Origin of the sequence: Pseudomonas sp. NFACC45 (assembly GCF_900113505.1) — a bacterium.
GTDB classification, from domain to species: Bacteria; Pseudomonadota; Gammaproteobacteria; order Pseudomonadales; family Pseudomonadaceae; genus Aquipseudomonas; species Aquipseudomonas tehranensis.
Map to the genome: position 1 here is coordinate 519,043 of NZ_FOPO01000002.1, position 97,593 is coordinate 616,635.

A 97,593-nucleotide genomic window follows, 5' to 3' on the forward strand; every position below is an offset into this window, starting at 1 on the left:
GGAGCCCGGAACCGACCCACAGCCAGGTGGGTGACTCCCTGACCCGCAGCCTGACCCTGGAAGCCGAGGGCCTGGCCAGCGCCCAGATCCCCCCCCTGCCGGCCACTGAAATCAGTGGCCTGCGGCGCTACCCCGACCAACCGGTACTCAGCAGTCGCAGCAGTGAGCGCGGTTTGGTCGGCAGCCGTGAAGACCGCGAGGCCCTGGTGCCCAACCGCAGTGGCACCATTGAACTGCCGCCGGTGGAAGTGGTTTGGTGGAACACCCTGGAAGACCATCTGGACCGCACCAGTCTTCCAGCGCGGACCCTGCAAGTGGCGAACAACCCGAGCTTGATGGTGGACACGCCAACAAGCACACCTCAGATCGTGACAATCGTCGACAGCGACACCTTGTGGTATTGGCAATTGAGCACGTTCATCCTGGCCTGCACCACGCTACTGGGCCTGGGCCTATGGTGGCGCGCCCGTTCGCAGCCGGCGATCCTGCGCGCGACCCAGGCCGGGCCGAGCCCGCGGACCTTGCTGGACGACCTCAAGCGTGCCTGCCTGGCCAACGACTCCCACGCTACACGCCAGGCGCTGGACGCCTGGGCTCGCCAGCAACCGGAAACCCTGGCCGACATGGCCGCGCGCTTCGTGCCACTGTCCGACGCCCTGGACGGCCTCAACGGCGCGCTCTACAGCGAAACGGGTCAGTATTGGCAGGGCGAAGATTTATGGCGGGCCATTCGTACCATTCCCGCTGCGGAAGGCTTCCAGGACCCGGCCAGCGACAGTGGCTTGCCGCCGCTGTACCCCAAATAGCCCCCTTTGCGGGACATAGAGCATCTGTGGCGAGGGGATTTATCCCCGTGGGGCTGCAACGCAGCCCTGAAACCCGACATTTCGATCAGCTTGGTTGATTGAGTTCGCTTCATGGGGCTGCTTCACGCAGCCCAGCGGGGATAAATCCCCTCGCCACAGGATTGGTGCCAACTCATTTGTATAGGTTGTCCGGGTTCTCCGCCCTGTTTCCCAGTAAACTCTGCTTCTTTTAGCCGCCCATCTTCCTGCGGCCATCACCTGTTTTCTGGAGTTCCCCTTGCGTCTGTTCCACACCTCCGACTGGCACCTTGGGCAAAACCTGCACGGTCAGGAACGCGATTTCGAACACGCCTGTTTCCTTGACTGGCTGCTGCGTCAGTTGACCAGCGAAAAGCCCGACGTGCTGCTGATTGCCGGTGATATCTTCGACACGGTGAACCCGCCGGTCAAAGCCCAGGAGCGGCTGTACGATTTCATCGTCAGTGCCCATGAACAAAACGCCAATCTGACCATTGTGATGATCGCCGGCAACCACGACTCCGGCTCGCGCATCGAACTGCCGGCGCCGCTGATGCGCCGGTTGCGCACGCATGCCCTGGGCCGGGTGTTGTGGCTGGACGACGGGCAACTGGACGTCGAGCGCCTGCTGCTGCCGCTGCCCGACGCCAAGGGCAAGGTCAAGGCCTGGTGCCTGGCCCTGCCGTTCCTGCGGCCTGCCGAGGTGACCGGCGCACAACTGGGTGACGACTACCTGCGGGGCATCGGTCAGGTCCATGAATGGCTGATCGCCGCCGCCAACGACAAACGCAAGAAGGGTCAGGCGCTGATCGCCATCAGCCATGCGCACATGGCCGGCGGCTCGGTGTCCGAGGATTCCGAGCGCAGCCTGATCATCGGCAACGCCGAAGCCCTGCCCGCCAGCCTGTTCGGTCCGAGCATCAGCTACGTCGCCCTCGGCCATTTGCACAAGCCGCAAAAGGTCAACGGCGAAGAGCGCATCCGCTACAGCGGCTCGCCGATTCCATTGTCGTTTTCGGAGATCGGTTATCAGCATCAGATTCTCGATATCACCCTGGACGGCGAAACCCTGGTCAAGGTCGAGCCACGGCTGATTCCCCGGGCCGTCAATCTGCAGCGCCTGGGCCCGGCCCCTCTGACCGATATTCTTGTGCAACTCAAGGACCTGCCGGACATCGACCTGTTGGCCGATGTCCAGCGCCAACCCTGGCTGGAGGTGCGGGTGCGCCTCGATGAGCCGCAGCCGGACCTGCGCCATCAAGTGGAAACCGCCCTGCAAGGCAAAGCCGTGCGCCTGGTGCGGATCGCCGCCGAATACGCCGGCAACGGCGGCAGCGCAAACGCCGATGACGGCGCCGCACTGGTCGAACTGGATCAGTTGAGCCCGCAGGAACTGTTCAGCCGCGCCTGGCAAGACAGCTACGGCAACGAAGTGGACGAACAGACCCTCAAGGATTTTGCCGTGCTGTTGCAAGACGTGCAGATGGAGGGCGAGCAACCATGAAAATTCTCGCGATCCGTCTCAAGAACCTCGCCTCCCTGGCCGGGCCATTCGAAATAGACTTCACCGCCGAACCGCTCGCCAGTGCCGGCCTGTTCGCCATTACCGGTCCCACGGGCGCCGGTAAAAGCACGCTGCTCGATGCCTTGTGCCTGGCGCTGTTCGGCGCCGTGCCGCGCCTCAACAACACCGGGCGCGACGCCAAGGTGCCGGACGCCGACGGTGAAATCGCCACGGGCGACCCGCGTACGCTGTTGCGCCGTGGTACCGGCGATGGTTACGCCGAAGTGGATTTTCGCGGCATCGACGGTCGTCGCTACCGGGCGCGCTGGGAAGCCAATCGCGCCCGGGAAAAGGCCGGTGGCAAGCTGCAAGCCAGTCGCCAGAGCCTGCGGGATCTGGACAACGATCAGTTGCTGGCGAGTCAGAAAGGCGAATACAAAACCCAGCTCGAAGCCGCCCTGGGCCTGAACTTTGAACAGTTCACCCGTGCCGTGTTGCTGGCCCAGAGCGAGTTCAGTGCATTCCTCAAGGCCGATGACAACGACCGCAGCGAACTGCTGGAAAAGCTCACCGATACAGCCCTGTATACCCGACTGGGCCGGCGAGCCTTCGACAAGGCCAAGCAAGCCAAAGAGTCCCACAAGCAATTGCAGGACCAGGCCACCGGCGTCACACCGCTGGCCCCCGAGGCCCGCGCCGAACTGGACCAGCGCTTCAACGAAGCCCAGCACCAGCTCAAGGCCCACCAGGCGCAACTCAAGCAACTGGAGCAACAACACACCTGGCTCAAGGAACTGCGCCAGTTGCAAGAGCAACAGGCCTGCGCCGCCGAGCAACTGCAACAAGCCCAGGCCGACTGGAACGCCCTGGCCGACGAACGCCTGAAGCTGACCCGCCTGGAACAACTCGCGCCGCAACGGCATCAGTTCATCCGCCAGACGGAGCTGACCCGGCAGCTCGAACCCCTGGCGGTACAGGTCCAGCAGCTCACCCAGCAACAGATCGATCTGCATGAACGCCAGGCCGAGCTGGAGAAAGGCCTGGGCGTTGCGCAAATGGCGCTGACCGCCGCCCGACAACAAAGCACCGACAGCGCCCCCTTGCTGCGCCAGGCCTTTGAAGAACAAGGCACCCTCGCCCGCCTCGACAGGGAGGCTCGCCAAAGCACCGAACGCCAGGAGCAGGCACAACACGCCTGTAGCGAAGGCCAGCGCACCCTCGACACCCTGCTTGAGCAGCAAAAGCAGGTGGCCGGGCGCTTGCAGCGAATCGCCGGAGAGCTTGAACAAAGCACTCACCTGGCGCCGTTGAGCGACGCCTGGCAGGCCTATCGTGATCGCCTCCAACAGCTGATGCTGATCGGCAACCGGCTGAACCAGGGGCAGGTCGAACTCGCCACCCTGGAGCAAAATGCCACCCACGCCGCCGAGCACCTGGCAACCCACCGGCAAAACCTCGAAGTGCTCTACAAGGAAGCCGACGCCGAGCCGCAAGCGGTGGCCGAGCAGATCCAGTTGCTCGCTAATCTGCTGCAAGACAATCGCAAGCAACTGCGTGCATTCGAGGACCTGACGCGGCTCTGGGCCAGCCAGCAAGACCTGGACAAACGAGGTGCCGAGCTTGAACAGCGCCAGCAACAGGCGTTGCAGGAACGTGATCGACTGGTGCGCGAAGGCAGCGAAGCCAAGGCCGAACTGGCGATTGCCGAACAGACCCTGAGCGTCACCCGGCAACTGCTGGAGCGTCAGCGTCTGGCCCGCAGCGAAAGCGTGGAACAACTGCGTGAACAGCTCAAGGATGACCAGCCATGCCCGGTGTGTGGCAGCGTCGAGCATCCTTACCATCAGCCCGAAGCCTTGCTGCAAAGCCTGGGGCGTTTTGATGAAACCGAAGAGGCCAATGCGCGCAAAGCCGTCGAATCGCTCCATGAAAAAGTCATCGATCTGCGCGCGCAATACAGCGGCGTCATCGCCCAGCTCAAAGAACTCAAGCAGCAACAGGAACAGCTCGCCAGCCAGTATCAAAGCCTGGCGCCCAGCCTTGAAGGCCATCCGCTCTCGGCGCAACTGCTGGCCCAGGATGTAGCCAAACGCGACGCCTGGCTGGACCAGCAAAACAGTCAGCTCAACCTGCGTATCAGCCAGGACGAACAACGCCAGGCCGCCCTGCTGACCCTGCAACAGGACGCCGCGCGCCTGGCGCAGCAATTGCGCGAGGCTGAAACTGCGCATCAGCAGGCATCATTGCACCTGAACAATCAACAGCAGGAGCTGGCCCGGGATCGCCAGCGCCTGGACGAGGAACTGAGCCACTTCAGTACGTTGTTGCCGGCAGACACACTACAGGCCCTGCGCACCGAGCCCGCCGCGACCTTCATGCAGCTTGACCAGCAGATCGCCCAACGCCTGGCGCACCTGGAACAGCAACGCGACGAACTCCGTGAGCAGCTTCAGCGTCAGCAGACCCTGGAGAAAGAGCAGGATCGCCAGCAAACCCGCCTCCAGCAGTTGGAGTTGGCGCAACGGCAACTGAGCGCCCTGACTGAACAACAGCAGGCCTGCCAGCAGCGGCTCAAGCAATTGCTGGGCGAACACACCAGTGCCGAACAGTGGCAGCAACAACTCGACCAGGCTCTGGAACAGACCCACAGCGCCGAAACAACGGCCAATCAACAACTGCAAGCGCTACGCCACAACCTCGTGGAACTGGCCGCCGAACTCAAAGCCCGCCAGGAACAGGCCCAAGCGTTGGACACCGAACACACGGCACTGGCCGCCGGCATCGCACAATGGCGCGCCTGCCACCCGGAACTGGATGATGCGTCTCTGGCCGCCTTGCTTGACTTGGACGAGCAAAGCGTCGGCCAACTGCGCCAGCAACTGCTCAACAGCGAAAAAGCCATTGAGCAGGCCCGGGTGTTGCTGACTGAACGCGAGCAGCGCCTGCAACACCATCAGGCCCAGCACAACGGCAACCTGGAATCCGAACAACTGGCCCAGGCCCTCACCGAACTGCAAACCCAATTTACCGCCAGCGAGCAACGCTGCGCCGAACTACGCGCCGAACAGGCCGAAGACCAGCGCAGGCAGAACGCCAACCAAGCCCTGGCCCAGCAGATCGAACAGGCTTATACCGAGTACCAGCGCTGGGCACGGCTCGATGCGCTGATCGGTTCGGCCACCGGCGACCGCTTCCGCAAGTTGGCGCAGGCGTACAACCTCGATTTGCTGGTGCATCACGCCAACGTGCAGCTACGACAATTGGTGCGCCGCTACCGGCTCAAGCGCGGTGGCAGCATGTTGGGGCTGCTGGTGATGGACACGGAGATGGGCGATGAGCTGCGTTCGGTGCATTCGTTGTCCGGCGGTGAAACCTTCCTGGTTTCCCTGGCCTTGGCGCTGGGCCTGGCCTCGATGGCTTCCAGCACGCTGAAAATCGAATCGCTGTTCATTGACGAAGGCTTTGGCAGCCTGGATCCCGAGTCCCTGCAACTGGCCATGGATGCCCTCGACGGTTTGCAAGCCCAGGGACGCAAGGTTGCGGTGATTTCCCACGTGCAGGAAATGCACGAGCGAATCCCGGTGCAGATCCAGGTTCGTCGTCAAGGTAATGGCCTGAGTACCGTGGAGGTGAAATGAACCGCGCCACGCTCTACTCCTTCCGGCGTTGTCCCTACGCGATGCGAGCGCGCATGGCGTTGCGCTACAGCGCGGTCGAATTGAACATTGTCGAAGTCAGCCTCAAGGCAAAGCCGCCCGAGATGCTGGCGCTTTCCAGCAAGGGCACGGTGCCGGTGTTGCAGGTCGATGGCGAGGTGATCGATGAAAGCCTGGAGATCATGCGCTGGGCCCTCGCACAGCATGATCCGGATAATTGGCGGTTGCTCGGCAACCTCGAAGGCCAGGCGTTGACGGCCGCGTTGATCGAGGAAAACGACCAGGTCTTCAAGCTTCATCTGAACCGCTACAAATACCCTGAGCGCTATCCTGAGTACCCCTTGGAGCATTATCGGGCCGAGGGAGAGGTCTTCCTGCGCAGACTGGAAGCATTGCTTGAAACCCGAGCATTTCTGGCAGCGGCTCACCAGAGCCTGGCCGACGTGGCGCTGATGCCGTTCGTGCGGCAGTTTGCTCATGTCGACCGCGAATGGTTTGCCGCAGCACCCTACCCTCGCCTACAGCGTTGGTTGCAAGGCTTGCTGAATTGCGAGTTGTTCGTGGCGATCATGGCCAAGTAATCACCCCACCCGTGAACAGCTTTTGTGGCTTGCTTCAGGCAGCCACGCTGCACATGCGCACCACTGCGCAATCGATCTGAAAAGGCCCGAAGACGGCAACCCTGGGCTTGACCGGCGGATTCCCCACCAACGCCCCCAAGGCCTTGGCAGTCAGGATGTTGTGAGCGATGTTGTGGTTGCACTCGATGGTCCGCGCCAGAGATCCCGCCGAGGCTTGCCCCAGACCCAGCAATGAAAAACCATTGGTGATGAACGCCAGGAATGCGATCACCCAAAACTTGCTTCTGTTCATGCGCCGACCGCCCCTTTTGCTGCGCCATGCTCGAGCGCCGCGCGGGCAACCGGGGGACCATAATGAACAGAAGGCCGGGCGGCCTGGAGGGAGGTTTCGGCAGAGCCTTGGAATTGGGCACCAAGGCTGACCACCAACACCATCGCCACGTAAAGGCCGATGGCAATGTACGCGCCGTGTCTGGCAGAAGAAAGGATAGTGCTGGCCATGGGGTTCTCCGTGGGCATGTTCAGTGCCCACAGAATCAATCAACTAAACCGATTTTAATAGCGATCAATACGCATAGTGTCTATCAGTTTTATTGATTACTCACCCAAGCAAATCAGTCTTCAAGCAAGCTCAATAATCGCTCACGCGCCACTTCCGGCTCGCCGGGGGTCGGCTGGGCGGCCGAAACAATGGGGGTGGAATAGAGGAACAGCAGCATCATTGCCAGACGCATCGCCATGGTGTCGATCTCTTGTTGGAGAAGGAGTCAATTTACTAGCGTCAAATTTAAACACATGGCCAAGTGATATTACAGCGGGTTTTTCGTAGGGGCAGGCAAAGCCTGCGATTTTTTCTCTTTTCAAAGATGAAAAGATCGCAGGCTTCAGTTTTTCAGCGCGGTTCAGTGTTGGGTCTTGTGGTCCAGGGCGGCGTAGAAATTGGCGCTCTGTTGCAGGTATTTTTCGGTGTAGCTCTGGGTGCGGTTTTTCTTGTTGCTGATTTCAATGCTGGCACTGGCGGGCAGCGCCACGGTAGCGGAGATAGCGGAAGCAGCGATCACAGAAAAGAGATTCAGATTCATGTCGGTAGTCCTCGGATTCAGTTGGCTTATCTGCCCGGTTGGGCCGTGAAGCAAACTTACGCGCCGAGGCGTCCCGCTTTGAAATGCTTTGCAACACTAGCAAATATCAGTCTTGTTGATACAGCGATGCAGGCCCCGAAAATCGGGGCCTGCGCTTTACTGAGGGGCCATGAACTTCAAGTCGCTCGGTGCATCCATCGCCAACTTCTGCACGGTTTTGCCCAGCAGGCCGGTCTTGGGGTCACGCTCGACAACCACGATCTGGTTGCTCTTCTGATTGGCGATCAGCAGGAATTTTCCGCTCGGATCGAGGCTGAATTCCCGCGGGTGATCCCCCTCCGCGGAGCGGCGCTGAAGCTCTTTCAGCGTGCCGGCCGCCGGGTCGATGGCGAACACCAGCACTTCGTTGGTGGTGCCACGATTGCTGACGTACAGGAACTTGCCATCCTTGGAGGCATGCAGCGCTGCCGCCGCTCTGCCGGGCTGTGGTTTACCCGCTGCCAGGTCGACCAGTTGCCGCTGGCTCAAACGCCCATTCTGATAGTCGAACACCGCCACCTGGGCAGTCATTTCCATCGTCAACCACGCATGCTTGCCGTCGCCACTGAACAGCAAATGACGTGGCCCACTTCCCGGCGGCAGTTGCACGAATGCCGGCTCGGCGGCGGTCAATGGCAGCTCGGGATTAGCCTGCGGGTCATATCGGTAGACAAATACCTTGTCCGCCCCCAGGTCGCTGGCGAACACGTATTTGCCATCGGGCGAAGATACTACCGAGTGCACATGAGCGGACATCTGCCGCTCGGGATTGACCCGGCTCGGTTGATGGCTGCTCAGTTGCACCACCGGCGACAGCTTACCGTCGGCGCCCACCGGCAACACCGCCAGGGTGCCGCCCGGGTCTTCCACCACCGAATAGTTGCTGACCAGCAGATGCCGGCCATCACCGCTGAAGCTGGAATGGGTCGGCTCGTTGCCCAGGGACTGCACCTGGTTGATCAGGCTCAGTTCATGGGTTTTCGGGTCAATGGCGTAGCTGCTGACCTTGCCCACCGGGTCTTTTTGCCCCGGCCCGTTTTCATTCACCACGAACAGCCGGCTCATGTCCTTGGAAAGGGTCAGCCACGATGGGTTGTCGGTCTTGATCACTTGCAACGGCTGGGCATCGAGCTGGCCGCTGCGGCTGTCGAATTGCAGGCGGTAGATGCCCTGGCTCTGGCCGGCGGTATAGGACCCCACCAACAGTTGATGGCGTTCATCGGTCTCTGCCTGGACGCCCATGGCGCCCACGCTGCCGGCCATCAACAAGGGCCAGAAACTACGCATCCTCATGTTCGTCGTCCTCATCGGCGTGGCCGCTCGTCGCTTCCACGCACTCCAGATGGTGGTCACCCGAATCGCTGGTGATGATCCAGTGATTCGAGGCTTTGTCGAACGTCGCGGCCTCCATCTGCGCAGGCGTGAAGCGCCAATGCTCGAGGGTGCGACCGTTCATGCACTCGACGCGCAGTTGGCCTTGTTCGTCGAGGGCAAAATTGAATGCGTGCAGGCCATCGATAATCAGCATGTCGCAGGAGTCGAGGGCGTGCAGCAGGGTGTCGGTCAAGGCAGTCATGGTGATCAGTCGGTCGTTGGGAAAGTTGTCATGATAACCCAATGGGCGAGTGGGCCTTGGGCCAAAGGTTCGAAAGCACTGTCACTGCCCGATCGCATCGCGAGCAGGCTCGCTCCCACAATTGGATTTGCAGCGAACACACATCTTGTATTCACCACCCATCCACTGTGGGAGCGAGCCTGCTCGCGATGGCGGCAGCCCGTTGAACCTCAATGCAACTGCCTGACTGCGATCAGAGCGCCTCGCGCCCCGGCACCCCATCGACCAACCGCTGGATCCCCAGCGGGTTAGCGTTCTTCAACGGCTCCGGCAACAAACTGTCGGGGTAGTTCTGGAAGCACACCGGGCGCAGGAAACGATCGATCGCCAGCGTACCTACCGAAGTCCCACGGGCATCGGAAGTCGCCGGGTAAGGCCCGCCATGGACCATCGAATCACACACCTCGACGCCGGTTGGATAACCGTTGAGCAGGATGCGGCCAACCTTCTGTTCCAGCAGCGGCGTCAATTCGCTGAACCGTTCGAAATCCGCCGGTTCGCCAATCATCGTCGCGGTCAGTTGACCATGCAGGCCGTTCAGCGCAGCGCTGAGTTGCGTCTGGTCCGCCACTTCGACAAACACTGTGGTCGGGCCGAACACTTCTTCCTGCAAGGCCTCGTCACCGTTGATCAACAAGCTGGCATCAGCCTTGAACAACTGCGGCTGGGCCTGGTTGCCCTGCTGCTCGCGCCCGGCCAGGTGCTCAATACCTGGGTGAGCCAGCAGCTTCTGCAGGCCCTTGCCGTAGCTTTGCAGCGTGCCGGCGTTGAGCATGGTCTGGGGCGCCTGGTCGCCGATCAACGCGGCCACTTGCTGGGTGAAGGCGGTAAATTGCGGCGAACGAATGCCGATCACCAGGCCAGGATTGGTGCAGAACTGACCACAGCCCTGCACCACCGAGGCGGTCAAGTCACGCGCAATGTTCTCGGCGCGAGTCTCCAGCGCTTGCGGCAAGACGATCACCGGGTTGATGCTCGACATCTCGGCAAACACCGGGATCGGCTGCGCACGTGCGGCCGCCATGTCGCACAGGGCCCGGCCGCCCTTGAGGGAACCGGTGAAGCCCACGGCCTGGATCGCCGGGTGCTTGACCAGCCACTCACCGACACCACCACCGTAGATCATGTTGAACACACCGGCCGGCATCGCGGTTTTTTCCGCCGCACGGATGATCGCATCGGCCACGTGCTCGGCGGTCGCCATGTGACCGCTGTGGGCCTTGAACACCACCGGGCAACCGGCGGCCAGGGCCGACGCGGTGTCACCACCGGCCGTGGAAAACGCCAGGGGAAAGTTACTGGCGCCGAACACCGCCACCGGCCCCAGGCCGATGCGATACTGACGCAGGTCCGGACGTGGCAACGGCGTGCGTTCCGGCAAGGCGCGGTCGATGCGCGCACCGTAGAAATCGCCACGACGCAGAACCTTGGCGAACAGGCGCATCTGGCCGCTGGTACGACCGCGCTCGCCCTGGATCCGTGCCGCCGGCAGCGCGGTTTCACGGCAGACCACGGCCACGAACTCATCCCCCAGGGCATCCAGTTCATCGGCAATGGCCTCGAGGAACTCGGCGCGGCGCACCGCGCTCAGGCTCCGGTAGGCCGGATAAGCCGCAGCCGCGGCCTTGGCGGCGGCGTCGACTTCTTCTGCCGTGGCCTGGATGAAATCATGGGGCAAGGCCTCGCCCGTGCTGGCGTCGACGCTTTGCAGGCGGGTCTGGCCGGCCGCGCTGCGCGCCCCGCCGATGTAGTTGTGGCCAAGGATCTGGTTCATCGCAAGTCTCCTTTTAAAGTGTGCCGATAGTACCCGGGTTGAACACCGCGTCTACCGGGGCAATGCCATTGACCAGCGGCGCGCCGAATTCAGCCTGGCTGATTTCGAACACATCCCCCGGCTGGGTGCGGATGCCGTCGGCGAACGACAGGGTCGCGGTGCCGAAGAAATGAACGTGCACGTCCCCCGGGCGCAGGAACTGACTGTACTTGAAGTGATGGAACTCCAGGTTTTCGAGGCTGTGGCACATGTTGGCCTCGCCGCTGAGGAACTCGTTCTGCCACAGCACTTCGCCGTTGCGCAGGATACGACTGGTCCCGGAAAGATGTTGAGGCAGTTCACCCACGCGAAGTTCCGGACCATAGCTGCAACTGCGCAATTTCGAATGGGCCAGGTACAGGTAATTCTTGCGCTCCATGACGTGGTCGGAGAACTCGTTACCCACCGCGAAGCCCAGGCGATAAGGCTTGCCGTCGTGGCCGATGACATACAGCCCGCTGATTTCCGGCTCTTCGCCGGCATCTTCGGCAAACGGCGGCAGTGGGAACGGATGGCCAGGACGGACCACAATGCTGCCGTCGCCCTTGTAGAACCACTCTGGCTGCACGCCAGCCTGTCCGGCCTGGGGCTTACCGCCCTCCACGCCCCATTTGAAAATGCGCATGGTGTCGGTCATGGCGCTTTCGTCGCCAGCCTGCTGGTGCATCTTGTCCCGGGCCGAGGCACTGCCCAGGTGGGTCAGGCCGGTGCCGCTGACCAACACGTGCGCCGGATCCGGGTGATCCAGCGGAGGCAGAATGCGCAGTTCACTGAGCAACCGGGTGTAGTCATGACCGGCGCCCAGGCCCAGGCTGTTGACTTGTTGCTCAAGCTTCACACCCGCCTCGATGGCCGCCAGCGCCAGGTCGCGCACGCTACCGGCGCCCTGCACTTCCCGCACCTGGTCGCCGTCGACCACACCGACCCGGCGTTCGCCGTTAGGCAATTCGAACTGAACTAAACGCATACTTTTCTCCCTGCAAACAAAACTTGAATAACACGCTGGTCCCTGTGGGAGCGAGCCTGCTCGCGATGGCGCTGGACCAGCAACATTGATGCGACTGACAGACCGCAATCGCGAGCAGGCTCGCTCCCACAGTTGATTTCAATCACCTCAGGTACGCGTCGCCCCCCGGGCACTGGCCGCGAACTGATCCGCCGGCAGCACATGCTTACGCTCCAGCAGGCGATACACCACGCCGGTCAACACCAGGCCGAACACCATCACGCAGGACAGGAAGTACAGCCCCGACGCCAGGTTGCCGGTGTATTCCTTCAGCGCACCGATCACGAACGGCCCGATGTAGCCGCCCAGGTTGCCCACCGAGTTGATCAGCGCGATACCCGCCGCCGCACTGGCGCCGGCAAAGAAACGCCCCGGCAAGGTCCAGAACACCGCGGTGCAGGAAAACAGCGCAAATGCCACCAGGCACAACGCCGCCAGTTGCAACACCGGCACCGTCAGCCAGGCACTGAGGAACAGGCCGATGGCGCCCAGCACATAGAGCACGGCCAGATGACCGTAGCGATCGTTCAAGCGGTCGGAACTGCGAGGAATGATCAGCAAACCGATGATGCCGAAGATGTAGGGCACCGAGGACACGAAACCGGTCACCAGGTCAGTGCCGCCAAATTGCTTGATCAACGTGGGCAGCCACAGGCCCAGCCCGTAGATGCTCAGGGTCACCGGCAGATAGAACAGCGCCAGCAGCAGGACACGCTTGTCCTTCAAGGCGTGCAGCGGATTGCCGTGCCGGGTCTGGCCGTATTCCTCAAGGTCTTTTTTCAGTTCACCGGTCAGCCAGTTCTTTTCGGCCTGGTCCATCCACTTCACCTGTTGCGGACCATCCGGCAGATAACGCAGCACCGGCCAGGTCAGCAAGACCGCCGGCAGGCCGATGACGATAAATAACCACTGCCAGCCGTGCAGGCCCAGGATGCCGTCCATGCCCAGCAAGCCGCCGGAGACGGGGCCGGTGATCATCATGGCGATGGGCTGAGACAGAATGAACAGGCCCAGGATCTTGCCGCGATGGCGAACCGGGAACCATTGGGTGATGTAGTACAGCACGCCGGGGAAGAATCCGGCTTCCGCCGCGCCGAGCAGAAAGCGCATCACATAGAAGCTGTAAGGCCCTTGTACAAACGCCATGCCGATGGTGATGGCGCCCCAGGTGATCATGATCCGCGCGAACCAGCGCCGGGCACCGAAGCGTTCCAGCATCAGGTTGCTGGGGATCTCCAGCAGGAAGTAGCCAATGAAAAACAACCCCGCGCCCAGGCCGTAGGCGGCGTCGCCGATGCCGATGTCGGCGCCCATGTGCAGCTTGGCGAAACCCACGGCGGAACGGTCCACGTAGGCGATCAGGTATAGCAGGATCAGAAAAGGAATCAGTTTCAGCGTGATGCGGCGAATAAGCCGCAATTCCTGGCTCATGGGACCGGTCTCCGATTGTTGTTGTTATAGAACCTTGGGGGATTTCTCTGACCAATGAGCGCCAGGACAATCCCTCCGTTGAATCGGACTATATAGTAATACTATTTACCCAACAACACTTCCAAACCGAGCAAATTGCGCTTATGTTAGGCGCAAGCTAAAACCATATAGTCATACAATAAGAGAATCGATCATGTCTGATAAGAAACCCTCCCTGCGCTCGGCCCAATGGTTTGGCACCGCCGACAAAAACGGCTTCATGTACCGCAGCTGGATGAAAAATCAGGGCATCGCCGACCATCAGTTTCATGGCAAGCCAATCATCGGCATCTGCAACACCTGGTCGGAGCTGACACCATGCAACGCGCATTTCCGGCAGATCGCCGAACACGTCAAGCGCGGCGTGATCGAGGCCGGGGGCTTCCCGGTGGAGTTTCCGGTGTTCTCCAACGGCGAATCGAACCTGCGCCCTACCGCCATGCTGACGCGCAACCTGGCGAGCATGGACGTTGAAGAAGCGATTCGCGGCAATCCGATTGACGGCGTGGTGCTGCTCACTGGTTGCGACAAGACCACGCCCGCCTTGCTGATGGGTGCCGCCAGTTGCGACGTGCCGGCCATCGTCGTGACTGGCGGGCCGATGCTCAACGGCAAACACAAAGGCCAGGACATCGGTTCGGGCACGGTGGTCTGGCAGTTGAGCGAACAGGTCAAGGCCGGCACCATCACGATCGATGATTTTCTTGCGGCCGAGGGCGGCATGTCCCGTTCGGCCGGTACCTGCAACACCATGGGCACCGCCTCGACCATGGCCTGTATGGCCGAAGCCCTCGGCACGTCCCTGCCCCACAACGCTGCGATTCCGGCGGTGGATGCGCGCCGTTATGTGCTGGCCCACATGTCCGGCATGCGTGCGGTGGAAATGGTCCGCGAAGACCTGAAGCTGTCGAAAATCCTGACCAAAGAAGCCTTCGAAAACGCCATCCGCGTCAACGCGGCCATCGGCGGCTCCACCAACGCGGTGATCCATCTCAAGGCCATCGCCGGACGCATCGGTGTGCAACTGGACCTGGACGACTGGACTCGCATCGGTCGCGGCATGCCGACCATCGTCGACCTGCAGCCGTCCGGACGCTTCCTGATGGAGGAGTTCTATTACGCCGGTGGTTTGCCCGCCGTGCTGCGCCGTCTCGGCGAAGCCAACCTGATCCCTAACCCGGACGCGCTGACCGTCAACGGCAAGAGCATCGGCGAGAACACCAAGGACGCACCGATCTACGGCCAGGATGAAGTCATCCGCACCCTGGACAACCCGATCCGCGCCGACGGCGGCATCTGCGTGCTGCGTGGCAACCTGGCGCCACTGGGGGCGGTGCTCAAGCCATCCGCCGCCACCGCCGAACTGATGCAGCATCGCGGTCGCGCGGTGGTGTTCGAGAACTTCGACGAGTACAAGGCGCGGATCAACGATCCGGAACTGGATGTCGATGCCAGCTCGATCCTGGTGATGAAGAACTGCGGGCCCAAAGGTTATCCGGGCATGGCCGAAGTCGGCAACATGGGGTTGCCGGCCAAGCTGCTGGCCCAGGGCGTGACGGATATGGTGCGGATTTCCGATGCGCGCATGAGCGGCACCGCCTACGGCACCGTGGTCTTGCATGTGGCGCCGGAAGCAGCAGCCGGCGGGCCTCTAGCGGCGGTGAAGGAAGGTGACTGGATCGAGCTCGATTGCGCCAGCGGTCGTCTGCATCTGGACATCCCCGACGCCGAACTCGCCGCTCGCCTGGCCGACATCGCCCCCCCGCAGCAACTGCTGGTGGGCGGCTACCGCCAGCTGTACATCGACCATGTGTTGCAAGCGGACCAAGGCTGTGACTTCGACTTCCTGGTGGGCTGCCGCGGCGCCGAAGTACCGCGTCATTCCCACTGACCCTACGAAAGCTGTCTAGCCACTGCGTAGGAGCTGTGTAGGAGCTGTGTAGGAGCTGTCGAGTGCAACGAGGCTGCGATCTTTCCCCAAACACTTGAATCTCAAGCGAAAGATCAAAAGATCAAAAGATCAAAAGATCAAAAGATCGCAGCCTCGTTGCACTCGGCAGCTCCTACACCACATTCCAGCGGAGCTAGCGCCCTCGCCACAAGGTCACCAGGCCCAAGGGTTTGGCCTGATGAATATCCGTCGCGCCTGCTATCATGCGCAACACTCCCCTCGCACAGGATCGCGCCGCATCCCATGGACTACCGTAAACCCTCCGACCGCAAAAGCATGCACGCGCGCATCGTCCAGGAACTGGGCATGCAGATCGTTTCCGGGCGTTTCAAACCCGACGATAAACTGCCCGCCGAAGCGTTGTTGTGCGAGGAGTATGCCGTCAGCCGTCCGGTGTTGCGCGAGGCCACACGCGTGCTGGTCGCCAAGGGGCTGGTGTATTCGCGGCCACGGGTCGGCACGGTGGTCAAGGCGCGCCGGGAATGGCACATGCTCGACCCCGATGTGCTGCACTGGTTGATGCAAAGCAGCCCGCAAAATGAGTTCTTCAATCTGCTGACCAGCGTACGCAGCATCATCGAGCCGGCCGCCGCGGCCCTCGCCGCACAGTTCGCCAACGATGCCGACATCGCCGCCATCCGCGAGGCCTACCAGCGCATGGAGGCGGCACCGACCCCCGAGGCCGTGCTGCAACCGGACCTGGACTTCCACAGCCGCATCGCCGACGCCACCCACAACGACCTGCTCGCCAACCTGTGCAACATGTTGTCGGTCGCCATCGCCGAAGCCCTCAAGCACTCCAACCAGCGGCCCAACCTGCATGAACTGGCGATGCCGCGCCACAAGGCGATCCTCACCGCCATCGAGAACCGCGACGCCCTCGGTGCGCGCCATGCCACTCTGGTGCAACTGGACGATGCCCGCAGTGCGCTGAACGTGGTGTTGGGCGCCGATCCTTCCTGATATCCCCAAGCACTCCCGACGAGGCCTGGCATAACCGGTATTCATCGAGGTGGTATTTATTTACCGCCCTGTCGGGACCGGGATGTCGATACTGTGCGCGTCGTCATTTCCGGCGGCCCTGAGTTTATGAAAAGGACTTCATATGACCGCGCCCTCTACGGCCAATACTCTCCCCGCGTTGGCTCAAAGCGTCAGCCTGCAATTTGCCAGTCGCCCGACCTTCGAGCAGTTCGCCAAACGCATGCTCGAACAGGCCATCAAGGAAAAATACCCCACACTGGCCTTCGACCTCTCCAAAACCCGGCTGGCAACGCCCGATACAGCTTCGCGCGGCTATCTGCTCGAATCCTTCATGGCCCGCGTCCTCGACTACCTGGCGCTGGGTACCCCTGTGCAATTCAAGGATCGCAACGGGCGTCGCAGCTTCCTGTCCGACGCGCCGCCGCGGCTGCTTTCGCCAGACGACGGCAAGCTGGATATGAACGTCATCAAAAAGCTGCTGCTCGAACTGCCCTGGAGCGTGCCCATCGGGCTGGAGGATGCGCTGACGCGTTACTGGAACGCCAACATCGACACCGCCCCGCAAACCGACAGGCAGGACGGCACCAGCCGCTGGCAGTGGCTCAGCGATGTGCTCAGAAATCTGCTGCATATCCGCGGTCTGCAGCAGCCTGGCCTTTCTGAAGAGGCCCGGGACGCCCTCGACCAGATTGTCCAATGGCCAGATCGTGAACAACGCTTTCGGCGTCACGGCCAATCGTCCGTCTATGCCTACAGCCTTGAGACCCGGCTCACTCGGGACGGCTCCAGCAGTGTGTTGACCAGCAGCGAAATGCTGTTGGTCCGCTGCAAGAACAACTCGACACGCCTATTGCTTTGCAGTCCTGCCGGTGCTGTCCAGGTCTTTGACTCCCTGGAAGCGTTCACTCAGCACTGGGGCACGCTGATCGCCAGCCAGTACGTCGTCGACAGCGTGACTTGCCAACGTAACGAGATCAGTGGCAATGCCTTCGAGACCCAGGCGGCCCTGATCCTGGAGCAGCAACTGGCCGACCTGGAGGCGGTGCAACTGCCCTCGCGGATTGGCCTGCCAGAGCTCAAGGCACTCTATGCCGAGCTGAGCGACCCCGCCCGCTACCTGCTCGACGCCCCGCAGCCGATGCCCGAAACGGCGGCACGGATCGCCCCCCTGATTCCCGACTGGCTCAAACAGGCGTCCGTCATCGACCGGACGAAGATCCAGCAATACAGCCTGGCATTGGCCAGTGCCAAGAAACGCAACCAGGGCCGCACCTTTCTCAGCGACATCCAGGACATCAAGGCTTTCGCTGCCGAGGCCCTGCTCAACGTCCTGCAGCAGGCCAACGACCGCAGTCCGACCAAGGCCCAGGCCAGCCAATACCAACCCGATGATGTGCAACTGACCTTCAGCGCAGCGGCGGGCTATCCCGGCACCACCGGGATTGTCGAAAAAAGAACGATGAGCCTGACCGAACTGGCGATCGACAACCTCGTCTCCCGCCCCGGCGTGGATCCGGTGCTCAGCCATCGCCTGGGCCTGGCGCTACCGATGTGGTTGACGGCGGACTTCATCACTCGCAAGGACGGGCTGATCGAACAGGTGGACATCGGCACGACCTACCCGCGCTACCTGCAACAAAAGCTGTGGGACGATGTGTCGCAAGCCCACCAGCGCCAACGGATGTTCGCCGAGGAGATCCCCGCCCAACTGCCGCTGGATGCCCTCAAGCAGATCCTCAACCACGAAAACGGCATGACCCGCCAAGGATTGGCCCTGATCGAAGCCCTGCTCAAACCCGACGTCGATGAGCAACGGGTCGCGGGCGCTCCGGTCGTCATTCGCCACCTGGCCTTCCTGCGCAAGCCTGAAGCCCACCCTGATACCGTGACGAACATGTTCATCATCGAGCCGGAGGATATCGCTACTGGCCCGCATGTGCTGTATCGCCCGCTCTATACGCCTTCGCTGCTGCAATACCCGACGCGCCAGGCATTGCTGCAAGCCATCGTCGCGCCCGGAGAGCTGCAACAGAGTGTATTGACCTGGATGTCCGACGCCGCTCGCCAGATCTACGCCAACGGCGGCTTCCAGGAACCCCATATCGTGCGCTTCTATCAGGGCGATGAGTTCAGCCTTCCCCAGAAGCCGGCGCCGGCGACCCTGGCGGTCGACAGCGTCAACGACGAACTGCGGCAGTTCCTGCGCAACGGCGAATTGATGCAATACCTCTACGGCAGCAATGCCCGGGCTCTGGTCACTCAGGCAGACCGGGACTCGGTGTCCAACAGTGAAAGCCGCTGGGGCATTCTGCTTCACGGTGGCAGCCTGTTGTTCAACACCCTGCTGTTGCCCCTGCTGCGCGGCCCGGCCATGGCCACCGCCTGGCTATGGAACCTGATGGCCAGCGCCAATCAGGACATCCCGGCCCTGAGCAGCGAAGACTCGGTGACCCGGGAACTCGCCGCTGTCGATCTGCTGCTCAACCTCGGCATGCTGCTGGTCCAGTTTCCCTCCATCAGTGCGCCCCCTCGGGCCCCATTGCCCGAAGCGCTCAAGGAACAGGTGATGCGCCCTCCCGCGCCGCGCATCATCTCGGAGCAGTGGCCCGCACCCGCGCCACCGAGCATTCATGAAGGGCCCGTGGCCTTGCCAGGGGAACGCTCCGGCGGCAGCGGCAGAAACCTTGACCTCAGTTTCGCCAGCGCGGGCCGACGGTTGACACCGGAGCAACTCGCCCGCCTGCAACGCTTCCAGGTAAACCAACCGGCGTCCATGCCGGAGCCGACAAAATATGGCCCTTACACAGGCCTGTACGTTATCCGCAATACATGGCACGCCCTGGTGGATGGGAAGATGTATCAGGTGACCCCGGAACCAGACGGCACCGCGATCATTGTCAACCCCCTCGCCCCACGGGACTCGGCTCAGTATGGTCCGGTGCTGCAAGCGGATGCCTGGGGCAACTGGTCCATTGACCTGCGCTTGCGCCTACGTGGAGGCATGCCCCCCAAGCGCCTGGCCAAACTGCGGGACATCAAAACCCAACGCGCGGCCGAACTGAGCGAGCTGCTGAAGAATTACTACAAGGGCGAGGCCGATGAGCAACGCGCCCTCGACACTGCCCAGGAAGTCATGACCAGGACCCAGGCAGGCAATTACAGCGAGGCGCAACGGGCGGACAAGCGGGCACGCTTCTACAAGCTGCTGGAGAAGCAGACTGACACCTATCTGAAGCTGCTGGACAACGTCACCGAATATGCCAGCCACGATATGCAGCTGCCCCCAGGCATCATCCGCGCCTTGATGGAGAATGTGGTCAACAATGCCCGCAAGGCCTTCCTGATCAACGAGTTCGACCTGACGGCACTGGATGCCGCTCATGGCCAATTCACACAAGATTATTCGACCCTGCAAGCGAATGTCGCCGGCAACCTTCTCGACTATTTCGATTACCTCGACGCGTTGAGCAACATCAACGATCGCTCGATCCATTGGCTGGAACTCAGGGACCGCTACCTGGAAGCGCTGTTGAACCTGGATGCCGCGGGCGCACAAGCATTCGAGCGGCTGACCCGGGACCGCCCGTTGGGTGAACGAACGGCATTGGCCACCAAGGCCCTGCAACTGCCTACGCTGGCGGCGCTGATCTTCAAGGACCCCGATTCCGACCTTCCCGAGAACCTGCACAACGTCACCCAGTTATTGATGGAACAGGCGCGCTCCCAGTCCGACCTGAGCACCTACGAACTGAGCCCATCGGAACAGATCGAGGTTCTGGAAAGCCTGATCGAACACTATGGCGCGGCCCTCGATACCATGCAGGGTATGAAAGCCCTCAATGCCGCAGACATGAACACGTCCTATTTCGGCAGGCTGTTCAGGCTGGTGGAAGGCCTTTATCAAGACGTGTCCGCCAAACTGGCCGCCGAGATCAAGCCCGAGCCGGCACCGCGCAAGCGTCCGCCCAAACGTAGCAGGACACCTGCCGGGCGCCCGCAGAAAAAGGTCATCAAGACACGCAAGAGCGGCGTGTTGATCGGCGACCTGAAACCGGCCGGCACGTCGTTGCCGATCGAGGTCGTCGAGCTGCGCTCCGAAGTCGACGACAGGCTACTCGCCACCTACTCGCAACACGACGACGTCTGGGACCTCGTCGAGGTCCAACGACCAGTCCCAGCTCCCCGCACACGCTCGGTCAAGGCGATCAAGGCCGATGCACGAAAACTGCTCGGGCAATTGGAAACCAGCCTGTTGAACGCCGAGCGCTATAAAACCCAGTGTCGCTTCCCACAGGAAATCGAGGAAATTCTCAGCAACGAAGCGAGTCGCTACCGCAAACTGTCCGAAGAACTCGAACGAGCCTTCACCGCCTCAAAAAACCCGCGCACCGCAGCCGATCAGACACTGACCGAGCAACTGTCAAACGCTGTTTCGCGCCTGATCACCCGAGGCAGTGAACTGCGCACCGAATTGAGCCTGAAACTGCCCCCCACCGACAGCAACCTTCGCTACCTGTTCGAGAAAAACCTGATACAAGTTGCCAAGCTCGGCGAACGCAAAGCCTTGAAGGGCGAGCGCAAGGATTTCCTCCAGGAGTACGCCATCAATGACCGGGACGGTTGGCCCCTCTGGTACGCGCACTTTCATTACGAAACGGCAGACACGCCAAAAGCTGACTTTAGCGTCGCGCATTTGAAAACCAAGGAACAGCGCAAGGAGCACTACCATTCAATGCTGGCCAAGGCGAAAAGCCCTTACGCAGTGGTGAATGTGTACCGAGGACAGATCGGCAGGCCGTTGGCGCAAAGCAAGTTCTTGCCGTTGGCGCCTTGACGGGAGTGGGTGACTCACCGTGGCGAGGGAGCTTGCTCCCTCGCTAAATAAACCCAGGTTGAGGCTTTTTGTGGCGAGGGGATTTATCCCCGCTGGGCTGCCCAGCAGCCCCAAGAATTGAATGCGATCAGCCTGATACACCGCAGTGGCTGGTTTGGGGGGCTGCTTCGCAGCCCAGCGGGGATAAATCCCCTCGCCACAGGGTGTTGTGCTTTGTGCAAGAAGTCAGTGGGCAAACAACGACTTACTCTTCTGCCCTGCCATTTTCTCAGGTTTGATCAGGAAACGCGCCAGCGCCGGCAGCAGCCACAGTGCCCCGAACATGTTCCACAGCAACATGAACGTCAGCATCAGCCCCATGTCGGCCTGGAACTTGATGGCCGAGAAGATCCAGGTGCACACACCGATGGCCAGGCACAGGCCAGTGAACAACACCGCCTTACCGGTGGACTTCAGCGTCTGGTAGTACGCCTCTTGCAACGGCAACCCGGCCCGCAAGAAGCTTTCCAGGCGGCTGTAGATGTAGATGCCGTAATCCACGCCAATCCCCACGCCAAGGGCCACCACCGGCAGCGTCGCGACTTTCACGCCAATCCCCATGAAGGCCATCAGCGCGTTGCCCAGCACCGAGGTCAGCACCAGCGGCAGCACGATGCACAGCGTCGCCGCCCAGGAACGGAAGGTGATCATGCACATGGTTGCCACGCAGATGTACACCAGGATCAGAATGGTCAGTTCCGATTCCTTGATCACTTCGTTGGTCGCCGCTTCAATGCCGGCGTTACCGGCGGCGAGGATGAACTCCAGGCCGTCGCGATTGTTTTCCTTGGCAAACGCCTGCACCACCTTCACGGCGCGGTCCAGGGTCTCGGCCTTGTGGTCGTTGAGGAACACCAACACCGGAGCCACGGAGCAGTTGTTGTTGTACAGGCCATCGGCCCGGGCAATGGAGTTGTTCAACACATCAGGGTTGCGCGACAAGGTTTCCCACTTCAGGTTGCCCTCGTTCATGCCCTTGATCATTTGCTTGGATACGGTGACCAGGGAGATCGCTGACTGCACCCCCTCGGTGTTCTGCATTTTCCACATCAGTTCGTCGATGGGGGCCATGGCTTCATAGCGCGAGCAGCCTTCAGCCTTGGTCTTGACCATCACCACCAATACGTCGGAGCTGGTGGAATAGTTGCTGATGATGAAGTTATTGTCCTGGTTATAGCGTGAGTCCGGACGCAACTCCGGTGCGCCCTGGTCCAGGTCACCGATCTTCAGGTTCTGGCTGTACCAGAGGCCGCCACCAAAGGCGATCAAGGCCAGGACGATCGACACCGGCGCGACCTTGGCGCTGGCAAACTTCGACAGCAGGCGCCAGAACGGGTGTTCACGCGTCGCATCCTTTTTGCTGCGCTCGATGGCACGTTTGCTGATGCCGACATAGGAAATCGCCACCGGCAACAGGATCAGGTTGGTGAACACAATCACCGCCACGCCGATGGACGCACCAAAGGCCAGTTCCCGGATCACGCCGATATCGATGATCAGCAAGGTGATGAAGCCGACGGCATCCGCCAGGATCGCGATCATCCCCGGCAGGAACAACTGACGGAATGTTCGCCGCGCCGCCGTCAGGGCGTTGTCCGCTTCACTGGATTGCAGAGCGATACCGTTGATTTTCTGCACGCCGTGGGAGATACCAATGGCGAAGATCAGAAACGGCACCAGCATCGAATAAGGATCGAGCCCGAAACCGACGGCGTGCATCAGCCCCAACTGCCAGACCACGGCCACCAGGGTCGTGCTCAACACTGCAATGGTGCTGCGCATGCAGTTGGTGAACCAGTACAGCAGCACCAGGGTAATGATGAAGGCCACGCCGAAGAACATCACCACCATGGTCAGGCCGTCGATCAAGTCACCGACCTTCTTGGCGAAGCCCACGATATGGATCTTCACGTTGGGGTTCTGGGCTTCGAACTTGTTGCGGATCTTGTCTTCGAGTTCGTGGGAGAACTTCTGATAATCCAGGGCCAGCAGCTTGCCCTGGTCCTGCGGGTCCGGATAGGACTCCAACAGCGGGATATCGATGATGCTCGATTTGAAATCGTTGGCCACCAGGCGTCCGACCTGACCGGACTTGAGCACGTTGTTGCGTAACAGGTCGAGGCTGTCGGCCGAGCCGTCATAGCTCTGGGGAATCACCTCACCACCGGCAAAGCCCTCCTCCGTCACTTCGGTCCAGCGCACGCTCGGGCTCCACAACGACTTGAGGCCGGAGCGGTCGACGCCGGAAATGTAGAACACCTCATCATGAATCTGGCGCAAGGTCTCCATGTAATCCTTGGAGAAAATGTCACCGTTGGTGGCCTCCACGGAAATCCGCACCGTGTTGCCCAGGTTCGCCAAGTCATTGCGGTGTTCGAGCATCTTCTCGATGAAGGGGTGCTCGAGGGGGATCATCTTTTCGAAACTGGTGGACGGCCGGATCAGCGTGGCCTGCCAGAACAGGAAAATACTGACCAACAGGCAAATGACGATCACTGCCGGGCGGTTGTTGAAAATCAGGCGTTCGAGAAACGTCGCCTTGTCTTGATGATGACTGCTCATGGGGTCCGCCTTCTTGTTATTGTGCCCGCCGGATGTTTGCGGCTCATTTGCTCAATTCAGCGCCGGTGGGGGTGGTGGCGTGAACGCCACCCTGTCCTGCCAGGATCAGATTGCCGTTGCCCGCCGACGTGACGGCCGCCACGGAAATCCGATCCGGGCGGTTGAATACGCTGAAGGTCACGCCATCATCGCTGCTGCGCACCACACTGCCGCCGTTGCCGACAATGACGATGGAGCCATCTGGCAAGAGCGTGGCCCCGGACAGGCCGAATTCCAGGGCACCCCGGGTGGCCTTGAGCTCGACCTGCTCCCAGGTGCTACCAAAATCGGTGGAGCGATAGAGGTTGCCGCGCAGGCCGTAGGCCAGCAGCGTTGAAGGCTGAGCGGTGCCGATGACGCCGAACAGCGAGCCTTCGTATGGGCCTTCGATCTTTTCCCAGGTCTGGCCCCAATCGCTGGAACGGAACATGCTGCCGGCCTCACCGACGATGAACAGCCCGGCGTCTTTCACCGCAGCGATCGCGTTGAGGTGGAACTGGTCTTCGTTGTCGAGGCGATCCCCGACCTCTTCCCAGTGCTTGCCGCCGTCGGTGGTTTCGAACAGCGCCCCGTAGGCGCCCACGGCAAAACCGTTGCTCGCATCCTTGAACCAGACGTCCAGCAGCGGCGATTCACGGGTCAGGTCTTCGAATTGCTTGGTCCAGGTGCTGCCACCGTCTTCGCTGGCCAGTATCTGTGCGTCGTGCCCCACGGCCCAGCCGTGTTTGTCATCGACGAAAAATACTGCGGTGAGCAACTGGCGGGTCGGCACCTTGGCCTGAGTCCAGGAGCTGCCCTGATCGTCCGAATAGACAATGTGCCCGCGATCACCGACCGCCACCAGGCGTTTGCCGGCATGGACCACATCGAGCATCAGGGTTTTGCTGGCCTTGGCCGACTCGACGGAATAGATGACATCGGATGTCGACGCCGCTACGGCCATCACCGGTGCAGACAACACGGCAGAGCCCAGCAGCGAGAGCGCCGAGACCAGCAACGCGACTCTGCGCAGTACCGGCGGCCGGCAGCGGCCCACAGCCATGACAGGCTCATTCATAGACCTTTCCCCCATTATTATTGTTAGGTCATTCAACCCTTCAGGGCGCCGTAAGCGGGCTCATCGTGATTGACTGTTCTGGAGCATAGTCCTGAAACCTGCAATCTAGAGCCACTTCGGAAGCTGACCTATCCTATCGGGCTTTGGAAAGGTCTGACAATCGACGCCGCGTTATCTTTTGTTAACCGTGGAGGGATGCGGTTGGGGGTGAATGAAGGGGTATTCGGGGAGGTTATAGCTGGACGCTGGGTAGCTATAGCGGTGGCTGGTCTGACGCTATCGCGAGCAGGCTCGCTCCCACAGGGTATCTCTGTTGAACACAAAACAGGCGTCCATTGAAGATCCCTTGTGGGAGCGAGCCTGCTCGCGATGCGAACACCGCGGTCTGCCAGACAGACCGCGGCGCCAAGGTCACGCCAGGCTCTTGCTCACCACTTCGAACACATCGGCCGACAGCCCCCCGGACGCCAGGATGCGCTCCAGCTCGGCTTTCATCAGCGCCTGGCGGGCGCTGTCGTATTTGCGCCAGCGGGTCAGCGGTGCCAGTTGCCGTGCGGCGATCTGCGGGTTGAAGCCATTGAGCTGGATCACCAGGTCCGCCAGGAAGCGATAACCCGAACCGTCGGCGGCGTGGAAGTTGATCAGGTTCTGCCCGGCAAACGCCCCCACCAGCGCGCGAACCTTGTTCGGGTTCTTGATATTGAACGCCGGGTGCTCCATCAAGGCCTTGACCCGCGCCAGGCCGCCCGGCAACGGGCTGCCGGCCTGGACGCTGAACCATTGGTCCATGACCAGCGGGTTGCCTTTGAAGTTTTCCGCGAACACTTCCAGAGCCTTGGCCTTCTCGGCTTCAAACGGCGAATTGACCAACACCGCCAGCGCCGTGAGACGCTCGGTCATGTTGTCGGCGGTGTCGAACTGCTCCAGGGTGGCACTGAGCACTTCCGGCTTGTCGGCAAGCATCAGGTACGACAGCGCGATGTTCTGCAACGCACGACGGGCGAAATGCTCGGCCTCGGCCACATAGGGGGTGCGTTTGGACAGGTCGCGGTTGGCTTCATAGCGCAGCCACAAGGCTTCGAACAGATTCTCCGCCAGTTGTTTACGAGCAAATTCACGGGCGGCGTGGATCGCCTCCACGTCGGCCACTTCGCTGATTTCCGTCAGGTAAGCCTCGCCAGGCAGCGAGAGCATTTCCGCGACCATAGCCTGGTCCAGGGATTCGTCCGACAGTACGGTGCGCAACGCGCTGATCAGACGCGGGTCTAGCACCAGCGTTTCACCTTTCTGATGCTGGGCGATCAGTTCCTGTAGCACTTGCACCGACAATTGCTGGCCAGCATCCCAGCGGTTGAAGCCGTCGCTGTCGTGCTGCATCAGGAACATCAACTGGTCGCGGCTGTACGGGAAGCTCAGCTTCACCGGCGCCGAGAAGCCACGCAGTAGCGATGGCAGGGGTTGTTCGGCGATATCGACAAAGGTGAAAGTCTGCTCGGCTTCGGTCACCGAGATCACCCGGGAGGTACCCTTTGCCGCCGCTTCACCGGCCAGACGCAAAGGCATTTCAGCGCCCTTCCCGTCCAGCAACCCCAGCTCCACGGGAATCACAAATGGCAGTTTTTCCATTTTGTCCGGGGTCGGTGGGCAGCTCTGACTGAAGGTCAGGCTATAGGTCCGGGCAGCAGCGTCGTAGGACTCGCTGACCGCCAGCCGTGGCGTGCCGGCCTGGCTGTACCAGCGCTTGAACTGACTGAGGTCGACGCCGTTGGCATCCTCCATGGCCTTGATGAAGTCATCGCAGGTCACGGCCTGGCCGTCGTGGCGCTCGAAGTACAGGTCGCTGCCCTTGCGAAAGCCCTCGGCGCCCAGCAAGGTGTGGATCATGCCGACTACTTCCGACCCCTTCTCGTACACGGTCAGGGTGTAGAAGTTGGAAATCTCGATGAAGCTGTCCGGGCGCACCGGGTGGGCCATGGGACCCGCGTCTTCGGCAAACTGATGAGTGCGCAGGTACGCAACGTCCTGGATACGCTTGACCGTGGCCGAGTTCATGTCGGCCGAAAAACCGGCGTCGCGGAACACGGTGAAGCCTTCCTTGAGGGACAACTGGAACCAGTCACGGCACGTCACGCGGTTGCCCGACCAGTTATGGAAATACTCGTGGGCAACGATCGCTTCGACCCGCTGGTGCGCGGCATCGGTGGCGGTTTCGGCGCGGGCCAGCACTGCGCTGGAGTTGAAGATGTTCAGGCCCTTGTTTTCCATGGCGCCCATGTTGAAGTCGTTGACCGCGACAATCATGAAGATGTCCAGGTCATACTCACGGCCATAAACCTCTTCATCCCAGCGCATCGACTTCTTGAGGCTGGTCATGGCGTGCTGGCACTTGTCGATGTTTTCCGGCTCGACATAGATGCGCAGCGCGACGGTGCGCTGGGTCATGGTGGTGAAGGTGTCTTCGACGCACCATAGGTCCCCGGCCACCAGGGCAAACAAGTAGGCGGGTTTCTTGAACGGGTCTTCCCAGGTCGCCCAGTGCCGGCCATCTTCGCCGGGACCGCTGGCGATCGGGTTGCCGTTGGACAGCAACACCGGATAGCTGTGCTGCTCGGCCACCACCGTGGTGGTGAATGTGCTCATCACATCCGGCCGGTCGAGGTAATAGGTGATCTTGCGAAAACCCTCAGCCTCGCACTGGGTGCAGAACATGCTGCCGGACTTGTACAAGCCTTCCAGGGCGGTGTTGGTTTCCGGGTGGATCCTGACAGTGGTGTCCACCGTGAAGGCCGAGGCCTTGGGTTGCAGGGTCAGGTGGCTGCCGTCCAGTTGATAGTCCAGCGGATTCAGGTCGGTGTCGTCGAGCTTGATCGAGAGCAGCTCCAACTGCTGGCCATCGAGCACCAGGGGCGGCAGGCCGGCACCGCGCTCGGGGTTACGACGCATCACCAGTTGCGCATGGACCAGGCTGTGGTCCTCGAACAACTCGAAGGTCAGGTGCGTCTCGTCGATCAGGTACTCGGGCGCCTGATAGTCCTTCAGGTAAATCATCTTCGGTTGTTCGGTGCGCATGGGTCGAGTCCTTCTACTGATGCACGGCGAGCTGATAAGCCGTGTATTTACGAATATTGATAACGCCGGTGTCGAAAATCAGGTATTGGCCCTTGATCCCCAGCAGCGTGCCTTCGGCAATCGGGTTCTTGTCCAGGTTGAAGCTGACGATCTTGGCCGGGTACTGCTCCACCGGATAACGGATCTCGATGGGCTCGACGTCCGCTATGGTCTGGATCGCTTGCAGACCGAATCGTTCCTGCAAGCCCTGCAGACCTTCTGCGCAGCTCTCGAACAGCGAATCGCGGATCCGGGGCAGGTTCACCGCCACGGCGTCGCCCTTGAGCAACGCGCGCCAGTTGGTCTTGTCCGCCACCTGACTTCGGAACAGGTCTTCGACAAAGCCCGATTGCTGGCGCGTGGCGACCCGCAGGATCGGCAGCGCCTGGCTGGCACCCTGGTCCAGCCAGCGGGTCGGCAGCTGTGTGGCGCGGGTGATGCCGACTTTCACGCCCGAGGAATTGGCCAGGTACACCACATGATCGGTCATGCAGAACTGTTCGCCCCAGGCCGGCTCGCGGCAGGTGCCCGCGTCGAAGTGGCAACGCTCGGGGCTCATGATGCACAGGTCGCATTGGGCCAGCTTGGTCATGCAGGGGTAGCAATAACCCTGGCTGAAACTGGTCTTGGTCCGGCGTCCGCAATGGCTGCAGTGGATCGCGCCGAGAAACTCCAGGCGCAGCGTGCTGCCGATCAACGGATTGACCGGCACCTCGACATCGCCCAGGCGAAAGGCGTATTGAACGGTCGGCCCGTCAAGGCGTGCCGACATCTTGCTGATTGCACCGCGGCCAATCTCGATCAATGGATGGCATCCGACTTGAACAGGATATTCGGCACTTGCGTGGCTTTGGACTGACACTCCTGCGGGCCCATGTAGCCGGTGCGTTCCTCTTCGGGCAGGTTCTGGATCTCCCAGGCGATCATCGCCTGCAGAGACAATTCGCGCTGCTCGGCGGTGAGTTTGTTGCCATCGGCCCATTTCCCGATTTCCACCGCCAGTTTCAGGCTCTGATAGATATCGGGGGTGATGTTTTTGATCATTTCGTTGAACGAGGACATGGATTCTCCGCGCAATCGCGCATATTCAAGTGTTACAGGCGCCAGTTCAGAAGGCCATTTTACGACGAGCGAACAGCCCGCCCAACAAACCCGTGAAGCAACCGATGAGCAGCCCGCCGACATGGGCCGCGTTGGCGATCTCGCCGAAACCGATCAGCGAGATCAGCCCGGACAGGCACAGCACCAGCCACACCAGCATCATCACCAACACCCCGCGGGGTAAGTGATAGGCCGGGTTCGGTGCCAATAGCTGGAAGATCCAGCAATGCCCCAGCAGGCCATAGAGCACGCCGGACAAGCCGCCGAACAAGGTCGGGCCGCTGAACAAATATTGGGCGAAGTTGGACACGAGGCTGAACAGAAGGGTCAGCCCCAGCAGGTTGATGCCGCCCTGGCGCGCTTCGATCCGCCGCCCCAGTTCCCAATACCACATGCCATTCATGGCGATGTGCAGGAAACCGAAATGGATCAGCATCGGCGTCACCAGGCGCCACCATTGCCCCGCCGCCAGGCTGTCGGCCAGGGGCGTGAAATGGATATAGTCGCCGACGACGCGAAACTCCAGGAACGTCAGCCAGCGCAAGGTCTCGAGATTTTCCCCCAGCAACGTCACGGCGCCGACGATCAGGCTCAGCAGCAACATCAGGGCAGTGACCGGACTGCGGGTCAGTTGCTCGACGAAACCGGGCCGTCGCGACGTGCTGCCGCTGGCGGGCAACGCCAACTGTTGCTCGGGATCGCCGCTCGGGAAGCGTGCGTACAACGAGCGCACGTCTTCGCTGATTTCATCGGGCACCCAGAGCACCTGCTCACCCGCCTCTTCGCTGACCCGATGGGGCACCTGCATGCGCTGGAGCAATTTGACGAAGCCGCTCAAATCCTCGGCCAAGGGCAAGCGCAAGACCGCTACGACGCTCATCGCAACTCCTCCGGCCGCTCGACATCGACCCAGACAAATTTGTGCGGGTCCAGTCGGGTCTCTGCGTCGAGACGATAGGCCACCAGTTTTCCGTAAAGCACCGCGCTGTAATCCAGGCAGGCCAGGTTCGCGCGGATCGGCGCGGGTTTGCCGCTGCGCCAGTAATGACCGACGAACAACATCGGCTCATGAACGCCATAGCGCAGCAGATTATTCTTTTCATCCGGCGACAGCGGCGTGCGGGCCACCGGTTCGGGCAAGGCGTCGGGTTGGAACACGATGTCTCCATAGGTCTGCGGATCGTCTTCCCAGAACTTGGTGCGGAAAAACGAACGGGTCAGACCGTCACCCCCGGTGAGGGTCAGGCCATGGGGCAAGCGCATGTCGGTGCCACGCAGCAGGCGATCGAACACCGTGCAGGCAAAACTGCCCGGCTCCGCCGAGGCCTGGAGGAAGTGCTCGTCGATACAGCCGTCCGGGAACAGGCCTCGCAGGGGCTCGATCAGACCGTTATCCCAGCAGGCGTGCACCACCCGGAAGCGCTGGGCATCGACAAACAACGGCAACTCGTAAAACCACTTGAGAAAGTCCTGCCAATCCGCGGGATGCTGCTCGAACTGAGTCAGGGTTTCGTTGAGCAGGCGCGCATGGCGCGGGGTGTGCTCGCGCACGTAGCGCTGGCCGCTGCCCGGCAATGCCGGTGTGCTCCAGCCCAGGGCGTTGAACTCGTGATTGCCCATGATGCACAGCGCCTGGCCGGCCACCACCATGTCGTGGACGATGTGCAGAGCTTCACGGATCCGCGGACCACGGTCGATGATGTCCCCCAGGAACACGGCCATGCGCGACGGGTGCCGCCAGACGCCGCCCTGCTTGTGGTAGCCGAGGCGGTCCAACAGGCGTTCCAGGGTCAGGGCGCATCCGTGCACGTCGCCGATCAGGTCGTAACTGCGCGCAGGATCGAGCATCAGTCGCCTCCACCCCCCAACCGACTGCCCCAGCCGAGCTTGGTCCGGCAGACTTCGTAGTAATTGTGATCCAGCGGGTGGATCAGGCGCAGCTTCTGCGCTTTTTTGCTGACGGTGATGGTGTCACCCGGTGCGCAGGTGAAATGGTTCTGACCGTCACAGGACACTTGCGGGTAGATCTGCATATCCTTGGACACGACGATTTTCAGCTCACTGTTGCCATCGACCACAATGGGTCGCCCAGACAAGGTATGGGGGTACATGGGCACAATCACAATAGCGTCGAGCTTGGGGTGCATGATCGGGCCACCGGCCGAAAGCGCATAGGCCGTGGAGCCGGTGGGCGTGGCGACGATCAGGCCGTCGGCCTTCTGGCTGCAGACGAACTGACCGTCGATGTACAGCTCGAATTCGATCATGCGCGTGGATTTGCCCGGGTGCAGCACCACATCGTTGAGGGCATCGCCCTGGCCGATGGCCTCGGCGTGACGGCGCACCTCGGCTTGCAGCAGGAAGCGGTTCTCCACCAAGTAATGGCCGTCCAACACCTCGGCGACCTTGGTTTCCAGCTCGTCGGGGCGGATATCGGTCAGAAACCCCAGGCTGCCCCGGTTGATGCCCAGCACCGGAATGTTGTGCCGCGCCAGGGCTCGAGCGGCCCCCAGCAGGCTGCCGTCGCCGCCGACCACGATCACCATGTCACAGACTTCGCCGAGCATCTTGCGCGACGACGTCTGCAGGCCGTGGCCGGGCAAGACTTCGGCGATGGTGTCTTCGAGGATCACATGCAGGTGCCGCTCCAGGAGGAAGCGTTTGAGTCGGCGAACGGTGTCCAACACCTGCGAACTGCCCAGGCGACCGATGATGCCGATATTACGAAATTGCTCCATGGGGCTCCTGCGAGGGTCTGCGTCGGGCGAAAAACCCGATTATGGGCGAAAGCGGCCCATAGACAAAATGCTTTAAGCCTTCACCCTGGCGCAATGCCGTTCATTTAAGGTTTACCTGAATCACTGTGGCGAGGGAGCTTGCTCCCGCTCGGTTGCGCAGCAGCCGCTCCAAGGGGGCCTGCTTCGCAGTCCAGCGGGAGCAAGCTCCCTCGCCACGGTTCTTTACTTTCCTGAAATGAACAGCGTTGGCCGCATAGCGGCTATGCTCGCAAAATGATCCTGTTTCCAGAATTGCTCGACTTGCCCCGCCGCCTGCGCCATCCCGAGGTGCGCGACCTGGCGTGGGCGATCCTGGCCCCGCCGATGCTCATCGACACGCCCTGGCCCCAACGCCATCCCCTGACCGGCAGTGACTGGGTGCATCAGCCTCACCGGCTGGAACACTGGCTGCAGCAACTGGACCGCGACAGCTATTCCCTGCTGCATTGCCTGTCCCAGGGGCGGACCCGGCGCCTGGGCCTGTACTACGAAAGGCTGTGGCAGTTTGCGGTGCAACACGCGCCGGGCATCGAGTTGGTCGCCGCGAACCTGCCGATCCGGCATCAGGGCCATACCCTGGGCGAACTGGACCTGCTGCTGCGCGACGGCGAAGGCATCCATCACCTGGAACTGGCCATCAAGCTCTACCTCGGCCCTCAGGACGGTAACGGGCAATACGCAGCGCAGTGGCTCGGCCCGGGCAGCCATGACCGGCTCGACCGCAAACTGGCCCATCTACGCGAACACCAATTACCGATCTCGGCACGCCCGGAAAGCCGTGAAGCCCTGGCGGCGCTGGGCATTGACGCCTCGGGCATCGAGTCGTTTCGTTCCGAGCTCTGGCTGGGTGGCTACCTGCTTTACCCGTGGCCCGGCCATGCCGAAGCGCCGGCCGGTGCGCACCCCAGGCATTTGCGCGGCAGTTGGCTGCATCAGTGCGACTGGCCGGCGTTCGTCGCGCAACGCCCACCGGGCCGCTGGCAACCCCTGCCCCGCGCGGCCTGGCTGGCCCCGGCGCGTTACCCAGCGGAGCAAACCTGGAGCGCCGGACAACTGGAAGCCTGGCGACTGGCCCTCGACCCCATGGCACCGGCGCAACTGATGGTGCGCCTCACGGAAAATGCCAAAGGTGAATGGGAAGAGGCCGAGCGGCTGTTCCTGGTGGCGGATCGTTGGCCGGATGTGCCGGGCAATGGCTGATTTTGGCGGTGTTTGCCAGGGCCTCATCGCGAGCAGGCTCGCTCCCACCTGGGTTCTCTGCTCACCAATGAAATGGCAGGCGCTGCGGTCACTGTGGGAGCGAGCCTGCTCGCGATGAAGCCAGCTCGGTCTAGACGGACAACCGCACCGCCAGCGCCGCCAACGTCACCAGCAACACCGGCACCGTCAGCACAATCCCGACCTTGAAGTAATACCCCCAGCCGATGCGGATATCCTTGCGCGCCAGCACATGCAACCACAACAAGGTCGCCAGACTGCCGATCGGGGTGATTTTCGGGCCCAGGTCGCTGCCAATGACGTTGGCGTAGATCATCGCCTCCTTCACCACACCAGTGGCCTGGCTGGCATCGATGGACAACGCACCAATCAGCACCGTCGGCAGGTTGTTCATGACCGATGAGAGCAATGCCGTCAACAGCCCGGTGCCCATGGCCGCGCCCCACACGCCATAGGCGGCGAAGCCGTCGAGCCATTGGGCCAGATAGCCGGTCAGCCCGGCGTTGCGCAGGCCATAGACCACCAGGTACATGCCCAGGGAGAAAATCACGATCTGCCACGGTGCTTCTTTCATCACCCGGCGGGTGGAAATCTTGTGGCCGTAGGCCGCAACGCCCAGCAGCAGCGCCGCGCAAACGGCGGAAATCGCGCTGATGGGAATCCCCAGGGGCTCAAGGGCAAAGCAGCCCAGCAAGAGGATCGCCAACACCGCCCAACCGGCATAAAAGGTGGCCTTGTCATGGATCGCACTCGCAGGATCGTCCAGTTGATGCGGATCGTAATCACGCGGGATATCACGCCGGAAAAACCACAGCAATATCCCCAGGCTGGCCGCGACGCTGACCAGGTTCACCGGCACCATGACCGCGGCGTAACGGTTGAAGCCGATGTTGAAGAAGTCGGCCGAAACGATGTTCACCAGGTTCGACACCACCAACGGCAGGCTCGCCGAGTCGGCAATGAAGCCGGCGCCCATCACGAACGCCAAAGTCGCTGCCGGAGAAAAACGCAGCGCCAGCAGCATCGAAATCACAATCGGCGTCAGGATCAGCGCCGCGCCGTCATTGGCGAACAACGCCGACACCAGCGCGCCGAGCAACACCATGAAGGCAAACAGCTTGCGCCCACTGCCCCGCCCCCAACGGGCCACATGCAGGGCCGCCCAGGCAAAGAACCCGGCCTCGTCCAGCAACAGGCTGATGATGATCAGCGCAATAAACGTACCGGTGGCGTTCCAGATGATCTGCCACACCAGCGCAATATCACCGACCTGCACCACCCCGCTCAACAAGGCCAATACCGCACCAAGCGTCGCGCTCCAGCCAACGCCAAGCCCCTTGGGTTGCCAGATCACCAGCGTAATGGTCAGCAGGAAAATCAACGACGCGAGGAGCATGCGCAACAGCCTTGGAAGAAGGGGTTAACCGGAAGAAATCAGCAGCAGGCACTGCCAAACCCATTGAAGACTTCAATGGGTTTGGAGCCTGCTGAGCGAGGGCAACGATAGGGAACTTCGAATATCCAGTAAAGCTCGGACTGAAGTGAAGGGGCACTGATTGAACCCGCCCCTATGGCTAGGGAGCTTGCTCCCGCTGGACTGCACAGCAGGCCCTTTGGGCGGTCGCTGCGCAACCGAGCGGGAGCAGGCTCCCTCGCCACAGGGGCTATCTGAAATCCCAGGCATCAGGCCTTTTTGTGCTGCTCGACCCACTTGCCATAGGCCTCGATGAATTTCTGCAGAAACGGCCGCACCGACTCCGACAACTCGCCCTGCTCGTCGAACGCGCTCCCCGCCCCGGCCAGATAAGCCTCCGGCTGTTGCATGCACGGCACATCGAGGAACACCAGGGACTGGCGCAAATGATGGTTGGCGCCGAAACCGCCCATGGCCCCTGGCGATGCACTGATCACCGCGCCGGGCTTGCCGCTCAGGCAGCTCTTGCCGTAGGGCCGCGAGCCAACGTCGATGGCATTTTTCATCGGGGCCGGCACCGAACGGTTGTATTCAGGCGTGACAAACAACAATGCGTCGGCCGCGCCAACCTGCTGGCGGAAAGTGCTGTAGGCTGGTGGGGGTGTGACATCGATATCCTCGTTGTAGAGCGGCAGGTCGCCTATCTCGATGATTTCCAGCTTCAGGTTGCTCGGCGCCAGATCCGCCAGGGCCAGGGCCAGCTTGCGATTGATCGAAGCCTTGCGCAGGCTCCCCACTAAAACGGCCACGGTGTAGACATTACTCATTGGACACTTCTCGACTATGGGTTCAAGGGAGCCCCTATTTATAGATGATCGGGCGGACAATTGGACCAGCGGAGAACCGAAAACCTTCCGACTGGACTATTTTTTTCATGTAGGAAAACTTACCGCGCTTGACCAAGGTCTACAGAACCGCAAATCGAGTGATTTATTTCCAGAGGTTCTAAGCAATGGCAGCAGTACTTGTCGGACATTTTCATGCACGGGACGCCGAAGGTCGCGTCTATTCAGTGCATGAATTCCAGGAATCGACCCCGTCGCCCGACGGTAACGGCAAGGAGCCTGTCACCACTTTCAAGCTGGCGATTGGAGATCGCGTCAACAAACTCGAAGACGGCAAATTCATGCTGGTGCAGTCCCAGATTGAATTAACCCGCGAGCCGGAAACGCTACCGCCCGCTCAAACGCCTGCTGAAACGCTAATTGCTTCATAACCTGTTGTTATGAGCAGAAGTCATGCCCGGACTTGGGTTAGGATTCAGCCACTCAATGGCTCTCCCGCCCAACATGGACTGCTTGCATGCGTTTACGCCACATCGAAGTGATCCAGGCGCTGTTGCAGACCGGCCACCTCGGCACGGCGGCTGAATGGCTGCAATTACCGGTGGCAGAGGTAGAAGCGACGCTACGCGATGCCGAGCTACAGTTGGGTTTCATGCTGTTTGCCAGTGTGCGCGGACGATTGCAGGCGACTCGCGAAGCCCTCGAGTTGCGCGACGGCATCACGCGAGTGTATGACACCCTCGAACCGGTACAACGCCTGGCCAGTAGCCTGAAACACTATCAGGCGCCGCCCCTGCGCGTCATTTGCACCCCACCGCTGGCCCAGCAGTTACTGCCCCGGAGTATCGCTGCCCTGCGTCGACGCCATCCGGACGCCCCTTGCACCCTGCTCAGCCAACCGACTCGAGACATTGTTCAGAGCCTTCTGCTGCGCAATAGTGACTTGGGCCTTAGTCTGCACGACCCCGAACACTCCGACATCCAGTGCCAGATGATCGCCCAGGGCAAACTGCAATTGCTGGCGCCCCACGGCTGGCTGCAACCGCGGCAAAAATACATTTCGGTTCAGGATCTGGCTGGCCAGTCACTGGTGGGCCTGGATGGCCACGACCCGCTGAGCCCTGCGTTCGACCATAAGCTGGCGGCGCTACGCCCCGCGCCAGTCATCCAGATCCGCGTACAGACCCATCAGATGATGCGCGCCATGGTCGAGGCTGGTGAAGGGCTGGCCATCGTCGACCCCTTCACTGCTTCAGGTGCCAAGGACGGCGGGCTGGACGTATGCCCGGTATCGCCCGCCATTCCCATTTGCCTGTATGCGCTGAGCCTGAACGGCACGGCAGCCTCTTCCACCCTCCAGTCGCTGCTGGAACTGATTACGGAACAAGCCGAGGCGCTGTTGGGCCACTGATCGCCATGCCCAGCGGATCGTCGAACAAGCGGTACCAGAACAACGCCACCTCGGCGGTATGCCGGTCAATGCCGCGATAGCGCAGGTGATCGATCCCGCCCAGCACGTAACCGCAACGCTCATAGAGCCGGCAAGCGCCCAGGTTGTTGTTCTGCGTTTCGAGCATGATGCCCGGCAGTTTTTTCTTGCGGCTCCAAAAATGCGCGACGTCTAGCAAAGCCCTGGCCACACCGTGGCGACGCGCCGGGGCATGCACGGCAAGCTCATCGATGTGGGCAAAACCGTTCCAGTTGGTACTGACCACCAGATGCCCTACCGGTTGGTCATCGAGATAAGCCATGAAGATCTCGCTGTCCGGCGCATCGCGGAAACTGCTGAACTCCTCAGGATCGATGCCATAGCATTTACGATAAGGGGCAATGGGCGTCACTGGCCATTGGCTCACCGGTCGACCCACCTGCGCCGCCCCATAGGCGCTGACCTCGAAACTGAAGTCGCTGCCCCAGATATAGGCTGCGAAACCGTCATCGACGACACGCACCGACAGGCCGGGGTGCTTGGGATTCATGACCGGCTGCATACTGGGAAAAGTCCTCATTCCTTGCAGCAACCAACGGCGCTCTGCCATCCATTGCCCTTGCCTCTCGAAACTTCATACATCAAGCGGGTATCCGTAGCCTGCCCGTTACCTCAGGTTAGAAGGTACTGGCGATTGTGGCGAGAAATGAATGATGAGGGCCCCTTGTGGGAGCGAGCCTGCTCGCGATGGAATCTCCACGATACAGCCGACAGACCGAGCTGCCTGCATCGCGAGTAGGCTCGCTCCCACAGGGCGCGGTCGTGGCGCAAGATCAGTTCGCTGCGGCCTGGGATTCGACCAATTGCGTCCACAATGCCGGAGCGCCAGCAGACTTGGCGATGGCTTCCAGACGTGCGGCATGTTCAGCCAGGTCGTTTTCGCTGGCGCGAAGGATCCGGCCTGGCGTGCGGTCAGTGGGCAAACGACGAATTTCCGAGGCTTGGTTACCCGAACCTTCACCCGTGCCATTGCCATCGGAGGCGTTGCCGGCCAGGGACAGGCTGGTCTGCCCGCCCGTCATGGTCAGGTAGACGTCGGCCAGGATCTCGGAGTCGAGCAAAGCGCCGTGCAGCTCACGACCAGAGTTGTCGACCCCGTAGCGCTTGCACAAAGCATCGAGGCTGTTGCGCTGCCCCGGGTGCCGCTCCCGCGCCATCATCAGGGTATCGAGGATGGTGCAGTGCCGGGTGATGTCGGCCCGGTCGTGCTGGCCCATCAGGGCAAATTCGTTGTTGATAAAACCAACGTCGAACGCCGCGTTATGGATGATCAGTTGCGCACCCTGGATGAACTCGAAGAATTCATCGGCCACTTCAGCGAAGCGCGGCTTGCCCACCAGAAACTCGTTGGTGATGCCATGGACGCCGATGGCACCTTCATCACTTTCGCGGTCCGGTTGCAGGTAAACGTGGAAATGGCGACCGGTCAGGCGCCGACCGATCAGCTCGACACAGCCGATTTCGATAATCCGGTGACCATCGGTCACCGGCATGCCGGTGGTTTCGGTATCCAGTACAACAGATCTGTTGGCCATCAGTGTTCAGCTCTCAACGGGCATGCTTGCAAAAGCGCGGATGTTAACACGCTCCGAGGGAGTTGCTGGCCGCAGCTTTGTGGCGAGGGGATTTATCCCCGCTGGGGCGCGAAGCGACCCCGTGCAAACTTCCTGACACACCGTGGTGTCTGGCTTTAGGGCTGCTTCGCAGCCCAGCGGGGATAAATCCCCTCGCCACAAAGTGTGCATGCCCAACTGAACAGGGTTGCATCAAGCCTGCTTGTACCCCCGCACCTCATCCACCCCACGGTTGGCCAACTGGTCGGCCCGTTCGTTACCGTGATGGCCGATATGGCCGCGCACCCACTTCCAGGTGACGTTGTGGCGGTTGACCTGCTCGTCGAGCAGCTTCCACAGATCGGCATTCTTCACCGGCTCTTTCGCAGCGGTTTTCCAGCCACGCTTCTTCCAGTTGGCCATCCATTCATTGATGCCTTTCATCACATACTGCGAGTCGGTCACCAGCAATACGTCGCAGGGCCGCTTAAGCTCTTCCAAACCCCGAATAGCGCCCATCAGCTCCATGCGGTTGTTGGTGGTATTGGTTTCACCGCCCCAGAGTTCCTTCTCGACACCCTTGCATACCAGCAGCGCCCCCCAGCCACCCGGGCCGGGATTGCCCTTGCAGGCGCCGTCAGTGAAGAGTTCTACGCTATCGCTCATGCCAATCCATCCAGAAAAAAATGCAAAGGCCTGCCGGACGGGAACGACAATGCCCGCAACCGAAATGCCGCCAGACCATCAGAAAAGGGTTAAGGCTCGATATGGCGACGATTGACCTTGGCCATCGGCAAGGGAATCAGCTTGCCCATCGGCTCGCGTCGCGCCTGACGAACCGGGCGCAGCCCGACCGCAATCTTGCGCGCCACCAATAAATAGAAGCCGCCGCCGGACAGTTGCCACTCACCGGCCTTGCGCTCCCAGCCGGCCAGACGGGCCTGCCACTTGGGCGACGCAAGCGGCGGACGATAGCATCCGAAGCGGCGTTTCTCCAGCGCGAAGCCCAGCAGGTTGAGCCAGTCACCGACCCTTGACGCTGAGATGCAGCGAGCCTGACGCAAAGCATCGTGAGCGAACACGTGACGCAACCCCCAACTGCTCCAGGGATTGATGCCAATGATCAGCAGATGCCCGCCAGGGCGCACGCTGCTGGCGGCCTCGCGCAGCAACCCGTGCGGGGAGAGACAGAAATCCAGCCCGTGCTGCATCACCACCACATCGGCGGCATGCTCGCTCAACGGCCAGGCCTGCTCTTCGCAAACGATCTCCACGCCGGGCAAGGGCGCGCCCAGGCGGACATTGCGCTGGACCTGCGGCGCCGACGGCGGTGTCTGCGCCGAAGGCCCGTAGTGCACCAGATAGCCACCAAAGAACCGGCCCAGCTCGTCTTCGAGCATGCGCCGCTCCTCTTCCAGCAAAAATTGCCCGACAGGGCCGGACAGCCACTCACGGGCGGCGCTGATCAACGCAAGCCAGTCGGGATCAGCCTGAGCGAACGCTTCATCGGTCATTGCATTCTCCAACGCGTCAGGAAGTTCTAAGATGCGCCTTTGTTTTCTGCTTGGCGAATTCCGCGATGATACAGATCAGTGCCCTGCCCGCGTTCACCGATAACTACATCTGGTTGTTACAGGACCACGCCACTCAACGCTGCGCCGTCGTCGACCCCGGCGACGCCACGCCGGTGCAGGCCTGGCTCGACGCCCATCCAGGCTGGGTCCTGAGCGACATCCTGATCACCCACCATCATCACGATCATGTCGGCGGCGTCCAGGCACTGAAAAACGCGACACACGCCACCGTCTACGGCCCGGCCAGTGAAAACATCCCAGCGCGGGACGTGGCGCTGCAAGACAACGACCAGCTCAGCGTCCTCGGCTGGGACTTCGATGTCTACGCCGTACCCGGCCACACCCTGGGGCATATCGCGTATTACCATCATGGCCTGTTGTTCTGTGGCGACACCTTGTTCGCCGCCGGTTGCGGCCGGCTCTTCGAAGGCACGCCGGCACAAATGCATCAGTCCCTCAGCCGCCTGGCCTCTCTGCCTGAGGATACGCTGGTCTACTGCACCCATGAATACACCCTCAGCAATCTTAGATTCGCCGCGGCGGTAGAGCCCGGCAACCCGGACATTGCCGCGCGCCTGGAAAAAGTCAGCCAGCAACGCAACGCCGGCGTCATGACCCTGCCCTCGACCCTGGCACTTGAAAAGCTCACCAATCCGTTCCTGCGGACCGCTGAAACATCCGTTAAACAAAAAGCAGACGAACGGAATGGCCAGCGTAACGAGACGCCAAGTGAGGTTTTTGCGGCCTTGAGGGCATGGAAAGATAAGTTCTAAGGCCGCTGGCGTTTGATACAAAAATTCTGAAAGGTTGACCTGTTGGGGTGCGCTTCCTAGAATCGGCCGACATTTTTGCCCGGAACTTACTTCCAGCCAATGTCGTCATCTATACGTAAGTCCGTCCAGTCAGACACATTGACCCGCTTGGCTCAAGCTGTCGCAGTGGCTGTGTCCGCTACCCTGGCGGGCTGCCAGAGCACGAGCCAGGTGCCGCAGACCGATGTGGCGCACACGCCGAACATCGCCGCTCGCGCCAAACAGAAACCCATCTGGCTCACCGAAAAACCCGCCCCTCAAGTACCTCAGGACGTCTGGGAGCGTATGCGCCAGGGCTTCCAGCTGCAGGAAACCGCCGGCGTCAACCCGCGTATCGAACAGCAACGCCTGTGGTTCGCCAGCAATCCATCCTTTCTGGAAAACGCCGGCGAACGCGGCAGCCTGTACATTCATTACATCGTCGAACGCCTTGAAGAACGCAACATGCCCCTGGAGCTGGCGCTGCTGCCGGTGATCGAAAGCGCCTACAACCCCATGGCTTATTCCCGGGCCCATGCGGTGGGCCTGTGGCAGTTCATCCCGTCCACGGGGCGCTACTTCAACCTGCGCCAGACCCGCTTCTATGACGGGCGTCGCGACATCACGGCCTCCACCACGGCCGCGATGGATTACCTGACGCGCCTGCACGACATGTTCAACGGCGACTGGCTGTTGGCGCTGGCTGCCTACAACGCAGGCGAGGGAACGGTCAGCCGCGCCATCGAACGCAACGAAAAACTTGGCCTGCCCACCGATTACTGGAACCTGCCGCTGCCCAGCGAAACCCAGGCCTATGTGCCGAAGTTGCTGGCGTTGTCCCAGGTGGTGCTTGCCCCGGAGGCCTACGGGGTCAACCTCAACCCGATCGCCAACGAACCGTACTTCCAGGTCGTCGAGATCAACCAGCGCATGGACCTGTCCAAGGTCGCGGCGGTAGCCGACATTGACGAAGACGAGCTGTTCCAGCTCAACCCGGCGTTCAAGCAGCGCACCACCATCGATGGCCCGCAGCACCTGCTGGTGCCCACGTCCAAGGCCCAGTTGCTGACCGCCAGCCTGTCCACCATGCGTCCGGAAGAACTGATCAGCAAACGATCGCTCAAACCGGTTTTTGACTCAGCCGAAGAAAGCACGGTGGCGGGGGCCAAGCGCACCTACCGCGTCAAACGTGGCGATAACCTGGGGTTGATCGCCAAGGCCAACAACGTTCAGATCAAAGACCTGCAACGCTGGAACAGACTGAGTGGCAACAAACTCAAGATCGGCCAGACCCTGGTCATGCAAGACACCCGCAAACGCGTCAACACGGTGGTCGCTGCCAGCAGCAAGAATAAAAAGAAACAGACCCAGTACAAGGTCAAGCAAGGCGACTCGCTGTACGTGGTCGCCAAGCGCTTCAACGTGGAAATGCAGCACCTCAAGCGCTGGAATCCACGGGTAGGCAAGGCGCTGAAGCCCGGGCAGATGCTGACGGTTTACTCCCCGCACTGACGTGACCGGGGGCTGTGTAGGAGCTGTGTAGGAGCTGGCGAAGCCTGCGATCTTTTGATCTTCCACTTTGAGATTCAAGTGTCCGGGGAGAAGCTCGCAGCCTCGTTGCACTCGACAGCTCCTACACCGCTCCTAAAGCCCCGCCTTTTTCCTGCCGATACAAGCTGTTACTGTACGGGCCATAAAGCCCAAGCCGCCTGGATCGGATCTCAGACTTGATACGTCCCCTCCTCCTGCTCCTGATCAGCCTGGCCTTGAGCTCTCCCGCCAGCGCAACCATTAGCGAAAGCCATGGTTATGCGCAGTTCGGCACGCTCAAGTACCCGGCCAGATTCACCCACTTCGACTGGGTCAACCCGCAAGCGCCCAAGGGCGGAATCTTGCGGGTCATGGCATTCGGCACCTTCGATACGCTCAATCCCTACACATTCAAGGGCAGCAGCCCGGTTTCGACCCCCAATTTCTTGCAATACGGCATCAACGAGCTGAACGAACCGCTGATGGTTGGCACGGGGCAGTACGCGCCGTCCGGCGACGAGCCGACGTCGAGCTATGGCCTGATCGCCCGGTCGGTGGAATACAGCGAAGACCGCAGTTGGGTGGTGTTCAACCTCAGACCCGAAGCGCGTTTTCACGATGGTGTGCCGATCACCGCCTATGACGTGGCGTTCTCCTACCGAACGCTGCTCAAGGAAGGTCATCCGCAGTACCGCACCAACCTTCAGGAAGTGCTGCGGGTCGACATCCTCAACCCGCTGAAAATCCGCTTTGTGTTCAAGCGTACGGGCAACCCGCTGCTGATCCTGCGTCTGGGTGAGTTACCGGTGCTGCCTCAGCACTACTGGAAAGACCGCGACTTCAAGGCCACCACCTTCGAACCGCCCTTGGGCAGCGGCCCATACCGGATTACCAAAGTACAGCCTGGTCGCCAGTTGGTGTTTGAGCGGGTCAAGAATTACTGGGGCAAAGACTTGCCGGTCAATCGCGGCAAATACAACTATGACCGGATGGACGTGGAGTTTTACCGCGACAGTGAAGTGGCTTTCGAAGCCTTCAAGGCCGGGGAGTTCGACATTTACATTGAGCACCAGGCCAAAAACTGGGCCAACGGCTATCAGTTCCCGGCAGTCAATCGCGGCGAGGTGATCAAGGCGCAGATTGCCCACCAGATCCCGACCCAGACCCAGGGTCTGTTCATGAACACCCGACGCAGCACGTTCGCCCAGGCCAAGGTTCGTGAAGCCCTGGGGATGATGTTCGACTTCGAGTGGACCAACCGCACGCTGTTCAGCGGTGCCTACAAGCGCACCCTCAGTTATTACCCCAACAGTGAGTTCTCCTCCAGCGGCCTTCCGGTGGGCCACGAATGGCTTCTGCTCAAGCCGTATCGGGAACAATTGCCGCCCCAGTTGTTCACCCAGCCCTTCAGCCTGCCTCGGACCGACGGCCGGGGGATCCCCCGGGAAACCTTGCGCAAAGCCCTCGGGTTACTCAAGGAAGCCGGTTGGAGCATTCACGGCCAGCGTCTGCTCAACGCCGACAGCCAGCCGCTGCGCTTCGAGATCCTGCTGGTGAACCCGAATCTGGAGCGCATCCTGCAACCCTACGTGGAAAACCTCGCCAGCATCGGCATCCAGGCCCGCCTGCGTACGGTGGACCGCGCCCAATACAAGCAGCGCCTGGACCAGTTCGACTTCGACATGATTCTGCTGACCCTGGGCCAAACCCTTAGCCCGGGCCTTGAGCAATGGCAGTACTTCCATTCCAGCCAGGCGGGGGTCAAGGGCAGCAAGAACTACGCTGGCATCAACAACCCGGTGGTCGATCACCTGCTGGAAAAGCTCCTTTCTGCCCGCACCCGTGACGAACAGGTCGCCGCCGGCAAAGCCCTGGACCGTGTGCTGCTGTGGCAGCACTACTGCATCCCTAACTGGTATCTCAATTATCATCGCCTGGCCTACCGTAACCGGTTTGCCTTTGTCACCACGCCGCCCTACACCCTGGGTTTGAGCGCATGGTGGCTGAAATCTTCGGAGAAAGATCAATGAAGCCTTTACGCGCCCTGCTCCTGCAGGCCAGCGGCCTGTTGTTCGCCGGACTGGCCTGTGCCGCACCGCAGCACGCCCTGACCTTGTACAACGAGCCGCCGAAGTACCCGGCCAACTTCAAGCATTTCGATTATGTGAACCCTGACGCCCCCAAGGGCGGGATTTTTCGTCAGGGCGGGTTTGGTGGTTTCGACAGCCTCAACCCTTTTATCAGCAAGGGCGTCCCCGCCGATGACATCGGCCTGATCTACGACACCCTGGCCAAACAAGGCCTGGACGAACCCTTCACCGAATATGGCCTGATTGCCGAAAAAATCGAGAAGGCCCCGGACAATGCCTGGGTGCGCTTCTACCTGCGGCCCGAAGCCCGCTTCAACGATGGCCAGCCGGTGCGCGCCGAGGACGTCGTGTTCAGCTTCCAGACCCTGACCAAGGACGGCGCCCCGATGTTCCGCGGTTACTACAACGACGTCGCCGAAGTCATCGCCGAAGAACCGCTCAAGGTACTGTTCAAGTTCAAGCATAAAAATAACCGTGAATTGCCGCTGATCCTCGGCCAGTTGCCGGTATTGCCCAAGCACTGGTGGGCCGGGCGCGAATTCAACAAGGGCAACCTGGAAATTCCCCTCGGCAGCGGCCCCTATAAGGTCGCCGAAGTGAAGGCTGGCCGCTCGATTCGCTATGAACGCGTGAAGGATTACTGGGGTAAGGACTTGCCGGTCAACCGCGGCTTCTACAACTTCGACGTCCTGACCACCGACTATTACCGTGACAACACCGTGGCGGTCGAGGCACTGAAGGCCGGGCAGTTTGATTTCTGGCTGGAAATGGCTGCCAAGAACTGGGCCAACGCCTACAACATCCCGGCCGTTACCGAAGGCCGGCTGATCAAGGAGCAGATCCCCAACGGCAACCCCACCGGCATGCAGGGGTTTGTTTATAACCTGCGCCGTCCGGTCTTCCAGGACGTACGGGTGCGCAAGGCCTTGAGCCTGCTGCTGGACTTCGAATGGACCAACAAACAACTGTTCCACGGTGCCTACGCGCGCACCCGCAGTTATTTTGAAAACTCGGAGATGGCCGCCACCGGCCTGCCCGGCGAAGACGAACTGAAGATCCTCGAACCCCTGCGCGGCAAGATCCCCGAACAGGTGTTCACCCAGGCATTCGAACCTTCGGTATGTGACGGCAGCGGCATGATCCGTGACCAGCAGCGCAAGGCCTATCAATTGCTGCAAGAGGCCGGCTGGCACATCGTCGACGACAAGATGGTCGATGCCCAGGGCAAACCCGTGGTGCTGGAGTTCCTGCTGGCCCAGACCGAATTCGAGCGGGTGCTGCTGCCATTCAAGCGTAACCTCAGCGACCTGGGCATCGAACTGGTGATCCGCCGGGTCGACGTGTCCCAATACATCAATCGCGTGCGCTCACGTGATTTCGACCTGATAGTGGGCAGCTTCCCGCAATCCAGCTCGCCGGGTAACGAACAACGGGAATTCTGGATGTCGGCTGCCGCCGATAATCCCGGCAGCCGCAACACCATGGGCCTGAAGGACCCGGCGGTCGACCAACTGGTGGAGCAACTGATCAACGCCGATTCACGCAAGAGCCTGGTGGCCCACGCCCGGGCGCTGGACCGGGTGCTGCAATGGGGCTACTACGTGATCCCCAACTGGCACATCAAGACCTGGCGCGTAGCCTACTGGAACCACATCGGCCATCCAAAAATCACCCCGACCTACGACATCGGCACCACCACATGGTGGGTCAAGCCAGAGGTCAAGCCTTCCATTGAGGTGGAAAAACAGGTCATCGAGCAAAAAATCGTCGCCCCGGCGAGTGTGGAGTAACCCGATGCTGGCTTATATCTTTCGGCGCCTGTTACTCATCATTCCAACCCTGTTCGGCATTCTGTTGATCAACTTCGTGATCATCCAGGCCGCGCCCGGCGGGCCGGTAGAGCAGATGATCGCCAAACTCGAAGGCTTCGAAGGCGCCACCAGCCGCATTGCCGGCGGCGGTGCCGAAGTGTCGGTGGCCGGCTCGGCCTATCGCGGTGCCCAGGGCCTGGACCCGGCGCTGGTCAAGGAAATCGAGCGCATGTACGGCTTCGACAAGTCGGCACCGGAACGCCTGTGGATCATGATCAAGAACTACGCCCAGCTGGATTTCGGTGACAGTTTTTTCCGCGACGCCAAGGTCATCGACCTGATCAAGGAAAAAATGCCGGTCTCCATCTCCCTAGGGCTGTGGAGTACGCTGATCATGTACCTGGTGTCGATCCCGCTGGGGATCGCCAAGGCAACGCGGCATGGCAGTCACTTCGACGTCTGGACCAGTTCGGCCATCATTGTCGGCTATGCCATCCCGGCATTCCTGTTCGCCATCCTGCTGATCGTGGTGTTTGCCGGCGGCAGCTATTTCAACTGGTTCCCGCTGCGGGGGCTGACGTCCAACGATTTCGACGAACTGAGCATGGGTGGCAAGATCCTCGACTATTTCTGGCACCTGGCCTTGCCTGTGACAGCCCTGGTGATCGGCAACTTTGCCACCATGACCCTGCTGACCAAGAACAGCTTCCTCGATGAAATCAACAAGCAGTACGTGGTCACCGCCAAGGCCAAGGGTCTGACCCGCAATCGGGTGCTCTATGGTCATGTGTTCCGCAACGCAATGTTGCTGGTGATTGCCGGCTTCCCGTCGGCGTTCATCGGAATCTTCTTCACCGGCTCGTTGCTGGTGGAGGTGATCTTTTCCCTGGATGGCCTGGGATTGATGAGTTTCGAGGCGGCCATCAACCGTGACTACCCGGTGGTCTTTGGCACCCTGTTCATCTTCACCCTCCTGGGGCTGGTGGTGAAACTGATCGGTGACCTGACCTACACCTTTGTCGATCCACGCATCGACTTCGAAAGCCGGGAGCATTGAGATGAACCTGTCCCCCCTCAATCGCCGCCGTTTCGAACTGTTCAAGGCCAACAAGCGTGGCTGGTGGTCGCTGTGGCTGTTCCTGATCCTGTTCGGGCTCAGCCTGGGCGCCGAACTGATCGCCAATGACAAGCCGCTGGTGGTGCACTACGACGACGGCTGGTACTTCCCGGCCCTCAAGCGCTACCCGGAAACCACGTTCGGCGGCGAATTTCCGCTGGAAGCCAACTACAAGAGCCCATACATCCGCGAACTGCTGGCCGCCAAGGACGCGTGGGTGCTGTGGGCACCGATCCCGTTCAGCTACCAGAGCATCAATTACGACCTGAAGGTCCCTGCCCCGGCACCGCCTTCCTCGGTCAACTGGCTGGGCACCGACGACCAGGGCCGCGATGTGCTGGCCCGGGTCATCTATGGCTTCCGTGTCTCGGTGCTGTTTGCCCTGACACTGACCCTTCTCAGCTCAATCATCGGCGTGATCGCCGGCGCCTTGCAGGGCTTTTATGGCGGTTGGGTCGACCTGGCCGGCCAACGCTTCCTGGAGATCTGGTCAGGGTTGCCGGTGCTTTACCTGCTGATCATCCTGGCCAGTTTCGTGCAACCGAACTTCTGGTGGTTGCTGGGCATCATGCTGCTGTTCTCCTGGATGAGCCTGGTGGACGTGGTCCGCGCCGAGTTCCTGCGCGGGCGCAATCTGGAATACGTGCGTGCCGCGCGGGCATTAGGCATGCAGAACGGCGCGATCATGTTCCGCCACATCCTGCCCAACGCCATGGTCTCGACCATGACGTTCATGCCGTTCATTCTCACCGGCGCTATCGGCACCCTCACCGCCCTGGATTTCCTCGGGTTTGGCTTGCCTCCGGGCGCGCCGTCCCTGGGTGAACTGGTGGCCCAGGGCAAATCCAACCTGCAGGCGCCTTGGCTGGGCATCAGCGCGTTCGCCGTGCTGGCGATCATGCTGAGCCTGCTGGTGTTCATTGGCGAGTCCGCTCGCGATGCCTTCGATCCGAGGAAGTGAGATGAATCAGGACAATCTGATCGAAGTACGCGACTTGGCAGTGGAGTTCATTGTTGGCGAACGTCGCCAGCGGGTCGTCGAAGGCGTCAGCTTCGACATCAAGCGTGGCGAAACCATGGCTCTGGTCGGCGAAAGCGGCTCAGGCAAATCGGTGACCGCCCACTCGATCCTGCGGTTGCTGCCCTATCCGCTGGCCCACCATCCAAGCGGAACCATCCAGTATTCCGGTCAGGATTTACTGGGGCTCAAAGAAAAGACCATCCGCCATATCCGCGGCAACCGGATCGCGATGATCTTTCAGGAACCGATGACGTCCCTCAATCCGCTGCACTGCATCGAGAAGCAGATCAACGAAGTGCTGGGCATTCACAAGGGGCTGTCCGGCAAGGTCGCTACCCGTCGCACCTTGGAGTTGCTGGAACTGGTGGGCATCCCCGAGCCGCACAAGCGCCTCAAGGCCCTGCCCCATGAGTTGTCTGGCGGCCAGCGCCAGCGGGTGATGATCGCCATGGCCCTGGCCAACGAGCCGGAACTGCTGATTGCCGACGAACCGACCACGGCACTGGACGTCACCGTCCAGCTGAAAATCCTCGAATTGCTCAAGGATTTGCAGGCGCGGCTGGGCATGTCGCTGCTGTTGATCAGCCACGATTTGAACCTGGTGCGAAGAATTGCTCATCGCGTATGTGTCATGCAGCGCGGTTGCATCGTCGAACAGGCATCGTGCGAAGAGCTGTTCCGCGCGCCGCAGCATCCGTACACTCGAGAACTGCTGGCCGCCGAGCCCAGCGGCAACCCGGCGACCAACGTGGTCGGCCCGCCGCTGTTGCAGGTCGAGGACCTGAAAGTCTGGTTCCCGATCAAGAAGGGGCTGTTCAAACGCACGGTGGATTACATAAAGGCCGTGGACGGGATCCGCTTCAGCCTGCCCCAGGGCCAGACCCTGGGCATCGTTGGCGAAAGCGGCTCCGGCAAGTCCACCCTGGGGCTGGCGATCTTGCGGTTGATCGGCAGCCAGGGGGGGATCCGGTTTGAAGGCAAGCAGCTGGACTGCCTGTCGCAGCAACAGGTCCGGCCGTTACGCCGGGAGATGCAAGTGGTGTTTCAGGACCCGTTCGGCAGCCTGAGCCCACGGATGTGTGTCAGCCAGATCGTCGGCGAAGGCCTGCGGATCCACAAGATCGGCACCGCAGCCGAGCAGGAACAAGCGATAATCGAGGCATTGAAGGAGGTCGGCCTGGATCCGGAAACCCGGAACCGCTACCCCCATGAATTTTCCGGAGGGCAACGGCAGCGTATCGCCATTGCCCGGGCCCTGGTGCTCAAGCCGGCGTTGATTCTGCTGGATGAACCGACGTCGGCCCTGGACCGTACCGTGCAACGCCAGGTGGTGGAGCTGTTGCGGTCGCTGCAAACCAAGTACAACCTGACGTATCTGTTTATCAGCCATGACCTGGCTGTCGTCAAAGCGCTAAGCCACCAGTTGATGGTGGTCAAGCATGGCCAAGTGGTCGAACAAGGTGATGCCCGCAGCATATTCGCCGCGCCGCAACACCCCTATACACAGCAGTTGCTGGAGGCCGCTTTCCTGGTCCCGACAACTGCCGAATAACCTGAAAGAGGAGCAACACATGGGTTTTCTCGCCGGTAAGCGCGTACTGATCGTCGGTGTCGCCAGCAAGCTGTCCATCGCATCCGGCATCGCCGCCGCCATGCATCGCGAGGGCGCTGAGCTTGCCTTCACTTATCAGAACGACAAACTCAAGGGTCGCGTTGAAGAGTTCGCACAAGGCTGGGGTTCGAGCCCTGAGCTGTGCTTCCCGTGCGACGTGGCCAGCGATGAAGAAATCGCCAAGGTCTTCGAAGAGCTGAGCAAGAAGTGGGACGGCCTGGACTGCATCGTGCACTCCGTGGGCTTCGCCCCGGGGGACCAACTGGACGGCGACTTCACCGAAGCCACCACCCGTGAAGGTTTCCGCATTGCCCACGACATCAGCGCCTACAGCTTTGTGGCCCTGGCCAAGGCCGGTCGCGAAATGATGAAAGGCCGCAACGGCAGCCTGCTGACCCTGTCGTACCTGGGCGCCGAGCGCACCATGCCGAACTACAACGTGATGGGCATGGCCAAGGCTTCCTTGGAAGCAGGCGTGCGTTACCTGGCCGGCTCCCTGGGCCCGGACGGCACCCGCGTCAACTGCGTATCGGCCGGACCGATCCGCACCCTCGCCGCTTCCGGCATCAAGAACTTCCGCAAAATGCTGGCCGCCAACGAAGCACAAACCCCGCTGCGCCGCAACGTCACCATCGAAGAAGTCGGCAACGCCGGCGCCTTCCTGTGCTCGGACCTGGCCTCGGGCATCAGCGGTGAAATCATGTACGTAGACGGCGGCTTCAACACCACCGCCATGGGTAATCTCGAAGAGTAATCTTCACGCCACGTGCTATGCGTAAAAACGCCGCTGGTCCTGAGAAGGGACAAGCGGCGTTTTTTTGTTCCCGTCTGTCAGCTTACATTCGTGTTGAATGGGCCACCGCTATCGCGAGCAGGCTCGCTCCCACATTTTTCGCGTTGCTCATAGACTTTGGACAAACCACAAATCCCCTGTGGGAGCGAGCCTGCTCGCGATGACGATGGACTTGCACACATAAGGGCTTGATGTGATGCCCTCAGCGCGAGCCTGCCTGTTTTTGGATGTACATCGCCGCATCGGCATCCGCCAGAAGGCTGTCGATGGACTGATCGCGTTGGGGATCGTATTCGATCTGGCCGACGCTGAAACGGATGTCATAGCCACGCTGCAACATCGCGTTGCGCTCGTCGAGGATTTCCCCGAGCCGCGCCATGATCGCCGCAGTTTCGACATGGGAAGAGCCGGTAAGCAAGGCGACAAACTCATCGCCGCCCAGGCGACCGATCACATCACTTTCGCGGAAAGCGATGCGTAGCACGTCGGCGAAGGTTTTCAGCGCCGTATCGCCCTCGGCGTGTCCAAAGCGATCGTTGATGGGTTTGAAATCGTTAAGGTCGAAGAACAGTAGCGTTGCCGGACGCGACAGGCGCTCGCACACGCTCAACGCATGCTGGGCCAGTGTCTTGAAACCACGCCGATTGGACAGCAACGTCAGTTCGTCCATGCTTGCCATCTGCACGGCAACCATTTCCTGCTCGGCCATGCTGGCAAGGTCGCGCAGCAGTTCGCGTTCTTCGTCATTGAGCTTGCGCGGCCGGGTATCCAGCAAGCACAAGGTTCCAAGCTTGCTGCCGTCATCAAGTGCCAACGGGTGCCCGGCGTAGAAGCGAATGCCGGGTTTATCCGTGACGAACGGGTTGTCGCGAAACCGTTCGTCCTGTTCCGCGTCGCAGACCTCCATAATCTGATCCTGCAAAATAGCGTGCCCACAAAATGAAACGTCGCGCCCGGACTCACTGGCGTCCAGGCCCGCGTTGGATTTGAACCACTGACGGTTGGCATCCACCAGCGATACCAGCGCAATGGGCACATCGAACAAACGCCGGGCAAGGCGAGTCAGGCGGTCGAAGCGCTCCTCGGGCGCGGTGTCGAGCAGTTTGAGCGAGTGCAAATTCTTGAGGCGAACGGCTTCGTTATCCGGTTTACCTGGCGCAAGCATCGCAAACTCCATCGAGAGGGCTGGTTGAAGTCTAGCCCAGGCCCACGCCCCTTCAAACCGAACGGCCAAATCAAACAGGCATTTATCGACGGGGCCGAATACACTGCGCCCCAGGTTCAAGACGAGGACGCTCACCGATGAAACCCGCCACCCACGATACCGCCCCACGCTTCTGGCGTGATGCAGCGCTGCCCTTCATCGAAGCCCGAGCCATCGCCGACGGGCGCAAGGTCTGCTATTCGCGTCATTCCCATGACCATTTTTCCATCGGGGCAATCACGGCCGGTCGCAGCACCTACCTTCATGAGCAATCGAATTTCCAGGTAGAGAGCGGTACGGTCGTGCTGATGAACCCTGGCGCTGTCCATGCGTGCAACCCGATCAATGATCAGCCATGGTCGTATGTAATGCTGTACGTCGACACCCAGTGGCTGACGGACTTGCAGCGCCGAATCGGCTTTGACGAGACGCTGGATTTTCAGGGTTTTGCCACCACCCACAGCCGTGACATCGAGCTGTTTGCCGCATTACAGAGTTTGTATGCACAACTGGTGGACGAGCGGATCGACATCGCCGGCAAACACGCCGCCGCCGAAGCGTTCTTCATCGACCTGCAACACCGGCTCAACCCCGCCGGGCGCCCGGACCGCGGCAGCCATCCGGGGCTGATGCGCGCGGCGCAGTTTATCCATGACCATTGCAGCGAGGCCTTGAAACTCGAAGACATCTGCGCCGCCGCACAACTCTCGCCGTCGTACCTGAGCCGGGCCTTCAAGCGCCATTACGGCATGACGCCCCATGCGTTCCTGGTCAATCGTCGAATCCAGTTCGCCCGTCGACAATTGCGCGAAGGCAAGTTGATCGCCGATGTCGCATTGGACAGCGGGTTTGCCGACCAGGCGCATTTTCAGCGAGCCTTCAAACAACACCTGGCCGCCACGCCGGGCCAGTATCGCGGCTGATGCAGCGCTCTGGCCTAAACACATTCTGTGGCGAGCTTGCTCCCGCTGGGCTCTGTAGGAGCTGGCGAAGCCTGCGATTTTTTGATCTTTCACTTTGGATTCAAGTGCCAAGAAAAGATCGCAGCCTCGCTTCGCTCGACAGCTCCTACAGAGCCCCGCGGGAGCAAGCTCCCTCGCCACAACAGCACTCCGGCCTGAAAATGGGAATAGCCGCTACTTCAGCGGGCCCGACTCAAGGCAACAACAAATACACAGCACTGACCACCAACAACGCCGCCATCGTCCGATTGAACAGGCGCATGGTCGCCGGATTGCCCAACCAGGTCCGTAGGAAACTGCCGGCATAGGCCCAGCAGCCCACCGAGAGGTAACAGATCACCAGGTAGATAGCCGCAAACTGCCACACCAACCGCGCCTCACCATCGGCCACGAACGCACCCATCCCGGCCACGCAAGCCAGCCATGCCTTGGGGTTGAGCCACTGCATCAACGCGCCGTAGAACATCGACGGCGCCCGCTCCTCGTCTCCGCCCCCTAGGTGACCGTTGTCCATCGCCAGTTTCCAGGCCATGAACAACAGAAAACCCACGCCCCCCAGTTGCACCACTCGCGTGAGGCCCGGCCAGCGCTGCAGCACTTCGTGCAACCCCAGTCCCATCAGCACCAGCAGCAAGACAAACCCCAGAGTGGCACCGGCCACGTGACGCAAGGTGGCACGAAACCCGTATCGAGCCCCGGAGCTGAGAGCGACAATATTGACCGGCCCAGGCGTGATGGAAGCGACCAGCGCGAACGCCGCCATGGAAATAATCAGACTCATTGCATACCTTCTTCATGTCCGTGAGGTGGCGCTCAAGGTAAATTGCACGCCACCGGCGGTCTTGAACAAAACTGCCCAATGACGGCCACTCACCGTGCCGCGCGAACAGGTGCTGTTTCGGGCGCTTTTTTTACGCAAACTTTACGCAGCGCCCGGCCAACGAAATCGATACTGGGCGGCTCATTCTTTCAGGCGTGTGTTATGTCCCTTGCGGCTGTGCGGTTTATCGGATTCATCCTCGGCATTTTCCTGATCACCTTGGCCGCCAGCATGGCAATTCCGCTTATTACGCTGATGGTGTACGAGCGCAACGATGACCTTTCGGCGTTTTTGTGGTCGAGCCTGATCACCTTTGTCTGCGGCGTCTTGCTGGTAGCCCGCGGTCGGCCGGCGCACATACAACTGCGTCCGCGGGACATGTATCTGCTCACCACTGCCAGTTGGGTCGTTGTCTGCACCTTCGCCGCCCTGCCGATGGTGTTTATCCAGCACATCAGTTACACCGACGCATTCTTCGAGACGATGTCCGGCATCACCACCACCGGCTCGACCATCCTCACCGGCTTGGACAATGCCTCCCCCGGCCTGCTGATCTGGCGCTCGATGTTGCAGTGGCTCGGAGGGATCGGCTTCATCGGCATGGCGGTGGCCATCCTGCCGCTGTTGCGGGTCGGCGGCATGCGACTGTTCCAGACCGAATCATCGGACTGGTCGGAGAAAGTCACACCGCGCTCCCATGTCGCGGCGACCTACATTCTGTGGCTCTACGTTGGGTTGAGTGCCCTGGCCGCCCTGGCCTTGTGGCTGGCGGGCATGACGCCTTTCGAAGCAATCAACCATGCGATGACCATGATTTCCACCGGAGGGTTCTCCACTTCGGATTCGTCCCTGGCCAACTGGTCTCAACCGGCTATTCACTGGATCTCGGTGATTATCATGATCGCCGGCGCACTGCCCTTCACCTTGTATGTCGCCACGTTGCGCGGGAACAAACGAGCGTTATTCAGGGATCATCAGGTCCGAGGGTTCCTCGGATTCCTGGTCATTACCTGGCTCGTGGTGGGAACCTGGCTGAGCCTGAACAGCGATTACGCCTGGCTGGACGCCGTGCGCATCGTGGCCGTCAACGTGACGTCGGTGGTCACCACCACTGGTGTGGCGCTGGGGGATTACTCGTTGTGGGGCAGTTTTGCCCTGCTGCTGTTTTTCTACCTGACGTTTGTCGGCGGTTGTTCGGGCTCCACCTCCGGCGGACTGAAAATCTTTCGTTTTCAAGTGGCTGGCGCCTTGCTGATGGGCAGTTTGAAACAACTGATCCATCCGCGGGCAGTGATCCAGAAAAAATACAATAAGCACCCCATCGACGAAGAGATCGTCCGTTCGCTGCTGACGTTTTCTTTTTTCTTCACCATTACCATCGGCGCTATCGCCCTGGGGCTTGCACTGATCGGCCTGGACTGGACGACGGCCCTGACCGGTGCCGCCACGGCCGTGTGCAACGTGGGCCCAGGGCTGGGTTCGATCATCGGCCCGGCCGGCAACTTCTCGACCTTACCGGATGCGGCCAAATGGCTGCTGACCATTGGCATGCTGCTGGGTCGCCTGGAGATTCTGACCGTGCTGGTGTTGTTCACGCCGGTGTTCTGGAAGTATTGAACACTTCGGATAATGCGAAGCCGATAAACGAAAAAAGCCGCGACGCCAATCCATGGCGTCGCGGCTTTTTTTCAAGCGATCAGCGGTCGTTCTTGATCGAAGAGCTGGTCGCGTTGGTCAGCCCCTTGGTGTTGTGGGTGCCTGGCGTAGCGGTGGAAATGGCCGACGCCTTGGTCAAGCCGCGAGTGTCACGGTCCTTGGCGATGTTCGACGTGAGCGAAGCCTTGCTGGTCCGGTCGGTGCGGGTGGTACCGGTGTGTTTGCCGCTCAGGCCATGATCGCGAGTGCGGGTGCCGGTGTGGTCGCTGGTCAATCCTTTGCCAAGGCCGCTGGAAGCGCTGGACTTGCCACTGCCCTGGCCACCGCCGACACCACCACCGTGGCCGCCGCCGTTTCCACCGCCCTTACCGCCACCGCCGCCACCACCGCCATTGCCACCACCGGCAGCGTAGCTCGCGCCAATAGGCGACAGGTCGGCGGGCAACAAGGCTGAAGCACTCAGCATCAAGGCGCACACAGCGACGGCGATCAGGGATTTCTTATGTTTGGACATGATGTCTCCGAAAGACAAAAACAACGGTGGAGCCTTTAAGACTCAGGAGTTCAACTTTTGTTCGTAACCAGCCGACCAAGTGAATGGAAATTCACTGTCGATTTTCCGGTGGAGCCCTCCCGAGCCTGGCTCTATGCTCACCCCATGAACCTACATGACTCGTTGCTCCCACCCCATGCCGAGATGGTCCGCGCCATGCTCGAACGAGACACCGCTTATGAAGGGGTGTTCTTCACGGCGGTCAAGACCACCGGCATCTTCTGTCGCCCCAGCTGCACGGCCCGCAAGCCAAAGCCGGAGAACGTCGAATTCTTCGCCCACGCTGACGAAGCCATGTCGGCCGGCTACCGGGCCTGTCTGCGGTGCAAGCCGCTGGATGCCGCCGCGATCGCCCCGGACTGGATCCAAGCGCTGCTCAAGGCCGTGGATGATCAACCCGACCTGCGCTGGACCGATGCCTCATTGCTGGAACAAGGCATCGAACCGCTGAAGCTGCGGCGCTGGTTCAAGCAGCATTTCGGCATGACCTTCCACGCGTACCTGCGCACCCGTCGGTTGGGCCTTGCGCTGGGGGGAATCAAACAAGGGACTTCCATCGACAATGCGGCCTTCGATTCGGGCTACGAGTCCCTGAGCGGATTTCGTGATGCCTTCGTGAAGTCTTTCCACATCACACCGGGGCGCGCCACCCACAGCGACCCCTTGCTGTTCACCCGTCTGACCACGCCACTGGGGCCGATGCTGGCCATGGCCGAACGGCGCGGCCTGGTGTTACTGGAATTTCTCGACCGCCCGGCCCTGACTCGGGAAATCGAAGAATTGCAAAAGCGCTATGGCTATACCGTCGCCCCGGGGCACAACCCCCACTTGCAGCAGATCGAAACCGAACTGGCCGACTACTTCGCAGGGAAGCTCACCTCGTTCAGCGTGCCGCTGCACATGCCCGGCAGCGCCTTCGCCGTCCGGGTCTGGGCTGAACTGGAAAAAATCCCCTACGGCGAGACCCGTAGCTACGGCAACATCGCCACGGCCCTCGGCAGTCCTGGTGCCAGCCGCGCGGTGGGGCTGGCCAACGGCCAGAATCGCCTGGCCATCGTCATCCCCTGCCACCGGGTAATCGGTGCGGACGGTTCATTGACCGGTTATGGTGGCGGGCAGCCACGCAAGGCTTTTCTATTGCGGCTGGAGAAAGCCGCGGTGCAGGTGTCCCTGCCACTGGCATTCTGATCAGCCTGCCGAGTGAACACCTGATGCCTGTCCCGTACCACGATGCAAGCACCTTTCTGGCAAGCCTCGACGAGGACTGGCGCCGCCATGTCGAAATGATCGGGCCTTGCCTGTTGCAGCCCAAACCGTCCCGCGACCCGTATGAAGCCCTGGTCCGGGCGATTGCCTATCAACAACTGCATGCTAAAGCCGGCGATGCGATTCTCGGTCGCTTTCTGCGGCTGTTTCCCGGCGCGAATTTCCCCAGCCCGGAGCAGGTCCTGGCGACTGACGTCCAACAACTGCGCGATTGCGGATTTTCCGCCAGCAAGATCGCGACCATACAGGGCATCGCCCAGGCAACGCTGGACGGTGTGGTGCCGGACTACGACACGGCCCTGGCCATGAATGATGAGGCCTTGATCGAACGCCTGATCACCTTGCGCGGTGTCGGACGCTGGACCGTGGAGATGCTGCTGATCTACAGCCTGGAACGGCCGGATATTCTGCCGGCGGATGACTTTGGGGTGCGTGAGGGGTATCGGCGGCTTAAGGGTCTGGAACAACAGCCCAATCGCAGGCAGATGATGACTATCGGGCAGGCGTGGAGCCCTTATCGGACGGTGGCGGCGTGGTATTTGTGGCGGGTGCCCGGTCGCTAGAGCGCGTCATCGTTCATCGCGAGCAGGCTCGCTCCCACAGGGGATTTCCTGTGTAGACATTACTTGTGTTCACTGAAGATCAAATGTGGGAGCTAGCCTGCTCGCGATGGCTGCCGCATGGCCGGCCTGAATTCAACTGTCAAAAAACGCTGAGCGTCTAGGCTATCCAGAACCATTTCCCAATCACAAATTGGAGGTTCCCATGCAGCTCGATGGATCCTGCCATTGCGGCGCGGTGTCGTTCAGCTTGGCTTGCGCCCATCCCTACCCTTATCAACGCTGCTACTGCTCGATCTGTCGCAAGACCCAGGGCGGAGGTGGTTTTGCCATCAACCTGGGGGGCGATGCCCGGAGCCTGAAAGTGCGCGGTCGCAAACACATCTCGATCTACCATGCACGGCTCAAGGAGCCAGGCGATAAGCGCGCCCACCGCAGCAGCGCCGAACGGCACTTCTGCTCCCTGTGCGGCTCGGGTTTGTGGCTGTTCAGCCCCGAGTGGCCGGAGCTGATCCACCCGTTCGCCTCTGCCATCGACACGCCGTTGCCGGTACCGCCGGAACACACCCACTTGATGCTCGGTTCCAAGGCGCCCTGGGTGGAAGTCGAGGCGCATAAGGGCGACCAGCAGTTCGAGGTCTACCCCCAGGAGTCGATTGCCCAGTGGCATGAGCGCCTGGATTTGAGCCGCTAGGCCGCTTCACACTCTTTGACAATTTCCCGACAAAACTGCCAAAGATTGCCTGCAGGCAGCCGCCTAGCATGGGCGCCTCCAACTTCCATCCGGGTGCTCCCATGTTTCGTTCGTTGTGTCTGTCATTGTCTTCATGCGGCCTGCTTCTGCTCTGCGATTCATTGCAGGCCGAAGACTGGCGCTACAGCTTGCGGGCCGGCGCCGCTAGCGTGCCGCGCTACAGTGGCAGTGACGAACGGGTCGTGGCACCCGCGTTGGGCGCAGAGATCGTCAGCCCCTATGGCGTTTTTCTCGATACCGACGAAGGCCTGGGCTGGGGGTTTGACGAAGAGGACTTCGGCTTGCGCGTGTACATCGGCGCCAGCGATGTGCGCAAGGATCGCAAGCGCGGATTCAAAGGCTCGGATAAGCTCAACGGCATGGGTTCGATCAAGTCCAGACCGGTGCTGGGGCTGGACGGGACCTATCAAATGGGACCGGTGACCCTTGAGGCCAGCTTCGAACATGCGCTGGAAGAAGATGACGACAATCGGGATACCGGCTCGGCCTGGAACCGGCTGAAGCTGAGCATCAGCACGCCGCTGTACGAGGGTAACCATGGCAAGGTCATCGGCAGCCTCAACAGTCAGTTCGGTGACGGCGACTATGTCCGTACCTGGTACGGCGTCAGCGCCGCCCAGGCTTCGCGCAGCCAGTTCCGCGCCCATGACGCCCATGGCGGGCTGGTAAGTCGCGGGGCAGATCTGACCTGGTCATTGCCGTTCAACGACCAGTGGAGCATGTCGACGGTGTTGGCCGTGCAGTACCTGGCCGGCGATGCGGCCAGCAGTCCGATCGTGGCGCGACGGATGCAAGTGTCACTGGCCGGGCAGATCGTGTATACCTTCTGAAGAATACCGACTCGGACGAACGATGTCGGCCTAATCAAGGTGCGCCCAGGTCATGCGAAACGATGCCCCTCCCCAGGGCGAGTCCGTCACTTCCACGTGCCCGCGATGAGATTGCGACACCCGTCGCACCAGCGCCAGGCCCAGGCCAAAACCACCGGTGCGACGGTCGCGGCTGGCGTCCAGCCGCGCGAACGGCTCGAAGATCTTCTCCCGACCGTCTGACGGCACACCCGGCCCGTCGTCGTTGACCCGTACTTCATAATGATCACCCGCGCGCATCAATGACACCTGTACCTGCTCATCGGCATAACGAATGGCATTGCGCAGCAAATTGATCACCGCGCGAGCCATGAAGCGTGGCTCGATACGAACCATTGCGACCGGGCATTCGGCAATCGACAGTTGCACCCCGGCGGCTTCAGCCTCCAACGCCACGCTGCCCACGACGCTGTCGAGCCAATCGCGCGCCGGGATGTCCTCCCGCACAATCACCGTGTCGCCCTGTTCAAGGCTGGCGTACGTCAGCAGCTCGGAGACCATTTCTTCCAGCTCACCGAGATCGGCGTACATGTCGGCGATCAACTCGCGGCTCTGGCTCTGATCGGACTGCTGCTTGAGTTGATCCAGTTCAAATGACAGCCGTGCAATAGGTGTACGCAGCTCGTGGGACACCGCATTGGTGAGCTCGCGCTGATTGGCGATCAAGCCCTCGATGCGCGCCGCCATCAAATTGAAGCGTTCCGCCAGGTCGCGAATGTTCGAACGCCTGGACAACTGGATGCGTACCGACAGATCGTTGCCGCCAAAACGTTCAGCCGCCAGGCGCAGCTTCTCCAGGTCACGCCAGTGGGGACGCACCCAGAAAAGCAGCACGAAACCAATCATGATCGCGACCATCAGGTAAGCCGCGACAATGTAGAACGGCATCAGGCTCGGCTCTGCCGGCAACTGGATGCTCAATAGCTGCGAGCCGTCGTCAATGCGCGAGATGAACTGCGTGTACTGCTCACGCATCACCAGGCGCCCCTGAGCCAACTCGGCTTGCTCCTTAGGGGTCAGGGCCAGTGGGTCGCGTTCGACCAGAGCCAGGCCCAAGCCATAATGAGGTCGCACGCTTTCCAACTGCCGCTCCCGAGCCGGGCCGTCCAGGTCACGCAACTGCTCGACCAACGACCAGGCCTGACCCCGCACCGCCTCTTGGTTGTAGCGCTGCATCTCGCCGTCGAGCAACGCCTCGAAGGTGCGCTCGACCGTTTGTAGCGCCAGCACCAGGCCAATCGTCATGGCCAGAAACAACCCCAGGAATAACCGCAGCATCTACAACTCCCACCCAAACGGATTGAACAGGTAACCCTTGCCCCAGACGGTTTTGATCCGCATCGGCTCCCTGGGGTTGTCGTTGAGCTTGGCCCGCAGTTTGCTGACATAGACATCGACGCCACGATTAAGACCATCGAAAGCAATGCCACGCATGCGGTTGAGAATGTCGTCGCGGGACAGGATCTTGCCTGCCGCGCTTGCCAGCAGCCACAGCAGCTCGAATTCCATGGTGGTCAGTTCGACCACGTCTTCGGCCAGGCGCACCTCCCGGCTGCTGCGATCGATGGCCAATCGCCCGAATTCAAGGGCACCGCGCACAGTGGTGTCCGGTGCCTGGCGGCGTTGCAGCGCCCGCAGACGCGCCAGGAGTACCGCAGGCTTGACGGGTTTGATCACGTAATCGTCGGCACCGGACTCCAGGCCAAGGATATGGTCCACATCATCTTCCTTGGCCGTCAGGATTACGATCGGGGTGTCGGCAACGTTGCGGATTTCGCGGCACACATGCAGCCCACTCTGCCCTGGCAGCATCAGGTCGAGCACCACCACTTTCGGCTCGAATGCCAGAAACGCTGCCAGCGCCAGGTCGCCTCGGTGCTCGATACGCACTTCGAAGCCATGTTGGGAGAGAAAATGCGCGATCAGCCCCGCGAGCCGTTCGTCATCCTCCACCAGCAACACTTTGCCCGAACCCAGGTTATCCATACCAACCGCCCGCCAACCCATGAATGAAGGGCCACATTATGGCGCCAACCACTCATAGGACGAACGATGCAGACAGCAAAAACCGGCCCCAAGGGCCGGTTTTCAGCGAAGTTTCATGTTTTTAAGAGTTTTTAACAATTCAGGCCGCCATCGGCACACCGCTGTGGAACCGAAACTCCACGTCTGGCGACTCGATCAGTTCCCGCTCGGCATCACGCACCTTGTCGATCACCTGAGCGATGTCCTTGGCGTCGCCATACTGGTAGGCCAGCTTCAGGTAGCCCTGGAAATGCCGCGCTTCGCTTTTGAGCAAGCCGAAATAGAACTTACCCAGCTCTTCGTCCAGGTGCGGCACCAGGGCCTCGAAACGCTCGCAACTACGGGCTTCGATGAAGGCGCCGACCACCAGGGTGTCCACCAGTTTCACCGGCTCGTGGCTGCGAACCACTTTGCGCAGCCCCGAGGCGTAACGCCCGGCAGAGAGCTGGCGCAAGCCAACCTTGCGTTTTTTCATCAGACGCATGACCTGTTCGTGATGCACCAGTTCTTCCCGGGCCAGACGTGACATCAGGTTGATCAGGTCAACGTGGGAGTGGTACTTGGCGATCAGGCTCAGGGCGGTGCTGGCGGCCTTGAATTCGCAGTTCTTGTGGTCGATCAGCAGCGTGTCCTGGTCGGCCAGCGCCGCCTGGACCCAGGCATTGGGCGTGCGGCAACCAAGGAATTCATGAATTTCGGGAAGGATCATGGGGCTCACGGAAAAAGGTAGTCGAGCGAAGGGCGCCGATTATACCGGCCTGCCTCCAGACCACCAGCCACCGCCGTTGATATGCATCAAGTCGACGACTGCCATACAACAACTATAGTTGAGCAACGCCATGCCTTTTTATTGCTGGAGACGCCGATCATGCAAGCCATTCGCAGCATTCTGGTGGTCATCGACCCCGAACATTCGGAAAGCCTGGCGCTCAAGCGCGCCAAGCTGATTGCCGGTGTGACCCAGGCTCACTTGCACCTGCTGGTGTGCGACAAAAAGCATGACCATGCCGGCATGCTCAGCGTGCTGAAGGCCGCGTTGCTGGCCGACGGCTACAGCGTGACCACCGAACAGGCCTGGAACGAAAGCCTGTACGAAACCATCATCGACGTCCAACAGGCCGAAGGTTGCGGCCTGGTGATCAAGCAACATTTTCCCGACAGCCCGCTGAAAAAAGCCCTGCTCACCCCGGCAGACTGGAAATTGCTGCGCCATTGTCCGACTCCGGTGCTGCTGGTGAAAACCGCCGGCTCCTGGAAAGACAAAGTGATCCTGGCCGCCGTCGACGTGGGCAATGCCGACGGCGAACACCGTCACCTGCACGCCACCATCATCGATCACGGCTACGACATTGCCATCCTGGCCAAGGCGCACCTGCACGTGATCAGCGCCCATCCCACACCGATGCTTTCGTCCGCCGACCCGACGTTCCAGCTCAAGGAAACCATCGAGGCCAAATACCGCGAACAATGCCGGGCGTTCCAGGCTGAGTTCGACATCGACGACCAACACCTGCACATCGAAGAAGGTCCGGCGGACGTCCTGATTCCATACATGGCGCGCAAGCTGCAGGCGGCGGTGACAGTGATCGGCACCGTGGCGCGTTCCGGGTTGTCCGGTGTTCTGATCGGCAACACCGCCGAGGCGGTGCTCGATACGCTGGAAAGCGATGTGCTGGTACTCAAACCGCAGGAGGTTGAGGATCATTTGGTGGAGTTGGCGGTCAAGGAATAAATACGCTGTGGCGAGGGGATTTATCCCCGTTGGACTGCGGAGCAGGCCCATCACTCTAAACGCCAGACGCCTGCTTCGCAGCCGAACGGGGATAAATCCCCTCGCCACAAAAGCTCTTTGCACAAATGGCCGGGAGTCAGCCGCCAATGGCATCCTTCAGAAACCCCGGCGCAATGTAGCGCTGGTAATGGGCTTCGGACAGCAGGAAGAATTCCCGATCAATGGCGTCACGCAGGTCCGGCAGGTCCCAGTCGCGAAACTCGGGCATCAGCACCATGCCGTAGGCTTCCAGGTTGTTGATCACCCGCGCGCCACGGGCGATCAATTGATAAGCCCAGCAATATTCCGACTGGTGCGGCACAAACCGGATCTTGCGTGTTTCCAGTTGCTGGCGCAGCAGGGCAGGATCAAAAACCTCCAGCTTGGCCACCATCACCTGGACCAGCAACTGCTCCAGCCGCATCCACACCGCGCGTTTCTCCTCCTCGTTATAGCCGTTCCAGTGAATCACTTCATGGTGGAACCGCTTGCAGCCACGGCACACCAGGTCACCATAGACAGTGGAGCAAAGGCCGACGCAGGGGGTCTTGATGAGCTGGTTGGGCATAGGGAAAAGCACACGCAAAAGCAGGACAGGCCGGCATGTTAGCCCTTTGTCTAAGATTGATCACCCCTCAAACTTCAGGGCCTAACTTACGTTTATTTTTTTTTTGCCGTAGAATCAGCCAGCCTTTTAAGGCGCCAATGTCCGTTAGAAGCTGTTTTCAAAGCGTCACGAGCACAGTCGTTCCTTCAGAGCGGTGTTGGCCGAGGGTCTTTCCAGCGGGGAAAGCCCAACGCCAACCCTCATCAGCTCCCCGTTCTGCAGGCGTAAAACTTTGAAAGCAGCTTCTGTGAGGAACTCGCGGAAACTCTGGCGTGGTGGCTCAAAAAGCCCCCGACGCGCATGAGTACCGTGGGTTTCTGGATGAGCGTCCCGGACACCCATTTGGGACCACTGATGAGGGTAATAACTGTGCTTGAAGCCTACCGCAAACATATCGAAGAGCGTGCAGCACTGGGTATCGTTCCCCAGCCGCTTAACGCCGAACAAACCGCAGGCCTGATCGAGCTGCTGAAGAATCCTCCGGCTGGCGAAGAAGCTTTCCTCGTTGACCTGATCACCAATCGCGTTCCGCCTGGAGTCGACGAAGCCGCCTACGTGAAGGCCGGTTTCCTGTCCGCCCTGGCCAAAGGCGAAGCCCAATCCCCTCTGCTGGACAAGAAGCGCGCCGTTGAATTGCTCGGCACCATGCAGGGCGGCTACAACATCGTGACCCTGGTGGACCTGCTGGACGACGCCGAATTGGCGCCAGTCGCCGCCGAAGAACTCAAGCACACCCTGTTGATGTTCGACGCTTTCCACGACGTGGCTGAAAAGGCCCGCAATGGCAACGTTCACGCCAAGGGCGTGCTGCAATCCTGGGCCGACGGCGAGTGGTTCAAGAACCGCCCGGTTCTGGCCGACAAGATCAGCCTGCGCGTGTTCAAGGTTACCGGCGAAACCAACACCGACGACCTCTCCCCGGCTCCTGACGCCTGGTCCCGCCCGGACATCCCACTGCACGCCCTGGCCATGCTGAAAATGGCCCGTGACGGTATCGTGCCGGATGAGCAAGGCAAGACCGGTCCGATGAAGCAGATCGAAGAGATGCGCGGCCAGGGCTTCCCGATCGCCTACGTCGGTGACGTGGTCGGTACCGGTTCGTCGCGTAAATCAGCCACCAACTCGGTGCTGTGGTTCTTCGGTGACGACGTGCCTTACGTGCCGAACAAGCGCGCCGGTGGTTTCTGCTTCGGCAGCAAGATCGCGCCGATTTTCTACAACACCATGGAAGACGCCGGCGCCCTGCCGATCGAATTCGATGTGTCCAACATGCACATGGGCGACGTGATCGACCTGTACCCGCATGCTGGCAAAGTCTGCAAGCACGGCACCGATGAAGTCCTGACCACCTTCGAAATGAAGACCCCGGTCCTGTTGGACGAAGTACGTGCCGGCGGCCGTATCCCGCTGATCATCGGCCGTGGCCTGACCGAAAAGGCACGTGCCGAGCTGGGCCTGCCCGCTTCGGACCTGTTCAAGAAGCCTGAAGCCCCGGCTGAAAGCACCAAGGGTTTCACCCTGGCGCAGAAAATGGTCGGCAAGGCCTGCGGCGTGACCGGCGTTCGTCCGGGCACCTACTGCGAGCCGAAGATGACCACCGTCGGCTCCCAGGACACCACTGGCCCGATGACCCGTGACGAATTGAAAGACCTGGCGTGCCTGGGCTTCTCGACCGATCTGGTGATGCAGTCCTTCTGCCACACCGCGGCCTATCCAAAGCCGATCGACGTGACCACCCACCACACCCTGCCTGACTTCATCATGACCCGTGGCGGCGTATCCCTGCGTCCAGGCGACGGCATCATCCACAGCTGGCTGAACCGCATGCTGCTGCCGGACACCGTCGGCACCGGTGGTGACTCCCACACCCGTTTCCCGATCGGTATCTCGTTCCCGGCCGGTTCCGGCCTGGTGGCGTTCGCCGCCGCCACTGGCGTCATGCCGCTGGACATGCCGGAATCGATCCTGGTTCGCTTCAAGGGCAAGCTGCAACCGGGCGTCACCCTGCGTGACCTGGTACACGCCATCCCTTACTACGCGATCCAGAAAGGTCTGTTGACCGTCGAGAAGAAAGGCAAGAAGAACGCCTTCTCCGGCCGCATCCTGGAAATCGAAGGCCTGGAAACCCTGACCGTCGAGCAAGCGTTCGAACTGTCCGACGCCTCGGCCGAACGTTCGGCTGCCGGTTGCACCATCAAGCTGTCCAAGGAATCGATTGCCGAATACCTGCAATCGAACATCACCCTGCTGCGCTGGATGATCGGCGAAGGCTACGGCGATGCCCGCACCCTGGAGCGTCGTGCCCAGGCGATGGAAGCCTGGCTGGCCAACCCGGAACTGCTGGAAGCCGACAAGGACGCCGAATACGCCGAAGTCATCGAGATCGACCTGGCCGACGTCAAGGAGCCTGTGCTCTGCGCGCCGAACGACCCGGACGATGCCCGCCTGCTCTCCAGCGTCGCTGGGCAGAAGATCGACGAAGTGTTCATCGGTTCGTGCATGACCAACATCGGCCACTTCCGCGCTGCCGGTAAGTTGCTGGAACAGGTCAAGGGTCAGTTGCCAACCCGTCTGTGGCTCTCGCCGCCGACCAAGATGGACGCTCACCAGCTCACCGAAGAAGGCTACTACGGCATCTACGGCAAGGCCGGTGCCCGGATGGAAATGCCAGGCTGCTCGCTGTGCATGGGTAACCAGGCACGCGTGGAACCGAACTCCACCGTGGTGTCGACTTCGACCCGTAACTTCCCGAACCGTCTGGGCGACGGCGCGAATGTCTACCTGGCTTCGGCCGAACTGGCATCCGTGGCGTCCATCCTGGGTCGCCTGCCGACTGTCGAGGAGTACATGGAATACGCCGGCAAGATCGACAGCATGGCAGCGGACGTGTACCGCTACCTGAGCTTCGACCAGATCGCCGAGTTCCGTGAAGCGGCTGCCAATGCCAACATCCCGGTCGTTCAAGCCTAAGGCTTCAACGCTCGACTGAAAACGCCGCCCCTCTTGCGAGGGGCGGCGTTTTTTTATGCCTGTCATTTCGATGCAAACTGACCTACCGCTATCGCGAGCAGGCTCGCTCCCACAGGGGATCTGTGCCTGACGCTGCTTCTATGAACACCTCGAAAAACTGTGGGAGCGAGCCTGCTCGCGATAGCGGTGGATCAGTCGACATCAATACTGCTTACCCGACGCCATCGCGAGCAAGCTCGCTCCCACAAGGATCGGCTCAGGCTGTCAGGGAATAGACCAGCGCGGTGATTGCCACCACCCCTACCAGCGTCACGAACACATTGGACGCCTGGCCGCGGTAACGGGCCATGGCCGGGACTTTCTGGATGGCGTACATCGGCATCAGGAACAGGATCGCCGCGATCACCGGGCCGCCCAGGGTTTCGATCATGCCCAGGATGCTGGGGTTAAGGGTGGCGACGATCCAGCACACCACCAGCATGAACGCCGCCGTCAGACGGTCCAGGGTCTTGGGCGCCGGACGACGACCGCTCTTGACGATCAGCCCCTTGAAGCCTTCGCTGGCGCCAATGTAATGCCCTAGGAAGGATTTGGAGATCGCCACGAACGCAATCAGTGGCGCGGCAAAAGCGATGGTCGGATTACTAAAGTGGTTGGCCAGGTACGACAGGATCGACAGATTCTGCGCCTTGGCCTCGGCCAGTTGCGACGGGGAAAGCGTCAAAACACAACTGAACACAAAGAACAGCACCATCACCACCATCAGCACATGGGCGCGCGACAGGATCTGCGAACTGCGCACCTCGGCGTTATCACCATGGCGACGCTTCTGATCCACCGCAAACGCCGAGATGATCGGCGAATGGTTGAACGAGAACACCATCACCGGAATCGCCAACCACAAAGTATGAAGCAGTGCCGAAGGTTCAGGCAGTGTGGACGCAGTGGTCAGGATGCCACCGTTCCAGTGCGGGATCAGAAACACCGCCAGGAACAGCAACGCTACGATAAACGGATAGACCATCAAGCTCATGGCCTTGACGATTGCCTGCTCGCCGCATCGCACCACTGCCAGCAAACCCAGGATCAACACCAGCGACAGCACCACCCGAGGTGGCGGCTGGATATGCAATTGATGCGCAAGGAAACTGCCCACCGTATTGGTCAGCGCCACGCTGTAGATCAGCAGGATCGGAAAAATCGCAAAGAAGTACAGCAACGTGATCAGTGCACCGGCCTTGATACCGAAATGCTCCTCCACCACCTCAGTGATGTCCGCGCCGTCACGGCCGGACAACACGAAACGGGTCAGCCCCCGGTGGGCGTAGAACGTCATGGGAAACGCCAGCAACGCCAGGATCAACAGCGGCCAGAAACCGCCGAGGCCGGCGTTGATGGGTAAAAACAAAGTACCTGCACCGATGGCGGTGCCAAACAGGCCCAGCATCCAGGTGGTGTCATGGCGTCCCCATTGGCTGAGCGTCGTTGGGGCGGTCGTTTCAAAGCGTTCGTCGACGCCAGTGGCCTGATCATTCATCCGGTCGGATCTCCGTATTCCGGTCACATGCACCCGGCCGGGACGAGTCAGAAAACCCCGACAGGCAGCGCCCTGGCCGAAACAGGGGCGCGATTGTCCGGGATTAACGAGCAGAAGCAAAGACTTAGCTGAGGAGTGGTCGTGAAGGCGGCGCATCTGCCGCAAATAATGCTGGGGAATGAAGCCGCCGGCCTATCGCCGTTTTGCGCCAGCTCCTACACTCAGAACAGATGAAACAACTGCCCGCGCACGCTAAGCCATAATGCACAAAACCCTGTGGGAGCGAGCCTGCTCGCGATAGCGATGGATCAGCCAGCCTTGGTATTGCCTGAGACACCGCTATCGCCAGCAGGCTCGCTCCCAGCAGGGTTTCGTCAGTCCTATAGCCCACAGGAGCACAGCATGACCGCAACCGTTCTTGTCCTGGTTGAAACCGTCAACGAATACCTGCCGATTCTTGAGCGTCAGGGTTATCACTTGGAGTTGGCGCCAACGCCTGCCGAGCGCAAGACGGCGATATACGAACATGGAGAACGGTTCAGCGCGGTACTGACCCGCGGTCCCCTGGGTCTGACGGCCGAAGAAATTGCCGCCCTGCCCAACCTGAAAATCATCTGCGTGATCGGCGCCGGCTACGAACAGGTCGACCTGCAGGCTGCCCACCAGCGCGGCGTGGTGGTGACCAATGGCGCCGGGGTCAACGCGTCGTCGGTAGCCGATCATGCCATGGCGCTGTTACTGGCGTTGGTGCGCGACATCCCCTATTGCGATGCCGCCCTGCGCCGGGGCGAATGGCCCAGGAGTGCGCGCCCTTCCCTGGCCGGTAAACGGCTGGGGGTGCTGGGCCTTGGCGCGGTGGGCATGGCGATCGCCAAGCGGGCCGCTCTGGGCTTTGACATGAGTGTCAGCTATCACAATCGCCGGGTACGCACTGACGTGCCCTACACCTTCTGCGCCACGCCCGCGGAGCTGGCGCGGGTCTCGGACTTCCTGATCGTCGCCACGCCAGGCGGCCTGGATACCCGGCAGTTGATCAACAAGCAGGCCCTCGATGCCCTTGGGCCAAAAGGGTTTCTGGTGAATGTCGCCCGGGCCAGTGTGGTGGCTACCGACGACCTGATCAGCGCCCTGGAGCAGCGACGAATCGCCGGCGCGGCCCTGGATGTGTTCGATCACGAGCCCGAGGTGCCGCAAGCGCTGAAAAACCTGCCCAACGTCGTCCTCACACCCCACGTGGCGGGCCTGTCACCGGAAGCAACCCGCGCGATGGTGGAGCTGGTGGGCCAGAATCTGACCGCGTTCTTTTCCGGCAAACCGGTGCTGACGCCGGTGCGCTTGCCCGACTAGGAGCGTTAGAGAACGCCCAGTAGCGTCCACAGGCGCCTGGATTCGGCATCGGCACTGATCAGTTCGCCCAGCAGCTCGCTCAACGGTTTATTGCCCCACTCCACGCCGCGCCGGATCAAATAGGGCACCGGGCTGTGGGGTTCGGTGCGAGCCAGGTAACCGGCGATGACCAGTAACTGGCGATAGGCTTCTTCGCGGCTGGCCGGCTCCTGAAAAACCTGGGCGACAGCGGCGCCCGTCTGCGCCGGGACGGTTTGTGGCGTCACCGGCGGTGGTGCTTGCGCCGGCACGACGCTGGGTTGCTGTGGGTTCATCGCAATGAACTCCTCTATCAATGTCAGCAAGGCCTGCATCACGTCCTGCAGGGCGGTATAGCCCGGGGCCTGATCGCCCAGGTAGGCATCACTCCAGCCTTGGAGCCGTTGCAGGTGCTGCAGACTCAGCATCAGGCTGCCTTGGCGATGCAGCCAGAACGACAATGGCGTGGTGCGAATCAGTTCGCTGAGTTTTTTCTGGTCGTTGCGCGCCGCTTCTGCCGAGGCCTTGGCGTTTTTACTGTCGTTGACCAACACCTGCTGGCGCTGCAAGCGTTGCCAGTCGGCTAGGCAGAACCCGTCGAAATCAGGGTCTCGGCCATCGAACAAGGGCACCCGTGTCAGTAACACTTCGCTGTAGCGACGGGCCAGCCACTCCAGCGGAATCACCCGCCACGACGGGTCACCGTCATCGGCCCGGGGATACAGCTGCTCGGGGTAACGCTCACACAGACCCGCCACCAACGCCAGGCTGCCCGGCAATCCTTCCAGCCCCGTCAAGTGCAGCCAGGCCTCCCCCAGCCAGGCGCTGATCATCAAATCCTTGCTGCGCTCGAGCAACAGCGCAGTGGCAAGTTTTTCCAGTTCCGGCCATTGGGCGCGCTTGATCGACGATTGCCACACACCCGTGGGCAGGCTGGTGTCGTCCTCCCGGCGCAACTGGCGCAACTGGTCGAACTCCGGTTCGTAGCGCAGATCCTGGCCACAGGGCGATTCGGCGCTGATCGGCTCAAGCAACCGCGGGATGAGTTCGGGCAACGGGGATATCGGCAAGCTCACAAACCCTCCTCGCGGGTGGCAATGGCGGGGCTCGATGAGCTCGCCATGAAAGGTGAACGGGGTGCCTGGGTCGGCAGCGGCGGGATCGACAGCGGCAGCTTCGAACCCTGGCTCATCAGCGACAGACGCAGGAACATCAAGGTCTGTTGCGCCGTGGTCGCCTGGGTCTGGGCCGTCACGGGCAGTTGCAAGGTCAGTGGGAAGTCGGTGTAGTCGGCATTCGGCTGGCGCTGGCTCGACACCAGTGAACGCATCAGGCGCAACAACGACCACGGCCCCTGATACTCCCAGCCGGCTTCCAGGTCGCGCACCACCAGGTCGGGTTGCAAGGGGTCGTTGGCCGGACGCTGGTAACCGTTGCGGGCCCAACGCAAGGTCAAACTCACCGGCTGGCCGACCATCCAGCGCAGGTTCTGTCCGGTTTCACCAGGGTAACTGATTTGTTGATTGCCGGCGTTGAGCCCCCAGGCGATCACCTGATCCGCGCCGCGTTCCTGCTCACGATCGGTTCGCCAGCGCACGTCCATTTCCACGCCGAGCAGACCGCTCTTGTCCCGCACGAACAGCGGCCCGAGCCAGGCACCGGCCTGTTTCAAACGGTTGAGAAAATCCTCCGCCGCCAGTCGCTCCGGCGTCCGGCTCAGCGCCAGCCCGGCCTGCGCCTGGGGCAGCCGCGTGTCGATCAGCTCCAGCAGGCGTTGGACCCGCGCCGGGTCGGCGTCGCTGGCCCGTACATCCTGGGAAAACGGAAAGCGCCCGGCCAGGTACTGATTGAAGTAATCGGCCAGATCATTCCAGGCCATCGCCGCCTGGTTCTGTTGCAGATACAAGCACCGTTGCAAGGCGCTTTGTTGCAGGGTAACGGTGCGCACGGCCAGGTCGCCACGCCCGCCGGGCAAGCTGGACGTTTGCAGAATCTGCGCGCAGGACGTGGTGTCCATTTCGATAAAATCACGGCTTACCAACTGCTCCAGTTGGGCAGCCGCACTCGCCGGGTTCTGGTTTTTATATTTGAGCAGTTCGTCATTGAGTGCCATGAACCGGCTGACTTGATCGTGCTCCAGAGCCGACAGATTGTCCTGCTGGACAATCAGCCATTCCAGCGCGGGCATGCGTTGCTCGGCGATTTGCAGCATGGCGCCGAACTGCTGGTTCAGGCTCAGCTTCAAGTCCTGAGGATCAGTGGCACCGTACAACTGCAAACCGAAGTTCTTCGAGCCGTCCCAGCGCTGGATATCGGTGCGTTGAGTAAACAGTGGCTGGGCGTCGATTTCGTTCAGGCCGCTCTGGATCTGCGCCAACGCACGTCGGTTGAGCAGGCGCTGAAAACGAATCGCCAGATCGCTGCGCTTCACATCCATGAAGGCTTTTTGCAGGGCAACGGCCTGGGAGGTCTGCACATTGAAACTCATGCCCGGTAGCGGTTGCTCGCTTTCATCCAGACTCAGCCACATGGCCCGCGCCGCCGCGCTTTCAGCGGCCTCCATCAGCGCCCCCCGATAATCCGGCGGGATGCGCGGCAGCTCTTCATTGGCGTAGCTCTGGTAGCTGGCGAAGTAGTTCAGGGCAACGCTGAAATCGTCGCTGTCACCCCGGCCCATCGCGTCGACGCTACTGTCCGACGGTGCCTTTTGCATGGCCAACGCCACGAAGTCACGCTTGAACAGCGCTTGCACCGCGTCGTCCAGAGCCGTGACATGCCCCTGCAGCACCAGCAAACCGCTGCCCTGCTGGACCAACAGATTGTCCCTGGAACCGGTCTGGACGATCCATTGGTCGCGAAAGCTCTGCTGCAGTTTTGCCGCCTGGCTCTCCAGATCCTGCTCAAGATCCGGCCCCAGCAGCGTGCTGTGGCCCACCTTGTCCAGCAACTGGGTGTAACCGGGCACCAGGTCCTGCCCCTTGCCTCGGCCCCAGGCCGAGTTGGTCAGGCTGACGAGCCTCTGCAGGTCATCGACCAACGCCATCAACTCTTCAAGTTCACTCAAGGAATTGCCACCGCCGGCCTCAAGCCGTTGCAGATGCCGCTTCAGGTAACCGGCCTGGCGCACGAAGTTGTCCGCCAGGAAATACTGATCCAGCCAGCGCTGCATCAGGCCCATGAAGTTATCGGCGATCAGCGGACGCGCAGCGTTCAGGTCCAGGCCTTTCAGATCGGTATTCTGGGCATCGAACAGCACCCGATTGTAGAAGCGTGCCCGACTCAAGGTTCCGGTATTGAGGTTCAGCGACAGGGCGTTATTGCTCAGTTGCACCAGTTCGTCCAACGGCGCCTTGGGGTTGTTCACTGCCTGGCTGAACATCTGATTGTGCTGTTCCAGACGCACCGCCCGTTCCACCAGATCCTTGGCCTTCACATAACTTTGCCATTGCGCCGGGTCTTCGCTTTCCACGTTGCCGCGCCGCTCGGTATTGCGTATGCCCTTGAGCTGTTCGAGGTCCCAGGCCAGCAGATCACGCAACGGCAATATCCAATGATGGCGGGCGGTCATGCGCAACCCGTTGTCCAGTTGTGCGTCCACACCGGAGAACCATGAAGTTGGAAAAACCACCGAGACGAAACGCCAGCGTGGGGCCTTTTCCAGCACGTTCCAGTAGTTCTGCACGTTCTGTCGGGTCGGTTCCAGTTGCGGTTTGTCGGGATCGACCACCACATGGTTTTTGTGCGCACTGAGGATCAACCGCGACAACCCCTGGGCTTGCTCGACAGAATCGTGCCAGACCCAGACCATGCTCCCCAGCCAGACCACCCCGACCACCAGCGCCACTCCACCGGCCAGTCGATGCCAGCGCTGGCGCAAACGCAACAGGCGCGGCACCGGTTGGGCCAGGCCTCGCTCGGCCACCAGCCGGCGTGACCACAATTGCCGGGCGAACACCGTTTGACGCAACACACTGTCGCTGGCGGTCAACCCATCGCCAGTGACGGCCGGTGCCTGGCTGGCGGTGAAATACACGCCACGAAAACGTGGTGCCTCGCCTTGCGCATTGCCCTGGAAAACCGGTTCCAGCAGCAGTTGCATGGCGCGCCGCAACCCTTCGAAACGCTCCGGCAACCCATACAGATCGCTGCTCAACTGCCCCGACAGCGCGCCGATCTCGATGATCGACTGGGACAATGCGGCGTTGACCTGATCCAGCGCCTGATCGCTCCATTGCGATTGCCATGCTGCATCGGGCGAATATGGCGACGACCAGCCCAGCGTCGATTCCCGAGCCTGGGCGGGCAAGGCGCTGACCAGTTCCTGGAACCCCGGCAGTTCTTCCATCCCGGTGATCACCACGTACACCGGCAAGCTCAGACCGAACCGTTGCAAGAGGTCGATGAAACAGCGCCGGACCTTGAGACTCAGCTCGGTCGTCTGTTCGAGGTCATCGAGCTTGCCGAACGGCACAGTCCAGATCACCGCATCCAGTGGCCGTCTGCTGCGCAGGCGCAGAATCAGTCCCAACAGGCGCCACCAGTTGCCCCGCTGCATGTTCATGCCCTCATCGGGCAAAAACAGCGCCTGGGGCACCACCAGCACCGCGCCTTCGGCATCCGACCACCAGCGCCCGAACCACGCCGCCTTGTCTGTCGGCTGCAAACGCCACTGGGCGCACAACTGCGTGCCATCGAACTCGTTGCCCAGCATCAGCAACCAGGGCATCTGGTAGCGGTCCCGAGTGCCTTGCTCCTGTTCCATGTGACGCACCGCCCCATAGAAGCTGCGGATGGCCGCGCCGCCCTGGGTGCGCAGCCACCAGATCGCCGCCGCAATCAGCAGCACCGCAACCATCACCAGCAACACCAGGGCGACGATGCTCAAGAGGCTCATGAGTCCTGCTCCTGAACCACCGACTCGTTCAGTTGCAGCACCGGCTCAAGCTCCGACCGGATGTCACGCCAGAACACCTGTCCCAACCCGCTCAGAAACAACACCATCGCCAGGATCACCAGGCCCAGGCGCAACCCGTCCGGTAACGACTGCTGGGCCGGGACACGTACCGGCATGGCCGCCGCAGGCAGCGCCAGGCGCTCGCTGACGTCGATATAATCGGGCTCGTGCTGCCAGGCGAACGTGAACAGCGCCAGACGCCATTTTTCGTGCTGGACCTGACCGGGCTCGCCACGCAATCGGCCCTGAAAACCAAGAATCAGGCACTGCAGGTACACGTTGGCCAGGTCCCGGGTGCCGGGCATCTGTTCATCCAGCAATTTCTTGATGGCGGCCGGCAACCGTTCGCCGGCCTGGCGGCTGGAGTACATGCGCGACTCGAGGGGATGCTGCTGCCAGGCCAGTTGTCCCGGCCATGGGGTGAACAGCAAGGTCTCGTCCACCAGCGCCACGAACGCATAGACCAGCGCCTTGACCTGCTCGGTCGCCGCATCGCCCACGGTGGCGAAGGCCACCCGCCACAACCGCTGGGCACTGCGCCCGGAGAACTCCACCACCCGGCTGACCAATACCGCGGGATCACTGTCCTTGGGCAAGTCCTGCCACTCCTGGGACCACTTCAGCCAAGCCTGACGAAACGCACTGCTCAGCGGTGCCTCATGCAGACTCCGAACCGCCCCGCCACTTCCGTCAGGCATACGACTCCCCTTTACGATCAGGCGCTTTCACCGGCTTGCGCGACAAACAACACCACTTGCCACGGACTGCTGGCCTGATGCGAGGCCGGCGCTACGATGTGCAACGGCAATTGCCCATCGAACCATTGCCCACTGGCGGCCACCACGAACAGCCGGGTGTCGTCCCCCACGCTGTAGGCCACTTGCTCGTTGCGACTCATGGCCTGATGGGGCAGACCGCTCATGCGCTGGCGACTCAACAACGGGATGTGCGGCGCCGACGCGATGATCGCCCCGCGCAACCACTCGGCCGCCGCCTGCTCACTGGCGCCGTTGGGCATGCGCAGGCCGATCACCAGGCGCTGGTTCGGCTGGTCATCGGGCAACTGGATCGAGAACACCTGGTCATCGCGCTCGAAGGCCAGGCTGCGATAGCCGGCGCGAACCAGCTCCAGGGTGTTTTCCAGCCAGTCCAGCAACGGTTCATAGCCGCGTTGCAACTCAAGAAAATCCAATGGCGCGAAGGCCGGGACACCGGCCAGCGGATCGAGCGCCGACCAGCTACCGGCCAACCCCAACAACAGGCCATGCAATGTCTGAGGCGTCGCCACTCGGGTGTTCAGCGCGCCTTCGACTTCCGGCAATCGCGCCCATAACGCAGTCAATTGACGGCGAATCTCCATTGCATCGTCCTGGTTACCGGCCGCCTGGGCCTGACGCAGGCGCCCGGCCAGGAACAGGCACTTCTCCCGTGCCCTGGCACACAACCCGGCCACTCGCCGACCAAGAATCGATTCCGGCAACAGGATCGGCGTCGGCGGTGTGTAGGGCACTCGCAGAAATCCTCCGCCTTCCTTGCGGATGCGCAACAGTGGCAGGCAGATCGAGTCGGCCTTGCTCAGTTGCGTGCACAGCCGAGGGTTCGGCCGCCACACCGTGATGGACTCGGGGAACTCGCCACTGGTGAGGTCCGGCAAGGCGTCACCCACGACCGATTGCAGGCGTCCCTTGAGCGGCAGCAATTGCCCGGCGCGCCAGAGCGGGCTGATGGCAAGGTACACGGTCACCGTCGCGTCGTCGGTCTTGTTCACCGCCTCGGTGATGTCCAGCTCCAGGGTCGGCCCGACCCCGGCTTGCACGTTGACCGGCAACCCGTCCGGCAAGGTGCCCTGCAGTTGCAACAGCCGAACCTGGCCAGCGCTGAGAGCTGAAGGGTCGACTTCCAACTGGCTGACACCCCAGAACCATGGGTTGCAGGCGCCGGCAAAATGCGCGGCCAGGGCCTCGGCGCGCAGCCCTTGCAATTGGAAGTGCTGGGGCAGCAACTGCATCCCCTCGTGCCAGCAAACCGCGTCAGGTAACAGACTCATACGACTCCCTTCGACATCCCAATGACGCCGCCCCAGGGCGGCACGCGGTCACTCAAGGCTGACTGGCAAGTTGGCCATCGTTCACCAGGGTCATCTCACGACTTTCGAACTTCAGCCAGGCCTTGCGCTGATCGTCCAGCCGAAGCCGGTGGGCTCCGGGAGTGTTATAGCTGGCGAAGACCAAAAGTCCAGCGGCGCGCCGGCCCTCCAGCGGGAAGGGTTGGCGGTCGATGAATTGCCCCGGCACCAGCTCCAGGCCCCACACAGACATGAGTTGACGATAGTCGCGCTGGAACTGTTCGCGCTCGGCGAACCACTGGCGGGCGGTGATGCCTGACAGCTGCTTGAGCAGATCCGGGTCGTTCACGGCGACAAAATCCACCGCGATGGGGGTGTCGTCATTGGCTCGCGGCGCGACATCCAGGGTCAGGCTGTCCAGGTCCACGCTGGGGGCAAAGAGCGAGCAACCGGTGAGCGCGAGGCTCAAAAAAAATCCGGAAAAAAAGACACGCAAAATGAATCTTCCTTTTCTCAGCGGTCAAAAATTGTTTTTGCTTGCTTTTTTATAGACCTGTTCTAGCGTCTTGGGTAGTTCGACGCACACAGTCGAATGCACCAGGTTCGTCAAGGGAATGACAGGTCTACTGCCCTCCATTTGCAACCTGCGGATCAGCAAGGGAATGCGATGAGCGGGCCCCCCGATGCATTGCTTCCTACATGCATCGGAGTCGGCCGCCATGGCAGAAAGTACCCAGCACAAGCTCGACAGAGTCCGTCCCCCCCGCGTCCAGATCACCTATGACGTGGAAATCGGCAATGCCATCGAAAAGAAAGAATTGCCACTGGTGGTCGGCATTCTGGCCGACCTCTCGGGCAAACCACTGGACCCACTGCCCAAGCTCAACGAGCGGCGTTTCACGGAAATCGATCGCGACAATTTCAACGAGGTACTCGCCTCCATCTCGCCTCGCGCCACCCTTCAGGTGAACAACACCCTCAGCGCTGACGACAGCAAGCTCAACATCGAACTCAACTTCCGCCACATCGACGACTTCGACCCGGTCAAGGTCGTAGAACAGGTCACGCCCCTGCGCCGATTGTTCGAAGCGCGCCAGCGCCTGCGCGACCTGCTGACCAAACTTGACGGCAACGACGACCTGGACAAGCTGCTGCGCGACGTGATCGCCAACACCGAAGGCCTGCAAGAGATCAAGTCAGCCCGCCCTCAGGATGCGCAAGACCTGCCGACCGAAGCCGCCAACGATGACCCAGCCCCGGCCGAACCACAGGCCTGATCGCGCTCATCACTCAAGGGAGATAAAGCCATGCCTGCTTCATCCAGCGCTCAAACCAGCGAGAGCACGACCCAGACCCTGTCCCTGCTGGACAAGATCATCGCCGAAGGCCGCATGGCCCACGACGACAGCCAGCAGGACTACGCCCGCGACATGCTGGCTGAATTCGCCACCCAGGTCCTCGACGAAGGCATGGCCATCGACAAGGACACCGTGGCCATGATCAACGACCGCATCAGCCAGATCGATCAGTTGATCAGCGCCCAGCTCAACGAAGTGCTGCACCACCCCGAGCTGCAAAAACTCGAAGCCTCCTGGCGCGGCCTGCACCTGCTGGTGCAAAACACCGAAACCAGCACGCGGCTTAAATTGCGCTTGCTCAACGTGACCCAGAAAGAACTGCAGAACGATCTGGAAAAAGCCGTCGAGTTTGACCAGAGCGCGCTGTTCAAGAAGATCTACGAGGAAGAATACGGCACCTTCGGCGGGCATCCGTTCAGCCTGCTGGTGGGCGACTACACGTTTGGTCGCCATCCCCAGGACATCGGCTTGCTGGAAAAACTGTCGAACGTCGCCGCCGCCGCGCACGCACCGTTCATTGCCGCCGCCAGTCCCCGGTTGTTCGACATGACCAGCTTCACCGAACTGGCCGTGCCCCGTGACCTGTCGAAGATTTTCGAAAGCCAGGAGCTGATCAAGTGGCGCTCGTTCCGCGAAAGCGAAGACTCGCGTTACGTGTCCCTGGTGCTGCCGCACTTTCTGCTGCGCCTGCCCTACGGTCCGGACACCCTGCCGGTGGAAGGCATCAACTACGTCGAGGACGTCAACGGCACCGACCACAGCAAATACCTGTGGGGCAACGCCGCCTGGGCACTGTCGCAACGCATCACCGAAGCCTTCGCCAAATATGGCTGGTGTGCGGCGATTCGCGGGGCCGAAGGCGGTGGCGCGGTAGAAGGCCTGCCGGCCCATACCTTTCGCACCAGCTCAGGCGACCTGTCGCTCAAATGCCCGACCGAAGTGGCGATCACCGACCGTCGCGAAAAAGAACTCAACGACCTGGGCTTCATTTCCCTGTGTCACAAGAAAAACAGTGACGTGGCAGTGTTCTTCGGCGGCCAGACCACCAACAAGGCCAAGCTCTACAACACCAACGAGGCCAACGCCAACGCGCGAATCTCGGCGATGTTGCCGTATGTGCTCGCCGCCTCGCGTTTCGCCCATTACCTGAAGGTCATCATGCGCGACAAGGTCGGCAGCTTCATGACCCGCGACAACGTGCAGACCTACCTCAATAACTGGATCGCCGACTACGTGCTGATCAACGACAACGCGCCGCAAGAGATCAAGGCGCAGTACCCGTTGCGCGAGGCGCGGGTGGACGTCACGGAAGTGGCGGGCAAGCCGGGGGCCTACAAGGCCACGGTGTTCCTGCGCCCGCACTTCCAGCTTGAGGAACTGACCGCCTCGATCCGCCTGGTGGCGACCCTGCCGCCGCCGGTAGCTGCCTGACGGTTGAAACCTGTGGCGAGGACGCTGTTGTGGCGAGGGGATTTATCCCCGCTGGGGCGCTAAGCGGCCCTGAATACCAGCAACCCGGTGTGTCAGGCAGATTGAGTTGACTGCTTGGAGGGCTGCTGCGCAGCCCAGCGGGGATAAATCCCCTCGCCACAGGTTCGGCGTTCGTTTTTAACGGTATCGGGCACTACCTCACTTGTCTTCTTCAGGAGTTCCACACAATGGATGCGATCATTCTCGACCTCGGCGGTGACATCAAGGGCGACAGCCTGCTCGAGGGCTTCACCGACAAAATCGAAGTCATGTCCTACAGCCACAACGTGGCGATGCAAGTCACCAACGACGTCAGCAACTCGGAACGCACCTCCGGCAGGCCCCATATCGGCGAATTCACCCTGACCAAATTCGTCGACAGTTCTACCCCCACCCTCAACGAATATTGCTGCGCCGGTAAACCGATCCCCGAAGCCATCATCACCATCGGCCGCAACGCCGCCGAAGGCAGCGGCCAGATCATGCCGTTCATCGTCTACACCCTAACCAACGTCGTGCTGTCCAACGTCAGCGTCAGTGGCGGTACGGGCGGCAAACCGGTGGAAACCTTGTCGCTGAACTTCACCAAGATCAAATGGGAACTCACCGCGCAGAAAGACGACGGCACCAAGGAAGGCACGGCGGGCACGACGTGGGACCTGGCGGCCAACAAGATGACCAAGTAAGGACGCCGCGCCCATGGCTGGCTTCGGGCTTCGCCCTCCTTTGTTCGAGCGTCTGGCCAGCCCGACGCAAGACCCTGAGCGGGCGTTCGACCGGCAGGCGTTGCAGGACTCGGTGCATGCCGAACTGCTACGCCTGTTCAACACCCGACGCGGCCCGAAGGCGCTGACCGAGCCGCCGAGCATCCTGGATTACGGCATCGCTGACTGGACCGCGCTACAGCAGCAGCGCAGCGATGACCGTCGCCAACTGACCCGCGAGATCCGCCAGGCCATTAACCACTTCGAACCGCGCCTGCGGTTGGGCGAGGTTCAGGTCAACCCTGTACCGGGTCATCCCCAGCAACTGAACATACGGCTATTGGGCGAGTTGCGCGGCGACCAGCACTCATGGCCCGTGGCATTTGTCATCGAGCCCGCCGGCGACGGCCTTGAGGTACGACATGAGCGACTCGATTGACCCGCAACTGCTGGATTATTACCAGCGTGAACTGACCTGGCTGCGACATGCCGGGAGCTTGTTTGCCGAACGTTACCCCAAGGTCGCCAGGCGCCTGGAGCTGTCTCCCGGTGAATGCCCGGACCCGCATGTCGAGCGACTGCTGGAGGGCTTCGCGTTGCTGGCCGCCCGCTTGCAGCGAAGACTGGACGACGACTACGCCGAGTTCAGCGATGCCTTGCTCGAACAGCTTTACCCCCTGGCCCTGCGCCCTTTGCCGTCCTGCGCGATCGTGCAGTTCGAGCCCGACCCGAGCAAAGGCAACCTCAATGAAGGCTATCCCCTGCCCCGGGACACGCCCTTGTTCGTCACCACCGACAAGGGGCAGAGCATTCATTTTCGCACCACGGCCGCCGTGCGCCTGTGGCCGATCGAAGTCAGTGAAGCGTTGCTGCTGGGCAGCGATGAGGCTCAGGCGCTGACGGGGGTGGTTCAGGCGCGTTCGGCCTTGCGCCTGAACCTGCGCTGCCTGGGCGAAAGCCAATGGTCGACGCTGGGGATCGATTCCCTGCGGGTGCACCTGGCAGCCTCACCCATGATCAACGCCTGGCTGTATGACCTGCTCGGCGCCCATGCCGTGAAGGTCCTGGCCGGCCCACCGGGCAGCGTGCCGGAGCCGCTGACTGGTCTGCCTGAGATCGTCGGTTTCGCCAGTGATCAAGCCTTGCTGCCGGACGAAGACGGTGTGCACCCCGGCATGCGTCTGCTGGCGGAATACTTTGCTTTCCCTGACAAATTCGACTTTTTCGACTTGCCCCTGGCCGGAGCGACCAGCGACAGCCAAGCCTTGTACCTGTACATCGTGTTCGACCGCGCGCCCGTCAGCCGGCTGCCGCTCCAGGCCAGCGACATCGCCCTGGGCTGCGCGCCAGTGATCAACCTGTTCCCCAGGACGTCCGAGCCGCTGCGCCCCGACGGCACCCGTAGCGAATACCGCCTGGTGGCCGACAGTCATCGAGAAAACAGCGTCGAGATCCACAGCATCCGCGGCATGCGCGCGACGTCGAGCCAGGGGGTGCGCAAAGTCCCGGCCTATTACGGCAGCCAGCACGGCAACGACCAGGCCTATTACTGGCATGCGCGGCGAGTCAGCGGCATGAGCCCCAATCGCCTGGGCACCGATTTGATGGTCAGTCTGGTGGACACTCAGTTCGACCCGCTGGCTGACACGCGGGACTACAGCCTCACCGCCGAGTTGCTGTGCACCAACCGCCACTTGGCCCAAAACCTGCCGTCCGGCACGGCACTGGGTTTTGAGCGTCCCGGGCCGGTGGCCTGGGCTCGCCTGCGCAACCCGCCCAGCCCGCAAAGCCTGCCACGCCTGGATGGCGAATCGCGCTGGCGGCTGGTGTCGCAACTGACCCTCAACCACCTGTCGTTGGTGGAAGGTCCCCAGGCTCTCGACGCGCTGCGGGAAATTCTTGAATTGCACAATCTGCGGGACGAGGCCAGTGCCCGGCGTCAGATCGCCGGGGTGCTGGAACTGGGCTGTGACCGGGTCATCGCCCATGTCGGCGAAGACGCCTGGCGCGGGTGGCGCAACGGGTTGCAAGTAAGCCTGCAACTGGACCCGCAACATTTCGTCGGCAGCAGTGCCGTGCTGTTCTCCGGGGTGCTGGCGCAGTTCTTTTCCCTCTATGCCACCGCCAATCGTTTCGTGCGCACCGTACTCGTTCAGTCGGACAGGGAGGTGAAAACATGGCAACCCCAAGCCGGCAAACCCCTGACGCTCTGAACCTGAGCGAACGCTTGCGCCGCGATCCGCATCGTTTCGAATGGCTTCAGGCATTGCTGGTGCTGGAGCGCGAACAGCCCCAGGCCGAAACCCTGGGCAGCGGCACCGCGCCCCACGCCGAAGCCCTGCGCCTGCGGGGACCGTTGACACCGCTGTTCGCCGCCAGTGAAGTCGAAAGCCTGAAGCAGGAGCCCGGCACCGCGCCCGTTCTGACCACGCCAATCTTTGGCCTGGGCGGCCCCGACGGTCCCTTGCCTTACGCCTATCAGGAATGGCTGCAACAGCGGGCACGGGCGCGCGATCATGCGCCGGCGGAGTTTCTCGACCTGTTCCAGCATCGCCTGCTCAGCCTGCTCTACAAAGTGATGCGCAAACACCGCATCGCCCTGGGTTTTACCGCACCAGCGGCGTCTGCCGTGCAGGCACAACTGCGCGCATTGACCGGCCTGCTCCCCAAGGCGTTGCAAGAACGCCAGGCCGCGCCCGATGCTGGCGTGCTGGCGTGTACCGCGCTATACGCCGATGGCCGGCGCTCTCTGGCCGGGTTTGCGGCAGTCGTGCGCGAACAGTTCGGGCTGCCAGTGGAACTGACCGCCTACGAAGGTGGCTGGCGTGAAATCCCGCCCGCCAGCCGCAGCCGCTTGCAGCCCGGCGGGCGCAACTTGCGCCTGGGCCACAGCGCGATAGCCGGCATCCGGGTCTGGGACGAACATGCCGGTGTGCGCATGACCCTCGGGCCGCTGACCGCCGCCCAGGCCAATACCTTGCTGCCCACCGGCGAGACCCATCCGTTACTCGCCAGTCTTTACGCCTTGTACTTCGGTCCCGATCTGGATTGCACCCTGGTGCTGCTGATCCGGGGCGCCGGGCCACTGCAACTGGTTCGCCAGGCGCCGCCGCGCTTGAGCTGGAACGGTGGCCTGCAACGCCAGCCGAACCTTGCCATACAACGGATCGAAACTCGCCTTCGTCAGCCGGAGATCGCCTGAAATGGAACTGGCCAGCCTGATCGGACGTCTCAACCCGGACAACCGCCGCGCCCTGGAACGCGCAGCGCAGCGCTGCCTGCAACGCAGCCATCACTATGTGGAAATCGAGCACCTGCTGCTGGAACTGTTGGACATCGAAGGCGGTGACTTCGCCTGTCTGTTGCCGCGCTTTGGCTTGGAGCGCGACGCGGTGGCAGCAGAAATCAACAAGGCCCTGGAGCTGTTCAAATCCGGCAGTACCCGCACGCCGGCCCTGTCGACGCAAACCATCGGCCTGCTGGAGGACGCTGTGGTGCAGGCCAGCGTGCTGGGCCTGGACAGCATCCGGTCCGGCTTGTTGTTGCTGGCACTGTTGGACCGAGATGAGCGTCGCAGCCTGTTGCTCAACAGTGCTTCGTCGCTGTTGCGCATTCCCCGGGAGGCCTTGCGCGCCCATCTGCTGGAATGGACCGAAAGCTCTCGGGAACATGTCGGCGGCGTGCGCCCGGTAAAACCCGGTGAGACGCCACACAAACAAGACCCGGTGCTCGACCAATACACCCAGGACCTGACTGCCGATGCCCGGGACGGACGCATCGACCCCATCGTCGGCCGCGACGGTGAGATACGCCAGTGCATCGATATCCTGCTCAGGCGTCGGCAGAACAACCCGATCCTGGTGGGCGCGCCGGGCGTCGGCAAGACCGCCGTGGTGGAGGGCCTGGCCTTGCGCATCGCCGCAGGCGACGTGCCTCCGTCGTTGCAGGAAGTCACGTTGCGAGTGCTGGATCTGGGCCTGTTGCAGGCCGGCGCGGGCGTCAAGGGCGAGTTCGAACAGCGTCTCAAAGGCGTGATCGACGCGGTACGCAGCGCGGAAAAACCGATCATTTTGTTTATCGACGAAGCCCACACCCTGATCGGTGCCGGCGGCGCTGAAGGTGGCAGCGATGCGGCCAACCTGCTCAAACCGGCCCTGGCCCGAGGCGAGCTGCGTACCCTGGCCGCCACTACCTGGCTGGAATACAAAAAATACTTCGAGAAAGACCCGGCCCTGGCCCGGCGTTTCCAGTTGGTGCAGGTCGAAGAGCCGGACGAACTCACCGCCGTGGAAATGCTCCGTGGCGTGGCGACCAAACTGGAACAACACCACGGCGTCCAAGTGCTGGACGCGGCCATTCACGAGGCGGTGAAACTGTCCCACCGCTACATTTCCGGGCGGCAATTGCCGGACAAAGCCATCAGCGTGCTCGACACCGCCTGCGCGCGGGTCGCCCTCGGTCAACACGATGTCCCGCCGCCCCTGGAAAGCCTGCGCCACCGGCAGAACAGCCTCAAGGACGAAGTCGAACGCTTGCGCCGTGAACAGGCCACCGGGCTGGATCACCGCGAACGCATCACCCTGCTGGAAACCGAGTCGGGCGCCAACGTGCAGGCCATCCGCGAGCTGGAGACCCGTTGGGGCGAAGAGCGCGAAGCGGTGCGCGAACTGCTCGACACTCGCCGCGAACTGCTGACCTTGAGCGAACGCGCCGACGGTGAAAAACCCGACACCGAGATCGACAACCGCATCGACCACCTGGCCGCCGAACTGCTGCGTCTGGAGGCCGGCCTGGATGCCATTCGCCAGGACGATCCGCTGGTGCCCGAACAGGTGGACAGCAAGACCGTCGCCGCCGTGATCGCCGGCTGGACCGGCATTCCGGTGGGCAAGATGCTCGCCGACGAAGCTCACGCCGTGCGCACCCTCGGTCAGCGCATGGGCCTGCGGGTGATGGGCCAGGACACCGCGTTGAACACCATCGCCCAGCGCCTGCAAGCCTACCGCGCCGGCCTGACCGATCCGCAAAAGCCGGTCGGCGTGTTCCTGCTGGTGGGCCCCACCGGCGTGGGCAAGACCGAAACCGCCTACGCCCTGGCCGATGCCTTGTACGGCGGTGAACGTAACCTGATCAGCATTAACCTTTCGGAGTACCAGGAAGCCCACACCGTCAGCCAACTCAAGGGCGCCCCACCCGGCTATGTCGGCTACGGCAGCGGGGGTGTGCTCACCGAAGCGGTCCGGCGCAAACCCTATTCGGTGGTATTGCTCGATGAAATCGAAAAGGCCCACCCGGATGTACTCGAGGCTTTCTATAACGTCTTCGACAAAGGCCTGATGGAAGACGGCACCGGCCTGGTGGTGGACTTCAAGAACACGGTGATGCTCGCCACCAGCAACGTTGGCGCCGAACTGTTGCTGGACACGCCGGCCGCGCAACTGGGCAGCGACGCCTTCAACGAAGCCTTGCATAAAGTCTTGCTGCAAGCGTTTCGCCCGGCATTTCTGGCGCGCATGACGGTGGTGGCGTATCGGCCGCTGGATGAGACGACGCTGGAAGCCATTGTGCTGGCCAAGCTGGAGAAATTGCGTGGGCGGTACAAGGCTGCGACCGGCAAGCCATTCGAGTTCGACGCGGGGATCGTCAAGGCTGTGTTGGCCAAGTGCAGCGCAGCAGGAGCAAGGGATGTGGAGAATGTGTTGATGACGCAGGTGACGGGGAAGTTGGCGGAGTGGGTGTTGGAGTGACACACCGTCGTTGTTCATCACCTGTTAAGACTTTCTGAGTTGGACCGGAGCCCTTATGAAGTTCTACCACTACACCACCCAGTCAGCGGCCAAATCCATCACTGATAATCAAATCGGCACCCCCGCCGTCCGGGAGTGGAAATGCACGATGAATCAACCTCAAAAGTGGGCCTGGTTCAAAAAGCAGCATGAAGAAGGGTTCTATTTAACGACCATACCACCGTCTGAAATACGAGAGAAAAAAGAGAAACTTGGCATTAGCAAACTGTCAGAAGTCTATGTTTTGTATTTCAACATCACATGGATAAAACCAAAACAGATGAAGAAAGTGGATGACTACGTAAATAGCGGATTCATCAAGATTAAAAAAGTTGGCGAGCCTGACAAAATTTGCGCTCAACGTATTGGCGTCAATACCAATCAACTGGACAATGTTCCTTTCCCAGTTGAATCATGTTTATGGGCAGGCCCGGTCGAAGGATTTCCTGACGATATTTGACGGCGCTGAGGACAATCAATGCCCCGCTCCACCGACAGCAACACCACCCTCTCCCTCACTGCGGCCACGCTGTCAGCGCTGTATCCGGAATCGCTGTCCGGCGAAGAGAGCCTCAATGCCTTGGGCTCGCACATCCTCAACGGCATCAACGACGGCTCCTCGCTGACCCTCACCAGCGCTGTCGCCAGCCATGTCACCCTGACTCTGCACAAGGACGCCTTGTTGCGCCCGCTGGACTGTCTGGTCGCGGAGATCCGCCAGCTCCCCGCCGACGCCACCGCCGAACGCTATCAACTTTTACTGCGCCCCTGGCTTTGGTGGCTGACCCTGGCGAGCAACAACCGGGTGTTTCAGAACCTCGCCACCTCGGACATCGTCACCACGATTTTCAAGGCCCATGGTTTCACCGACTTCCAGCTCAAACTCACCGGCAGCTACACACCCCGTGAATACTGCGTGCAATACGGCGAAACCGATCTGGCCTTTGTTTCGCGGTTGATGGAAGAAGACGGGATTTTCTGGTTCTTTAGCCACGAGGAAGGCAAGCACACGCTGGTATTGGCCGACAGCAACGATGCGTTCTTGCCGATTCCCAACGGCCCGACGGTGAATTATCTCGGGCAGAACATCGGTGATCGGGAACTGCACGGCGTCCGCTCAGGCCAGGTGTGCTTGCAAGCTGTGGCCGGGGTGTACCAGGCGACCGACTACCAATTCACCACGCCAACGACGTCGCTTTACAGCCAGGCCGAAGCCGTCGCCGGGCCGAGTTCGATATACGAGCATCCGGGCGGTTATGACGCCAAGGGCCAAGGCGATGCGTTGACCAAACAACGGGTGGATGGCCTGCGCAGTCAGGAGAAGCGTTTTGTCGGCGAAAGCGACTGCCGTTGGCTGGTGCCGGGGTATTGGTTCACCCTCGCCGGCCATGAAGACTCGACGCTGAATATCGATTGGGTGGTGACCTCGGTCAGCCACGAAGCCAGCCACGATAGCTACCGAAACCGCTTCGAGGCGATTCCCAAGGCCACGACTTATCGACCGCCCCGCACCACGCAAAAACCGCGCATGCACACTCAGACCGCACTCGTGGTGGGCAAGGCCGGCGAGGAAATCTGGACCGACGAATACGGGCGGATCAAGTTGCAGTTTCCCTGGGACCGTACCGGCAAGAACGACGAGAGTTCATCCTGCTGGGTTCGTGTGGTGTTGCCCTGGAGCGGCAAGGGATTTGGCATGCAGTTCGTGCCGCGCATCGGCCAGGAAGTCATCGTCACCTTCATCGACGGCGATCCCGACCGGCCGCTGGTGACCGGTTGTGTCTACAACGGTGACAACGCCCTGCCCTACGCGCTGCCGGCCAACCAGACCCAGTCCGGGATCAAGACCAATTCGTCCAAGGGCGGTGGCGGTTTCAACGAATTACGCTTCGAGGACAAGAAGGACGCCGAGGAGGTTTTTCTCCAGGCTCAGAAAGACTTCAACATCAACGTGCTCAACGACACCACCGCCACGGTCGGTCACGATGAAACCCTCACGGTGCAGAACGCTCGCACTCGCACGGTCAAGGAAGGCGACGAAACCGTCACCCTGGAAAAGGGCAAACGCAGTGTGACCATCCAGACCGGCAGCGACAGCCTCGATGTGAAGGACACCCGTACCGTGACCGTAGGTTCGGACCAGAACCACAGCACCGGGGGCAACTACGCGCACAAGGTCACCGGTAACTATGAGCTGACGGTGGACGGCAACCTGACCATCAAGGTCAGCGGCACCCTGACCCTGCAAAGCGGTAGCAGTTTCGCGATCAAGAGCGGTGCGGACCTGGCGGCCCAGGCCAGCACGTCCATCAGCCAGAAGGCTGGAACCGCCCTGAGCAATCAGGCCGGTACGTCATTGGAAAACAAGGCCGGCACCACCCTGACCAACGACGCCGGCATCAGTCTGGTGAACAAGGCCGCCGCCGAACAGACCGTGGACGGCGGCGGCATGCTGACCATCAAGGGCGGCCTGGTGAAGGTCAACTGACAGGAGTGCGCCGATGGCCTCGAAAAAACTCGACCTGGAACGTGACGACAGCCACCTGAGCGGGCAACTGGTCGACGGCCACCTCAACGGCTCACTGCAGATTGATGAGGCCCAGCGCCGGCAAGCGACCCTCAACTATCAGCAAGGTGAGCTGCAAGGCACCAGCACGCTGTATCACCCCAACGGTAAAGTCTCGGCGGTGTTGCCCTTCGTCAGAGGCAAACTGCAGGGCGTGGCGAGCTTTTACGCCGCCGAAGGCGGGCTCCAGCGTCAGGCCACTTATCGGGGTGGGTTACTGCACGGTGAGGCGAACAACTATTTCCCCGACGGGCAACTGGCCGAGTCCGAGTTCTATCGTGACGGTGTGCGTGACGGTCGTTATCGACGCATGCACCCCAATGGCAACCCCGCCGTCGATGCCCGCTACCTCAACGGCCAACTGCTGGAACCGGCACACGCCTACGCCGCAGACGGTCGGCCACTGGACGCCGACGGCAAGCCGATCTCCAGGGTACGCTGGTGGTTCAGGCGCTGGAATGACCCGGCGCAAGCCTGAATACCCCCGCCCCTTGTGGGAGCGAGCCTGCTCGCGATGACGGTGGCACATCCAACATCACTGCAAGCTGATCCACCGCTATCGCGAGCAGGCTCGCTCCCACAGGAAATCATTGATACCTGTAGGTTCGCACCATTCAAGGAATCAACATCTGCACCTGCCCCGGCACGACGATCTTGATCACCCCGGCCCAGGTACACATCAAGGTGCTGTTGGCATCGATGGCCGGCATGTTGCCCAGCAGCAAGGTTGGTGGGCCGCCGGGGATCCACGGGGTTGCGGTGGCAGGAATGCACGGCATGGGTGTCAGCACGCCCAGTGCCGCGGTGGTCGCAGCGGCAACTGTGGGATTAGCCAGGCTTTGACACATGCCGAAGGTGGTGATGTTCACCAGAGGGATGTGATCCATGATATTGGCCGCCGGCATCCCGCCGGTCAGCAGCCGATTGACCGGCAGCACATTGAGCACCGCCGGGGCGGCGCCGAAACTGCATTGCAAGGTTGCAGTGCCACAGACTTGCGGGCATCCCATCGCGATGGCTCCCTGAAAAGCGACAGACGCTGAAACCATAGCTCATCCACCCGGCATCAGGCCCGCTGATTATCCTGCAACACGCTAACCTATAAGACCTTGGCGTGCTTGTGACGCCCCTCACCTGCCATTAGATTAGCCAATGATCGATGGCCTCCAAAATAAGCAGAAGGGATAAGCATGGCGTTTACTGATCAGTCCACCCGTGTCCGCGACGGTGAAGAACTCGATGCCAGTCTGATTGACCCGTACCTCAAGGCCCATATTCCAGGCCTGACCGGCACGCCGCAGATCAGCCAGTTTCCCGGTGGCGCTTCGAACCTGACTTACCTGCTGGAATACCCTGAACAGGAATTTGTCCTGCGACGCCCGCCGTTCGGCCATAAAGCCAAGTCCGCCCACGACATGGGCCGTGAGTTCCGCATCCTTAATCAGTTGCGCGAAGGTTTCCCCTATTGCCCGAAAGCTTACGTGCACTGCACCGACGAGTCGGTGATGGGTGCCGAGTTCTACGTGATGGAACGGGTCAAGGGCATCATCCTGCGCTCCGACCTGCCGCCGGAACTGGGTTTTGACGCCGCCCGTACCGAAGCCCTGTGCAAGAGTTTCATCGACCGCCTCGTCGAACTGCATCAGGTTGACTACAAGGCCTGCGGCCTGGCCGACCTGGGCAAGCCCGAAGGCTACGTGGCCCGGCAGATTCGTGGCTGGAGCGACCGATATGAAAAGGCCCTGACCCCGGACGCGCCGAAATGGGAGGCGGTCAAGGCCTGGCTCAACGACAAAATGCCCGCCGATCACCCCACCTCCAGCATCGTGCACAACGACTACCGCTTCGACAACGTGATCCTCGACCCGGAAAACCCGATGCAGATCATCGGCGTGCTGGACTGGGAACTGACCACCCTTGGCGACCCGCTGATGGACCTGGGCAACAGCCTCGCCTACTGGATCGAAGCCGGCGACCCGGCCCCGGTACAACTGATGCGCCGCCAGCCCAGCCATGCACCGGGCATGCTGACCCGTCGCGAGTTCGTCGATTACTACGCCGAACGCTCCGGAATCCGCATCGACAATTTCGACTTCTATTACACCTACGGCCTGTTCCGCCTGGCCGGCATCGTCCAGCAGATCTACTACCGCTTCTTCCATGGCCAGACCCAGGACAAACGCTTCGCGCAGTTCGTTCAGATGAACAAACTGCTGGAGCAGATGAGCCTGCAGGTCATCAGCAAATCCACGCTCTGAGCGCACCTATAACAAGGAAACAGCATGTCCAAGACTCAGTTGTTCGACCTCGACGGTAAAATCGCTTTCGTTTCCGGCGCCAGCCGCGGCATCGGCGAGGCCATCGCCAAACTGCTGGCCCAGCAAGGCGCCCATGTGATCGTCTCGAGCCGCAAACTCGAGGGTTGCCAGCACGTGGCCGATGCCATCATCGCTGCGGGCGGCAAAGCCACCGCCATCGCCTGCCACATTGGTGAAATGGAACAGATCAGCCAGGTATTCGCCGGCATCCGCGAGCAATTCGGGCGCCTGGACATCCTGGTAAACAACGCCGCCACCAACCCGCAGTTCTGCAACGTGCTGGACACCGACCTGGGGGCGTTTCAGAAAACCGTCGACGTGAACATTCGCGGCTATTTCTTCATGTCGGTCGAAGCCGGCAAACTGATGCGCGAGCACGGTGGCGGCAGCATCATCAACGTGGCGTCGATCAATGGCATCTCGCCGGGGATCTTCCAGGGCATCTACTCGGTGACCAAGGCCGCAGTCATCAACATGACCAAGGTGTTCGCCAAGGAATGCGCGCAATTCGGCATCCGCTGCAATGCCTTGCTGCCGGGCCTTACCGACACCAAGTTCGCCTCGGCGCTGGTCAAGAACGACGCGATCCTGAAAACCGCCCTGGCGCAGATCCCGCTCAAGCGCGTGGCCGACCCAAGCGAAATGGCCGGCGCGGTGCTGTACTTGGCCAGTGATGCGTCGAGCTATACCACCGGTGTGGCGCTGAATGTGGATGGGGGGTTCCTGTCCTGATGATGTTTCCCCTGTGGGAGCGAGCCTGCTCGCGATGACGTTGGATCAGCTAGCATTGATGTCACTGATCCACCGCTATCGCGAGCAGGCTCGCTCCCACAGGGGGTGGTGCAGTGAGCGCCAATTAAAGAATATTTATTCCAACATTTGCAATATGCGAATATTTATTCCATAAAGAGCCCTTCTGAAAATAAAAACTCAAAGGGCTCTTTCTCATGCGCGAACTCGGCATCGGTCTGATTGGTACTGGCTTCATGGGCCGTGCCCATGCCTTGGCATTTCATAACGCCAAAGCGGTGTTCAACCTTCCTCAACACCTGAAACTGGCGGCGCTGGCCGATGCCGATCCCCAGCGTGCCCGACAGTGCGCCCAGAGCTGGGGGTTCGAAACGGCCCACAGCGACTGGCAACAACTGATCGACGACCCGAAGGTCGACCTGATCGCCATCACCACGCCCAACCATTTGCACTTCCCGATGGCCATGGCTGCACTGGCAGCGGGTAAGCCGGTTTATTGTGAAAAGCCCCTGGCCGTGTCCCTGGAACAGGCCGACCAGATGCAACGGGCGGCCAAGGCGGCTGGCGTGGTCACGCGGGTCGGCTACAACTACCAGCACAATCCGCTTATTCAACGGGCGCGGGACATGATCCAGCGCGGGGAACTGGGACAGATCATCAGTTTCCAGGGCGAGTTCAGCGAAGACTTCATGGCCGATCCGACCTCACCATGGTCATGGCGCTGCGAAGCCGCCCACGCCGGCGGCGCATTGGCGGACCTGGGCAGCCACTTGCTGGCCATGGCCCGTCATTTATTGGGCGATGTCGAGGCGGTGTGTGCCGACAGCCAGACCGTACACAGCCAACGCCCCGCCAGTGCCGGCAACACTGAGCAGCGCACCATCGCCGTGGATGACCAAGTCCACGCCCTGCTGCGCTTCACCAGCGGCGCCCGAGGCACGTTCAGCAGCAGTTGGCTCAAGCACGGCTACAAGAATCACCTGAGTTTTGAGATCAGCGGCACGCTCGGCACCCTGGCGTTCGATCAGGAACGGCTGAATGAACTGCGGCTGTGCCGCGTCGGCCAAGGGGGCTTTCAACGTCTGCTGGCCGGCCCGGACCTGCCGGGCTACGCCGCGTTCAGCCCAGCGGCCGGGCATCAGCTGGGGTACAACGAATTGAAGACCCTGGAGGTCCAGGAATTGATCATGGCCATCGCCGGCCAGGGCGGCGACGGAACCGATTTTGAAGAAGCCTGGGAAGTGGAACGGCTGGCGGCCGCGATTCGCCTGGCGGCGCGGGAGGGGCGTTGGGTCAGGGTCAGCGAGCTATAACCGCTCACTTCAGTGAACTTCCCTGTGGTGAGGGGATTTATCCCCGTTGGGGTGCGAAGCGCCCCTAAAACTGCCTCCTCGTTGTGTCAGGCTAAATTTGGGGCCGCTTCGCGGCCCAGCGGGGATAAATCCCCTCGCCACAGGGGGTCCAACTTCAATCTTGGCTTTGCAACTCAACCAACCGCGCCGCCAGCGCCTTGGCCTGGCTCGCCACATCGGTCACTGCGGTGCTTTCCCACCACATCCCGCGCAAGGGTGGTCCCATGGCGAACAGACGACTGGCAGGCTCGCCCTGGGCATCCAGCACCGCGCCATCGGCACGGGCGGCGATGCCCAGGGCCAGTGGACCGGGCTGAACCAGTCCGCGAGCCAGCAGTTGTTGGGGCAACGGTCGGGCAACCCGACGCCAATCGTATTCGATGCCACTGGAGTTGATCAGCGCAGCGCCCTGCACCACCGTTAGATCCGCCTCACCCCGCCCCCGAATGCGGATGTTCACCGCTCCCTCGACCGACGACGCCAACCCCTTGAACGAAGCCGCCTGGATCCGCAACCGCCCTTGCTCATGTAGCCGCGCCACCAGCTCGGCGCTCAAGGGTGGTGAACGATGATGATGGCTCTCCCACCAGGGCCGCACATGCCGCACAAACTGTCGGCGCTGCACATCACTGGCCTGGCTCCACAAGCGCCCGATGTGCGCACGCACCGTGTCCAGCGGGGCTTGCCAGTCGATGCCCTGGGCCTGGGCCTGACGACATTGCTCACGCAGAGCGCGCATCAATTGGCGTGGCGAGCGCAGGCTGTGATCGTCGGCGAGAAAGTCCACCCACTCAGGCGGTTGTCGACGCACATGGGGCAGCAGGCCATGGCGGGAAAACACTTCGATAGGTCCGCGATGCCCGGCCTGCTCCAGGGACACCACGGCATCCACCATCGTCAGCCCTGAGCCAATGATCAACACCGTGGATTGCGGATCGAGCCGACGCATCGCCGCTACATCCCAAGGGTCCAGCGCGGCGGCATTCAAGCCGCTGGATTCGGTCTGCGGGGTGCGCGCCGCCGGGAACATGCCCGTGGCGAGCACCGCGAACCGTCCGCGCAAGGTCTGGCCGTCGTCAAGCGTCAGCAGCACGGTGTCAGCCGCAACCTGCAGATCGACGGCTTCGCCACGCACATGCTCCGCCACCGAGCCGTTGCGGGCTCCCAGCGCCCGGGCTTCAGCCAGACGCTGCTGCACATATAAACCGAAGATTCCCCGGGGCGGGAACAATTCGCTGACCGGCACATGCTGCTGATCCGACTCGGGCCAGCCACCGGCCTCGATGAATTCGGCGAGCCATTGAGTCAAGTCATCGGCGTTGTCCGGATCGACGCTCATCCGCGCGGCGTTGCCGTTCAAGGTGTGGCCCAGCTCCACCGCGCTGTAGGCCTCGCCCCGACCCAGTTCGCTGCGCGGCTCGACAATCAGCACGCTGCGCCGGCCAGGCAGGCGCAGTAGCTGCGCCGCCAGCATGGCTCCGCTCAGGCCACCGCCGACGATCAAGACGTCGGCCTCGCGGGTGATGCTGCTGACAGGTCGATCCAGCGCTGTATGCATGTCGCTCTCCAGGAATCAAATCACCACGTTGCGTACGAATCTCGTCGCCACCGAACCCTCATTGCGATAGGCATGGGGCTGGTTGCTGGCAAACATGAAAAACTCTCCGGCGCCTATCTGGTGCTCTTCGCTGCCCAGCGTCAGGGTCAGGCAGCCTTCGAACACATAGAGCTGCTCGCTCCAGCCATCGGCATCAGGTTCGGATGGGTAACGCTCACCGGGCTCCAGGCGCCATTCCCAGAGTTCGACTTCGCGGCTGGCAGTGGCCTTGGCCAGCAGCACGGCTTTGCTGCCGGGGATGGTACCGGCCCAGGCCAGTTCGTTGATGCGACTCGGGTCGCGGGCATCGGGGGCCTGGATCAGGTCGCTGAAGGCCACGTCGAGGGCTTCGGCGACACGGTCAAGGGTGGTCAGGCTGACGTTCTTTTCGCCGGCCTCGATGGCCACCAACATGCGCCGGCTGACCCCGGACAGTTCGGACAGGGTTGTCTGGCTGAGCTGCGCGGCGTGGCGCAGGCGGCGGACGTTCTGGCTGACGTGTTGCAGGACGGATGCCCGCTGGCCGTTTTCTTTGTGCACTATATTGCTCATCTGCTGGGGTTGCGCATTATACTGCCCACCTTCTTCGGGCGCATTGTGCGTCCGCCTCAGGTGGCGCGCAAGGTCATGGCATCGGTGAACTCCCCCCAAGCTTCCTCCCGTTTCTCCAGGTTCAGCAAGGCCGAATGCGTGCTAGTGCTGATCACCATGATCTGGGGTGGGACGTTCTTGCTGGTGCAGCACGCCATGACCGTCAGCGGACCGATGTTTTTCGTCGGCCTGCGTTTTGCCGCCGCCGCAGCGTTCGTCGCGCTGTTCTCCTGGCGTCATCTGCGCGACCTGACCCTGTTCGAACTCAAGGCCGGAAGCTTCATCGGCGTGGCGATCATGCTCGGTTATGGCTTGCAGACCGTCGGCCTGCAGACCATTCCCAGCAGCCAGTCAGCGTTTATCACCGCGCTTTACGTGCCATTCGTACCGCTGTTGCAGTGGTTGGTGTTGGGCCGCCGGCCCGGCTTGATGCCGAGCCTGGGCATCATGCTGGCTTTCACCGGGTTGATGCTGGTGTCGGGCCCGGCCGGGGCGTCGTTGAATTTCAGCCCCGGTGAAATCGCCACGCTGATCAGCGCCATCGCCATTGCCGCCGAAATCATCCTGATCAGCGCCTACGCCGGCCAGGTCGATGTGCGCCGGGTCACCGTGGTGCAACTGGCAAGCACGGCGGTACTGGCATTTTTGATGGTGGTGCCCACCCAAGAAAGAATCCCGGACTTCTCCTGGCTGTTACTGGTCAGCGCCGTGGGCCTGGGGGCGGCCAGCGCGGCGATCCAGGTGGCGATGAACTGGGCGCAGAAAAGCGTCTCGCCCACCCGCGCCACGCTGATCTATGCCGGCGAACCGGTGTGGGCCGGGATTGCCGGGCGCCTGGCCGGCGAGCGGTTGCCGGCGATTGCCTTGTTTGGCGCGGTGTTGATCGTAGCGGCGGTGATCGTCAGCGAGCTGAAAACCCGGGGCAAAACGGTCAACGAGGCGGATGAGGTGCTTGAGCGCGAACGCTGAGGCAATCGAAAAAGCCTTGAGAAGTCGTTGTCTTTGAAACGATCGCAGCCTTCGGCAGCTCCTTGTATATCGACTATCGCCCTGTCAGGAGCGATAGTTCTCGACTGATCATCGAGGGAGGGACTTGGAAGCCGTGCAGCTCCTTAGGCTTTTTGCCTGTGACGTAGATTGTGCTCCAGCCCTCCACACTCACTCATACAGTTCGAACGGTATCTTGGGCCCGCCTCAGGCTAGAGCTCGCATTCGCAAGGTTGGACAGAGTGAAGTGATGATCGCAAAAGGGACCAAGTGGAGAGACGATCATGTCAGGTTTCGTTGGCGTCGACATCGCAAAGAACACCTTTGATATTGCTACACATTTGCCCAATGGCAAGCACAAAACCAAGGCCAAGCTGGGCAACGATCCGAAGGGTTTCAAAGAGTTTGAGACCTGGCTGGACAAACACGTCGAGCGTTCGGCCCTGATCGTGATGGAAGCCACCAGCGTCTACCACCTGGAGCTTGCCGAGTTCGTCTACAACAAGGGTTTCCGGGTCTGCGTAGTGAACCCGGCCACGACCAAAGCGTACGCGGACAGTGAACTGCGCCGAATCAAGACCGATAAAAGCGACGCCAAGCTGATCGCTGACTTCGCCCGAGAAAAAGATCAGAAGCTTCAGCCCTGGGCGCCTGAGCCACTGAAATATCGCCAGTTGAAAGCGATGGTGCGCCGTTTGGATGACCTTCAGGAAATGGAGCAAATGGAGCGTAATCGTCTGGATGTGTCTGACGAAAAGGTCAAAGACTCGATCAACTCCGTTCTGCGCCATATCGAAAAAGAGATCGTAGAAACGCATAAGGCGATCAAAAAGCACATTGATGACGACCCGGACATGCGCCAGATGCGGGATCTGATCGTGACCATCGACGGCATCGGACAGAAAACGCTTGAGCGATTGCTGGCCGAGCTGGGTGACTTGCGCAAGTACAGCGATCCTCGCCAACTTGTCGCCGCTGCTGGGCTGAACCCCAAGTTGCAGGAATCAGGGAAGCTCAAGGGCCACACCCTAATTTCGAGAATCGGCTCAGCACGGCTGCGTGCAGGCCTTTACATGCCTGGCATGGTGGCGCTGAAACACAATAACGCGATCATGGCGATGAAAGAACGCTTGGAGGCCAACGGCAAGGCCCCCAAGCAGATCATCTGCGCAGCGATGCGCAAACTGCTGCACTTCGTTTACGGAGTGCTCAAGTCAGGTCTGCCATATGACCCAAAACTTGCGCTTGCCCGGTGAGATTTAAGACGGTATCTACA

General features: G+C 61.2%; 81 protein-coding genes (1 of these 81 only partly in view). 42 read left to right on the forward strand and 39 right to left on the reverse strand.

What is annotated here, in order from left to right:
* The 4 genes from BM132_RS05165 to BM132_RS05180 all read left to right on the forward strand — a co-directional run.
* Positions 1-806: the final stretch of a BatD family protein gene (locus tag BM132_RS05165; RefSeq protein ID WP_092453778.1), read on the forward strand. Its footprint begins 832 nt before the window's first position; the window shows 806 of its 1,638 coding nt (coding positions 833-1,638); its start codon lies off the left edge, out of view; it ends in the stop codon at positions 804-806.
* Positions 807-1,083: 277 nt separating this feature from the next.
* Entirely contained in the window at positions 1,084-2,328 is a 1,245-nt protein-coding gene (locus BM132_RS05170; RefSeq protein ID WP_092453780.1) for an exonuclease SbcCD subunit D C-terminal domain-containing protein, read from the forward strand.
* Entirely contained in the window at positions 2,325-5,966 is a 3,642-nt protein-coding gene (locus BM132_RS05175) for an AAA family ATPase (RefSeq protein WP_092453782.1), read from the forward strand. Before BM132_RS05170 ends, BM132_RS05175 begins: the two co-directional genes overlap by 4 nt.
* A complete protein-coding gene (locus BM132_RS05180) occupies positions 5,963-6,565 on the forward strand; it encodes a glutathione S-transferase (RefSeq protein WP_092453784.1) in 603 nt (200 codons plus the stop codon). Before BM132_RS05175 ends, BM132_RS05180 begins: the two co-directional genes overlap by 4 nt.
* A 34-nt stretch (positions 6,566-6,599) precedes the next feature.
* Here BM132_RS05180 and BM132_RS05185 read toward each other — a convergent pair whose 3' ends face one another.
* The 9 genes from BM132_RS05185 to BM132_RS05220 form a co-directional block, all read right to left on the reverse strand.
* Positions 6,600-6,857: a hypothetical protein gene (locus BM132_RS05185; protein WP_092398528.1), complete on the reverse strand. Its 258-nt coding sequence runs from the start codon at positions 6,855-6,857 to the stop codon at positions 6,600-6,602.
* On the reverse strand, positions 6,854-7,066 hold the full coding sequence (locus BM132_RS05190; RefSeq protein WP_092453786.1) for a hypothetical protein: 213 nt from the start codon (positions 7,064-7,066) through the stop codon (positions 6,854-6,856). Before BM132_RS05190 ends, BM132_RS05185 begins: the two co-directional genes overlap by 4 nt.
* A 113-nt stretch (positions 7,067-7,179) precedes the next feature.
* The gene (locus BM132_RS28645) at positions 7,180-7,305 is read right to left on the reverse strand and encodes a hypothetical protein (RefSeq protein WP_256244135.1); all 126 of its coding nucleotides are present in this window, start codon (positions 7,303-7,305) and stop codon (positions 7,180-7,182) included.
* A gap of 162 nt (positions 7,306-7,467) precedes the next feature.
* Complete coding sequence (locus tag BM132_RS05195) at positions 7,468-7,647, reverse strand: hypothetical protein (RefSeq protein WP_092398532.1); 180 nt, start codon at positions 7,645-7,647, stop codon at positions 7,468-7,470.
* Between the two features lie 156 nt (positions 7,648-7,803).
* Positions 7,804-8,979 carry a lactonase family protein gene (locus BM132_RS05200; protein ID WP_092453788.1) on the reverse strand — a complete coding sequence of 392 codons (1,176 nt, stop codon included), beginning with the start codon at positions 8,977-8,979 and terminating at the stop codon, positions 7,804-7,806.
* Positions 8,966-9,262, reverse strand: a complete 297-nt coding sequence (locus BM132_RS05205; RefSeq protein ID WP_177218139.1) for a DUF5629 family protein — start codon at positions 9,260-9,262, stop codon at positions 8,966-8,968. The genes BM132_RS05200 and BM132_RS05205 overlap by 14 nt, the downstream gene beginning before the upstream one ends.
* 232 nt (positions 9,263-9,494) lie before the next feature.
* Positions 9,495-11,075, reverse strand: a complete 1,581-nt coding sequence (locus tag BM132_RS05210) for an aldehyde dehydrogenase (NADP(+)) (protein ID WP_092453791.1) — start codon at positions 11,073-11,075, stop codon at positions 9,495-9,497.
* Between the two features lie 13 nt (positions 11,076-11,088).
* The gene (araD1, locus tag BM132_RS05215) at positions 11,089-12,081 is read right to left on the reverse strand and encodes an AraD1 family protein (protein ID WP_092453793.1); all 993 of its coding nucleotides are present in this window, start codon (positions 12,079-12,081) and stop codon (positions 11,089-11,091) included.
* Positions 12,082-12,228: 147 nt separating this feature from the next.
* Positions 12,229-13,551, reverse strand: a complete 1,323-nt coding sequence (locus tag BM132_RS05220; protein ID WP_092453795.1) for an MFS transporter — start codon at positions 13,549-13,551, stop codon at positions 12,229-12,231.
* 193 nt (positions 13,552-13,744) lie between these two features.
* Between BM132_RS05220 and BM132_RS05225 the strand changes: the two genes are divergently transcribed.
* From BM132_RS05225 to BM132_RS05235, 3 genes are all read left to right on the forward strand, one after another.
* Positions 13,745-15,481 (forward strand): IlvD/Edd family dehydratase, encoded by a 1,737-nt coding sequence (locus tag BM132_RS05225; protein WP_092453797.1) that lies wholly within the window; start codon positions 13,745-13,747, stop codon positions 15,479-15,481.
* Between the two features lie 303 nt (positions 15,482-15,784).
* Positions 15,785-16,504, forward strand: coding sequence for a FadR/GntR family transcriptional regulator (locus BM132_RS05230; RefSeq protein WP_076384441.1), 720 nt, complete (start codon positions 15,785-15,787; stop codon positions 16,502-16,504).
* A 142-nt stretch (positions 16,505-16,646) separates the two neighbouring features.
* Entirely contained in the window at positions 16,647-21,359 is a 4,713-nt protein-coding gene (locus tag BM132_RS05235; RefSeq protein ID WP_092453799.1) for a dermonecrotic toxin domain-containing protein, read from the forward strand.
* A 225-nt stretch (positions 21,360-21,584) separates the two neighbouring features.
* Here the strand turns inward: BM132_RS05235 and BM132_RS05240 are convergent, their stop codons facing one another.
* From BM132_RS05240 to BM132_RS05275, 8 genes are all read right to left on the reverse strand, one after another.
* Entirely contained in the window at positions 21,585-23,960 is a 2,376-nt protein-coding gene (locus tag BM132_RS05240; protein ID WP_092453801.1) for an efflux RND transporter permease subunit, read from the reverse strand.
* Between the two features lie 43 nt (positions 23,961-24,003).
* Complete coding sequence (locus tag BM132_RS05245) at positions 24,004-25,056, reverse strand: WD40/YVTN/BNR-like repeat-containing protein (RefSeq protein ID WP_092453804.1); 1,053 nt, start codon at positions 25,054-25,056, stop codon at positions 24,004-24,006.
* Positions 25,057-25,467: 411 nt separating this feature from the next.
* On the reverse strand, positions 25,468-28,125 hold the full coding sequence (gene pepN, locus BM132_RS05250; protein WP_092453806.1) for an aminopeptidase N: 2,658 nt from the start codon (positions 28,123-28,125) through the stop codon (positions 25,468-25,470).
* Between the two features lie 13 nt (positions 28,126-28,138).
* A complete protein-coding gene (locus BM132_RS05255) occupies positions 28,139-28,969 on the reverse strand; it encodes a DUF2797 domain-containing protein (protein ID WP_092398552.1) in 831 nt (276 codons plus the stop codon).
* A complete protein-coding gene (locus BM132_RS05260) occupies positions 28,966-29,226 on the reverse strand; it encodes a YeaC family protein (RefSeq protein ID WP_092398554.1) in 261 nt (86 codons plus the stop codon). Before BM132_RS05260 ends, BM132_RS05255 begins: the two co-directional genes overlap by 4 nt.
* Before the next feature lie 46 nt (positions 29,227-29,272).
* On the reverse strand, positions 29,273-30,145 hold the full coding sequence (locus BM132_RS05265; protein WP_092453808.1) for a rhomboid family intramembrane serine protease: 873 nt from the start codon (positions 30,143-30,145) through the stop codon (positions 29,273-29,275).
* Positions 30,142-31,116, reverse strand: coding sequence for a metallophosphoesterase (locus BM132_RS05270; RefSeq protein WP_177218143.1), 975 nt, complete (start codon positions 31,114-31,116; stop codon positions 30,142-30,144). The genes BM132_RS05265 and BM132_RS05270 overlap by 4 nt, the downstream gene beginning before the upstream one ends.
* The gene (locus BM132_RS05275) at positions 31,113-32,003 is read right to left on the reverse strand and encodes an NAD(+) kinase (protein WP_003202709.1); all 891 of its coding nucleotides are present in this window, start codon (positions 32,001-32,003) and stop codon (positions 31,113-31,115) included. The genes BM132_RS05270 and BM132_RS05275 overlap by 4 nt, the downstream gene beginning before the upstream one ends.
* Before the next feature lie 273 nt (positions 32,004-32,276).
* Here BM132_RS05275 and BM132_RS05280 point away from each other — a divergent pair, with 273 nt between their 5' ends.
* Positions 32,277-33,242, forward strand: coding sequence for a DUF1853 family protein (locus tag BM132_RS05280; RefSeq protein ID WP_092453812.1), 966 nt, complete (start codon positions 32,277-32,279; stop codon positions 33,240-33,242).
* A gap of 130 nt (positions 33,243-33,372) precedes the next feature.
* On the opposite strand, the gene BM132_RS05285 is transcribed toward BM132_RS05280, so the two are convergent.
* Positions 33,373-34,656: an arsenic transporter gene (locus tag BM132_RS05285; protein WP_092453814.1), complete on the reverse strand. Its 1,284-nt coding sequence runs from the start codon at positions 34,654-34,656 to the stop codon at positions 33,373-33,375.
* 287 nt (positions 34,657-34,943) lie between these two features.
* Positions 34,944-35,501, reverse strand: coding sequence for an NADPH-dependent FMN reductase (locus BM132_RS05290; RefSeq protein ID WP_092396894.1), 558 nt, complete (start codon positions 35,499-35,501; stop codon positions 34,944-34,946).
* A 185-nt stretch (positions 35,502-35,686) separates the two neighbouring features.
* Between BM132_RS05290 and BM132_RS05295 the strand changes: the two genes are divergently transcribed.
* Complete coding sequence (locus BM132_RS05295; protein WP_092396892.1) at positions 35,687-35,950, forward strand: hypothetical protein; 264 nt, start codon at positions 35,687-35,689, stop codon at positions 35,948-35,950.
* An 86-nt stretch (positions 35,951-36,036) separates the two neighbouring features.
* Positions 36,037-36,930, forward strand: coding sequence for a LysR substrate-binding domain-containing protein (locus tag BM132_RS05300; protein ID WP_092453815.1), 894 nt, complete (start codon positions 36,037-36,039; stop codon positions 36,928-36,930).
* On the opposite strand, the gene BM132_RS05305 is transcribed toward BM132_RS05300, so the two are convergent.
* The 4 genes from BM132_RS05305 to BM132_RS05320 form a co-directional block, all read right to left on the reverse strand.
* Positions 36,896-37,510, reverse strand: a complete 615-nt coding sequence (locus BM132_RS05305; protein WP_092396888.1) for a GNAT family N-acetyltransferase — start codon at positions 37,508-37,510, stop codon at positions 36,896-36,898. The two genes, BM132_RS05300 and BM132_RS05305, sit on opposite strands and share 35 nt — an antisense overlap.
* A gap of 271 nt (positions 37,511-37,781) precedes the next feature.
* A complete protein-coding gene (dnaQ, locus tag BM132_RS05310) occupies positions 37,782-38,543 on the reverse strand; it encodes a DNA polymerase III subunit epsilon (protein ID WP_092396886.1) in 762 nt (253 codons plus the stop codon).
* A 231-nt stretch (positions 38,544-38,774) separates the two neighbouring features.
* Positions 38,775-39,227 carry a ribonuclease HI gene (gene rnhA, locus BM132_RS05315; RefSeq protein ID WP_058544565.1) on the reverse strand — a complete coding sequence of 151 codons (453 nt, stop codon included), beginning with the start codon at positions 39,225-39,227 and terminating at the stop codon, positions 38,775-38,777.
* A gap of 89 nt (positions 39,228-39,316) precedes the next feature.
* Positions 39,317-40,075, reverse strand: coding sequence for a class I SAM-dependent methyltransferase (locus tag BM132_RS05320; RefSeq protein WP_047225765.1), 759 nt, complete (start codon positions 40,073-40,075; stop codon positions 39,317-39,319).
* 65 nt (positions 40,076-40,140) lie between these two features.
* On the opposite strand from BM132_RS05320, the gene gloB reads away from it, so the two are divergent.
* The 8 genes from gloB to fabI all read left to right on the forward strand — a co-directional run bounded on the left by gloB (position 40,141) and on the right by fabI (position 50,861).
* Positions 40,141-40,908 carry a hydroxyacylglutathione hydrolase gene (gene gloB / locus BM132_RS05325; RefSeq protein WP_092453817.1) on the forward strand — a complete coding sequence of 256 codons (768 nt, stop codon included), beginning with the start codon at positions 40,141-40,143 and terminating at the stop codon, positions 40,906-40,908.
* A gap of 99 nt (positions 40,909-41,007) precedes the next feature.
* Positions 41,008-42,438 carry a transglycosylase SLT domain-containing protein gene (locus BM132_RS05330; protein WP_092453819.1) on the forward strand — a complete coding sequence of 477 codons (1,431 nt, stop codon included), beginning with the start codon at positions 41,008-41,010 and terminating at the stop codon, positions 42,436-42,438.
* 215 nt (positions 42,439-42,653) lie between these two features.
* Positions 42,654-44,486, forward strand: a complete 1,833-nt coding sequence (locus BM132_RS05335) for an extracellular solute-binding protein (protein ID WP_092396881.1) — start codon at positions 42,654-42,656, stop codon at positions 44,484-44,486.
* Positions 44,483-46,336, forward strand: a complete 1,854-nt coding sequence (locus BM132_RS05340) for an extracellular solute-binding protein (RefSeq protein WP_092453821.1) — start codon at positions 44,483-44,485, stop codon at positions 46,334-46,336. The genes BM132_RS05335 and BM132_RS05340 overlap by 4 nt, the downstream gene beginning before the upstream one ends.
* 4 nt (positions 46,337-46,340) lie before the next feature.
* The gene (locus tag BM132_RS05345; protein WP_092453823.1) at positions 46,341-47,414 is read left to right on the forward strand and encodes a microcin C ABC transporter permease YejB; all 1,074 of its coding nucleotides are present in this window, start codon (positions 46,341-46,343) and stop codon (positions 47,412-47,414) included.
* Position 47,415: 1 nt separating this feature from the next.
* Positions 47,416-48,435 (forward strand): ABC transporter permease, encoded by a 1,020-nt coding sequence (locus BM132_RS05350; RefSeq protein WP_047225759.1) that lies wholly within the window; start codon positions 47,416-47,418, stop codon positions 48,433-48,435.
* 1 nt (position 48,436) lies between these two features.
* Positions 48,437-50,047 (forward strand): ABC transporter ATP-binding protein, encoded by a 1,611-nt coding sequence (locus BM132_RS05355; protein WP_092453825.1) that lies wholly within the window; start codon positions 48,437-48,439, stop codon positions 50,045-50,047.
* Positions 50,048-50,066: 19 nt separating this feature from the next.
* Complete coding sequence (gene fabI / locus BM132_RS05360; RefSeq protein WP_092396875.1) at positions 50,067-50,861, forward strand: enoyl-ACP reductase FabI; 795 nt, start codon at positions 50,067-50,069, stop codon at positions 50,859-50,861.
* A 241-nt stretch (positions 50,862-51,102) separates the two neighbouring features.
* Here fabI and BM132_RS05365 read toward each other — a convergent pair whose 3' ends face one another.
* Positions 51,103-52,065 carry a GGDEF domain-containing protein gene (locus BM132_RS05365; protein ID WP_092453827.1) on the reverse strand — a complete coding sequence of 321 codons (963 nt, stop codon included), beginning with the start codon at positions 52,063-52,065 and terminating at the stop codon, positions 51,103-51,105.
* A gap of 137 nt (positions 52,066-52,202) precedes the next feature.
* On the opposite strand from BM132_RS05365, the gene BM132_RS05370 reads away from it, so the two are divergent.
* Positions 52,203-53,027 carry a helix-turn-helix transcriptional regulator gene (locus BM132_RS05370; RefSeq protein ID WP_092453829.1) on the forward strand — a complete coding sequence of 275 codons (825 nt, stop codon included), beginning with the start codon at positions 52,203-52,205 and terminating at the stop codon, positions 53,025-53,027.
* Positions 53,028-53,259: 232 nt separating this feature from the next.
* On the opposite strand, the gene BM132_RS05375 is transcribed toward BM132_RS05370, so the two are convergent.
* Complete coding sequence (locus BM132_RS05375) at positions 53,260-53,847, reverse strand: LysE family translocator (RefSeq protein ID WP_092453832.1); 588 nt, start codon at positions 53,845-53,847, stop codon at positions 53,260-53,262.
* Between the two features lie 201 nt (positions 53,848-54,048).
* Between BM132_RS05375 and BM132_RS05380 the strand changes: the two genes are divergently transcribed.
* Positions 54,049-55,503 (forward strand): TrkH family potassium uptake protein, encoded by a 1,455-nt coding sequence (locus BM132_RS05380; RefSeq protein WP_092453834.1) that lies wholly within the window; start codon positions 54,049-54,051, stop codon positions 55,501-55,503.
* 79 nt (positions 55,504-55,582) lie between these two features.
* On the opposite strand, the gene BM132_RS28430 is transcribed toward BM132_RS05380, so the two are convergent.
* Positions 55,583-56,056, reverse strand: a complete 474-nt coding sequence (locus tag BM132_RS28430; RefSeq protein ID WP_177218140.1) for a hypothetical protein — start codon at positions 56,054-56,056, stop codon at positions 55,583-55,585.
* 144 nt (positions 56,057-56,200) lie between these two features.
* On the opposite strand from BM132_RS28430, the gene BM132_RS05390 reads away from it, so the two are divergent.
* From BM132_RS05390 to BM132_RS05405, 4 genes are all read left to right on the forward strand, one after another.
* Positions 56,201-57,283: a bifunctional transcriptional activator/DNA repair enzyme AdaA gene (locus BM132_RS05390; protein ID WP_092453839.1), complete on the forward strand. Its 1,083-nt coding sequence runs from the start codon at positions 56,201-56,203 to the stop codon at positions 57,281-57,283.
* A 23-nt stretch (positions 57,284-57,306) separates the two neighbouring features.
* Positions 57,307-57,924 (forward strand): DNA-3-methyladenine glycosylase family protein, encoded by a 618-nt coding sequence (locus BM132_RS05395; protein ID WP_092453841.1) that lies wholly within the window; start codon positions 57,307-57,309, stop codon positions 57,922-57,924.
* 202 nt (positions 57,925-58,126) lie between these two features.
* Entirely contained in the window at positions 58,127-58,615 is a 489-nt protein-coding gene (locus BM132_RS05400) for a GFA family protein (protein WP_092453843.1), read from the forward strand.
* Positions 58,616-58,716: 101 nt separating this feature from the next.
* Positions 58,717-59,505, forward strand: coding sequence for a MipA/OmpV family protein (locus BM132_RS05405; protein ID WP_092453914.1), 789 nt, complete (start codon positions 58,717-58,719; stop codon positions 59,503-59,505).
* A 30-nt stretch (positions 59,506-59,535) separates the two neighbouring features.
* On the opposite strand, the gene BM132_RS05410 is transcribed toward BM132_RS05405, so the two are convergent.
* The 3 genes from BM132_RS05410 to BM132_RS05420 form a co-directional block, all read right to left on the reverse strand.
* The gene (locus tag BM132_RS05410) at positions 59,536-60,822 is read right to left on the reverse strand and encodes an ATP-binding protein (protein ID WP_092453845.1); all 1,287 of its coding nucleotides are present in this window, start codon (positions 60,820-60,822) and stop codon (positions 59,536-59,538) included.
* Positions 60,823-61,530 (reverse strand): winged helix-turn-helix domain-containing protein, encoded by a 708-nt coding sequence (locus BM132_RS05415; protein WP_092453847.1) that lies wholly within the window; start codon positions 61,528-61,530, stop codon positions 60,823-60,825.
* A gap of 139 nt (positions 61,531-61,669) precedes the next feature.
* Positions 61,670-62,278 carry a MiaE family protein gene (locus BM132_RS05420; protein ID WP_092453849.1) on the reverse strand — a complete coding sequence of 203 codons (609 nt, stop codon included), beginning with the start codon at positions 62,276-62,278 and terminating at the stop codon, positions 61,670-61,672.
* Between the two features lie 159 nt (positions 62,279-62,437).
* Between BM132_RS05420 and BM132_RS05425 the strand changes: the two genes are divergently transcribed.
* Positions 62,438-63,301, forward strand: a complete 864-nt coding sequence (locus BM132_RS05425) for a universal stress protein (RefSeq protein WP_092396855.1) — start codon at positions 62,438-62,440, stop codon at positions 63,299-63,301.
* A 136-nt stretch (positions 63,302-63,437) separates the two neighbouring features.
* Here the strand turns inward: BM132_RS05425 and BM132_RS05430 are convergent, their stop codons facing one another.
* The gene (locus tag BM132_RS05430; protein WP_092396853.1) at positions 63,438-63,908 is read right to left on the reverse strand and encodes a DUF1289 domain-containing protein; all 471 of its coding nucleotides are present in this window, start codon (positions 63,906-63,908) and stop codon (positions 63,438-63,440) included.
* Positions 63,909-64,316: 408 nt separating this feature from the next.
* On the opposite strand from BM132_RS05430, the gene acnB reads away from it, so the two are divergent.
* On the forward strand, positions 64,317-66,917 hold the full coding sequence (gene acnB / locus BM132_RS05435; RefSeq protein ID WP_092396851.1) for a bifunctional aconitate hydratase 2/2-methylisocitrate dehydratase: 2,601 nt from the start codon (positions 64,317-64,319) through the stop codon (positions 66,915-66,917).
* A 256-nt stretch (positions 66,918-67,173) separates the two neighbouring features.
* On the opposite strand, the gene BM132_RS05440 is transcribed toward acnB, so the two are convergent.
* Complete coding sequence (locus tag BM132_RS05440) at positions 67,174-68,454, reverse strand: serine/threonine transporter (protein ID WP_092453851.1); 1,281 nt, start codon at positions 68,452-68,454, stop codon at positions 67,174-67,176.
* Between the two features lie 402 nt (positions 68,455-68,856).
* On the opposite strand from BM132_RS05440, the gene BM132_RS05445 reads away from it, so the two are divergent.
* A complete protein-coding gene (locus BM132_RS05445; RefSeq protein ID WP_092453853.1) occupies positions 68,857-69,801 on the forward strand; it encodes a 2-hydroxyacid dehydrogenase in 945 nt (314 codons plus the stop codon).
* Positions 69,802-69,806: 5 nt separating this feature from the next.
* On the opposite strand, the gene tssA is transcribed toward BM132_RS05445, so the two are convergent.
* Genes tssA through BM132_RS05470 form a run of 5 tightly spaced genes read right to left on the reverse strand, consistent with a single transcriptional unit; the run spans position 69,807 to position 77,334 of the window.
* On the reverse strand, positions 69,807-70,895 hold the full coding sequence (gene tssA / locus BM132_RS05450) for a type VI secretion system protein TssA (protein ID WP_092453855.1): 1,089 nt from the start codon (positions 70,893-70,895) through the stop codon (positions 69,807-69,809).
* Positions 70,892-74,713, reverse strand: a complete 3,822-nt coding sequence (locus BM132_RS05455; RefSeq protein WP_092453857.1) for a type VI secretion system protein — start codon at positions 74,711-74,713, stop codon at positions 70,892-70,894. The genes tssA and BM132_RS05455 overlap by 4 nt, the downstream gene beginning before the upstream one ends.
* Entirely contained in the window at positions 74,710-75,471 is a 762-nt protein-coding gene (locus tag BM132_RS05460; RefSeq protein ID WP_092453859.1) for a DotU family type IV/VI secretion system protein, read from the reverse strand. Before BM132_RS05460 ends, BM132_RS05455 begins: the two co-directional genes overlap by 4 nt.
* Before the next feature lie 17 nt (positions 75,472-75,488).
* Positions 75,489-76,820, reverse strand: a complete 1,332-nt coding sequence (gene tssK, locus BM132_RS05465) for a type VI secretion system baseplate subunit TssK (RefSeq protein WP_092453861.1) — start codon at positions 76,818-76,820, stop codon at positions 75,489-75,491.
* 52 nt (positions 76,821-76,872) lie between these two features.
* Positions 76,873-77,334 carry a type VI secretion protein gene (locus BM132_RS05470; RefSeq protein ID WP_092453863.1) on the reverse strand — a complete coding sequence of 154 codons (462 nt, stop codon included), beginning with the start codon at positions 77,332-77,334 and terminating at the stop codon, positions 76,873-76,875.
* Between the two features lie 223 nt (positions 77,335-77,557).
* Between BM132_RS05470 and tssB the strand changes: the two genes are divergently transcribed.
* The 10 genes from tssB to BM132_RS05525 all read left to right on the forward strand — a co-directional run bounded on the left by tssB (position 77,558) and on the right by BM132_RS05525 (position 89,200).
* Entirely contained in the window at positions 77,558-78,115 is a 558-nt protein-coding gene (gene tssB, locus BM132_RS05480; protein WP_092453867.1) for a type VI secretion system contractile sheath small subunit, read from the forward strand.
* 30 nt (positions 78,116-78,145) lie between these two features.
* Complete coding sequence (gene tssC, locus BM132_RS05485; RefSeq protein ID WP_053145385.1) at positions 78,146-79,627, forward strand: type VI secretion system contractile sheath large subunit; 1,482 nt, start codon at positions 78,146-78,148, stop codon at positions 79,625-79,627.
* A 227-nt stretch (positions 79,628-79,854) separates the two neighbouring features.
* Complete coding sequence (locus BM132_RS05490; protein ID WP_047225736.1) at positions 79,855-80,352, forward strand: Hcp family type VI secretion system effector; 498 nt, start codon at positions 79,855-79,857, stop codon at positions 80,350-80,352.
* Between the two features lie 13 nt (positions 80,353-80,365).
* The gene (gene tssE, locus BM132_RS05495; protein ID WP_092396833.1) at positions 80,366-80,809 is read left to right on the forward strand and encodes a type VI secretion system baseplate subunit TssE; all 444 of its coding nucleotides are present in this window, start codon (positions 80,366-80,368) and stop codon (positions 80,807-80,809) included.
* Positions 80,793-82,583 carry a type VI secretion system baseplate subunit TssF gene (gene tssF / locus BM132_RS05500; RefSeq protein WP_092453869.1) on the forward strand — a complete coding sequence of 597 codons (1,791 nt, stop codon included), beginning with the start codon at positions 80,793-80,795 and terminating at the stop codon, positions 82,581-82,583. The genes tssE and tssF overlap by 17 nt, the downstream gene beginning before the upstream one ends.
* Positions 82,547-83,572 (forward strand): type VI secretion system baseplate subunit TssG, encoded by a 1,026-nt coding sequence (gene tssG, locus BM132_RS05505; RefSeq protein ID WP_092453871.1) that lies wholly within the window; start codon positions 82,547-82,549, stop codon positions 83,570-83,572. Before tssF ends, tssG begins: the two co-directional genes overlap by 37 nt.
* Before the next feature lies 1 nt (position 83,573).
* Positions 83,574-86,117 (forward strand): type VI secretion system ATPase TssH, encoded by a 2,544-nt coding sequence (gene tssH, locus BM132_RS05510; protein ID WP_092396827.1) that lies wholly within the window; start codon positions 83,574-83,576, stop codon positions 86,115-86,117.
* Positions 86,118-86,172: 55 nt separating this feature from the next.
* Entirely contained in the window at positions 86,173-86,616 is a 444-nt protein-coding gene (locus BM132_RS05515) for a hypothetical protein (RefSeq protein WP_092396825.1), read from the forward strand.
* An 18-nt stretch (positions 86,617-86,634) separates the two neighbouring features.
* Complete coding sequence (gene tssI, locus BM132_RS05520) at positions 86,635-88,644, forward strand: type VI secretion system Vgr family protein (protein WP_092453873.1); 2,010 nt, start codon at positions 86,635-86,637, stop codon at positions 88,642-88,644.
* Between the two features lie 13 nt (positions 88,645-88,657).
* Complete coding sequence (locus BM132_RS05525) at positions 88,658-89,200, forward strand: toxin-antitoxin system YwqK family antitoxin (RefSeq protein ID WP_092396821.1); 543 nt, start codon at positions 88,658-88,660, stop codon at positions 89,198-89,200.
* Between the two features lie 136 nt (positions 89,201-89,336).
* Here BM132_RS05525 and BM132_RS05530 read toward each other — a convergent pair whose 3' ends face one another.
* The gene (locus BM132_RS05530; protein WP_092396819.1) at positions 89,337-89,732 is read right to left on the reverse strand and encodes a DUF4280 domain-containing protein; all 396 of its coding nucleotides are present in this window, start codon (positions 89,730-89,732) and stop codon (positions 89,337-89,339) included.
* 180 nt (positions 89,733-89,912) lie between these two features.
* Here BM132_RS05530 and BM132_RS05535 point away from each other — a divergent pair, with 180 nt between their 5' ends.
* From BM132_RS05535 to BM132_RS05545, 3 genes are all read left to right on the forward strand, one after another.
* Positions 89,913-90,980, forward strand: a complete 1,068-nt coding sequence (locus tag BM132_RS05535; RefSeq protein WP_092453874.1) for a phosphotransferase family protein — start codon at positions 89,913-89,915, stop codon at positions 90,978-90,980.
* Between the two features lie 24 nt (positions 90,981-91,004).
* Entirely contained in the window at positions 91,005-91,772 is a 768-nt protein-coding gene (locus BM132_RS05540; protein WP_092396815.1) for an SDR family oxidoreductase, read from the forward strand.
* Between the two features lie 215 nt (positions 91,773-91,987).
* Entirely contained in the window at positions 91,988-93,103 is a 1,116-nt protein-coding gene (locus BM132_RS05545) for a Gfo/Idh/MocA family protein (RefSeq protein WP_092453876.1), read from the forward strand.
* Between the two features lie 154 nt (positions 93,104-93,257).
* Here the strand turns inward: BM132_RS05545 and BM132_RS05550 are convergent, their stop codons facing one another.
* Both BM132_RS05550 and BM132_RS05555 read right to left on the reverse strand, forming a co-directional pair.
* Complete coding sequence (locus BM132_RS05550; RefSeq protein ID WP_092453877.1) at positions 93,258-94,700, reverse strand: FAD/NAD(P)-binding protein; 1,443 nt, start codon at positions 94,698-94,700, stop codon at positions 93,258-93,260.
* 15 nt (positions 94,701-94,715) lie between these two features.
* Positions 94,716-95,279 carry a helix-turn-helix domain-containing protein gene (locus BM132_RS05555; RefSeq protein WP_092453879.1) on the reverse strand — a complete coding sequence of 188 codons (564 nt, stop codon included), beginning with the start codon at positions 95,277-95,279 and terminating at the stop codon, positions 94,716-94,718.
* Here BM132_RS05555 and BM132_RS05560 point away from each other — a divergent pair.
* Both BM132_RS05560 and BM132_RS05565 read left to right on the forward strand, forming a co-directional pair.
* The gene (locus BM132_RS05560) at positions 95,274-96,299 is read left to right on the forward strand and encodes a DMT family transporter (protein WP_092453881.1); all 1,026 of its coding nucleotides are present in this window, start codon (positions 95,274-95,276) and stop codon (positions 96,297-96,299) included. The genes BM132_RS05555 and BM132_RS05560 overlap by 6 nt on opposite strands.
* A gap of 302 nt (positions 96,300-96,601) precedes the next feature.
* Entirely contained in the window at positions 96,602-97,573 is a 972-nt protein-coding gene (locus BM132_RS05565) for an IS110 family RNA-guided transposase (protein WP_092453883.1), read from the forward strand.
* Positions 97,574-97,593 lie beyond the last annotated feature (20 nt).

What these genes read in the sequence shown, in the direction of transcription:
- BM132_RS05175 (WP_092453782.1), top strand. Translation starts at nt 2,325, where the DNA reads ATGAAAATTCTCGCGATCCGTCTCAAGAACCTCGCCTCCCTGGCCGGG.
- BM132_RS05180 (WP_092453784.1), top strand. Translation starts at nt 5,963, where the DNA reads ATGAACCGCGCCACGCTCTACTCCTTCCGGCGTTGTCCCTACGCGATG.
- BM132_RS05185 (WP_092398528.1), bottom strand. Translation starts at nt 6,857, where the DNA reads ATGAACAGAAGCAAGTTTTGGGTGATCGCATTCCTGGCGTTCATCACC.
- BM132_RS05190 (WP_092453786.1), bottom strand. Translation starts at nt 7,066, where the DNA reads ATGGCCAGCACTATCCTTTCTTCTGCCAGACACGGCGCGTACATTGCC.
- BM132_RS28645 (WP_256244135.1), bottom strand. Translation starts at nt 7,305, where the DNA reads ATGGCGATGCGTCTGGCAATGATGCTGCTGTTCCTCTATTCCACCCCC.
- BM132_RS05195 (WP_092398532.1), bottom strand. Translation starts at nt 7,647, where the DNA reads ATGAATCTGAATCTCTTTTCTGTGATCGCTGCTTCCGCTATCTCCGCT.
- BM132_RS05200 (WP_092453788.1), bottom strand. Translation starts at nt 8,979, where the DNA reads ATGAGGATGCGTAGTTTCTGGCCCTTGTTGATGGCCGGCAGCGTGGGC.
- BM132_RS05205 (WP_177218139.1), bottom strand. Translation starts at nt 9,262, where the DNA reads ATGACTGCCTTGACCGACACCCTGCTGCACGCCCTCGACTCCTGCGAC.
- BM132_RS05210 (WP_092453791.1), bottom strand. Translation starts at nt 11,075, where the DNA reads ATGAACCAGATCCTTGGCCACAACTACATCGGCGGGGCGCGCAGCGCG.
- araD1 (WP_092453793.1), bottom strand. Translation starts at nt 12,081, where the DNA reads ATGCGTTTAGTTCAGTTCGAATTGCCTAACGGCGAACGCCGGGTCGGT.
- BM132_RS05220 (WP_092453795.1), bottom strand. Translation starts at nt 13,551, where the DNA reads ATGAGCCAGGAATTGCGGCTTATTCGCCGCATCACGCTGAAACTGATT.
- BM132_RS05225 (WP_092453797.1), top strand. Translation starts at nt 13,745, where the DNA reads ATGTCTGATAAGAAACCCTCCCTGCGCTCGGCCCAATGGTTTGGCACC.
- BM132_RS05230 (WP_076384441.1), top strand. Translation starts at nt 15,785, where the DNA reads ATGGACTACCGTAAACCCTCCGACCGCAAAAGCATGCACGCGCGCATC.
- BM132_RS05235 (WP_092453799.1), top strand. Translation starts at nt 16,647, where the DNA reads ATGACCGCGCCCTCTACGGCCAATACTCTCCCCGCGTTGGCTCAAAGC.
- BM132_RS05240 (WP_092453801.1), bottom strand. Translation starts at nt 23,960, where the DNA reads ATGAGCAGTCATCATCAAGACAAGGCGACGTTTCTCGAACGCCTGATT.
- BM132_RS05245 (WP_092453804.1), bottom strand. Translation starts at nt 25,056, where the DNA reads ATGAATGAGCCTGTCATGGCTGTGGGCCGCTGCCGGCCGCCGGTACTG.
- pepN (WP_092453806.1), bottom strand. Translation starts at nt 28,125, where the DNA reads ATGCGCACCGAACAACCGAAGATGATTTACCTGAAGGACTATCAGGCG.
- BM132_RS05260 (WP_092398554.1), bottom strand. Translation starts at nt 29,226, where the DNA reads ATGTCCTCGTTCAACGAAATGATCAAAAACATCACCCCCGATATCTAT.
- BM132_RS05265 (WP_092453808.1), bottom strand. Translation starts at nt 30,145, where the DNA reads ATGAGCGTCGTAGCGGTCTTGCGCTTGCCCTTGGCCGAGGATTTGAGC.
- BM132_RS05275 (WP_003202709.1), bottom strand. Translation starts at nt 32,003, where the DNA reads ATGGAGCAATTTCGTAATATCGGCATCATCGGTCGCCTGGGCAGTTCG.
- BM132_RS05280 (WP_092453812.1), top strand. Translation starts at nt 32,277, where the DNA reads ATGATCCTGTTTCCAGAATTGCTCGACTTGCCCCGCCGCCTGCGCCAT.
- BM132_RS05285 (WP_092453814.1), bottom strand. Translation starts at nt 34,656, where the DNA reads ATGCTCCTCGCGTCGTTGATTTTCCTGCTGACCATTACGCTGGTGATC.
- BM132_RS05290 (WP_092396894.1), bottom strand. Translation starts at nt 35,501, where the DNA reads ATGAGTAATGTCTACACCGTGGCCGTTTTAGTGGGGAGCCTGCGCAAG.
- BM132_RS05295 (WP_092396892.1), top strand. Translation starts at nt 35,687, where the DNA reads ATGGCAGCAGTACTTGTCGGACATTTTCATGCACGGGACGCCGAAGGT.
- BM132_RS05300 (WP_092453815.1), top strand. Translation starts at nt 36,037, where the DNA reads ATGCGTTTACGCCACATCGAAGTGATCCAGGCGCTGTTGCAGACCGGC.
- BM132_RS05305 (WP_092396888.1), bottom strand. Translation starts at nt 37,510, where the DNA reads ATGCAGCCGGTCATGAATCCCAAGCACCCCGGCCTGTCGGTGCGTGTC.
- dnaQ (WP_092396886.1), bottom strand. Translation starts at nt 38,543, where the DNA reads ATGGCCAACAGATCTGTTGTACTGGATACCGAAACCACCGGCATGCCG.
- rnhA (WP_058544565.1), bottom strand. Translation starts at nt 39,227, where the DNA reads ATGAGCGATAGCGTAGAACTCTTCACTGACGGCGCCTGCAAGGGCAAT.
- BM132_RS05320 (WP_047225765.1), bottom strand. Translation starts at nt 40,075, where the DNA reads ATGACCGATGAAGCGTTCGCTCAGGCTGATCCCGACTGGCTTGCGTTG.
- gloB (WP_092453817.1), top strand. Translation starts at nt 40,141, where the DNA reads ATGATACAGATCAGTGCCCTGCCCGCGTTCACCGATAACTACATCTGG.
- BM132_RS05330 (WP_092453819.1), top strand. Translation starts at nt 41,008, where the DNA reads ATGTCGTCATCTATACGTAAGTCCGTCCAGTCAGACACATTGACCCGC.
- BM132_RS05340 (WP_092453821.1), top strand. Translation starts at nt 44,483, where the DNA reads ATGAAGCCTTTACGCGCCCTGCTCCTGCAGGCCAGCGGCCTGTTGTTC.
- BM132_RS05345 (WP_092453823.1), top strand. Translation starts at nt 46,341, where the DNA reads ATGCTGGCTTATATCTTTCGGCGCCTGTTACTCATCATTCCAACCCTG.
- BM132_RS05350 (WP_047225759.1), top strand. Translation starts at nt 47,416, where the DNA reads ATGAACCTGTCCCCCCTCAATCGCCGCCGTTTCGAACTGTTCAAGGCC.
- BM132_RS05355 (WP_092453825.1), top strand. Translation starts at nt 48,437, where the DNA reads ATGAATCAGGACAATCTGATCGAAGTACGCGACTTGGCAGTGGAGTTC.
- fabI (WP_092396875.1), top strand. Translation starts at nt 50,067, where the DNA reads ATGGGTTTTCTCGCCGGTAAGCGCGTACTGATCGTCGGTGTCGCCAGC.
- BM132_RS05365 (WP_092453827.1), bottom strand. Translation starts at nt 52,065, where the DNA reads ATGCTTGCGCCAGGTAAACCGGATAACGAAGCCGTTCGCCTCAAGAAT.
- BM132_RS05370 (WP_092453829.1), top strand. Translation starts at nt 52,203, where the DNA reads ATGAAACCCGCCACCCACGATACCGCCCCACGCTTCTGGCGTGATGCA.
- BM132_RS05375 (WP_092453832.1), bottom strand. Translation starts at nt 53,847, where the DNA reads ATGAGTCTGATTATTTCCATGGCGGCGTTCGCGCTGGTCGCTTCCATC.
- BM132_RS05380 (WP_092453834.1), top strand. Translation starts at nt 54,049, where the DNA reads ATGTCCCTTGCGGCTGTGCGGTTTATCGGATTCATCCTCGGCATTTTC.
- BM132_RS28430 (WP_177218140.1), bottom strand. Translation starts at nt 56,056, where the DNA reads ATGTCCAAACATAAGAAATCCCTGATCGCCGTCGCTGTGTGCGCCTTG.
- BM132_RS05390 (WP_092453839.1), top strand. Translation starts at nt 56,201, where the DNA reads ATGAACCTACATGACTCGTTGCTCCCACCCCATGCCGAGATGGTCCGC.
- BM132_RS05395 (WP_092453841.1), top strand. Translation starts at nt 57,307, where the DNA reads ATGCCTGTCCCGTACCACGATGCAAGCACCTTTCTGGCAAGCCTCGAC.
- BM132_RS05400 (WP_092453843.1), top strand. Translation starts at nt 58,127, where the DNA reads ATGCAGCTCGATGGATCCTGCCATTGCGGCGCGGTGTCGTTCAGCTTG.
- BM132_RS05405 (WP_092453914.1), top strand. Translation starts at nt 58,717, where the DNA reads ATGTTTCGTTCGTTGTGTCTGTCATTGTCTTCATGCGGCCTGCTTCTG.
- BM132_RS05410 (WP_092453845.1), bottom strand. Translation starts at nt 60,822, where the DNA reads ATGCTGCGGTTATTCCTGGGGTTGTTTCTGGCCATGACGATTGGCCTG.
- BM132_RS05415 (WP_092453847.1), bottom strand. Translation starts at nt 61,530, where the DNA reads ATGGATAACCTGGGTTCGGGCAAAGTGTTGCTGGTGGAGGATGACGAA.
- BM132_RS05420 (WP_092453849.1), bottom strand. Translation starts at nt 62,278, where the DNA reads ATGATCCTTCCCGAAATTCATGAATTCCTTGGTTGCCGCACGCCCAAT.
- BM132_RS05425 (WP_092396855.1), top strand. Translation starts at nt 62,438, where the DNA reads ATGCAAGCCATTCGCAGCATTCTGGTGGTCATCGACCCCGAACATTCG.
- BM132_RS05430 (WP_092396853.1), bottom strand. Translation starts at nt 63,908, where the DNA reads ATGCCCAACCAGCTCATCAAGACCCCCTGCGTCGGCCTTTGCTCCACT.
- BM132_RS05440 (WP_092453851.1), bottom strand. Translation starts at nt 68,454, where the DNA reads ATGAATGATCAGGCCACTGGCGTCGACGAACGCTTTGAAACGACCGCC.
- BM132_RS05445 (WP_092453853.1), top strand. Translation starts at nt 68,857, where the DNA reads ATGACCGCAACCGTTCTTGTCCTGGTTGAAACCGTCAACGAATACCTG.
- BM132_RS05455 (WP_092453857.1), bottom strand. Translation starts at nt 74,713, where the DNA reads ATGAGCCTCTTGAGCATCGTCGCCCTGGTGTTGCTGGTGATGGTTGCG.
- BM132_RS05460 (WP_092453859.1), bottom strand. Translation starts at nt 75,471, where the DNA reads ATGCCTGACGGAAGTGGCGGGGCGGTTCGGAGTCTGCATGAGGCACCG.
- tssK (WP_092453861.1), bottom strand. Translation starts at nt 76,820, where the DNA reads ATGAGTCTGTTACCTGACGCGGTTTGCTGGCACGAGGGGATGCAGTTG.
- tssB (WP_092453867.1), top strand. Translation starts at nt 77,558, where the DNA reads ATGGCAGAAAGTACCCAGCACAAGCTCGACAGAGTCCGTCCCCCCCGC.
- tssC (WP_053145385.1), top strand. Translation starts at nt 78,146, where the DNA reads ATGCCTGCTTCATCCAGCGCTCAAACCAGCGAGAGCACGACCCAGACC.
- BM132_RS05490 (WP_047225736.1), top strand. Translation starts at nt 79,855, where the DNA reads ATGGATGCGATCATTCTCGACCTCGGCGGTGACATCAAGGGCGACAGC.
- tssE (WP_092396833.1), top strand. Translation starts at nt 80,366, where the DNA reads ATGGCTGGCTTCGGGCTTCGCCCTCCTTTGTTCGAGCGTCTGGCCAGC.
- tssF (WP_092453869.1), top strand. Translation starts at nt 80,793, where the DNA reads ATGAGCGACTCGATTGACCCGCAACTGCTGGATTATTACCAGCGTGAA.
- tssG (WP_092453871.1), top strand. Translation starts at nt 82,547, where the DNA reads ATGGCAACCCCAAGCCGGCAAACCCCTGACGCTCTGAACCTGAGCGAA.
- tssH (WP_092396827.1), top strand. Translation starts at nt 83,574, where the DNA reads ATGGAACTGGCCAGCCTGATCGGACGTCTCAACCCGGACAACCGCCGC.
- BM132_RS05515 (WP_092396825.1), top strand. Translation starts at nt 86,173, where the DNA reads ATGAAGTTCTACCACTACACCACCCAGTCAGCGGCCAAATCCATCACT.
- tssI (WP_092453873.1), top strand. Translation starts at nt 86,635, where the DNA reads ATGCCCCGCTCCACCGACAGCAACACCACCCTCTCCCTCACTGCGGCC.
- BM132_RS05525 (WP_092396821.1), top strand. Translation starts at nt 88,658, where the DNA reads ATGGCCTCGAAAAAACTCGACCTGGAACGTGACGACAGCCACCTGAGC.
- BM132_RS05530 (WP_092396819.1), bottom strand. Translation starts at nt 89,732, where the DNA reads ATGGGATGCCCGCAAGTCTGTGGCACTGCAACCTTGCAATGCAGTTTC.
- BM132_RS05535 (WP_092453874.1), top strand. Translation starts at nt 89,913, where the DNA reads ATGGCGTTTACTGATCAGTCCACCCGTGTCCGCGACGGTGAAGAACTC.
- BM132_RS05540 (WP_092396815.1), top strand. Translation starts at nt 91,005, where the DNA reads ATGTCCAAGACTCAGTTGTTCGACCTCGACGGTAAAATCGCTTTCGTT.
- BM132_RS05545 (WP_092453876.1), top strand. Translation starts at nt 91,988, where the DNA reads ATGCGCGAACTCGGCATCGGTCTGATTGGTACTGGCTTCATGGGCCGT.
- BM132_RS05550 (WP_092453877.1), bottom strand. Translation starts at nt 94,700, where the DNA reads ATGCATACAGCGCTGGATCGACCTGTCAGCAGCATCACCCGCGAGGCC.
- BM132_RS05565 (WP_092453883.1), top strand. Translation starts at nt 96,602, where the DNA reads ATGTCAGGTTTCGTTGGCGTCGACATCGCAAAGAACACCTTTGATATT.